Here is a 107777-nt window from a genome sequence, read left to right as displayed (position 1 = left end):
CGTTGCCATAGCCGTGATCGGCATCGACCAGCACCGGAAGCGCTGCCGCACGCGACATCCGCCGCATCTGCTCGGCAAGCTCGGTGAGCGTGATCAGCGTGATGTCGGGGTCGCCGAGCACCGCGAGCGAAGCCACCGAGCCGCCGAACATGCCGAGCGGGAAACCGAGATCCTCGGCGATGCGGATCGAGATGGCGTCGTAGACCGAGCCGGGATGGACGCACGTCCCGCCCGACAGGATCGCTCGCAGTTTTTCGCGGCGGGAACGAAAGGCCATGGTGATGTCTCGGTTAGTGCGAATTGCGTCCCCGCCGTCGTCCTGGCGAAAGCCAGGACCCATTACCACAATTGGATATGGTGGCAGAAAATGACGGCCACCATCGCCATCAACAACTACTCCCTGGGGTAATGGGTCCTGGCTTTCGCCAGGACGACATTGGGCCCCTACGCAAACTCCAAAATCAGCGCGTCCACCGCAAGCGTCGCGCCGGCGGTGGCGTGGATCTTCTTTACGGTGCCGTCCTGCTCGGCGCGCAGCACGTTCTGCATCTTCATGGCTTCAACCACCGCGAGCGTCTCGCCGGCCTTGACCTCCTGCCCTTCGGTGACCGCGATCGAGACCACGAGACCGGGCATTGGACAAAGCAGTTTCTTGCCGGTGTCGGCAGCCGTGGTCACCGGCATCAGCCGCGCCGAGGCAGCTTCCGCTTCGGTCCAGACATAGACCGGCACCTCGACGCCCTGATGCGCGAGGCGGATGCCGTTCGCGATCGGGCGCACCTGCACCGCCACGAGGTGCCCGTCGATGGTGCCCTGCCAGACCGGATCGCCCGGCTTCCACGGCGATTGCAACAGATGCGCATTGCCGGCCTTGCCGTCGGCATCGAGGAAACGCACCGCGACCGCCTCGCCCTCGCGCGCGATCTCCAGCAGGATCTCCTGGCGCTCGAGCCAGACCGCACGGCGCCGCTCGCGCTGCACGATGCGGCCGCCCATCTGACCCGAGATCTGCCGCTTGCGCTCGCCGAGCACGTGATCGATGGCGGCGCCGACCGCGGCAAGCCGCCGTGCGACCTCGCCTTCCGGCACGCGCACGGCAAAGCCCTTGGGGAATTCCTCGGCGATGAAGCCGGTGGAGAGCCGGCCTTCGCGCCAGCGCGGATGATGCATCAGCGCCGACAGGAACGGGATGTTGTGACGGATGCCGTCCACATAGAATGAGTCCAGCGCGGTGGCCTGCGCCTCGATCGCGGCCGCGCGCGACGGCGCGTGGGTGACGAGCTTGGCGATCATGGGATCGTAATGGATCGAGATCTCGCCGCCCTCCTGCACGCCGGTGTCGTTGCGCACGGTGATGCCGTCCTGGCTCGCTTCCGCCGGCGGACGGTATTTCACGAGGCGCCCGATCGAGGGCAGGAAGTTGCGGAACGGGTCTTCGGCGTAGAGACGCGACTCCACTGCCCAGCCCGTGAGCGTGACGTCCTTCTGCGCAATGGCGAGCTTCTCGCCGGCGGCAACGCGGAGCATCTGCTCGACGAGGTCGACGCCGGTGACAAGCTCGGTGACGGGATGCTCGACCTGGAGGCGCGTGTTCATCTCCAGGAAGTAGAAGCTCTTGTCCTGCCCCGCGACGAATTCGACGGTGCCGGCAGAGTCGTAATTCACGGCCTTGGCGAGTGCGACTGCCTGCTCGCCCATCTTGCGGCGAGTGGCTTCGTCGAGCAGCGGCGACGGCGCTTCCTCGATGACCTTCTGGTTGCGGCGCTGGATCGAGCATTCGCGCTCGCCGAGATAGATCACGTTGCCGTGCTTGTCGCCGAGCAGCTGGATCTCGATGTGGCGGGGGTCGACGATGAACTTCTCGATGAAGACCCGGTCGTCGCCGAACGAGGCCTTGGCCTCGGCCTTGGCGAGGTTGAATCCTTCGGCGACCTCGGAGGTCGAATGCGCGATGCGCATGCCCTTGCCGCCACCGCCGGCCGAGGCCTTGATCATCACGGGATAACCGATCTCGTCGGCGATCTTGACCGCGTGCGTGGCGTCCTCGATGACGCCGAGATAGCCGGGCACGGTCGAGACTTTTGCCTTCGCGGCAGCCCTCTTGGATTCGATCTTGTCGCCCATCGCCGCAATCGCACCCGGGTTGGGGCCGATGAAGACGATACCGGCCGCCTCGAGCGCGCGCGGAAACGCCTCGCGCTCAGACAGGAAGCCGTAACCGGGATGCACGGCCTCGGCGCCGGTCTTGCGGCAGGCCTCCACGATCTTCTCGATCACCAGATAACTCTCGGCCGCAGCCGGCGGGCCGATCAGCACGGCCTCGTCGGCCATCTCGACATGGAGGGCGTCGCGGTCGGCCTCGGAATACACCGCGACCGTCTGAACTCCCATGCGGCGAGCGGTCTTGATGACCCGGCAGGCGATTTCGCCGCGATTGGCGATCAGAATGCGTTTGAACATGCTTTTCTTGAGTCTCGACCTTGGGCGGGACCCTTCCCTGGCCGTTGGAGCCTATGGGAGGGCCGTGTGGCTCCCGTGGTACATCAAAATAGGCCGGAGGCAACGGTCAAAATCCGGGTCCTCTGGCGTACCAGCGCAAGACCAAAGCAAGACCGAAACGGGCCTGGCAGGCCCCGAAGGGCCTACGGCTTCCCGGCTTTGCCCACGTCCCGGACCAGGCCGTGAATGAAGCCGAGCTTCTCGACGACGACCGGCGAGAGGATGAACGGATAGAGGTCGCGCATGCCCATGGCGCGGTTGACGCTGTTCATGGCGAAGGTGAAGGGCAGCCATGCGTTGACGATCGCCTCGACGTCCCTCGCTTCGTAAGGGTTGAAGCGGATGCGCGCCGTCAACTCCCCGTCGCGATCGACCTTGGGGCGCACCTCCATGCCGAACTCGCTGGCCATCTCCAGGGTGTCGACGATGTGAAGATAGTGCGCCCAGGTTTCGGCGAAATCCTCCCACGGATGCGTCGTCGCGTAGGCCGAAACGTAGTTCTGCTGCCAGTCCGGCGGGGCGCCATCGGCATAGTGGCGCTGCAGGGCCTGGCCGTAATCGGCGGAATCGTCGCCGAACACGGCGCGGCATTCGTCGAGCTTGCCGCCGTCGCGCACCAGCACGTCCCAGAAATAGTGCCCGACCTCGTGGCGGAAATGCCCGAGCAGCGTCCGGTAGGCCTCGCCCATCACCAGCCTGCGCCGCTCGCGCTCGATGTCGTCGGCCTCGGTCAGCGCGATCGTGATCAGGCCGTTGTCGTGGCCGGTCAGGACCTTCTGCCCGCTCTGCGGATCGTCGGCGAGGAAATTGAAGATCAGGCCATGTTCGGGATTGTCCTGCCGGGTCTGGAGCGGCAGCTTCCAGCGGATCAGGGAATAGAACAGCCGGTGCTTCGCCATTTCCAGCTCCCGCCAGCCGGCGAGTTGCGCCGGATCCGACAGGTCCGGGACGACGCCGTTATGGCGGCAGGCGCGGCAATAGCCGGTGGTATCGCCCAAATCCGTCAGCCAGTTGCACGCATCATGCTCGGCATTGCTGCACAGCATGCGACTTTCGCCCTTGGTAGCCAGCGTCCGCCAGACCCCACCTTGAGCCTCCCCGTCGGGCTCGATCGCCGACATCGTCTCCTTCTCGGGCAAGAACGCGACGCGATGCCCGCAGCGTTCGCAGGCGCGGTTCTCGAAATAGAGGACGTTGCCGCAGGCCTGGCAGACAAAAAGCTTCAAGATTTAGCCTCTTCGGAAAGGGAGCTTTTGGGAATGAAAGTTGTGGCGCCCCGGAGATACGCGCCCGGAAGGCTCATCGTTCCAAGGTTCGGAACAAATAGCCAGACTCGGCGTTCGTTCATGCCCACCACACTGCATTCGGCGACGTCTTTCTTTCCATATTTCCTTTGAGCAATGGCCATCACGCTTCGTCTGTGTGAATATCGGTCGGCCACGTGCGCTCCCGCATCACAACGGCCACCGCCTTGAACGATCCTTTGCCCGAGACCTTCGCCGCCGAAAGGCTGCGCCAGCACCTGGAAGACGTCGCACGCGAGCGCGACAACGCCTATCGCGCGCTCCAGGAGCGCGAAGCCGAGCTTGCGCGCATCCAGCGCATCGGCAAGGTCGGCGGTCTCGAAGTCGACTTCCGCGAAGGCTTCAAGAACCGCCGTTCGCCGGAATATCTGATGCTCCACGGCCTGCCGCCGGAAGCCGCCGACGAGTCGCACGAGGACTGGATCAACCGCATTCATCCCGACGACCGGGACGCTACGGTGAAGCATTTCATCGACGCGCTGTCCGGCACCAGCGAGGACTATACCGCCGAATACCGCATCATCCGCCCGAGCGACGGCGAGACCCGCTGGATCCGCGTCGTTGCCAAAATCGAGCGCGACGGTGGCGGCCGTGCCCTCCGCCTCGTCGGCGCCCATATCGACGTCACCGACCAGATGCTGGTGCGCGAGACCCTGCGCGAGAGCGAGGAGCGCTTCCGGCTGATCGCCGACAGCGCCCCGGTGCCGATCTGGGTCACGAAACTCGACCGCACACGGTCCTTCGCCAACCAGGCCTATGTCGATTTCGTCGGCCTGCCCTATGACCAGGCCATCTCCTTCGACTGGCGCAAGGTGCTCCATCCGGACGACCTGCCGCATGTGCTGCAGCAGTCCGTTCAGGGTGAAGCATCGCTCAAACCGTTCGTGCTGGAAGCCCGCTACAAGAACGCCGCCGGTGAATGGCGCTGGCTGCGTTCGGAATCGCAGCCGCGCTGGGACCCGACCGGCAGGCATATCGGCTTCATCGGCGTTGCCCATGACATTACGGTGGCCAAGCAGGCCGAGATCGAGCTCCGGCAGCTCAATGAGACGCTGGAAGAACGCATCGCCGAGCGCACCGCCGAGCTCGAATCCAACGAGGCGCGGCTGCGCGCGATCCTGGAGACCAGCAACCAATATCAGGGTCTCGTCAATCTCAAGGGCGAGCTGCTTTACGCCAACACGACCGTGCTCGACGCCATCAAGGCGAGCCCTGTGGACGTGATCGGAAAGCCGTTATGGCAGACGCCCTGGTTCAGCACGACAGAGAGCATGAGTGCGCGCGTGCGCGAGGCCTTCGACACCGTGCTGAAAGGCGAAGCCGTGCGGCTGGAGATGCGCCTGCGCCTTCCCATCGGCGAGCGTGATTTCGAGTTCGGCATGCGCCCGGTGCTCGACCGCCACGGCAACATCACCGGCGCGGTGCCCGAGGCGGTGGACATCACCGAGCGCCGCCGCGGCGAGGAAGCGCTGCGGCAATCGCAGAAGATGGAGGCGATCGGCCAGCTCACCGGCGGCGTCGCGCACGACTTCAACAATCTGCTTACCATCATCCGCTCGGCCACCGATTTCCTGCGGCGCCGCGAGCTGCCGGAGGAGCGCCGCCGCCGCTATGTCGATGCCATCTCCGACACTGTCGAGCGTGCCTCCAAGCTGACCGCCCAGCTGCTGGCGTTTGCGCGCCGGCAGCCACTGAAACCCCAGATATTCAACGTCGGCAGCCAGATTGAAGGCGTCGCGCAACTGGTCCGGCCGCTGGTCGGTGCTCGCATCGAAATCGCGGTGGAGGTTCACGATGGCGACTGCTTCACGGTCGCCGATATCGCGCAATTCGAGACCGCGCTGATCAACCTCGCCATCAACGCACGCGACGCCATGGACGGCGAAGGCCGCCTCACCATCGCGGTCCGGAAAGTTCAGGGCATCCCCAACCTTCGCGCGCAACCGGCGCGCGGCGGCGACTTTGTCGCGATCTCGGTCGCCGACACCGGCAGCGGCATCGCGCCCGAAAACATCGAGGCCATCTTCGAACCGTTCTTCACCACCAAGGAGGTAGGCAAGGGCACCGGCCTCGGCCTGAGCCAGGCCTTCGGCTTCGCAAAGCAGTCCGAGGGCGACATCGCCGTGACGAGCACACATGGTGAAGGTGCGACCTTCACCATCTATCTGCCGCGGGCGCAAAGCCCCGCGACGGATCAGGAAGCCGCGGCGCTGACCTATGAGGCCGCGGCCACCGGGCGCGGCTATCGCGTGCTCGTGGTGGAAGACGACGACGAGGTCGGTCGCTTCTCCACGGAGCTGCTGGAAGACCTCGGCTATGTCGTTCGCCGCGCCGCCAACGCCAATGCGGCGCTCGCCATCCTCGGCGAGAACGAGTTCGCCGTCGATCTCGTCTTCTCCGACGTCATCATGCCCGGCATGAACGGCGTCGAGCTCGCCGGCATCATCCGCGAACGCTATCCGGGCCTGCCCGTCGTGCTCACCTCTGGTTACAGCAACGTTCTCGCCGAGAACGCCGATCGCGGTTTCGAGCTGATCCAGAAGCCGTATTCGGTCGAAGCGCTGTCGCGCATTTTGCGCAAGGCGATCACGGCAAAGCCGTCGATGGCGCGGTGAGTGTGACGATCGCGAGAACGCGGCACGGACTGCGTCATTTCGAGCGCGGCGAATCGATTCAGAATCATCCGGCGGCGCAGCTTGGATTGCTTCGTCGCAAGAGCTCCTCGCAATGACGGCGCTATCGCGCCGCTCCAACCCAACAGGCTTTTGAACAAAATCATAGACCGAAACTCGGCACCGAGCCGCGGCGATTCGCAGACGGCGGTCCGCGCCCGCGGGGGAAGACAGCGGCGGCGGCTTCCGCTATCGCTGCCGAATGAACCGACACATCCTAGGGATCGAACGTGCCGTCTGACGCCATCCTGGCCTGGAGCATCATCGCAGCCGCGACCGCGGGCGTCATCATCCGGCCCTTTCGCCTGCCGGAGGCGATCTGGGCCGTCATCGGCGCCAGTGCGCTGGTGCTGCTCGGCCTGCTGCCGTGGCGGGATGCGCTCACCGGCATCGAAAAAGGCGTGGATGTCTATCTGTTCCTGATCGGCATGATGCTGATCGCCGAACTGGCGCGGCTCGAAGGCCTGTTCGACTATCTCGCGGCGCTCGCCGTGGAATATGCCGGCGGCTCGCCGCAGCGGCTGTTCCTGCTGATCTACATCGTCGGCACGCTCGTCACCGTCCTGCTCTCGAACGACGCCACCGCGATCGTGCTGACGCCCGCCGTCTATGCCGCGACGCGCGCCGCCGGCGCCAAGCCGCTGCCTTATCTCTTCGTCTGCGCCTTCATCGCCAACGCCGCAAGCTTCGTGCTGCCGATCTCCAACCCGGCCAATCTCGTCGTGTTCGGGGCCCACATGCCTGCGCTCACCGAATGGCTGCGCCTGTTCGCCCTGCCCTCGGCGGCCTCGATCCTTCTGACCTATGTCGTGCTGCGCCTGACCCAGCACCGCGCCTTGAAGGAAGAGACGATCGCGCGCAGCGTGCCGCATCCAAAGCTCGGCCGCGGCGGCAAGCTGACGGCCATCGGCATCGTGGCGATCGGAATCGTGCTGGTCACCGCCTCCGCGCTGGACAAGCAATTGGGCCTGCCGACCTTCATCTGCGGCGTGGTGACAGCCGCAATCGTGCTGCTGCTCAACCGGCAATCGCCGCTCCCCGTGCTGCGCGGCGTCTCCTGGAGCGTGCTGCCGCTGGTCGGCGGGCTGTTCGTGATGGTGGAAGCGCTGATCAAGACCGGCGTGATCGGGCAGCTCAGCGCGCTGCTGCATGAAGCTGTCGGGCAATCCGTGACGAAGGCGGCCTGGAGCGTCGGCATCGCCACCGCGATCGCCGACAACATCGCCAACAATCTTCCCGTCGGCCTCGTTGCCGGCTCGGTCGCCGCCAGCGATCACTTGCCCGCGCCGGTCGTGAGCGCCATCCTGATCGGCGTCGATCTCGGGCCGAATCTGTCGGTGACCGGTTCGCTCGCCACCATCCTGTGGCTGGTGGCGTTGCGGCGGGAAAAGATCGAGGTCGGCGCCTGGCCGTTTCTGAAGCTCGGAGTGATGGTGACGCCGCCCGCCTTGATCGCGGCGCTTGCGGCCGCGATCCGGTAATCGCGCGCAGTTTGCGGCGCATCAATGTCGCCGCTGACGCCGGGCCTATACTGCACCTTGTCGCGCGGCCTGATACCGCGCGGCAAGGAAGGTTCATCATGCAGATCCAGTCGAAGGCATTGCCGCAGAGCTTCTCCCTGCGCCGCACGTTTCAAGGCTTCACCACAGCGGACCAAGGCCGGGGTGAAGCATCCCACCCGCTATTGGTCTTTTCGGTCGTGGTGCTGCTGACCCTGTTCGCCATCGTGGAGATCGACCTGCACAGCGCACAGCTTCAGGTGATCGGCCTGCTCGGCCACGGTGCTGGGATCGATCCCATCTTCCTAAGCCCGTAGCCCTTGGCGCGCCACGTCCACAGGAAAAGCCCGATCGCGGCCATCGCGGCCGCGACCGGGGTCACGCATCGTCAATCGTTCTCGTAGCCGTAGACTTCCGGCAGGATGAAGATTGCGGCGAGCAATCCGATCAGCGGGAAGATCGCGACCATCAGCGTGGCATTGGCCTGCCCGATCGCAGCGAACACCGTCGGGAACAGGAAGATCGCCAGGAACGACGGCAGCTTCACGAACATGTAGGCGAAGCCGCTGGCGGTGCCGCGATATTTCGGCTTTGCGACCATGGTCGGGATCGTCATGCAGTTCGACGCATCCCAATAATGGCCCCACAGCATCGCAGCAGCCGCGAACGGCAGCAGGATCTTGTTGTCGGTGTAGAGCGCGAAGGCCGCGACCAGCAGCGAGACCAGCACGATCGAGAAGCCCGCGATCGAGATGCCGCGGTGGCCGATCTTCGGCGTCAGCAGCGGACCGACCCAGCCCGACACGGCGGCGAACGAGAACAGCGCCATCGTCACCAGATTGATGCCGAGCACGCTGGACACGCCGACCATCACAAAGAGCACCGGCAGGTAGAACGCGAAGGTCGAGAACTCACTGGCTTGCGCGAAGCAGGCGATCCAGCCATAGATCGTGGCGCGCCAGCGGATCGGATCCTTCTTGAGGTCGGCGAGGAAGGCGCGGGTGGAGACCTTCGGCATCTCCACGTCATGGTCCGGCAGCATGGCGAGATCATCGTTGAACATCTCGCGCGCGACCTGCTTGGCCTCGCGGTAGCGTCCCTTCTGCACCAGCCACACCGCCGTCTCAGGCACGTCGTGGCGCATGACCAGGATGATCAGCGCCGGCAGCGCGCCGAGGCCGAGCGTCACCCGCCACAGCGTCTCGTGGTGAATGTCGAACAGCAGGAAGATCACGATGACGCCGATCGTCAAGACCTCGCCGACCGCGAACATGAACTGCCAGCGGTTACCCATGACCTCGCGCTCACCCTTGGCCATTGATTCCATGATGTAGGTGTAGCCGGTCGAGATGTCCGAACCGAGCGGTATGCCGAGCAGGAAGCGGATCACGACGAGCCAGCCGACGCTGGGCACGAAGGCCTGTGCCAGCGCCAGCACGATGAACATCACCATCGTCACCAGGAACATGACACGGCGGCCGATCTTGTCGGAGAGCCAGCCGCCGAGCAGTGCGCCGATCATGGCGCCGCCCTGCGTACCGGCCGCGGCCAGGCCCAGCATTAGCGGATCGGGATTGAACTGCTCCTTGATGAAGATCAGCACGAAGGCGATCGAATAGAGGTCCCAGGCTTCGACCAGGATCGAGGCCATCATCAGCCAGCCGACCTTGTTGCCCTTGGGACTGTAGTTCGTGATGAGGTAGCGGACCGCGGCTTCGCTCGCGGTCGGTTGTGGCATCGCCATCGTCGACATCTTTGGTCCTCCTGAATTTTTACGTGCCGAGCAGCGGCTCGATGCTGCAATCGAGCAGGCGCGGGTCGATCCCCACCTCCATGCCGGTGAACATCTCGCCCATGTAGTCGATCAGTGCATCGCTGGCCTTCACCGCGTCCTCGACGCGACGATTGGCAACCGCATTAAGAATAGCCAGATGATGATCGATTGTTCCTGACAGTTCGGCCTGCCCCGGCATGAAACGGTGGTGGATGTAGCCGATGCGCCGGTACAGCGTGTGCAATGGCCGCAGCGTGTGCACCAGAAACGGCTCGCCTGCCGCCTCCAGCACCAGCGCGTCGATGCGGCGGTCGATATGATTGAACTCGTCGAGGGTCAGATTGGCGCGGCGCTCGCGCAAGAGTCGCTCGATATGCAGCGCCTGATTGCGGTGCGAGAGGCTGGCGCGATCGGCCGCGAGCCGGATCACGAAGCGCTCCATGTCGCGGCGCAAGGCCAGCAGCATGCGCTCGCGTGCCAGATCGATCGGCGCAATGCGCAGACCGTGGCGCGGACGGATGATGATCAATGTATCGGCGGAGAGACGATTGACGGCGTGATGAACCGGCGTGCGGCCGAAGCCGGTGATATGCTGCAATTCCAGCATCGTCATGAACTGGCCGGGCTTGAGCTCGCAATGGACGAGCAGCTCTTCGATCCTTTGATACGCCAGCTCGAAGAAGTTGAGACGGTTGCGCCGGGAGGGCTTGCCCTCGCCGTCGTCGTTCCTCACCACCTCGAGCGCGCGCTTGCGCGTTGCCATGTCGTCTCTCCCCTCAGCCCGCGCCGTCGTTGCAGGGCGGCGCCTTGTTGGTGATATCCCTAAAACATGTTGTGATATATTACAAGCGAGCGTAAGACTTGACCCCTGCCCGCACCATGTTGCGGTGCGGAATGACAACAAAACGGCGCTGCGCGCGCCTGCGATGGGAGGAGTATTGCCGTGAAGATCACGTCGATCGAGACGCTGCGCACCGAAGAATTCTCCAACGTCATCTGGGTGCGCGTCCACACCGACACGGGCATGATCGGTCTCGGCGAAACCTTCTACGGCGCCAGCGCGGTCGAGGCCCAGATCCACGACACCTTTGCCGGCCGCCTGCTCGGCCGCAATCCGCTGCACATCGAGGCGATCCATCGCGACATGCTGAACCTGCCGATGGCGCAGTCGTCCACCGGCGTCGAATATCGCGCGGCTTCGGCGATCGACATTGCGCTATGGGACCTGTTCGGCAAGGTCTGCAATCAGCCGGTGCACCAGATGCTCGGCGGCCTCTGCCGGGACAAGCAGCGCATCTACAACACCTGCGCCGGCACCCAATATGTCCGCTCCACCAATATCAGCCCGGTCGCGAATTGGAATCTCGGTGGCTCCCAGGGGCCCTACGAAGACCTCGACGGCTTCATGAACAACGCCGATGCGCTTGCCGAAAACCTGCTGGAGAGCGGCATCTCGGCGATGAAGATCTGGCCGTTCGATCCGGCGGCGCAGGAGAACAAGGGCCTGTACATCACCGCCGCCCAGATGAAGCACGCGATCGAGCCGTTTGAAAAAATCCGCAAGGCCGTCGGCGACAAGATGGAGATCATGGTCGAGCTTCATTCGCTCTGGAACCTGCCGACCGCGAAACAGATTGCGCGCGCGCTCGAGCCCTACAAGCCGACCTGGTACGAAGACCCGATCCGGATGAACTCGCCGCAAGCGCTGGCCGAATACGCCCGCTGCACCGACGTCTGGGTCTGCGCCAGCGAGACGCTGGGGTCGCGCTTCCCCTACAAGGACATGCTCGACCGCGACGCCATGCACGTGGTGATGGCGGATCTGTGCTGGACCGGCGGCCTCACCGAAGGCCGAAAGATCGCGGCGATGGCCGAGACCTATCACCGGCCCTTCGCACCGCACGACTGCATCGGTCCGATCGGCTTCATCGCCGCCATCCACATGTCGTTCAGCCAGCCCAACACGCTGATCCAGGAATCGGTGCGCGCCTTCTACAAGGGCTGGTATAATGAGCTCGTCACCACCATGCCCACGATCAAGGACGGTTTTGTTTATCCGATGGAAGGCCCCGGCCTCGGCGTCGACCTTCTGCCCGCCGTATTCGACCGGTCCGATCTGACCGTGCGCCGTTCCAACTCTTAAGGATATTTTGAGATGAGCACCGCCCTGTTCGACCTTTCCGGCCGCACCGCGCTCGTGACCGGCTCCTCCCGCGGGCTCGGCCGCGCCATCGCCGAGGGCATGGCCAAGGCCGGCGCCAAGCTGATCATCAACGGCGTCGATCCCAAGCGCGTCGAGCAGGCCGTCGCCGAGTTTCGCGCTGCCGGCCACCAGGCGGAGGGTGCTGCTTTCAACGTCACCGACGAGCCTGCGATCGTCGCCGCCTTCAACGACTTCGACAACAAGGGCATCGCGGTCGACATCCTCGTCAACAATGCCGGCATCCAGCACCGCAAGCCGCTGGTGGAGTTCACCACCGACGAGTGGCGCAAGGTGATCGAGACCAACCTCACCAGTGCCTTCGTGATCGGCCGCGAGGCGGCCAGGCGCATGATCCCGCGCAAGCACGGCAAGATCATCAATATCGGCTCGCTCGGCAGCGAGCTCGCGCGTCCCACGATTGCGCCCTACACCGCCGCCAAGGGCGGCATCAAGAACCTGACCCGCTCGATGGCGGTGGAATGGGCCCAGCACGGCATCCAGGCCAACGCGATCGGCCCCGGCTACATGCTGACCGACATGAACGAGGCGCTGGTCAACAACACCGACTTCAACAACTGGCTGATGGGCCGCGTTCCCTCCAAGCGCTGGGGCCGACCGGACGAGCTGGTCGGCGCTGCGATCTTCCTGGCGTCGGATGCTTCGACCTATGTCAACGGCCAGATCATCTATGTCGATGGCGGCATGATCGCCGCGATGTAATCGCGAACAGGGAACGAGAGCATGCGCGCCGTCGTCATTCATGCACCAAAAGATCTGCGGATCGACCTCTATCCGGATGCAGCGCCCGGCCCGGGCGAAGTCCGCGTCAAGATCGCGAACGGCGGCATCTGCGGGTCCGATCTGCACTACTATCATCACGGCGGCTTCGGTGTCGTGCGCATCCAGCAGCCGATGGCGCTGGGGCACGAGATCGCCGGCGTTGTCGCAGCCGTCGGTGACGGCGTCACGAACGTGAAGCCGGGCACCCGAATCGCGGTCAACCCGAGCAAGCCGTGCGGCCAGTGCCTGCATTGCCAGGAAGGCATGCGCAACCAGTGCCTCGACATGCGCTTCCTCGGCAGCGCGATGCGCTTTCCCCATGTGCAGGGCGGCTTTCGCGAATTCATCACCGTCGATGCGGCGCAGGCCGTTCCGATCACCGACAAGCTATCGCTGGCGGAAGCCGCGGTCGCCGAGCCGCTCGCGGTGTGCCTGCATGCCGGCAACCAGGCCGGGCCCCTGCTCGGCAAGCGCGTGCTGATCACCGGCTGCGGCCCGATCGGCGCGCTGATGATTCTGGTCTCGCGCTTCGGCGGCGCGGCCGAGATCGTGGTCACCGATGTCGCGGAGGCACCGCTTGCGGTCGCCAGGAAGCTCGGCGCCACTCACGCCATCAATGTCGCAGCCGACGCCACGGCCCTCGATCCCTGGCGCGCCGGCAAAGGTGTGTTCGACACGCTGTTCGAAGCCTCGGGCAATCAGGCCGCACTCCGCACCGCGCTCGACGTGCTCAGGCCCCGTGCCACGCTGGTGCAGCTCGGCCTCGGTGGCGAGATGACGCTGCCGATCAACTCGATCGTCGCCAAGGAATTGCAGCTGCGCGGCACCTTCCGCTTCGACCCCGAATTCGAGCTGGCGGTGCGGCTGATGGGGGAAGGCCTGATCGACGTCAAGCCGCTGATCACGGCGACCATGCCGTTCGAGAACGCGGTCGCCGCGTTCGAGCTCGCCAGCGACCGCTCGCAGTCGATGAAGGTGCAGCTGACGTTCTGAGGCCGCGCCTGAGGCCTATTGCTGCGGCTGGTTCTCGATCATGCGATCACTGACCAGCCGCACCGCGCCCCGTTTCCAGGAATAGTCCGCGCCCAGGCGCAGGCCGCTGTCGCCGCGTGCCAGCACCGCGCCGGTCCTGGCATCGCGCACCTGGAAGCCGAGCGTATATTCGGTACGGCTGACCCGCCGCACCACGCCGATCAGCGACTGATCCGCGCCGAGCTTCTGCGCAATTGCTGCCTCGCAGCCGTCACAGTCGCGCAACGCACGCGCCTTCACCTCGCCGCCGACATCGACGATGCGGTAACGACCAGATTGACCCAGCGCGTCGCGCACGCTGCCGGTGACCTCGGCCAGATATGACGCATCTGAGGTGGCCGACGCGCCCGCCGAGGCGGCGGTCGTATCCTCCAGTTCGAAATCGAACACGGCCAGTGCGATCGGCGCGGGTGTGCCGAGTGCGGCCATGATCTCGCGCGACACGAAGATCTCGGCACGCTGCCATGATTCATCATTGTCGCCACGGAAGGTGTAGAGCTTGTCCATCACGACTTTTTTGGCGCCGACGTCGATCACGGCGACCTTGGCCCATTGTACCAGCGTGCTCGTCTTCTGGATGCCGCCGATGACCTTGAACGCCGCGCCGTCCTGGGCCGACGGCACGAGCCGGTAGCGCCGGTCCCCGCCGATGTCTTGCCGGAGCGCGGCCATGAACGCCGCCAGCCGTCGCTCGTGGGCAGCGGTCTGGTTGGCAGGTTCAGCAGACGTATCGGTGTAACTGAAATCGTCCATGGCGATGCCGATGGCGGTCTCGGCGCCGGCCGGCGCATGAGACGCCGGGAGAAGGAGGAGGAGACAAGCAGACAAGATCAACCGGCGCAGGTGCATGAGCGGGCCTCGTATGACGGAGCGGCGCGCCAATCTGGACGGCGCAATGAGGCCATGCAGCGGCGCCGGTCCCGGCGATGGCCGGGAAAATTTCACGACGGTGCACCGCACTCACGCCTGGCGGCTTTGCGCCGGATGCGATCTGCCGTTTAATGCGGACGCGACAAACCCGTTCGCACCAGGTGCCTGCCGATGTGGAACCGCCCGAGGTTCGATCTCAAAGTCCGTCTGACGTTGCGCGTGGCCGCGATATCGGCCGCCTGCTTCACCGCGATCTCCGCTTATTTCCTGATTACGGCCGACCGCGCGGCGCATGCGCGCCTCGACGATATCGCCGCGATCGTGGCCAAGACGCTGGAGCTGCAGCAGGGCAAGATCCAGTGGGTGGCCAGCCCCCGCTCGGACTTTCCCAACCTCGACCCCGTTTCGGCCTATGTGATGACGCCGGGCCTCTGCCTGGCGTTCCGCGGCACGAGCGGCGACACCCTCCAGCGTTTCTGCAGCGGCGCGCCCGCCCCGGCGAACCCGCCGCCGCAAGCCTTCACGGCCTTCTATCGCAGCCTGTTCGACCCCGGCCGCGAAGCGGCGCGGCCTGTGATCGTGCGCGGAGCGAAGCTCGGCGACGCCGTGGTCTCGGTCGAGCCGGCCGTGCAGACGGCGGAGGCCTGGCACGAGGCCGGCCGCCTGATGCTCGCGCTGGCGATCGCGCTGCCGCTGCTCTGCGCCCTGGTCTACGCGGCACTGGCACGCGCGCTGCGCCCCACCCGCATGATTCGCACCGGCCTTGAGCGGATTGCCGCCAACGATCTCACCACGCGGCTGCCGCCATTCGACCTTGCCGAGCTCTCCGCGATCCGCGACGGCTTTAACCATCTCGCCGAAAGCCTCGAGACCGCGCTTGCCGAACGCAGCGAGCTGACGCGAAAGCTGATCGCGCTCCAGGACGAGGAGCGCCGCCATCTCGCGCGCGAGCTGCATGACGAGTTCGGCCAGTCCCTCGCCGCCATCCGCGCCCTCGCCTCCTCCGCTCGCCAGACCGCCGCGCAGGACTGCCCTGCCCTGCTTGGCGAATGCGACGGCATCGCGCGGACCGCAACCGGCATGATGGAAACGTTGCGCGGCACATTGTTCCGGCTGCGGCCACCCGATGTCGAGGAGCTCGGGCTCGTCGCCAGCCTCGAAGGCCTCGTCGCGGGCTGGAACGGGCGCAGCCGCGGCGAGACGCGCTTCTCGATCCGGTTCGACGGCGCATTCGAGACCCTGCCGGCCACGATCAGCGCCAGCCTCTACCGGATCGTGCAGGAGGCGCTCACCAATGCCGCCAAGCATGCCGCCGCCACCAAGGTCAGCCTGGAATTGACGATGGGGGCCGGCGAGATCGCGCTTGCGATCGACGATGACGGACGCGCGAGCGATCCCGTCGCGAAATCGGGAATGGGCCTGCTCGGCATGCGCGAGCGCGTCGCAGCCTTGCGCGGCCAATTGAGCTTCGAGGCTGCGCCGAACGGCGGCTCCGCACTGCGCGTGGTCATTCCGCTCGCAGCCGCCGATCGGCCGCCGCTGGAGCATGCCGCATGAGCGCGGCCGATGCCACCATTCTGCTGGTCGACGACCATTCCGTCGTCCGCGAGGGCTATCGCTCCGTGCTCCAGAAGCAGCCGGGACTTCGCGTCATCGCCGAAGCCGCCGACGGCGCGGAGGCCTATCGTCTCTACAAATCGGAGGCGCCCGACCTCGTCATCATGGATCTGAGCATGCCCGGCATCGGCGGCATCGAGGCGGTCAGGCGCATCAGGCAATGGGACAAGGGCGCGAGGATCCTCGTCTTCACCATGCACGAGAATGCCGGCTTTGCGGTGCAGGCGATCCGCGCCGGCGCCAGGGGCTACGTCACCAAGACCAGTCCACCGGAGACGCTGGTGCGCGCCGTGATGGACGTGCTCGCCGGCAAGATCGCAATCAGCCCCGACATCGACCATGAGCTCGCGCTGAGCCGGCTCGCCGGGGAAAGCTCGGCCGCCGACGTCCTCACGCCGCGCGAGTTCGAGGTGCTGCGGCTGCTGCTCGCCGAGAACACGACAGAGGAGATCGCCGAGACGCTCCATGTCAGCCCGAAGACGGTGGCGAACCTGCATTCCCTGATCAAGGACAAGCTCGGCGTCGGCTCCGACATCGAGCTGGTCCGGCTGGCGCTGCGCCAGGGCATATTGACGGAGGTCGATCTCGGCGAGGCCTGATCGCTCAGGCCAGATAGCGCGTGAGATAACCTTCCATCGCGTAGAGCGCACAGAGCGCGAGGCTCGACCACACGGCGGCGGTGAAATACAGGAACATCCAGGTCAGCTCGCCCTTCCAGTGCGCGATGTCGTGGGTCACGACCCACCGGGTCGAGACGTCATGCAGGCCTTCGAGGAAGCCGAGCAATCTGTTGCCCTCTTCATGCCCTGCCCGCCAGCGGCTGAGATACATCGGCACGTCGACGGTGACGAGGAAGGCCAGAAAGCAGGCGATGCCGACGATGCCGGCAATCAGCGCCCAACGCACTGGTCCCTGGAATTCCGGCATGAGCCGGCACAGCGCGATGCCCGCAAGGAAGAACGTCACCGCCCACAGCGAGTTCTCGATCGCGTTGAAGAGGAAGTTGGTCGTCACCACCGCATACCAGGAGAAGCACTCCGCGATGATGATGATCGGTACGATCACCCATGCGATGTTCACGACCGTCTCGGCGCCCGTCATGGTCCCGAGCTGATGCAGAATGACCGCCCATTGCGCGGCGAAGCACAGTTCGGCAATCGTCGCGACCGTGCGGCCGACGAAGACGCTGGAGAGCCAGGTGTCGAACAGGCAGATGCGCTGCACGTCGGCGCGCGGCAGGAACGAGCGGAAGGCGCAGCCGAAGACATAGCCGGCGCAGAGCAGGAACATCAGCCCGATGTCGGAGCCGCCACTGATGCTGGCGGCAGGCGTCGGGTAGAACTCGCGGTACAGCATGAACCAGACGAGAATGTTGGCAGCACTGACGAGCGTCAGGGAGCCCCACCACCACGCGAGGGGATTTGTCCGCGCCTGCCACTGCAACATAAATCGCTCCGCTGTAATTGATATGACATTCAGTCGTAATAATCCTGTCACAACAAGCCACGGAATCACGACGAAAATCTGTGTGCGGCGGAGCTCTTCGCGCACATTTTATCCCCGCCGCCGAAGCGCAGGATTGTCCGGATAGTGGACACAAATGTACATTTCCTGAATCTATTGGACAACAGGCCAGACCGGGTACATTAATCCTGTATGGCCAGAACCGCCTCGAAACCGATCCGCGCCTCCTCGTCCGCCGCCGCCGCGCTGGCGGACAGCATCGACGACGCCGCGTTCGCGACGACCCTGGCAAAAGGTCTCGTGGTGCTCGAAGCATTCAAGGCGGGGGCGACGCAGCTCGGCAACATGGAGCTGTCGACGCTCACCGGGATTCCGCGCCCGACGGTGGCGCGGCTGACGCATACGCTCGCCGAGCTCGGCTACCTCCGCTACGATGCTGAACGCGCCAAATATCGCGTCGGCGCGCGTGCACTTCGCATGGCGCATCCGCTGCTCGCCGACATGCAGTTCCGCCAAGTCGCGCGTCCCATGATGCAGGAGCTGGCACAAAGCGTGCGCGGCACGGTCTCGATCGGCCTGCTCGATGCGACCTCCATGATCTATGTCGAGACCGCGCGCTCCGGCGACGTCGGCCCGCACGTCCCCGACATCGGCATGCCCATTTCCGTGGTGATGACGGCCATGGGCCGTGCCGCGGCGGCGACCTTGCCGCAGGCCGATGCCGCGCTGCTCGAAGAGCGCATTGCAAGCGAGGATACCGAGCTGTGGTCGGCCTTTCGCGAGACCTACCGCGCCGGCCTCGCCCAATGCGCCAGCCGCGGCTTCTGCACGTGCTTCGGCGAGTACATCGCCTCGATCCATGCGGTCGCCGCGCCGCTGTTTCATGCGCGTGAGGCGAAGCAGGCCTTTTCGATCAATTGCGGTATTCCCGCATTCCGGCTCCAGCCCGGCCAGCTGGAGGGCGAGATCGGCCCGCGCATTGCCGCTCTTGCCGACAGCATCCGCACCATGATTGGGGCGGCGCCGGCCACCGAAACACAAAAGCAAAACAAGAAGAGCGCCAAGCGATGAACAAGACAATCGGCGCTCCGCCACCGGGAGGCCACCATGACCGTAACACGGCGAACATTCCTGGGCACCCTCGCCCTTTCGCTATCCGGACTTCCATTCTCCGCACGCGCTGAGGACGCCTGGCCGTCGCGCATGGTGCGGCTGATCTCCCCTTACGGGCCCGGCGGCTCTAACGACATCTCGCTGCGGCTGCTGGCCGAAGAGTTCGGCCGCAACCTGCACCAGCAGTTCATCGTCGAGAACAAGCCTGGCGCCGGCACCCGCATCGCCAACGACACGGTCGCGCATGCGCCGGGCGACGGCTACACACTCCTCTATGTCGCGGCCCCCTACGCCACCGCCGAAGCGCTGTTCGGCAAGCTGACCTACGAGCGCAAGGATCTGCAGCCCGTCGCGATGGCGGTGATCGCGCCGCTGTTCCTGATCATCAGCGCAGACGCGCCGTTCAAGAAGCTCCCCGAATTGATCGCCTACGGCAAATCGAAGCCGGATGGCCTGACCTTCGCCTCGCCCGGCGCCGGCTCGCAGCCGCATCTTGCCGGCGAACTCCTGTTCAGGGATGCCGGCGTCAAGGGGCTCAACATTCCCTTCCGTGGCGATGCGGCGTCCTATACCGAGCTGCTCGCCGGCCGCGTCGATGCCACGCTGACGGCGCTGCCGACCGCACTGCCCTACATCCAGAGCGGCAAGTTCATTGTGCTCGGCGTCGCTTCCGCCGAACGCAGCGCGCTCTATCCGCAAGCGCCGACCCTGCGCGAGCAGGGTTTTCCCAACGTGGCCGCCGCCGGCTGGTACGGCTTCATGGCGCCTTCGACGACGCCGCGCGCCATCATCGACAAGCTGCAGGCCGAAGTCTTGCGCGCGCTGGCCGAGCCGGCGATCAAGGACAAGCTGACCGCCCAAGGCCTCGAAGTGCGCGCCGGCACCGCGGCCGAATTCGGCCAGTTCATCGACAACGAGACAAAAAAGTGGACTGGGCTAATCCGCGAGGCCGGCCTCAAGGGCGAGTGACAGTCGGAACAGGGAATGGAAATGAAAAACATACTTCTCAAACGTGTCGCGGCAGGCGCGATCGCTCTCGCACTGTCGATCCCGGCAGCACAGGCGCAGAAGAAATACGATCCCGGCGCGTCCGATACCGAGATCAAGGTCGGCCAGACCGTCCCGCTCAGCGGGCCGGCCTCGGCCTATGCCGTCATCGGCAAGACCCAGGCCGCCTACATGAAGATGATCAACGACCAGGGCGGCATCAACGGCCGCAAGGTCAATCTGATCCAGTATGACGACGCCTATTCGCCTCCGAAGACGGTTGAGCAGACCCGCAAGCTGGTCGAAAGCGACGAGGTGCTGCTGACCTTCCAGATCATCGGCACGGCGCCGAACGTCGCTGTGCAAAAATATCTCAACGCCAAGAAAGTCCCGCAGCTCTTCGCGGCAACGGGCGCGGCGCGTTTCACCGATCCGAAGAACTTCCCCTGGACCATGGGCTTCAACCCGTCCTACCTCGTCGAGGGCCGGATCTACGCCCAATATCTTCTGAAGAACCATCCGAACGCCAGGATCGGCGTGCTCTATCAGAACGACGATCTCGGCAAGGACTACCTCGCCGGCTTCAAAGCAGGCCTCGGTGACAAGGCGAAGATGATCGTCGCCGAGACGTCCTACGAGATCACCGAGCCGACCATCGACTCGCAGATCCTGCGGTTGAAGGATGCAGGTGCCGACGTGCTGTTCAGCGCCACGACGCCGAAACAGGCCGCGCAGGCGATCAAGAAGGTCGCGGAGATCGGCTGGAAGCCGCTGCACATCATCGACATCAACGCCTCCTCGGTCAGCGCGGTGCTGAGACCCGCCGGACTCGACAACGCCAAGGGCGTCGTCAGCGTCGGTTATGTCAAGGATTCAGCCGATCCCGAATGGAAGGACGATCCCGGCATGAAGCGATATCTCGCTTTCATGGCCAAATACTACCCGGAAGGTGACAAGGATTCGAACCTGAACGTCTACGGCTATATCACCGCGCAGCTGCTGGTGCAGGTGCTGAAACAATGCGGCGACGATCTCACGCGCGAGAACGTGATGCGCCAGGCCGCCAGCCTGAACAACATCACACTCGACCTGACGCTGCCGGGCATCTCGGTGACGACGACGCCGACCGACTACCGCGTCAACAAGCAGTTCCAGATGGTACAGTTCGACGGCCAGCGCTGGCAGAAACTCGGCGATATCGTCACGGACGAGGCGATGGAATGAAGCGCCCCTCTTCCTGAGGGGCGCGCGGATGAAGAATGCAGGCCCCCCGGTAGTCCTCGTGCTCCGAGGCGGCCGCTCCGCGGCCTCCCCGGCATGAGGGAGGAAGGTGGCCGCTCGCCCTACCTCTTCATTCCGCCCACATAGGCCGCGAGCTTGTCGAGCGTCTGGTAGCCGTATTCGACGGCACCGAAGCTGATCATGCCGTCGCGCTGCGCCGTGCTCGACGCCAGCTGCCGCATCATCAGAACCGTCTTGCCGTTGCTCTGTTCGGCGAAGGTGACGGTGAAACGGAACATTCCGGGATCCTCGTCCTGGTCGTCGCCGTGATCCATCTCCATCAGCGCCGGTCGCTCGATGCGGCGGAAGCGCATGCGGTTCGGGTAGACCGTGCCGTCCGGGCCGATCATGTTGAAGCGCCAGACGCCGCCGACCCGCACGTCGATCTCGAAGGTCTCGAGCTTGAAACCCTTCGGCCCGAACCATTGCGGCAGGTGCTTCGGGTCGGACCAGGCTTCGAACACCAGATCGCGCGGCGCATCGATCACGCGCGACATCACGATCTCGCGGTCGAGCGACCATTGCGACAGGACGGGATTGGCAGAATTCGTCATCGTCAGGAACCTTTCCGTTTGGTCGTCTTGTTACTTGTCTTGGACGGCCGCTTGGCAGCCGTCCGCTCTTTCTTCAGCTTCATCACATAGGCTTCGAAGCGATCGAGCCGTGCCTCCCAGATCGCACGCTGGTGCTGGAACCAGTCCTCCGCGCTGAGGAGCGCGTCAGGACTGAGGCGGCAGGTGCGCACCCGGCCGGATTTCTCCGACAGGACCAGCCCGCTCGTCTCCAGCACGTGGAGGTGTTTCATGAAGCTCGGCAGCGCCATCTCGAAGGGATCGGCAAGCTCGCCGACCGACGCCTCGCCGGCGCAGAGCCGCATCACGATCGCCCGCCGGGTGGGATCGGCAAGGGCCGCGAAAACCTGATCGAGTCGGGATAATTGGTTAGCCATGGAGCTAACTATAGGCCTGTCGCCGTCTGGCGTCAACAATTGTTAGCCAATTAGCTAAGTGAAATTTTGCCGACTGGTAGCCTGGATGAAGCGAAGCGTAATCCGGGGCCGCTCGCTCGGCTGCGGCGCTATCCCGGATTGCGCTTCGCTTCATCCGGGCTACAAACCACGCGCGCGGAACCCACCACGCGCAATCGTGAATAGGGAGGCACCGCCCTTCCCGCTACAAGAGACCGGGGGCGCATCGAATCCTGCGCCAGAGCCGTGCCGTCTGTTGCCACCTCATCGTATCTCACCCGACGGGCGCTCGCGCGCGCTGCGCTCGTTCCCCTCGCGCTTGCCTGGCCGCGCTACGCCGCGGCGGATTCAGACATGATCGCACAGATGCGCGACATCGTCGCGAACGAGCTGGCGCCGACCGCGACGCCGGACCAGCCGGGCGGTCTGGCCGCCGCGCTTTATGCCGGCAGCCATCTCGAATTCTTCACCTATGGCTTTGCCGACGACGCCGCGCGAAGGCCGGTCACGCCGGATACGCTGTTCAACCTCGGCTCCCTGCGCAAGCCGTTCGAGGCGACGCTGGTCGCGCTCGGCACCCTCCGCGGCGAGCTGCGGCTCGACGATCGTCTGGCGGAATATCTCCCCGAGCTCACCGGCGACTATGTCCGCGGCATCACCGTCGGCGAGCTCGTCACGCACACCTCAGGCATGCTGCTGCCGACCGACCATCCGCCGTGGCCGAGCGACACTTTTTCGCGCGCACAGCTCATCGACATGTTCAACAGCTGGAGACCGCAGGCCGGCGAAGTGCCGGGCAAGCAGCGCGTCTACAGCCATGCCGGCTACGTGCTGCTTCAACTGGTGCTCGAGCGCTGCTACGGCGCTCCGATCGCACGCCTGTTCGAACAACGCATCTTCAAGCCGATCGACATGAATGCGACCTCCGTGCCCGAACGTGGCGAGGACGGCCGTGCCGTCATGGAGGAGGCCTGGATGCAGCGCGCGGTCCAGGGCTATTCGGATCAGGGCATGGCGATCGGCCCCATCGGCAACCAGCAGAGTTATTTTGATTTCCCCGGCACGGGCCAGATGTTTTCCTCGCCGCGGGATCTCGCGACATTCGTTGCTGCCTGCGTCGACGGGCGGTCGATCAATCCGCAGTTGCGCGAGGCATTGCGGATGACGCAGCACGAGGTTTTCCGCGTCGACGACAAGTTCGGACAGGGAATGGCCTGGGAGACGGTGCGTCTTCCAGGCGTCGCCGTCGTCGACAAGCCGGGTGGGCTCAACAACGCCTCCGGCTATATCGGCCTCGTGCCGGCACAGCGGATCGGGATCGTGCTGCTCGCCAATCGGGGCGAATATCCCCACGAGATCGCGCGCTATAAAATCCTGCCGGCGTTGGCGCGCCTCGTGGCTTCGCACTGACCCCGCCTCGCCGAAACAGAAAGCCCCGGCCAGACCGGGGCTTTCGACGCCAGGATGGAAACGGGATGCTTAGTACCTCGCGACGACCGGTCCGCCGAACTTGTAGTTCACGCCGACGCGCACGATGTTCGATTTGATATCGACCGAGTGGGTGAAGACGCTGGTCGGAAACGCGCCGCCAAGCAGATTGGTGCTGGTCACGGTACTGCGTCCGAGATCGACGTAGAGATATTCCGCCTTGAGCGACCAGCCGCCGCCGACGGCATATTCGGTGCCCACACCTGCGGTCCAGCCGAGGCGCGTGTCGCGGATCGCGGCCGACTCCGTCGCCGCGGCGAACGTGTCGGTGAAGTTGAAATTGCCCTTCACCTCGGCGATGGCCGCGCCGCCGGTGGCGTAGAGCAGCCAGGTCGGAGCCGCGAGGAAGCCGATGCGGCCGCGGATGGTGGCGAGCCAGTCGGCCGAGACCGAAGATGACACGGTGAAGCCGGTCGGGGCGCAACAGGGATAGAGCGCCGACCCGGACCCGCTGCCCTTGAAGCCGAGATGGTTGATGTCGCCCTCTAGGCCGAGCACGGCATTGTTGACCTGCCAGTTGTAGCCGGCGGTGAGACCGCCCGTGACGCTGGAGCTGTTGACGCGCTGGGCGCCGACCGCAGCAATCGCAGTGACACTAGTGTCCGCGAAATAGCCGAAGGGAGCAACCGCGGTCGAGCTGGCGGGATTGGCGCTGCCCCATTGTCCGCCGACATTGCCGCCGACGTAAAGGCCGGTCCAGTTGTAGGCCGTCGCCATCATCGGTGCCTTGGTGTAGTGCGCCGCGAGGTCTGCCGCCTGCACGGATGTGGTGCCCAAGAGGACCGCGGCCACCGCCAGCAAAAACTTCTTCATTCCAGTCTCCTTGCCTCACGCGATCGGTCTCGCGTGTCGAATGCGCGCGGGCGGAAGTTGTCCGGCGCAGATCCGGCATAGGCTGCCGGTCCCTCGCCGTCTTGGGCTGCGGCGAAGTTCAGAGGGGCTGTGACGTAGTGTGAGCCGTGCGGCGCGCGAACGCGCGACGGGTGTGACCGAGGGGCCACGCATCACCCTTCGGCAGCGGCGGGCCACACACACCACTGTCGCATCGCGACACCCCGCGAGAACGCGATTCGAATCGGTCCGGCTCAGACCGAACGCGTCAGTCCGCCGTCAACGCGGATGTTCTGTCCGGTGATGTAGGCCGCGCCGTCGGACGCCAGGAACGAGACCGTCGCGGCGATTTCCTCGACCTTGCCGTAACGCCGCATCGGCACGCTGTCGCGGCGTGCATCTAGCTGCGGCAAGCTGTCGATCCAACCCGGCAGCACATTGTTCATGCGGATGTTGTCGGCGGCATGGGTGTCGGTGAAGATCTTCGTGAAGGCGGCAAGGCCGGCGCGGAACACCGCAGAGGTCGGAAACATCGCGCTCGGCTCGAACGCCCAGGCGGTCGAGATGTTGATGATCGCGCCGCCCTTCTGCGTCTGCATGATCGGCGTCACCAGCCGGGTCGGACGGATCACGTTGAGCAGATAGGTGTCGAGGCCGGTGTGCCACTGCTCGTCGGTAATCTCCGTGATCGCCGCCCGGGGCCCATGGCCCGCGCTGTTGACGAGCACGTCGATGCGTCCCCATCGGGCAAGCGCCCCGTCCACAAGCCGCTTCAGATCGTCGTGCGACTTGTTGGAACCGGTGACCCCTAACCCGCCGAGCTCAGCTGCCAGGGCCTCGCCCTTGCCGGAAGAAGACAGGATGGCGACGCGAAAGCCGTCGGCTGCGAGCCGACGCGCGGCCCCTGCCCCCATGCCGCTGCCGCCGGCGGTCACGAGTGCGACCTTCTCTGCTGCCATCTCTGCTGCCATGACCGATCATCCTCTATGATATCGTGGAGGCGAGCCGCAGGCCCGGCCTGTCATGAGGCCTTCTACCGCCGGACCGGCCGGAAGGTCCACCGTCGAAAGCGACTTGAAAGATGAGCGATTTGCAGATCCGCAATTTGCGCCCCGAGGAGATCGCCACCGCCGTCGAGTGGGCCGCGGCCGAGGGCTGGAATCCGGGCCTCTCCGATGCCGCCTGTTTCGCGATCCCGGACGCGAAGGGCTTCTTCGTCGGCGAGATCGAGGGCGAGCCGGTCGCGACCGTCTCCTGCGTCAATTACGACGATCGCTTCGCATTTCTCGGCTTCTACATCGTGCGATCGGATTTTCGCGACAGAGGCCACGGCTTGCGCATCTGGAACGCGGCGGTCGCCCATGCGGGCACTCGCGTGATCGGCCTCGACGGCGTCGTGGCGCAGCAGGACAATTACAGAAAGTCCGGCTTCCAGCTTGCCTACGCCAATATTCGCTATGGCGGCATCGTCGCCGCGCCACCGAAGCCGCCCGCCGACGTAATTGCGCTCGACACGATCCCGTTCGCGCTCATTGAAGCCGACGATGCCACGGTGTTCCCGGCTCCGCGCAGCGCCTTCCTGCGTGCCTGGATCGGCACATCAGGACATGTTGGTCGCGCGTTGCTGCGCGACGGCAAGCTCACCGCATGGGGCGTGATCCGGCCGTGCCGGACCGGCCGCAAGATCGGCCCGCTCGTCGCCGACGACCGCGCGGCGGCGGACGCAATCGTGCAGGCCTTGCTGGCGAGCGCAAGCGGCGGCGAAATCTTCCTCGACGTCCCCGCCGTCAATCGCGAGGCGATCGCACTCGCGGAAAAGCTCGGGCTGAAGCCGGTGTTCGAGACGGCTCGGATGTACACGGGGCCGATCGCGCCGCTGCGGCTCGAGCGCGTCTTCAGCGTGACCAGTTTTGAGCTGGGCTAGCTGAGCCGAACGCGCTGCTCAGTAGCAGCGCATGATGTTGACGGTGTGCTCGCCGCCACCGCGGCCGGGCACAGTCACCTGCTCCGTCGGACAGCTAGGCACGTAGGGCCGGTCGGACGGCACCACGTTCGGCGGGAAGCGATGCGTCCAATCCCAGGGAACGTCGTACGTGTAGGTGTAGCGCACGTCGTTCGATACGGGTTGGGCGGTCTCGGCGAAAGGCTGGCCGTAGCCTGCATTGTCATAGTAGAACCCGCCGCCGCCGGGCCAGTAGACCCAGGGCGTGTTGCGGCCACGGAACCTGGCGCCCGGCGCAATCGGCGGACGCGCCGCCGGACCGGAAGGCGTGGCGGCATGTGCGACGGCGCCGCCGGGTCGGGCAAAACTGTCGCTGGGGGCAAGGAGCAGCGCGGCTGCGCTGAGCGAGGCGAGCAACGCCCCAAATGATCTGGACATCATGATACGCACCAACTCGTTTGGCTTCGCGGATAGCGGCTCCCCACCGCACGCTAGGCCGGGCTGTCGCCCACCCGCAAACGTATAATTAATTATTGGTTAAGGCACGGGATTGACAGGGAACAAGCTGCGGCAAGACGCCCGGGATTCCGGCTGATGTCGCACGTGTTCCGGGAAAACGGACTTCATAACCAGTTGATCGGAGTTGATCGCTTCGGCCGACAACGCCCGGAACGCTCCCGCACTGCGGTCGTTGGCTCCCGACACCAGCAAGGAGCATGTCCAATGCAGAACAAATCGAAACTCCTCTGCCTGATCACGGCTTCACTCGTCGCGGGCACGGCGGCCGCTTCGGCCAAGGGCTATGATTGGAACGGACCGCGCGCGGGATGGGACCGCACGGCCCCCGCTTACCAACCGGTTCAGCCACGCGCGTACTATCCGGATGTCGCGGGGCCTTACGGTGCGCTCAACGGCACCAACCATCCGGCGCCGAGCTCGACGCAGGGCGATGTCGGCCCGGAGGGTAACAACAACGGCACCCTGACCGGCGTCTATCGCAGCTGGTAACGCCCGCTCATGATGGGGCCCATCGTCCGTCACGGACGATGGGCCTTCGTTCGTCAGCGGCCCTGCTGCTTGCGCAGCCAGTCGAGCATGTCCTGCGGATTTCCGGTGCCCTGCGTCACGATGGCGCTGTTGCCGCCGCTGCGGCGATAGACCGTCGTGCGCCCGGGCTCCTTCTCAATCTTGACCTCGGCCTGCGCCGGATCGCCGCTCTGGGTAATGACGGACGTGCCGTTCTCGTCCTGAACGATTGTGGTATGGCCGTCGTCGGACTCGCCAGCTCCGGCCGGCCCGGCTGTCATCGCCGTCATGATGCTCATTCCTGCTGCAAGTACGATGAATCTCATGTTGCACCTCGCATTCACGATCACCGGCTGAACTGAAATATCGACAGCCAGTTGGAGCGCCCGAATTGTCGCACCGTTCCCGTGTTCATGTCTCCGATCTGGAGCAGGAGGGCGTTGGTGGAATTGCCGACCTGCGTGATATCGGCAATGTTGCTCACGCCCGACTGGCCGATCGCCACATTGGTGGTGCCACCCACCTGGATCACATCGACATAATTTCGCGTGCCGTTCTGGATGATCGTCGCATCGACCGTTCCCGTGCCACCGATCTGGATGACACGCGCGATATTGATGCGGCTGTTCTCTTCGATCGTGACCGGCTGGACATCGTTGCCGAATTGCACGATCGTCTCGATGCTCACGTTCCGGTTCGTCACGCCGCGCTGGACGGATCCGGCGGATGCCTCGGACGCGACGCTGACGACGGCAAGCAATGCCGCCAATGCGAGCAGTAGCCTAGCGCATTTCATTGCCTTGCCCCCATTACATTTCTGACGACGGCGAGGTCGCACTCAGCTCAGTGGCTATTTTGGACGACAGTCGCCGAGTTGAACGCACCGAACTGGGACAGGAAACTGCTGGTCGACTGGCCGGCCTGGCCGACAAACGCAAGATTATTCACGCCCGTCTGCCCGACCGATGCCGACGTCGTCCCGCCGAATTGCAGGATACCGGTCGCGTTGTTCGTGCCGTTTTGAGTGACGGTCGCGCTGGTGCTGCCGCCGATCATGAACACGCCGGCCATGTTGAGCTGGCTGTTCTGGTTCAGCACCACCGGCGGGCCGCCGAGCGACACGATGGTCTTGATATCGGCAGTCTGGGCACCGGCCGAGCCGGCGCCCCCGCAACACAAGGTGAGAAATGCGCCACAGGCGGCGCCTGAAAAATGTCTCATGAAATGCCTCGCTATCGAAAAGGATTGCGATCACGGAGTCTGCTGCAAAATCGTCGAGCCGTTCAGGATTCCGAGCTGTCCGACGCCGGCCGCGTTGTTCGCGCCGATCTGGCCGATCAGGCTCGAATTGAAGCCACCGGCCTGGCCGGCCAGCGCCGTGTTCGACGCCGTCGCGGTCGTACCGCCCTGCCCGATCACCGAGGTGTTGACGGTGAGGAGCGAACCCGTCTGCAACGTGGTTGCAGTATTGGTGGCGCCGAATTGCATCGTGGTGGCGCTGTTGTTGGTGCCGCCACTCTGCGAGATGAAGGAGTTGTTGGTGGTGCCGAATTGCAGCACGCTGGCCGAGTTGCCGGCCTGGGCATCGACGGCGGTCAACAGACTGAACGCCACGATCGTGGCAACGAGATATTTTTGATGCATGACATTTCCTCCGCAAAAGTCGGCGGACAACCTCTCACCGAGTCGTCCTGCCCGAGGCGGTGCTTTCAAGAATGGCGCGGACGCGCCGCAATTGGCGCGTCCGGCCAAACGGGGCTGGCTTAGTGCGCCGTCTGCGAGACGGTGCTGCCGTTAACGCCGAACACGCTGAGCTGTCCGACGGCGGCGGCGTTGTTCTGGAGCGGGGCAGGCCCGAACGAGTTCTGGGTGATCGAGCTGCCGTTGTTGCCGAACGCCACCTGGCCGGTGGTCGCCGAGTTCTGCACGCCGATCTGGTTGACCGTGCTGCCGTTGTTGAGCGAGGCCGCGCTGGTGCCCTGCATCGTGGTCGCACTGTTGACGAGGCCGAGCTGGCTGGTCGACGAGGTGTCGTTGGTGAGGCCCTGCTGCGAGACGCTGGAACCGTTCACGAGGCCCACTTGCACGGTGGTCGAGGTGTTGGCGGCCTGCGCGGCGGAGGACAGGGCGAGCACGGCAACGGAAGCAAAAAACAATTTGCGCATGGAATATCCTTTCTGGCTAAGATCTCTGACTGGGTTCGGATGCCGTCTTGGAGGAGGCCGACATCGCAGGACCGACTTTGAACCGATCGTGCTGCGTGCGACAGACTGCAGTTCATGCTAATCGGTACGGACTAGACGTTGCGCGGCGCCTTGGTGCCCGCGGCACTAGCTGTACGGTTGTCCCGTGCCGGTTCGTATCGTCTCTTCTTCGCGTCCCATGCTGTCGACCAACCGCACCACCTCGATCGGCGAGCGAAGCTCCAGCTTTCGCATCATCCTGGCGCGATGGACCTTGGCCGTCACTTCGCTCACCCCAAGCTTCGCCGCGATCTGCTTGGCAACCAGACCCTCGGCCATCAACAGCATGATCTCGCGCTCCCTTGCCGTCAGCGTCTCGACGCGCTGGCGCGCCTCGCGCACGCTATCTTCGCGTTCGAGCCGCCTGCGGTCGCGCTCGATGCCATGCCTGATCGCATCGAGGATCTCCTGTTCGCGAAACGGTTTTGGAAGAAACTCGACTGCGCCGCGCTTCATGGCCTCGACCGAGACCCGGACGTCGGAATGGCCGCTGATGAAGACGATCGGGATGAGCACGCCCGTCTCGGCGAGCCGGCGCTGAAGCTCGAGGCCGGTCGGCGCCGTGCCGGGAAAGCGGACGTCGAGCACGAGGCATGAAGGTCCGCCGGAAATACTGCCCGCGACGAACTCGTCCGTCGATGCAAACAATTTTACCTGATGCCCGGTCTCCTCGCAGAGACTTCCTATCGCAGTTCGAATCTGAATTTCGTCATCAATGATATAAACTGTAGCTTGACCTGAACTCATGGCAACGGGCTCCCCGGCTTGGGGCTCGATGAACACGCAACGAGCCATCCATTCTTCTTGCAAGCGAGATCAAGGTGCTTGGATGAATTCGCGGGGATCGGGCGAGTCGCTCCGATCCGCCGCTTCGACGTCTTAGGGCCAACACCCGTTCAAGACGAGTGAAGGTGTTCACATATCGGGTTTCGTGATTGCGGGGATTCGCGCTTGGGAGCTGCGGCATCACAGCGAGGCGCGATATCGACAATGCGACGATCTGGAACTTCGGTATCGCCCGCTGCGTCATGGCGTCGCCACCCACGTGCCGACTTGAACGCCAGGCGCTGGCCGCTTCAGCCAGAACAGACGGGACGTTAAGTCAGCTTGTCGAGTTCGATACCGCGCGCATCATATCGATACGCTCCGTATGCATTTCCGGCAAGTCACGAAAAATAGCACCCGAAGACTTTACTTCTGGATCATCAAGCGCACCCGACCGACGCCCCGGCAGCGGCGACACACTGACGATCGACTGCGCTTTCTAAGATTTACAACCATAGCGCGATCTTTCTCCGTGCCGCCAACGATGCCATTTCAAGAGGCGGGTTTTTGATATGCGATTTGTGCCAGTTATTGCCTTGCTCGGAACCGCATGTGGCCTCGCCGCGATCTACGCCGCCCGGCCAGCCGTGATCAGCGACGCCGCCGGGGCCGCGGCGCAGAAGGCGGCCCGCGCCTATGAATCGACCCAGCGGCTGCTCGGACCGGTCGGGCGGGAAACACGGACCTTCGGATCGGACGCCCCCGTATTCCGCTATGCCTCGATCCAGCGCGGCAGCATCGAGCAGACCATCACCGTCACCGGCGCCCTGCAGCCGGTCAAGACGATCGAGGTCGGTTCCCAACTGTCCGGGCAGCTCGCCCGGGTCTATGTCGATTTCAACGACACAGTCACGAAGGATCAGCCGCTCGCCCTGATCGATCCGCGCAGCTTTGCGGCCAAAGTCGACGAAGCCAGGGCGGCCGTGGCGGTGGCGAACTCCTTTGTCGACATCGAGCGGGCCAAGCTCGACCGCGCCAGGATCGATCTGCAAAACGCCAGGGGCAGCAGAGACGTACTCGTGGCCAAGCTCGACAGCGCGCAGGCGGTCAAGGCGTCGGCGCAGAAGACCTTGCAGCGCAAGCTGGCTCTACAGTCACAAAATGTCGTGGCGGTAACGGCGGTGGATGACGCCCAGACGGAGTTCACCGCGAGGCTTGCCCAAGAGCGCGAAGCCGAAGTCCTGATGTCCCTGAACGCCTACTCAGTCGACGGCGCGCAGGCCGATATCCGCCGGATCGAGGCGGAATTGCAGCAGGCACGAATGGCCGTGCCGGAGAAGGCGGCCGTTCTCGCTGCGGCCCAGGCCGATCTCGACCGCACCGTGATCCGCTCGCCGATCGATGGCGTCGTCGTCGGCAGGTTCGTCAACGAGGGCCAGACGCTCGCGGTCGGACTGGAATCGCGCACGACGTTCGTGGTCGCGCACCGACTGGAGGACATGGAAATTCACGCCCAGGTCGACGAAGCCGATATCGGGCGAATCGCCCCCGACCAGCGCGCCCATTTCACGGTGGATGCCTACCCGGACCGCCGCTTCGAGGCGGTGGTGCGGCAGGTGCGCAAGGCACCACAGAACCAGCAGCACGTCGTGACCTACACCGTGGTCCTGGCGACCTCCAATCTCGACGGCGCGCTGCTGCCCGGCATGACCGCCCTGGTGAAGATCGTGATCGAGCGGCAGGACGACGTGCTGAAAGTGCCGCTTGCCGCGTTGCGCTTCCAGCCCTCCGGCACGCAGCCGGATGCCGCGGCGCGCAGCGGGGTGTGGGCGCGCACTGCAAGCGGCTCACTCCGGCGTATTCCCGTGACCGTCGGCGCGGCCGGCACCGAACAGGTCGCGCTCAGGAGCGGAGACCTCGTCGAGGGCAGTCAGGTCGCCGTGGGTCAGGCCATCCGGCCGGCCGGCATGGAGTTTCTCGGCATCAGGTTCGGATCATGACGGCCCCCCAGCCCCTCATCAGCCTGCAGTCGGTCTCCAGGACCTATCGTGCCGACGGAGTAGCGGTGACTGCGGTGCGCAATGTCAGCTTCGACATCGAACGAGGCGAGATCGTCGCGGTGATGGGACCGTCCGGCTCGGGAAAATCGACGCTGATGAACATGATCGGGCTGCTCGACCTGCCGAGCGAGGGCGCGCTCTATCTCGAGGGAGCCGACGTCGCCGATCTCTCCGAGGACCACCGGTCGTCCCTGCGCGCCCGCAGCATCGGCTTCGTATTCCAGTCCTACAATCTGCTCGCGCGCCACAATGCGATTGAGAACGTCGCGCTGCCGCTGGTCTATTGCGGCATCAGCCGCAAGGAACGCCTGGCCCGCGCCGAGCAAAGCCTGGAGGCCGTCGGCATGGTGCACCGGGCCCACCACTTCCCGCGGCAGCTCTCGGGCGGCGAGCAGCAGCGCGTCGCGATCGCGCGCGCCCTGATCGCCTCTCCGCTGATCGTGCTCGCCGACGAGCCGACCGGCGCGCTCGACAGTCGTACCGGCGCCGAGATACTGGCCCTGTTCGCCGCGCTCAACCGGACCGGCCAGACCATCGTGATGATCACGCATGATCCCGGCATCGCGACCCAGTGCCGGCGCACGATCCGCCTGCACGACGGCGAGCTCGTCGCTGACGAAACGCTGGTCCCGATCCTGCCGAAACGGAACGCTGCGCCATGACGATGCTCCAGGGCTTTCAGATCGCTTTGCACGCCTTGCGCCTCAATCCGTTGCGCAGCATCCTCACCATGCTCGGCATCGTGATCGGCGTCGCCTCCATCGTCACCGTGTTTGCGATCGGGTCCGGCGCGCAGCTTCGCCTCCAGGAGCAGATCCGCTCGATCGGCGCCAACGTGCTGATGATCAACCCCGGCGCGGTCTACCAGGGCGGCGTGCGTCTCAAGGATGGCAGCAAGCTGACCATGACCGAGAGCGACGTGCAGGCGATCCTCGAGCAGATCCCCGAGATCCAGGCAGCGGCGGGTTCGATTGCAGGAACGGCGCAGGTCATTCACGAGAGCAAGAACTGGAACACGACCATCAACGGGACGACGACCGGGCACTTCATGGTCCGCGACTGGCAGCTTGCGACCGGGCGCTATTTTTCCGGCACCGAGGAGGCAGGCGCCGGCAAGGTCGTGATCCTCGGCAGCACGGTGGCGCAGGAGCTGTTCGCGCCCGGCGAAGACCCGATCGGCGCACAGATCCGGATCATGAAGGTGCCGCTCGAAGTGGTCGGCGTTCTCGATCGCAAGGGACCGGCGCAGGACGACGTCGCCTTCGTGCCGCTCACCACCGCCAAGCTGCGCTTCCTCGGCAGCGCAAGCAACATCAACCGGGATTCGGTCGCCTACATCATCGCCAAGGTGGCTGCGGACGGACAGATGGCGGGGGCGCGAACGGAGATCGAAAACCTGCTGCGGCAGCGCCACCGTATCCCCGCTGGCCAGGAGGACGACTTCAAGGTCCAGGATCCGGCCGCCGCAATGGAAGCGCAGCAGGGAGCGATCCGCACCGTCGCGCTCCTGCTCGTCGCCATCGCCTCGGTCTCGCTGCTCGTTGGCGGCATCAGCATCATGAACGTCATGATCGTGTCGGTCACCGAGCGTACGCGGGAGATCGGAATCCGGCGCGCGCTTGGCGGGCGGATGCGGGACATCCGTCTTCAGTTTCTCTGCGAGGCGCTCGTGCTCTGCCTGCTCGGCGGCGCGATCGGCGTCGGTGCCGGCGTCACGCTCTCGATGACGGTCGCGCGCATGGCAGGATGGATCACCTCGATCGACGGCCAGGCGATCGGCCTCGCCCTCGCCTTCTCGATCGCGACCGGCCTGATCTTCGGTTTTTATCCCGCCCACAAGGCATCCAAGCTCAGTCCGATCGAGGCACTCAAGACGGAGTGAGAACATGCTGGGGTGTTCGCGTCGACCAAAGGCCACGGAGGAGCAGTCATGAGTCCGGATCCGAAACATTCGATCACACCAACGCCACGCGAGCGGGACCTGATGATGCTGATCGCACGCGGCATGCAGAACAAGAACATCGCGTACGAGCTCAAGATCTCGGAGAACACGGTGCGGGCGCATATCGGCAACATCATGCGCAAATACCGCCTTCAGAACCGGACCCAGATCGCGATCATCTTCGCCCTGCAAGCGGCGCCGCCATCGCTTCGCCGCAACCTGGCCAATGGCGGCCGCAATTCCATGACGGCCGCGCCGGCCAAGGCGGTCGCGCAGAATACGCCGGTCCCGACCGCGCCGGACTGACGGCTCCGGCCACAATCCCTTGCGTCATTTCGGGCGAAACACCCAAGTCCGGGGTCAACGGACCGGCGACAAAATATTTCTCTTTATTAGAATTCGGATTTTTGTTAGGAGTTTCTCGACCCGGCCCAAGGAAGAGGGGCGTATCGCGATCGTCACGAACGCGGGCCGGACGGCGGTGGACGTTGGTCACATCGGCGCGAAGGACTTCGCAGGGCGGGCAACCGTGAGTGAAGGCGTCGCGCACACGACCGGTGTGATCGGCGTACGGCAAAATCGTGTGGTCCTGGCGCCCGGGGTCTGTGCGCCAAGTGTTGCGGTGATGTGGGTTGCCCAACCGGGCACGCGCGTCAGCCATCCGCAAGGCGACGGGGGCAATAGTGCATCGCTCCCCGGGGAGATCACGACATAAGCCGTAAAGCCACTGCGCAGGGAAGGCCGTGTGTTGGGCTTCACCTGTATGCCGCTGTGCATTGTTCTTACGACAATCTCGCACAGTGGACCGCGGGTGCCAGCCGGCACCCGGCCTTCCCTGCGCCCTCTTTCAATCGAGGGTGAGGCGACGAAGCAAAGCTCGGGCGAAATGCGCCGCGAGGCTGCGATCCCATGTCGGTTGTCCAACAACGGTCTCGTGCCCCGGACGCAGCGCAGCGCCTCTTGGCGGTGCGCTGCAGAGCCGGGGCCCATGCAACAGCGTGCCGTGGGACCTGCTGGGTCCCGGCTCTGCGCAGCACCGCTACGCGCTGCAGCGCGTCCGGGACACGCGAGCGGCCGCCACCCTTCTTTGCGTGCCGCTCCGCTCTTGTAACAAAACCGTCATGCAGCGAAACTAAACGAACCGGGGGCCGCGGTTGGCGGCCAAGCTGCCTCGCAGGGAGAGATTTTGATGCGCCGTTCACTGGTGTTGCTGTCAGCCGGACTGACAGTGTTGTCCGCCGGACTTTCGACCGGACCTGCCTCCGCCGAGAACAACACGCCCCGTAACCTGATCCTGTTCATTCCGGACGGTCTACGCGCGCTGAAGGTCACACCCGAGACTGCCCCCGCAATGGCCGAAATCCGCGACAAGGGCGTCAATTTCAAGAATTCGCACTCGCTATTCCCGACCTTCACCATGGCCAACGGCTCGGCGATGTCGACCGGCCATTATCTCGGCGACACCGGCGTGTTCTCCAACACGATCTGGACCAACTATACCTCGGTGCCCGCCGGCGAGACCGTCGTCCCCTTCATCGAGAACGACGCCGTGCTCGGCGACATCGACGAGCATTTCAAGGGCGACTATCTCAATGAAGACACGATCCTGAAGCTGGCCCGCGACAAGGGCTACAGCACCGCCGCGCTCGGCAAGCATGGGCCGACCTATCAGTTCGACCACACCGACAAGCCCGAAAAGGCCGGCCTGCATTCGGTCGTGTTCGACGATGCCACCGGCGGCAAAAATGGCGTGGCGCTGTCGGACGAGGTCAAGGCCGCTCTCACCAAGGCCGGCCTGCCCCTCGCAACGCCGCCGCGCGGCGACAACTCCAAGGCGGGCGATGCCAAGACGCCGGGCACCACGGTCGCCAATGTCGCGCAGCAGGCCTATTTCGCCGACGTCGCGGCCAAGGTCGTGCTGCCGATGTTCAAGGCGCGCAACAAGCCGTTCGTGCTGGTGTTCTGGTCGCGCGACCCGGACGGCAGTCAGCACAACACCGGCGACAGCCTCAACCAGATCATGCCCGGCATCAACGGGCCGACCTCGATGGCCGGCATCAAGAATGCCGACAACAACCTCGCCCAGCTCCGCAAGGCGCTGGACGAGCTCGGCCTTGCCGCCAACACCAACATCATGGTCCAGGCCGACCACGGCTTCTCGACCATCTCCAAGGAAAGCAAAACCAGCCCCTCGGCCAAGCTCAGCTATGACGACACGCCGAAGGACTTTTTGCCAATGGGCTTTCTGGCGCTCGACCTTGCCAAGGCGCTCGACCTGCCGCTGTTCGATCCCAACGACAAGAACGCCAAGGTCGAGGGCAACAAGCATCCCAAGGCCGGCAACGGCGTGCTCGGCAAGGATCCGGAAAAGCCCGATCTCGTCGTCGCCACCAATGGCGGCTCCGACCTGATCTATTTGCCGAACAAGGACAAGAAGCTGGCGGCCAGGACCATCAAGACGCTGCTCGAGCAAGACTACGTCTCGGGCCTGTTCGTCGACGACTCGCTAGGCCGCTTCCCCGGCACCCTGCCGCTGTCGAGCATCAATCTGCGCGGCAAGGCGGCGACGCCGACGCCGGCGATCGTCGTCAACTTCCGCTCCTACGCCAGCGATTGCGGCGAGGCGCCGACCAACTGCTCGGTGCAGGTCGCCGACACCGTGCTGCGCCAGGGCCAGGGCATGCATGGCAGCTTCAGCCGCGGCGACACCATGAACTTCATGGCCGCGATCGGGCCGGACTTCAAAGCCGGCTATGTCAGCGATATTCCGGTCAGCAATGCCGATGTCGGCATGACCGCCGCCCAGCTGCTCGGCCTGCGCGCATCGCAGAACGGCGGCCTCCTCGGCCGCGTGATGTCGGAAGCGTTGCCCAATGGCATCGTGCCGAAGGCGTACAAGGGGGTCGAGAAGTCGAAGAAGTCCGAGAACGGCCTGCAGACCGTGCTGAACTTCCAGCGCGTCGGCAGCCAGCGCTATTTCGACACTGCCGGCTTCCCGGGCCGCACGCTTGGGCTGGAGCCGGACGCCGGCAAACAAAAAACGGCGGGGAAATAACCCCGCCGTTCAAATGCGTCCTCGTGAGAGGCGCAGAATCTTACATGCCCAAAATCTTACATGCCTATGTCGAACACGTTCGGCAGCTGGCCCGCCAGAGGCAGCGCGGTGGCGCCCAGGAAGGTCGCCACCATCGCCATCAGGCGACGGTTGTTGTGGCGTTTGCCGCGCATCTGGCCGGCGATCCACTCGAGCATTTCGCTGTTGACCTTGGAGGCATAGGACGGCGCCCAGCTCTCGATGTCGGACTCGGCCGACAGCGCCACGCTACGCGGCGGCACCTTCAGGCCAGACGCGCTGGCGGCATAGTGGGCCACAGCCTTAGCAAGCAAATCGTCGAACCGGCCGCCATCGGTGCGCTCGGTTGCGGCTTCATTGATCTCGAACAGCACTTCGGCCTCAGTGCGGCTGATCGGCTGGTCGTTGACGGCTGTGGCGGTCAGGATGCGGGCGCACCAGGCGGTGTCATCGGCATCGAGCGAGCGGGAGAAGTGCACCCTTCCCTTGGTGGTCGGGCCTTCGCCCGTGATCACGCCGTCGCGCACGATGGTCAGTGCATGGGCCGAGGTATCGCGGCAGGACGGTTCGAGGCAGGACGGTTCGAGGGACGGCGACTCAACAGACTTATGCGCAGCGGCAGACATAGTTCACTTCCAGATTTCTTCTGATCGGCCAGCATTTTCATGCCGGCGTAAAGGGGTGGTTAATGATTCGGTACGGGGATCGCGACTTTTCTCAATGGTTGCCAATTGGTCGCTGTCAGGACCAGTTTGGTTCTGGCAAGCGCCGGGCGAGCGTGATGGGAGTCATAAAAGGCTTTCTCGGGGCAATCGCGCCCGTATAGCCCCGGTGGAGATGTTTCGCCGCAGGCGCGGCTGTAACAAAAAGGTGCTAGGAAATCAGGCCTTCGAAGAAGGAATTCACATTTTACTTGAAGCGGTTCAGTTAGCGTTCACTTGAGGTCGTGGAGCCCCTATACTGGCCCAGACGGTCAAAGATGAATTCATAAGCAAATTCAATAGCATGAGGTAGAACCATGACGCTTCCGATCGGCACCACCGCCCCCGACTTCGAAGCCGAGACCACCGAAGGGAAGATCAAGTTCCACGACTGGATCGGCAATAGCTGGGCGCTGCTGTTCTCGCACCCGAAGGACTTCACGCCGGTTTGCACGACCGAGCTCGGCGCGCTCGCCAAGCTGAAGCCGGAATTCGACAAGCGCGGCGTCAAGCTGATGGGCCTCTCGGTTGATCCGGTCGACCGCCATGCCAAATGGTCCGAGGACATCAAGGAGACGCAAGGCGCGGCCCCGAACTATCCGATGATCGGCGACACCGATTACAACGTCTCCAAGCTGTACGGCATGCTGCCGGCCGCCATCTCAGGCGATCCCCTTGTCCGCACCGCCGCCGACAACCAGACTGTTCGGAATGTCTTCGTCATCGGGCCGGACAAGAAGATCAAGCTGGTGCTGGTCTATCCGATGACGACGGGCCGGAACTTCCAGGAGATCCTCCGCGTGATCGACTCGCTCCAGCTCACCGCCAAGCACCGCGTCGCGACCCCGGCCGACTGGTCGCAGGGTGACGACGTCATCATCGCGGGCTCGGTCTCCAATGACGAGGCCAAGACGATCTACCCGCAAGGCTGGAAGGAGCCGAAGCCCTACATCCGGATCGTGCCGCAGCCGAAATAACCCAACTGTCATTCCGGGCGATGCGTCAGCGCCGCCCGGGATGACGATGTTAGCTCTTACGCCGCGCGCACGCGTTCGAGGAAGCCCTCGACCTCGGCCTTCAGATGCAGGCTCTCGCCCGACAACGCCTGGGCGGAGGCAAACATCCGGCTGGACGTCTCACCCGTCTCGTTCGCACCCTCGGCGGCCTGACGGACGTTGACGGCGACATCGGCCGTGCCCGATACCGCCGCGCGAACACTGGCGACGATGTTTTGGGTCGCGCTCTTCTGCTGCTCGACCGCAGCCGAAATCGAGCCGGCGATGCCGCTGATGCGCTCGATGGTCTGGCTGATCGCCTTGATGGCGACAACCGATTCCTCGGTCGCAAGCTGCATGCTGGCGATCTGGTTCGAGATCTCGTCGGTCGCCTTGGCGGTCTGGCCGGCGAGCGTCTTGACCTCCTGGGCCACCACCGCAAAACCGCGGCCGGCATCGCCCGCGCGCGCGGCCTCGATGGTCGCGTTCAGTGCCAGCAGGTTGGTCTGCTCGGCGATCGAGGTGATCAGCTTGACGACATCGCCGATGCGCGCGCCCGCCTCGGAGAGCTGCGCGATGCGCTGATCGGTCGCCTCGGCCTGCCGCACGGCCTCAGCGGAAATGACGTTCGATTCCTGCACGCGCCGGGTGATTTCAGAGATCGATTGAGACAGCTCGTCCGAGGCCGACGCCGCCGAACGCACGTGCTCGGAGGCGTTTTCGGAAGCTCCGGCCGAGCGCGCCGACAGATCGGCGGTCGAGCGCGCGGTGTCGGTGAGCTGCCGCGCAGTCCGCTCGAATTCGCCTGACGATGTCAGCACCTTGTCGAGAATGCCGCCGACACCGCCGCGGAACTCTTCGACGAAATTGCGCAGGTCGGATTTGCGCTGCTCGGCGGCTGCAGCCGAAGCGGCCGCCTGCTCGCCGCGCATCCGCGCCCGCTCCTGCGAATTGCTCCTGAACACCGCGACCGTGCGGGCGATCTCGCCGATCTCGTCGCCTCGATCCTCGCAATCGATCTCGACGTCGCTCTGGCCTTCGGCGAGCGCGGTCAGCGAGCGCGTCACGGAGGTGAGCGGCTTGGTGACGCGGCGGACGACCAGCAAGGTCAGGACCAGCACCAGCAGCGCGGCGAGCCCGGCGGCGATCGCCATGCTTTCGATCGTGTGGGCCAGCATGCTCTCGAACTGGGCCATCGGGATGCCGACATAGAGGATGCCGGCGACCTTGCCGCTGGCGTCGGCGATCGGGAAATAGGCGGTCATGAAGGTCTTGCCGAACAGCGTGGCCGGGCCCTTGTAGGCCTCGCCACGACGCAGCAGCGCCTGCGCCGGATGATCGGCGGCAAGCTGGGTCCCGACGGCGCGGTCGCCATTTTCCTTCTTCACGTTGGTCGAGCGCCGCACGAACTGCCCGCTCGCATCGTCGAATACGAACAGGGTGGCGTTGCCGCCGACATAGGACACCGCGCGATCGACGATGGCGTGATCCTTGAACTCCGGCATCTTGGGAATCTCGGCGCGCGCCACCGCGCCATCCTTCATAGTGATCTTGGCATCGGGAACGATCTCGGCAAACGCCAGCGCCAGCGTGCGCAAGCTCACCTCGATGTCGCGGAGCGCGCGATCGTTGAAAGCGGAGCTGAGCGACCAATAGCCGGCGCCGACCACGAGCGCCGTATTCATGGCGATCAGCAGCACCGCGCACAGGAGCGCCTTGGTGCCAAGTTTGAATTGCGGCAGAAACTTCGCCGTTGCTCGTCCGTACATGAATGGATGACTCCTGTAATTCCTGCATATTCATGCAATCGGCTTACGGTCACATTAACGGCGGTTCCAATCGACGCCCCGCGACATGCTTTCGAAATTGTTAACGAGGACATCCTGACCACGCCCAGAACTACGCAAAGGACTACGCCAAGCGCTCCGCCCATCATCGTCTGGTTTCGCGATGACCTCCGCCTGTCCGACCATCCCGCTCTCCACGCTGCCGCCAAGGCGGCTGTGAAGACCGGCGCGCCGGTGATCTGCCTCTATGTGCTGGACGACGCGGCCGGGCGAGCGCCGGGCGCCGCGGCTCGCTGGTGGCTGGCGCAGTCGCTGCGGGCGCTCGGCGCCGAGATTGCTACCCGCGGCGGATCTCTGATCCTGCGCAAGGGGCCGGCGGTCAGGGTGATCGCGGAGGTGGTCCGCGACAGCGAAGCCCGCACCGTCTACTGGAACGGCATCGCACAGGCGCCGCATCAGGCGATCGAGCGGCAGCTCGAAGCAGCGCTGGCAAAGCTCGGCGTGGACTCGCAAAGTTTCCCGGGCGACTTGCTCGTCCCGCCCGCGGCAATCCGCAACAAGGAAGGCCGCGGCTTGCGCGTGTTCACACCATTCTGGCGGCGCGTGCTGGCGCTCGGCGATCCGCCGAAGCCCCTGCCGGCACCGAAGGAGCTGCGTCCGGCGCCGACGGTCGCCAGCGACGCGCTGGAGACCTGGAAGCTCGAGCCCGACAAGCCCGACTGGGCCGGCGGCCTGCGCGAGACATGGACCCCCGGCGAAGCCTCCGCCCGCGCCCGCCTGCGCGACTTCCTCAAGCACACCGCACGCGGCTATGTCGGCGACCGCGACCACCCGGACCGGGAGGGCACCTCACATTTGTCACCGCATTTGAGGTTCGGCGAGCTCAGCCCGCGCCAGGTCTGGCACGCCGCGCGGTTCGCCGCGGCAGAAAATCCCGCGATCGGATCCGGCATCGACAAGTTCCTGAGCGAGCTCGGCTGGCGTGAGTTCTGCCGGCACCTGCTGCACGACCATCCCAACCTTGCCACCGAAAACCTGCAAACGAATTTCGACGGCTTCCCATGGAAGCCCGACGCCAAGGCGCTCGCCGCCTGGCAGCACGGCCGCACCGGCTATCCCATCGTCGACGCCGGCCTGCGCGAGCTCTGGCACACTGGCGTGATGCACAACCGGGTGCGAATGGTCGTCGCCTCGTTCCTGGTCAAGCACCTCCTGATCGACTGGCGCGCCGGCGAGAGCTGGTTTTGGGACACGCTGGTCGATGCGGATGCCGGCAGCAATCCCGCCAACTGGCAGTGGGTCGCCGGCTGCGGCGCCGACGCGGCGCCCTATTTCCGCGTGTTCAATCCGGTGCTCCAGGGCGAGAAGTTCGACCCGGATGGAGCCTATGTGCGACGGTGGGTGCCCGAGTTGAAGGATGCGCCAGCCAAGCTCATCCACCAGCCCTGGCAGACGACGCCGATCGAGCTTGCGAGCGCCGGCGTCACGCTCGGCAAGAGCTATCCGCAGCCGATCGTCGATCATGCCAAGGGACGAGAGCGCGCGCTCGCCGCCTACGCAAAGATCCGCAAAGGTTGAGCGTTGCTTTGACACAATTATGAAACGCGCTATCGTCATCGCTCCATGCAAACCGTGGGGGACGATATGGACGACGACAAGCCGATCACCGAACAGGCGATGGACACGATCACCACCGCCGTGGAAGCGACCAAGGACGCCGCTGTCACTGCGGTGAAGAAGGTCAGGAAAGCCGCCAAGAAGGCTGCGAAGAAAGTAGCGCCGAAGAAGGCTTCCAAGAAGAAAGCCAAAAAGGCTGCGAAGAAGGCTCCGAAGAAAACTTCGAAGAAGGCGGCCAAGAAGAGTTCGAAGAAAGCTGCAAAGAAGTCGTCGAAGAAGGCGGCCAAGAAGACAGCAAAGAAGGCCACCAAGAAAGCTGCCAAGTCGAAAAAGAAGGCCAAGCGCTGATCGCAACGCTGAAGTCTCCGGGGGCGGACGCGCCCGGAGACGGCTCCAGCGATACCCTACCCTCGCCGCTTGGCTGCGCGCCGGCCCGGGTGATGCTCGCCTTGATCGCGAAATTCGCTGCGATGGCCGCGCCGGTCCTCGGCGTTGAAGCGCCGCCGTTTCTCGGGTGAGCCGAACTGCTTGATCAATCTCCTGCCGTTCACCTTCTTGATGACGTGGCCGCCCTCGGTCATCGAGAACGGCTCCTTGAGCGATCCAATGTGGTCGAACTTCGTGCCGCGGGGATGCTTGAAGGGTTCGAACCACGAGGGATAGACGAAGTTCGACATCGGGAAGCCGATGACGACGAAGGCGTCCTCTTCGACTGCGTCGCAGACCTCGTAGGCATATTGGGTGTGCCGGGTCTTGTCGGCCCACAGATTGGCCATGGGGTCGAGCACCGTCTCGAACAGCTCATGCGAGGCTGCCACGCTGACGAGCTCGTCGCCCAGCGCCTTGACGAAGATCTTAGAGATCGGCTGTCCCCGATGCGTCAATTCATGCCGCCCGAGGAAATTCTTGTGGGTCGCATCGTTGAAATAGACCAGCTGCCAGTCGGCGGGCTTCGGCTTGCGGGTAACGTCGAGATCGACGGGGTAGGCCCAGACCGGCAGGAAGTGCTCGTCATAGCATTTCTACAGCGCGGCCGTGAGCCGCGCCATCATCCGCTCGCTCATCATCTTTTATGCATAATTGATGCAGGCAATGCGGACTGGCTTCAGAGATCTGCCGAGCGGTGCACGACGCGCATTCTTCATGGAAATCACCGCGTGAAAGGAGGCTGAAATGCCCCAAGCCTAACACGAACGCACCCCACACGTCAGGGATGTATTCCGGCGGCCCGGCTCGCCGGTCCTAAAAGCGTCGGTTGACCACGAACACCGCGGCTGCGCACATCACCGTGCCCGTGATCGCCAGCGCATCGAGCATTTCTCCGAACAGCAGATAAGCCATCAGCGCCGTCACGGCGGGCACCAGATAGAACAGGCTTGCAACAGACGTGGCGGCGGCGTGGCGGATCAGCCAGTACAGCAGCCCGATCGACCCGATCGAAAGCGCCACGGCGAGCCAGGCCAGCGCGAGCATGAACTCGCGCGTCCAGTGCACCACGCGGTCCTCGAACAGGAACGCGCCGATCGCGAAGAAGATCGTGACGGACACGTACTGCACGAGATTGCCGGCGCGCCAGTCGATGTGGTTGCAGTAGCGGCGCTGATAGAGCGTGCCCAGCGTGATGCTGATCAGCGAGACCACGGAGGCGAGCCACCCGAGTCCGGCTTCGCCGGTCATGGGGCGGCCGTGCAGGATCAGCACCACGCCGCCGAGGCCAAGCACGAGCCCCGCCCATTGCACCGGCGTCACCTTCTCCCCGAGCCATCGGTTGGCGATGGTCGAGGTCAGGATCGGCTGGAGGCCCGGAATGAGCGCGGAGAGCCCGGCCGGAATCGAGTGCGCGATCGCGATTGCGGTGCCGCCGAGATAGAAGCCATGGACGAGAATGCCCGCGATGGCGCTGTGCGCGATACCGACACGGTCCGGCCATTTCGGTCGCGCAATCGCGACGATGATCGCCATCAGACCAACCACGAACGCCATGCGGATGGCGAGGTAGGTCAAGGGATCGGCATTGTTGACGACGTATTTGGTGCCGATGAAGCCCGTGCTCCAGAGCAGGACGAACAGGATCGGCGCGGCACGGGCGGTCAGGGCTTCTTGATTATGGTTCATTGCCGCCCTCATTGCCCCACCGGGGGCCAATGCGGCAATGCGAATTTCGGCCAGTGCCGTCCGGACGATGCTGCGCTGCGATGGACCGGACGGCTCAGCCGCTCACCATTCGTCCGGACAGGGATCGATGATCTTCCAGAGCTCGACGCCGTTCTTGATCTTTTTCATGTCGGTGGTGAGCCCGCCATTGCGGCGGATCCAGTCCTTCACCGTGTCGGGGTAATAGGCCATCAGGTCGGACGTCCCCTCCGCGCTGGTGACCTTGATGCCGAAGGTGAAGGCCTTGTCGTAGTAGGCCTGGTGGAAGCCGAGGCTGGCGCGCGGCGTCACGCAGATCTTGTTCATCGGCACGATGCCGAGCACCAGGGTGCAGGCCGAGTTGCAGATGCCGTCGATGATGACGCGCTCGCCCTTCTCGCGGACGCGCTTGTACTTGGCCTTGTACTCCTCGACATAGCCGCCGTGGTCGCGGGTGATGTGCAGTTCGGCCCGCGCCGGCGTGGCGGCGACGACCGAGAGCAACAGCAGGCTCAGAAGCGTGATGCGCATGGCGAGGTGACGGCGAAAGCCTTCAGGAATGGACCGGCCTATGGACCCCACGAAGCCGGCAGGAGTCTTGAGCTAATTCTCTTTGGTCACACTTGTGTGGGGAATTCGTTAAGCATCTCGAAAAGGCCAAAAATGGGCAAGTCTGGGCCACAGAACCGGCAATTCTGTCACACCCACCCGGAAATCTGCGGGATTGGCCCCGGTTTCCGGGCTGCAGACGGGTGTTCCGGCCGCTCGAACTGGCTATAAACGGCTGACCTATTCGTGCGGGTTCCGGAGATTCGAGATGAGCAAGTTGAAGCTTGTAGCCGCGATTGCTGCCCTGTCGGCCGCAATCCTTGCCCCTAGCCTCGCAGAGGCGCGGGGACATCACCGGTATCACCGCCACTACACGAACCCGCTGCCCTACCCGATCAGCTATCTGCACAATTACGGGCCCGGCATCACGCCCGGGACGTTCGCCTTTTACGACGGCCCATCGACCAACCATTGCTACCAGAGCGCAGCCGCCTATGTCGGCCAGGACCGCCGCCGGCACCCCTGCTTCTGAGGGGCGCAGGCGCGTCCTCTGCGGGAGGGGCGGCTATTTGGCGGTGCCCGACAGCAGCAATTGCTTCTCGATCTCGTAGACCGGCAGTTTGACGAGGTCCTTGCCGACCTCGCCCTGGAGAGCCTTGCGCACCACGTCCGAATAATCGGCGCGGATCATCCCGAGGGCTCGCAGCGAGGCCACCATGGTCAAGGCCGAGGTCTCGCCTGAGCTAACGGCGGCATCGAGCCGTCCGGCCAGGCCGCGCAGGAAGGCGCGCTCGGCCTCGTTGTGCCAATCCGTCTGCTCCACCGAGCTGCGCGTGCCGGCCGCGCCATGAAGCCTGCCCGGCGCGTCGGTCCCTTGCGCACCGGTCGAGGGATTGGGCTGCTCGTGCACCTCCCTGGTGTGGAGGTTCGGAAACATCCCGTCGCCGAGGTTTTCCAGAATGAGCGCCTTGCGCCCGTCGCACACGACCAGCCAGTCACCCTTGTCGATTCTCATTTTGTCCATTGCACAGCTCCAAAGCGACCTCGCGAGCCTGCTCTTCGAAATGCTCGAAAGGCTGGTCACGACGCCAAGCTTAGGGACGAAGCTGCACCGATGAGTTGCGCGGGATCAAGGATGGCGGCCATGTCCTGCGGAGCGCAACGCAAGCACAGCATTGGTCAAGAGCGCGAACCTGCGATAGTCTGGCGGAGCTAAAGGTCAGGCCTGCGGCGGGCTGGCTGAAGACCTGTTCATCAGCATTACATTTCGGTCCCGCCACAATTTGATCAGAACAAACTTCGATATCCCTGTATTGCGTAAGCGGAGAAAGACATCATGAAGCTTAGAATTGGCCTCGTCGCCGCGACCCTGCTGGGTGCGTTGGTCGCATCACCGGCGGCGTCCGCCATGCCCATCGCGCCTGCTCCTGCGACGCCGCAGGTTTCCGACGTCGAGCAGGTCCGCATGGTCTGTGACGCCTGGGGACGCTGTTTCTGGCGTCCGAACTACTATGGATATTACGCGCCGCGGCCCTACTACGGTCCCCGATATGCACCGCGCTTTTATGGCGGCCCTCGCTATTACGGACCTCGCTACCGCCGCTGGTGATTCTAAAGGGGCCCTCCGGGGCCCCTTCGCTTTTTGCGAGATCAAGGATGCTGGTCTGGAGTCATTCCAAAACTGATCTAGATCAAAGACGAAATCCGCGACGCCGTCATTCTCCGACGATGGTCGATTTGATCGTTTTTCGATGTCCCCAGACGGGCATGAACGTGCAGACACATCTTGAGAAGCAACAGAGACAGGAGGCCCAGAGCTTTGCCTCCTTCGCCTGTCCCGCCTGCACGCGGCTGCATTTCATCGACCTCGCCTCCGGCCAGCCGATGACTCGGGACCGTTGACGGCGACATCGATCCGCCGGGCTCATGCCATGATGTCCGCAATACTACGGCCTGGAATCCGGTTTACTGAAGCGCGATGTTTCGCCATTGATGGCGATGTACTGACGTTCATTTGATTGTCACATTGCGACAGCCGGCCACACGCATGTTGTTCGACGCCCTCGCCCCATCATCCGCGCTTCGATTGATCGGCTTTGCCGACGTCGATGCGTTTCGGCCGATCGAGTCGATGGAGGATGCGAGAAGCATTCCGCTCGACGTCCGGAATTTCGCGGCGGCTCGCGCTGTCGTCTCCCTGCCCGGCTGCCGCATCGTCATGATGCGCTCGTTCGCGCGCATCCTCGACGCCGCCTATCGGATGCCCGGCGGGATGGTGATCCTGCCCATGACGGACGACCTTCAGGTCAATTCCAAGGGCATGGATCTGGACGCGCGTTTCTTCATCGCGCTCCGCGGCAGCGACGAATGCCATTTCGTCGAGCGCCGGACCAATCATCATGCGATGATCATCTTCTCACTCGGCCTGAGTGACCGGGGCTGGTTCGATCAGGCGGACGAGTTGCGGGCCTATAGCGCGAACCGCCCCGCTTTGCTTCACATACGCCAGCTCCTGCTCGACATTCTGCGTACCGCGTCGGTGCAGCCGGCCCTGTTCGAAACGACCGAGGTCGCCGCTCATCTGCAGGAAGGCCTCCTGCTCGCGCTCGACGATCTGTTTCGCATCGATTCGCTCTCAGACCGGAGTGCCTCCGTCCAGGGCGAGCGGTCGATCAAACTCGTGCAGCGGATCGATGATTACGTCGCGGCACACCCGACTGCTCCGATCTATACCGCCGATCTCGCCGGCGAGTTCGGCGTCTCGATCCGGACGCTCGGCGGCGCCGTCAGCCAGGTGCGCGGCATGAGCCTGCACCAGTACATTCGCCTGAAAAAATTGTGGGCGACGCGGTCTCGCCTTATCAAAGGCGGCGGCGCCACCGTCGCTACATGCGCGCGCGCGCAAGGCTTTCACCATTTGGGGGAGTTTGCCGCAGCTTACCGCGCGACCTTCCACGAAGCGCCGTCCGACACGCTGGCACGAGGCCGGCAAGCCGGTCCGACGGCTGGTTGACCGGACAGGCCGCTGCGGCGGTCGTTGTCGGCGCCCTCTTCGGAACATATCCGGAATTGGCGCGCTCGGAGAGATTCGAACTCCCGACCCTCGGAATCGAAATCCGATGCTCTATCCAGCTGAGCTACGAGCGCCCTGGCCCCGACATTGGGCCGCAGCCGACACGCCTCCGATCGCTGCTGGCGAGCCAGCAGGCCGGACGACGTTCGGATGGGTTCGAATTAGCAGAGAGACCGGCCAATAAAAAGCCCTTCCCGCCCCAATTCGAGAGGGGGGCGGACCTGATCTTACCAAGTGCTGTTGAAGAAGCCGAAATGCGGCTGCTGGGCCATCACCATCATCGGGCGACCTTGCTGCGGCACCGGATGCGTCCTGGCGAGCTTGCGCTTGGGCTGCTGCGCCTGGCTCTGAGGGGGCTGAGCCTGAGGAAGCTGGGCCTGCGCCTGAATCTGCGTCTTGGCTTCGGTCTTCTTGGCCGCAGCGGTATCGGCCTTCGCGGCCGGCGTGAATTGGGCGAACGTCTCGCGGACCCGCGCCTTGGCTGATATCTCGGCCAAAGCCGGTGACATGCCCTCCACGGCCGGTTGGGGAGCCGCGACGGCGGCGATCTTCACCGCAGGGGCGGCAAGCGTCGGCTGACTGGTGTCGAGCACGATTCGCTCCGGCAGGTGGCGATCGGACCGGATCCGGATCAACGGCTGCTCGTTGCTTGCGGTTGCGATAGCCTGCGTCACAGGCGAAGTCGGCAGAACGTAGTTCGCCGCGAACAGCAGTGCCAGCAAGGCTCCACCGACAAAGAAGAAATACCGAAAGATGGGCATTGGCCACGCTCCGCCCCCCGCATCCCCGCGTGGGCTCTCCGCCTTAACAGCCGATCATTTAATTGGTTCCTGGCCCAGCCGTTCGGTTCAAATGGCGACGCCAAGTTTCTTGGCCAAGTCCCCGGGACAGTAACTTTTCCGCTATCAGGCAATGCCGGCCTTATGTCCGACGTGCTGCCACAAGCGAACACTTTGCCTGATCGGCATTCACGTTGACGAAGCCGACGGGAATGCGCGCAAAAGTCTTGCGGCTCTTCATGCCGACCGTATCAGCCAGAACGCGGCTGCGGTCGGTGAGATGACGACCATCGCGCCGCGCAAAAACGCAGACGATCTCGACATCCTTGACGGCATAGTCGTTGTCGTTGCGCAGCGTGAGCGTCACCAGCGCCTTGGAACCAAGGCCGCCGCGGCGCCAGGTCTGGGATGAAATCCTGATCCGACCGAGTTCTGCCATTGTCGGAATCTGAGCTTCGGATGGCGACGACACGGCGGCCGCATCGCGCGAAGGAGCCGTCTCGACGGCTGCCACGTCAGACCTCACCGGTTCGGCACTGTTGCCTCTGGAAACAGGGAGCAGCATCCAGGTGCCGCAACCGGCGATGATGGCCGCCAACAGCCACACCAGTCGTTCGCCGGTCCCGGCGAAACGCCCTAACCCGATGCGGTCAAACCCAGCGTTCATGGCTGCCTCACCGATCCCCGCGGAAACACGTTCGACAACGGATTCGGCCACTGCTTACCTTAATCCGGAAGACGAACTAAGGTTCCCGCGCAGCCGTCGAGTCGGCAAGAGCGGTGGCGGTCACCGGCCGAGGCCGCTAACATGCGCTGCAACATCAAGACCCGTCGGGAGAACATGAAATGCCAGTCGTCACTTGGGATCACGTCCATCTGCGCAGCCCTGATCCGGAGGCCACGGCGGCCTGGCTGCGGGACATCCTTGGTGGCGAGATCGTGCAAGCACCCGGGCGGATCGACGTGAACCTTGGAGGCGCAAGGATCTTCATCGCGCCACTCGAGGGCGACAACGCGGTCAACCCGCCGCCGCCGCACCCGCATCAGGGCCTCGACCATTTCGGTCTCACGGTGAAGGACATCGACGCCGTCGCCGCCGAGATCAAGGCCAAGGGCGTCACCTTCACGCGCGAACCGACCACGATCCGCCCCGGCGTGCGCATCTGCTTCATCCGCGGCCCGGAAGGCATCTCCATCGAGCTGCTCGAGCGCGACAAGAAATATACCTGATACCGCGCGAGCCGCATCGGCTCACCGGTCATGTGCCGCCCGGTGCGCCTAAGTCATGCTACCGGGCATGAAGCAGCGGATGGCGACGCCCATGTAGCCGTAGATCGGCCAGACCATGGTGCGCCCCACCCGGTTCGGCTCCGAGATCACGGCCTCCTCGGGCACCTCGACCCAGACGAGCTCCTGGGGCCGGCCGTCGATCACGTAGCCATAGCGCGGGACGCGGACCCGATAGTGCCCGTCCTTGCTGTCCCAGTCGGTATCCGAGAGCGCCGAGCCGTCTGCGTCGGAGCAGCAAGGCCCCTTGCCGCTTCGCAGTCCGTCGAACCAGGCCTTCAATTCGGCATTGGTGTTGACGAATTGGCCGCGGTCGCGCGCGTGCCCGATCGGGGCTGCGAGTGCTATCAGGGCCAGGACGCAAGCGAGGCTCGCCACGCTTCGCCAGCGTGCCGCGCCGCCAATCCGCCGTTGTCGTGTTTCGCAAATCGTGGGACGCACACTGTACAGACGCGGCTTCTCGCCGCCGGAATCGATCCAGTTGCTCACGTTTGTCTTGCTCCAGCACCCCGCGGCCAGTGCAACAATGGTTATGCATTTCGCGGGCCAACTTGATTCGCAACGACTGGCCTCGCTTCATGATCAGACGGTCATGGCGGTGTCATAGACAAGTCGGGACAACTACGGCTCACGGGCAGGCTCGCAAGGCCGGCGGCCAAACTCCCGCGTTGCGTGGGCGCATGCCCTTTGGCATAAATGCCCTACCGGTTACGCCATTGGGCGATGGCGGCCGGCCTCGGGACGTTATGAAGAACGGCCTCTATTCGATTCACGTGAACCTGCTCGATGGTCGGGTCGGCAAGGGCAGCGGCGTGATTCTTTTTCGCGACGGCAAGATTCTTGGCGGCGATGCCTACCTCTATTACACCGGCAGCTACACGGTGAAGGACAACACCTTCAAGGGCGAGGTGCTGGTCCAGCGTCACACCTCACCGCGGGGTGACGACAATCCGCTGTTCGGCGGGCCTGCCGCGGTCGGCATCGGCGTCAGCGGCACCTTCACAGAGACGCGCGGGGACATGACGGGCACCGCGCTGGTCGGCAAGGCCAGCCAGATTTTCGGCGCAACGCTGCACAAGCTTGCGGAGGCCGACTAGAGCTTCGGTTCTGATTGAATCAGAACTGAATCTCTCAATTGTTGTTTCGACGGGTTTTCTTCACGCGGACCGGCATCTAGTTCGCTCGAAAATGCTCGAGCTATTCCGCGGCCTGCTCGAGCGGCGCCACGCGCGGCAGGATGATCTGGATGCGTGTGCCGCTGCCCGGTTCGGAATCCAGATCGAGCCGTCCGCCGAGCCTGTTCGTGACGATGCTGTAGACGATGTGCAGCCCGAGACCGGTGCCGCCCTGGTCGCGGCGCGTCGTGAAGAACGGATCGAAGGCACGGCGACGGACGTCGAGCGACATGCCGCAACCATTGTCAGAGAAGATGATCTCGACATTGTCCTTGCCGGACTCGCGCACCTGGATGTCGATGGTCCCCGGCCGGCCGTCCGGGAAGGCGTGCGCCACCGCGTTGAGAAACAGATTGGTCAGCACCTGGCCGTACGGTCCGGGATAGCTGTTCATGGTCAGATCAGGCTGGCACTCGACGTTGAGTGTCAGATTGTGCTTGCGCAGGCCCGGCCGCAGACTCATCACCACCTGCTCGGTGAGGTCACCGAGATCGAAGCTGCGCTGGTCCGAATAGTTGCGGTCGGCGGCGACCTGCTTGAACGACTGGATCAGCTCGGCGGCGCGGTTGAGATTGGAGACGAGCTGCGAGGACGCATCGCGGCTGGTGTGGAGGAAGTCGTTGAGCGCGGAGCGGCGCAGCTCGCCACGCTCGACCTCGGCGGTGAACATCGCGGTCTTGCGCTCCAGCGCGGAGGCGACCGTGAGGCTGATGCCGACGGGATTGTTGACTTCGTGCGCGACGCCGGCGACGAGGCGCCCGAGCGCCGCCAGCTTCTCCGCCTCGATCAGCGAGGCCTGGGTCTCGCGCAGATTGCGCAGCGCGGTCTCGGCGGATTCCTTGGCTTTCCGCATCTCCTGCTCGCCGCGCTTGCGCTCGCCGATGTCGAGCGCCACGGTGACGATCCGCTCGATCTCGCCTTCGGCATCGAGCAGCGGCAGCTTGTTGACGAGCCATTGCCGCATGTGGCCGGAAGAATCAATGTACTCCTCTTCGTAGAAGCCGAGACCTTTTCGCAGCGTCAGCACGCGCTTGTCGCTCTCGTCGGACTTGGCCGCGCCGTAGCGAGACATCAGGTCGGCCGTGGTGCGGCCGAGCGCATCGCCGGGCTCGATTCCGAAGATGCCGGCCATGTAGCGGTTCATCAGCACGTAGCGCAGGTCGCGGTCCTTGACGTTGATGACCGCGGGCACGGTGTCGATGACCTGCTGGAGCAGGCGCCGTCCTTCAGCGATGGCGTCTTCCGCGCGCTTCTGGTCGGTGATGTCGCGCAGCGTGCCCTCGTAGCGGACGATGTTGCCGGCGTCGTCGCGGACGCCGGTGGCACTGTCGGACAGCCACAGGATGTCGCCGCCGCGCTGACGCACCTGGTACTCGAACTCGCGCACCATGCCGTCGCGTGCCATCAACCGCTGATATTCGACGCGCGCCTCGGGATGGACGTAGATGGTGTGGGCGATGTCGTTGATGCTGTCGATCAGCTGCTGCGGGCTATCGTAGCCCATCATCCGCGCCAGCGCCGGATTGGCGTTGAGGAGGTCGCCGGCAGGCGTCGTGACATAGATGCCATCGACCGAGCCCTCGAACAGTTTCCGATAGCTCTCTTCGGCGAGGCGCTGCTCGGTCAGTGCGCGCACCGCCGCCTCGCGCGCCGTGTCGGCCTCTTCCAGCGCGCGGCGGAACACTTCGGCTGCCCGCGCAATGTCGCCGATCTCATTGTCGAGGTCGGCGGACGGGATCGAGGTGTTCTTCTCGCCAGCTGCGAGCGCGCGGATCGACCGCGCGATCTGGGCGAGCGGACGGACCGTCCGCCGCACCACGAAACCGGCCGCGAGAATGCCGATCAGCACGCCGATGGTACCGAGCACGATGCTCTGCCAGCGCGCCTCCGTCAGCGTGCGGGCAAAGTCGCGCGACAGCACGTGGCCGCGCCGGGCGCTGACCTCGCGCAGCAATTCGGTGACGCGGCCGATCAGCCGGCCCTCGGTTCCCAGCACCTCGCGGTCAATGTCGGCGATCTGCCGTTCGCGGACCGCGACCGCGATGATCGCCTCGGCGTAGTCGTTGACGGCCGATCTGAGCTTGGGATCAGCGACGCCCATCGCGCGCATGCTCTGCGCCGCCTGCTCGGCCGCGGACGGGTTGCGCGCAAGCAAACCGAGCGCGATCCGGCTCTGCGCTTCCGACAGGCGGGACGCCAGCTCGCGGTCCGCGGTGCCGGAGACAGCCGCGTCGAACTGGTCGCGAAGCGGCGGCAGGCCGGCAAGCAGCTGGGCGCGGCGGTCGATCAGCGTCGAGATCCGCTCCAGCCCGCTGCGATAGGTGGCAAGCCGCTCGCTGACGCCGTCGATCATATCCTGCTGCTCGGGCACGAGCTCGATGCGGGTCTTCTTCAGGATGTCGCTGAGCGTCGAGGCCGCCTCGCCCACCTGCTTGAACTGGATGCCGGCGCCGGGGTCGGTGACGAAGTCGCGCGCGGCGAGCCTCAGCTCGTTCATGCGGCGGTCGATGTCCTCGGCGAGATCACCGACGCTCTGCAGCCGCTGCAGCTCGGCGAAGGTCGTGTCGATGTGCCGGATCGCGATCACGCTCGCGGTCGAGGTGACGATGATCACCGCCAGCACCAGAAGGAAGCTGCCGAAGGTGAGCTGGCCGATGGAGAGTGAGAAGGTTCGCTTTTTCTCAGGGGTCGGCGTCAATTCGGCGGACATTGGTGATGTGAGGACCGGGCTATTGGAGCTCCAATATACGACGTATTGCGGTCCCGGGGGAACATGCGTCTGGCCGCCGAATATCCTTAATATTGAAGCCCTGCCGCCCTCCTTGGCCCCGGCTTTATGACGTTTTGACGCCGGCCGGCCGCCGGGCCGGGATGGTCATGGCGGCGACGCCGAGGACGACGCAGGCGAGGCCGATCCAGGCGGTCCGGCTCAGGCTCTCGCCGAGGAAGGCGACGCTGATGGCAACCCCGATCGGCACGCGGAGATAGGCCTGCGCGGTGGTGCCGACCGAGCCCAGGGTCTGGATCAGGCGGAAATAGATCGCGAAGGCCGCGGCGGTCGAGAAGGTCGCCAGCGCGACCAGCGCCAGCACGGAACTCAGCGAGGGCGACAGCGTCCAGGGCTGCTCGACGATGAGCGAAGCCGGGATCAGCGCCGCCGCCCCCGCCAGCAGCGAGCCGGCCGCGGGCGCCATGGGATCGAGGCCCTTGAAGCCGCGACCGAAGATGGCGGCGCAGGCGTAGCAGATGGTGGCGGCAACGATGGCGGCCTCCGCGACGAGGCCGCTTCCGACATCATGGAAGGCATCGACGCCGACGATCAGCAGGATGCCGGCCATGCCGGCAACGACGCCGACCAGCTTGCGCGGTGTCGTCGCCTCGTGACGCGTCACGACCGCCGTGAGCAGGAAGGTGAAGATCGGGCCTGCCGAGTTGAGAATGGTCGCAAGCGCGGCATCGACGTGGCGCTCGCCCCAAGCGATCAACGTCCAGGGGATCACGCTGTTGAGCACGGCCTGGAAAGCGAAGCGTTGCCAGGTCGCGGCATCCGTCGGCATCCTGATGCCCCGCGCGCACATGATCGCGAGCAGCAGCAGACCCGCAATCGTGGTGCGCGCCGCGATCAGCGTGATCGGCGGAATGGTGGCGACGCCGAGCTTGATGAAGGTGTAGGAGCCGCCCCAGAGCGTTGCGAGTGCGAGCAGCAGCGCAAGCTCGACGGCGATGTTGCTGTCCTGCCGATTGTCCTGCCGGTTGGCCATATCGCGCGTCCCGTCCCGTTGTCAGGGACGCAACCTAGCGCGTCTGCCCTCGCCGATACTTCGCTTGGTGTCGAAGTGTCTTAGCCGATCGCCCCGACCTCGAACACCTCGCCGTCATAGCCGGCCTCGCGGGGAATGCGGAGCTGACGGCCGGTATCGGTCTTGGTCATGACAGGCATCACCGTCACGACAGACATCCCGCGGGCGTGCTCGAGCGCGGCGCTCACGCTGCCCTGTTTGGCGAGCCGGATCAAATTGCGCGTGGTCGGGAACGGCAGCTTGAAGCGGCCGCTCTCGCCGCCCTCCACCGCCTCCCGCGGCGAGACCCAGATCGAATCGGTCGACTCCCGGCCGTCATGCGCGCCGAGCTGGTCGGGCGGTGCCGCCGCAAGGAAGAACCAGGTGTCGAAACGTTTTGGCATGCCCTCGGGCGTGATCCAGTGCGCGTAAGGCACGAGCGTATCGAGAGCGAGCTGAAGTCCGTTGTCGGCCAGTATGCTCAGGAAGCTGATCTTGTGCTCGTTGAGCGCGACGCGATGCGCATCGGCGATCTCGCCGGCGCGCTTGGCGTCAACAGGTGTACCCGAGTCTTTCGAGCGCGCCAGCAGGATGCCGCTTTCCTCAAAGGTCTCGCGGATCGCGGCGATCCGAAAACCGCGGTCTGCTTCGTTCAAGCCCTCGCCGCCCGAATACAGGTCGGAGCGCTTGACGATCTCCTGATCGCCGGCATCGACGCTGCCGCCGGGAAACACCAGCGCGCCCGAATTGAACTCGATCTGATGATGGCGGACCATCATGAAGACTTCAATTTCGTCGCGGCTCTTGCGGTCGACCTTCACGCCGTCGCGCAGCAGGAGGATCGTCGACGCAGGGCGTGATGCTGATGCCTCGGCCATTCGACTAACCTGCCGCGCTGGATTGCGGACCGAGATTGGCGCGCTTGTCGATTCGGGCGACGCGCGACAGCAGGTACTCGACCTCTGCCTTCGCCGCAGGCGTAATGGTGGCGCCGGGCTTGCGCTGGGCGCTGGAGGCGATGATGCCGCGCTTCTGCAGCACGTATTTGCGCACGGCGAGGCCCGCGCCCGGCTGCTGCTCGTAGCGGATCAGCGGCAGATGTGCGTCGAACAGATCATGGGCGGCGTCGCGCCTGCCTTCCTTCGAAAGGCGCACGACGTCGATCAGAAGCTCGGGAAAAGCGTAGCCCGTCATGGCGCCGTCGGCGCCGCGCTCCATCTCGAAGTCGAGAAAGAGCCCGCCATTGCCGCAGAGGATCGAGAGCGGCCGCAGCGAGCCGTCCTTCTGGAAATTGCGCAGCGTCGAGATCTTTTCCAGCCCCGGCCAGTCCTCGTGCTTGAGCATGACGCAGTTCGGATTGTCCATGACGATCTTGCGGATCACGGCAGGGGTGAACACCACCGACAAGGTCAGCGGATAGTCCTGGAGCACCCAGGGCACGTCGGGGCCGATCGCCTCGGCCGCCTGCTTGTAATAGCCGATGATCTGGTCGTCGGTCCTCAACGACGGCGGCGGCGCGATCATCACACCGGCTGCACCGGCCTCCATCGATGCCTTCGCCAGCGAGCGCATGGTGGCAAAACCCGGCGCGGAGACGCCGACGATCACCTGCATTGTCTTGGCGCGCTTGACGAAGCGTACCGCTACCCGCTCGGCCTCGGCGGCATCGAGCTTCGGCGCCTCACCGAGGATGCCCAGCACCGTGACGCCGTCGCAGCCGACCTCCTCGTAGAAATCGGTCAGGCGGTCGATGGAGCGCTCGTCGATCCGGCCGTCATCGTGGAACGGCGTCGGCGCGATTGCGAAGGTGCCCTTGGCGTCGGCGGTGAGTTTCATTGGGTCTCTCTTCCTCGGTCATTCCGGGGCGTGCAAAGCACGAGCCCGGAATCCATTTATCTGCTGCGCGTGCTGTACCATGGATCCCGGGCTCACGCTTCGTGTGCCCCGGGATGACGGCCTGTCAAAACCGCCGCGCCCCCATCTTGATCTGCTCTTCGGAGAAGAAGATCTCCTTGGCATGATCGGCGATGTCCTGGGCCTTCCAGGCCGTGTGCGGCGGCTTCCAGCCGTCCATTTCCATCATCCGCATTTCGCGCACGCCGCGGGGCCCGGACACGCCCAGCACCTTGCCGGTCTGGTCGCCCGACAAGTCGCTGACCATGTATAGCACGGCCGGCGCGATGCCGTCCGGCCCCAGCGCCGCACCGGGGTTCTCCTTATAGCGGGGCAGGTCTGCGGTCATGCGGGTCAGCGCGCCCGGCGCAAGCGTCCAGATCCGGATGTTGTATTTGCGCCCCTCGATCGCCAGCACGTTGGACAGGCCCCAGATGCCGCCCTTGGCCGCGCCGTAATTGCTCTGGCCGAAATTGCCGATCAGGCCCGAGGTCGAGGAGGTGTTGACGATGACGCCGCCGCCGTTTTCCCGCATCCAGCGAAACACCGGCATGGTGCAACAAAAGGTGCCCTTCAGATGCACCTTGATGACCTTGTCCCAGTCGGACTCAGAGGCCTTGGCGAAGGTCTGGTCGCGCAGAATGCCGGCATTGTTGACGAGGATGTCGGCACGGCCGAAATGCTTGATGGCGTCGTCGAACACCGACTGGCCGCCTTCCATGGTGGAGATGTCGGCGCCGTTGGCGACCGCCTTGCCGCCCTCGGCCTTGATCGCGTCCACCACGAGCTGCGCCATCGATGTGTCGGCGCCGGTGCCGTCACGAGGTCCGCCGAGGTCGTTGACGACGACGGAGGCCCCTTCCCGCGCGAACAGCTTTGCGTAGGCCTCACCGAGCCCCCCGCCCGCGCCGGTGATCAGCGCAACCTTGCCGTCGAGTAATCCCATGGTGGCGTCTCCCTGGTTTTGTTTTTCTTACCTCGCCCCGCTTGCGGGGAGAGGTCGGATCGCCCTTGCGATCCGGGTGAGGGGGTACAGGTCTCAACACCGTCTTGGCTCGCGGTGAGAGCCCCTCACCCCACCCTCTCCCCGCAAGAGCGGGGCGAGGGAGTGAAACGCCGGTGCCCGACTAACCCAGCACCGTCTTGCCGTTCTTGATCACGGTGACGCCGCGCGACTTCACCTTGGCTTCGAACGAGATCACGCTGCCGTCCTTCCAGAGGTCCATGGTCACGGTCTCGCCGGGATAGACCGGCGAGGAGAACCGCGCGACGTGCTGGCGGAAGGCGGAGGCGTCGTAGTCGGCATAGGTCTGCAGCACGCCGCGGCAGGTGATGCCGTAGGTGCACATGCCGTGCAGGATCGGACGCGGGAAGCCGGCCTTCTTTGCGAACTCGGGATCGGAGTGCAGCGGGTTGCGGTCGCCGCACAGACGATAGACCAGCGCCTGATCGGGGCGCGTGACGATGTCGATGGTCGTGTCGGGCGCGCGCGACGGGATCTTGTGCGGATCGGGCTGGGTCAGGTTCGGCCCGCCAAAGCCGCCATCGCCGCGGGCGAAGCGCGAAGCGACCAGCGTCGCCAGCTTCTCGCCCTTCTCGTTCTTGAGCACGGTCTGGTGGCTGATGACGACGCCCTTGTCCTTGCCCTTGTCGTAGACTTCGACGACGGAGGAATCGGCAGTGATGTGCGCGGCGACCGGCAGCGGCTGGTGGAAGGTGATGTCGCGCTCGCCGTCGACCACCATCACGCGGTTGAGGTTCATCTCGCCCGGACCCGCGCCCCACGCCGCGACGGAGGCGAAGGTCGGCACCACCTTGAGCGGCCGCGGCGACAGCGTGCCCTCGTTGACGAAGGCGAGCTCGTTTTCGTCCATCGGATCGGCGCCGAGGCCGATACCGTAGGCATAGAGCATCACTTCACGGTCGGTGTAGGCATATTTCTGGCCGAGGTTCTTGAGGCCTTTGAGTTCGTCGTATCTGGCGGACATTTTATTGTTACTCCCCGGATTCTTATGCGCCGCTGCCAGTCGAAGTGCCCTCTCCCCTTGTGGGAGAGGGCTGCAAGAGTCGTGCGGCAAACTCGTTTGGGTGAGGGGTTGCTTCCGCAGTGAAAGCTTTCTCCGCGGAGCGATACCCCTCATCCGGCGCTTCGCGCCACCTTCTCCCACATCCGCCTTCGCCAAGGCTTCGGCGGACATGAGGGGAGAAGGAAGAAGCAAACTACGCCGGCGTAAAAAACGGCAGCGGCGCGCCATCGGTCGGCTTGAACACCACCTTCACCTTCTGGCCAATCTTCAACGTCGTCAGATCGCAATCGACGAAATTGGTCTGGAGCGATGGGCCTTCCTTCAGCGTAACGTAGCCGATCGCGTAAGGACCGGTCGGCGACTTCCGCATCAGGCTGAAAGTGTAGATCGTGCCCTCGCCCGAAGACTCTTCCCACACCGTTTTGTCGGAGTAGCAGAACGGGCAGATCGCGCGCGGGAAGTAATGCGCCTCGCCGCAGGCGGTGCAGCGCTTGATCATGAACTTGCCCTGCTTGGCGGCGTCCCAGAACGCGGCGGTCTCAGGGTTGGTCACCGGCGCCGGATATTTCTTGGCTTCGCTCATCACACGCGCTCCAGAATGGCAGTCGAGGCGGCGTGGCGGACACCGAGCAAGCCGCCGGTGCCGTGGGCGATGGCGAGATCGCAATTCTTGACCTGCACCTTCGGATGCGCCTCGCCGCGCAGCTGCCGCACAGCCTCGAGGATCTTGGTCATGCCGCCGCGGTTGACGGGATGGTTGCTGCAGAGGCCACCGCCATCGGTGTTGAACGGCAGCTTGCCCACCCCCGAGATCAAATTGCCGTCGGCGACGAACTTGCCGCCCTCGCCTTTCTTGCAGAAGCCGAGGTCCTCAAGCTGCATCAAGACGGTGATGGTGAAGCTGTCGTAGATCGATGCGTATTTGATGTCCTTCGGCGTGATGCCGGCCTCCTCGAAGGCGCGCGGGCCGGACCAGATTCCGGCGGAGTAAGTGAGGTCGAGATCCTTGCCGCCGCGCGGGCCCTTCATCGCTTCGCCGTGACCGATCAACCGGACCAGCGGCTTCTTCAGGCTTTTTGCGATCTCGGGCGTCGTCACGATCAGCGCGCCGCCGCCGTCGGAGACGACGCAGCAATCCATGCGGTGCAAGGGATCGGAGATCATCGGGGAGTTCAGGACGTCCTCGACGGTGACGACGTCCTTGAGCATCGCATGCGGATTGTATTGCGCGTGGTGCGAGGCCGCGACCTTGATCCAGGCGAGCTGCTCGCTGGTGGTGCCATAGTCGTGCATGTGGCGCATGGCACACATGCCGTAGGCATTGTGCGTGGTCGCGCCGTATGCCGTCTCGAAATCGGCCTCGGCGCCGGCCGCGCGCGGCGGCATCGCCCCGGTGCGCGGCTTGCCGGCCAACGTGATCAGCGCGATCGAGCACTTGCCGGCGGCAATCGCTTCAGCGGCGTGGCCGAGATGGATGATGTAGGAGCAGCCGCCGGTCTCGGTGGAATCGACATGACGAAGTTTCTTGGTGTTCAGACCGAGATAGTCGACCATCGGCCAGGCGCCGCCCGGGGCGTCGCCCGCGCAGAAATAGCCGTCGACATCGTCCTTGCTGAGCCCGGCATCCTCGATCGCGCCTTTGGCGACCTCGGCATGGAGCTGTGCGGTGGATTTGTCCGGTGCATGCCGGGTCGGGTGTTCGTAGATCCCGGCAATGTAGGCTTTGCCCTTGATGGTCAAATAAGGTCTCCGCTGGCGTGTCTCACTTCCGGTTTTTTCTGAACCGCTGCTGCTCTGTTGGCAAGCGCGGAAATATTCCGCCGGGCGAGAGGGCAGCGGGTTGGCGCAAGTGGACGGTCGGTCGGAGCGCCTCTGCTTCCGGAGCAGTCATTGCGAGCGCAGCGAAGCAATCCAGGAATCTTTCCGCGGACGCATTTCTGGATTGCTTCGCTGCGCTCGCAATGACGGGAACGACGGGCAGAACCCTAAAGGTGTTTTGCCCGACGACACAAGCGGTTTCGCTTTATCGAAAAACCCTTTTCCGCGAAAACAACCCCATGCACAGTAGAAAGGAGATTGATTTCAAACAGAAATTTGTGGGGTGGATCAGCGGACCCCACCCAACAAATTCTACTCCGCCGCGATCTGCCTTGGCGCCGGCGGCGGGTTCGCCAAATCGGCGGCGAGCTGGGCGTAGCGGGCCTTGGCGTCTGCGACGGCCTTCTCCTTGACCGGACCGTAGCCGCGGATACGGTCGGGCAACGAGAGCAGCTCCACCGCGGTGTCGATCGTGAGCGGCGACAGCAGGCCGAGCACGGTGGCGACGTCCTTCTCGTAGCCGGCGATCAGATCGCGCTCGAGCTTGCGGTCGGCGCTACGACCGAAGATGTCGAGCGGCGTGCCGCGCAGGAACTTGAATTTTGCGAGCACGCGGAACACCGGAAGCATCCATGGGCCGAAAGCGCGCTTCTTCGGGCGGCCGAGCGCATCGACGCCACGGCTGAGGATCGGCGGCGCCAGGTTGAAGTTGAACTTGAAGTCGCCTTCGAACTGGTCGCGAAGCTGCTTTTCGAACGCGCCGTCGGTGTAAAGCCGCGCGACTTCGTATTCGTCCTTGTAGGCCAGCAGTTTGGCGTAATTGACCGCAACGGCGCGCGTCAGCGCCTCATCATAGCCGCCCTGCCTGACGGCATCGCTGACCTGGTCCACCAGCCTGCGGTAGCGCTTTGCCAGCCGGCCGTTCTGATAGGCGGTGAGATGCTTGGCGCGGTGCTCGACGAGCTCGTCGAGCGTCATTGCCTCAAGCGTCTTCGGCGCAACGACCTCGTCAGTGCCCTTCAGCATGTCGGCAAGACGTGCCGGATCGGCGACCGCGAGCCGGCCGAGGCGGAAGGCTTCCTTGTTCATCTTGATCGAGACGCCGTTGACCTCGATCGCCTGCTCGATCGCCTCCGCCGACAACGGCAAGAGGCCCTTCTGATAGGCGTAGCCCATCATCATCATGTTGGTGGCGATGCTGTCGCCGAGGAGCTGCTCGGCCGGCTTGGTGAAGTCGAAGAATACCGACTCCTTGTGCAGCGCGGTCTCCAGCAACCCGTTCAGCTTGCGGGTCTGGAAGTTGAAGTCGCGGTTGAGGACGAAGTCGGCGGTGGGAATGACGTGGCTGTTGATGATGCCGCGGGTGCGGCTGCTGTCGCAGAGCGAGATGGTGTCCTTGGCAACCGCGACCACCTCGTCGGCTGCGAGCACGACATCGGCCGTGCCGGTGACGATGCGCGAGCAGGTCACCTCGGCCGGATGGTCGGACAGGCGGACATGGCTCAGCACCGCCCCACCCTTTTGCGCCAGGCCCGACATGTCGAGGATCATCGAGGCCTTGCCCTCGATATGCGCGGCCATGCCGAGCAACGCGCCGATGGTCAGCACGCCGGTCCCGCCGACGCCGCCGACCGCGATGTTGTAGGGCTTGTCCAGGTTGGGGCGTGATGCCGGCTCGGGCAGCGCGCCGATATCGCCGACGCCCGCCGGCGCACGCTTGCGCATCTTGCCGCCGTCGACGGTGACGAAGGACGGGCAAAAGCCTTTGACGCAGGAATAATCCTTGTTGCAGGTCGACTGGTTGATGGCACGCTTGCGGCCGAACTCGGTCTCCAGCGGCTCGACCGAAATGCAGTTCGATTGCACCGAGCAATCGCCGCAGCCTTCGCACACCGCGGGATTGATGAGCACACGGCGCGCCGGGTCCTCCATCGTACCGCGCTTGCGGCGGCGGCGCTTCTCGGCGGCGCAAGTCTGCACGAACACGATCGCGGACGCGCCCTTGACCTTGCGCAGCGTTTTCTGGACCGCGTCGAGCTCGTCACGATGCGCGGTCTTGACGCCGGGCGCGATCTCGTTGGCCGGATAGGCGTCGGGATTTTCGGAGACCAGATAGATCTCGCGGATGCCTTCGCTGTGAAGCTGGAAGGTGATCTGCTGCGGCGACAATTCGCCGTCGACATGCTGGCCGCCGGTCATCGCGGTCGCGTCGTTGTAGAGGATCTTGTAGGTGATGTTGGCGCCGGAGGCGATCGCCTGGCGGATCGCGAGGCTGCCGGAGTGGAAATACGTGCCGTCGCCGAGATTGGCGAACACGTGCTCTTCCTTGGTGAAGGGGGCAACGCCGACCCACGGCACACCCTCTCCGCCCATGTGCGTGAAGGTCTCGGTCGAGCGATCCATCCACAGCGCCATGAAGTGGCAACCGATGCCGGCAAAGGCGCGACTGCCTTCGGGCACCTTGGTCGATGTGTTGTGCGGGCAGCCGGAGCAGAAATACGGGGTGCGGGCGACAGGCGCGGGCGCCTGCATTTGCGAGGCCTGGCGGCCGTTGAACCAATCGGCCTTCGAGCGCAGCATCGTTGCAATTTCGGGATTGAGATCAAGTCGAAGCAGGCGCTCGGTCAGCGAGCTCGCCAGTGAGGCGACGCTGAGTTCTTCGGCAAAGGGGAGGAAGCGCTTGTCGTGGTCGTCCATCTTGCCGATGATCCGAGGACGGACGTCGTCGCGCCAGTTGAACAGCTCCTGCTTCACTTGATTTTCGACGATCTCGCGGCGCTCTTCGATGATGAAGATTTCCTCGAGGCCCACGGCGAACTGCCTGACGCCTTCCGGCTCCAGGGGCCAGGGCATGCCGATCTTGTACAATCGAAGTCCGATCTTGGCGGCGACCTCGGGCGTGATGCCGAGCTCGCGCAGCGCCTGCCGGATATCCTCGTAGCTCTTGCCGGACGCCATGATTCCGTAGCGGGCGTTGGGCGAGTCCATCGTGATGCGATTGACCTTGTTGGCGCGCGCAAAGGCGATCGCGGCAAAGCCCTTGTAGTCCTGCAGGCGGCGGTCCTGGGCGAAGCGGTCGTCGGGCCAGCGCAGATTGAGGCCGCCTTCGGGCATCTCGAAATCGGTCGGGATCACGAACGGCGTCATCTCGTCGGTGAGGTCGATCTCGGCGGTGGTCTCCACCGTCTCCGTGATCACCTTCATGCCGACCCAGCAGCCCGAGTAGCGCGACATCGCGATACCCAGAAGGCCCATCTCGATCATCTCGTGGACGCTCGACGGGTAGAGATAGGGCATCAGCGCCGACATGAAGGCGTGGTCGGACTGATGCGGGACCGTCGAGGATTTCGCGCCGTGGTCGTCGCCGGCGAGACACAAGACGCCGCCGTTTTTGGCGGAGCCCGCGGCATTGCCGTGGCGGAAGACGTCGCCGCAGCGATCGACGCCGGGGCCCTTGCCGTACCAGATGCCGACCACGCCGTCATACTTGGCGCCGGGCGAGAGGTTGAGCTGCTGCGAGCCCCAGACCGCGGTCGCGGCCAGGTCCTCGTTCACGCCGGGCTGGAACTTGATGTTGTACTGCTCGAGATGCTTGCGCGCGGCGAACAGCTGCTGGTCGTAGCCGCCGAGCGGCGAGCCGCGATAGCCGGAGATGAAGCCCGCGGTGTTCAGCCCTGCGGCACGGTCGCGCCGGATCTGGGCCATCGGCAGGCGGACCAGGGCCTGAATGCCGGTCGTGAAAATATGTCCGGTGTCCTGGGTGTATTTCTGATCGAGACTGATCGGACCCTGGTTGATGCCCATTATGTCCTCTTCCGCCCTTTTGAGCGCCTGGCTGCTTAAGCCGTTGCCTGCCCGTTGTTTTTAGCTAGGGCGCGCCGACCATTTCCGCCACTCTATGTCGGATATTTCACGCTCCGCATCACAATTCTGGACCAAAGGCAGCGCCGGGTAAAAATCGCAACTTCGTGGCTGCATTGGCATCCGCGATTTTCATTTTGTGTCACCATACCCCCGCCGTCGCGCAACGAATTGACGCCCGGTCATCCCGGACGGCGTCGATGGGTCGCAGGAGAGGCTTTCGATGCGGACGATTCTGGCTTGCCTGGTTCTCGTGGGTCTGGCGTTGTGCAGTGCGGTTGCGAGCGCGGCCGTCGCTGCCGAGCCGTCACCGGAGCTGATCGCCAACGGCAAGGCGCTGGTGGAGGCCGGCGGCTGTGCGGGCTGCCACACCGCCGATCCCGCCAAACCGTTCGCGGGCGGAAAGCGCATCGCCACTCCCTTCGGCGCGATCTACGCGCCGAACCTGACGCCGGACCGCGACACCGGCATCGGCGCCTGGACCGACGCCGACTTCACCCGCGCCGTGCGCACCGGCGTCGCACCCGACGGCTCCAACTATTACCCGGCGTTCCCCTACCCCTATTTCACGCGGATGACTAAGGACGACACACTGGCGATCCGCGCCTATCTCGGAACGCTCGCGGCCGTCACGAGCCGCAACAAGCCGCCGGAACTACGCTGGCCGTTTGGCTATCGTGGCCTGATGCGGATCTGGAAAATGGTCTATTTCAAGCCGGGCCTGTTCGAGCCGGACCAAAGCCAGAGCGCGGCCTGGAATCGAGGCGGCTATCTCGTCACCGGGCTCGGCCATTGCGGCGCCTGCCATACGCCGAAGAACTATTTTGGCGCGGACAAGCAGGCGCAGGCACTCGCGGGCAACGAGGTCGGCGGCTGGTACGCGCCACGGCTCGATGGCGCCGCCCGCACCGGGCTGAAATCGTGGAGCGTCGAGGACGTCACGGAATATCTCCAGAGTGGGCGCAACGCCAGGAGCCACGCCAGCGGGCTGATGGCAGAGGTGGTCGTAAACTCGACTTCGAAGATGAGCGATGCCGACGTGCGCGCGATCGCGGTTTACCTGAAGGACCTGCCGCCGGCGCGGCGTGAGACGATCGTGACGCCGCCTGACGATCCCGAGATGAAGGCCGGCCAAGCCGTCTACGCCAAGCTCTGCATCGCCTGCCATGAGGCCGACGGATCCGGCGCACCGCGCATCTATCCGCCGCTACCCGCCAACGCGCTGCTGCAATCGGTCAATCCGTCCTCGACCTTGCGCATCATCCTCGACGGCGCTCACACCGTCACGACGCCCCGCGCGCCCAACACCGGCGAGATGCCGGCCTATTCCAACCAGCTCTCCGACGAAGAGGTCGCGGCGGTGACGAACTACATCCGCAATTCCTGGGGCAACGCCGCACCGCTGGTGACGCCGGCGCAAGTGGCAAGGGCGCGGAAGCAGGAGCCGTAGCTCAAGGCCCCCGCTCCTCCTCTTCCGTGAAGACAAACTTCGGCATCTCCCATTTGTAGCGCACCGCGAGGAGACGGAAGCTGATGCCGAGGGCGAACGTCAAAATGGTCCAGAGCTCGGCGTTCAGCTTGAGGCCGAAGGCGGTGGCATAGAACAGCCCCGTCACCACCGAGACGCTGGCATAGAGCTCGGAGCGAAACAGCAGCGGCACGTCGTTGCAGAGCACGTCCCGCAACACGCCGCCGGCGCAACCGGTCACCATGCCGGAGACGATGACGATCGGCAGCGTGGCGTCCATCTGCCAGGCGATGTCGCAGCCGGTCATGGTGAAGACGACGAGGCCGATGGCATCGAGCACGATGAAGGCCAGTTTCAGCCGGTGGACCAGCCGCGCCATCAGGATGGTGAGGAAGGCGGCGCCCCCGGCCATTGCGAGGTAGATGGGGTTTTGCACCCAAGCCAGGGGATAATGACCGAGCAAGAGATCACGCAAGGTGCCACCGCCGAGCGCGGTGATGCAGCCAAGGAAGCAGACGCCGAGCCAATCCATGCTGCGGCGGCCGGCAGCGAGCGCGGCAGTCATGCCTTGCGCCGCCACCGCGACCAGCGACAACAGATGCAGCACGCTATCGCTCGGCGGCAAGCTCCACATCGTTTGGTTCCTTCCCGCCAGCGGAACTTACGCTTCAGGCACCCAGCGAACAGGTTCCCGATTCCCGCCGCGGGCGCAACATACGACGAAAGCACTAAGGAGGGCGGAACAGAAGCTCGCATCTAAGGGTTGTCCAGCCGCAATAATCGAGGAGAACCAATCGATGGCTGACGACCGTTTTACCAACGATCCGTACCGCCCGAATCTCGCCGATGATGAGTATCGTAGTGCGGCGCGACGGGATGCCCAGCTTCAGGTCGACCCCGAGCTTGGCGAAGGCCCCGCCTCCAGCGGCAAAGTAGCCCTGTTCGCAGTGGCAATCGCCTTGGTGCTGGGTGCCGTATTCTATGGCCTGAACAACACCGGCACGAGCAACCAGGCGAGCACCACGCCGGCAACGCAGACCGCCCAGCAGGCGCCGGCCACCAATCCGGCCGCACCTCCCGGCATGCGTGACGTGACGCCGCGCACCAACACCGGCCCGGGCGTGACCACGGGCGCCGCGCCGAGCAAGCCGGCCCCGGATACGCCCGCACCGGCTGACGGCGCGAAGTAACGATTTGCAACAATATGCGACAGCGGCGGGATTTCAGATCCCGCCGCTTTCGTTTGTCTTTAGCTGAAGATCTTGTTGAGTTCGCCCCCGGGGTAGCCGGTACCGAGTTCGGTGAACGTCCCCTTGTCCGCCATTTCTTTCGCGGCCCGCATGAAGCCGCCCCAGGCGGCACGAGCGAGTGAACCGCCGACGCTGATCCGGCGCACGCCAAGATCGGCAGCTTCCTGCAATGACAGCCCAGAGCCGCCGATCAGCAGGTTGAATGGTTTGGGTGCGACAGCCTTCACCACCGCGGCGATGTCCTCGCGGCTCTTCAGGCCCGGCGCGTAAAGGCAATCGGCGCCGGCATCGGCGTAAGCGGTGAGCCGGTCGATGACGAGCTTGAGGTCGGTCACGCCCCACAGGTACGCCTCGCAGCGCCCGACCAGCAGCACGCCGCTATCGCCGATCGCCTTGCGCGACGCCTGGATGCGCTCGACTGCGAGCGTGCGCTCGTAGATCGGCTTGTCCTTGTCGCCGGTGGAATCCTCGATCGACAGGCCGGCAACGCCGGTGCGCGCACAGCGCTCGACATTGTCCGCGACCTGGTGCGGCTCGACCGCAAAGCCGCCCTCGAAATCCGCGTTCACGGGGATGTCGACGGACGTGCTCAGTGCTGCCAGATGCTGACAGACCTCCTCGACGCTGACATGGTTGTCGGCCTTGCCGATGGTCCAGGCAAAGCCGGCACTCGACGACGCGAGCGCCTTGAAACCGAGATGCTGCAACGCTTTCGCGCTGCCGACGTCGACCGGATTGGGCAGGATGAAGCAGCCGCTCTCGTGCATCTTCCTGAAGGTCGCGCGCTTGTCAGCAGTTGTCACATGCATGTTTCTCTCCCTGGTTGGCCGCGCAGAGATGGGGACGTGCCGCCGCGAGCGCTAGTGCGCGTCGTGCACCGCGCGGCTGTCCTTCGGCGCCTGCTCGCGATCATTCATGCTGTAGTCACGGATGACGCTGGCGATACGCAGATGATAATCGGCGAAGATTTTCGCGCGGCCCTTGGCCTGGGTGCGACGATGCTCCATCGTGTTGCGCCACGCTTGCACGGCCGCCTCGTCCCGCCAGAACGACACGGACAAGATCTTGCCCTTGTCGGTCAGGCTCTCGAAACGCTCGACCGAGATGAAGCCGTCGATGGTTTGCAGGATCGGCTTGAGGTCGGCCGCGAGGTCGAAATAATCCTGGCGGTGTTCCGGCTTCGGCCAGACCTCGAAGATCACGGCGATCATGGGCGTCTCTCCTTGAGTTGATGGCCTACGATACCACTTACAAAACCACTTGGCGCAGAAACGTGCGCTCTTCCGCGAGGATGAATTTGTGCTCCTCGGCGAAGTGGAAGTTCGCCATGCCTTCCGTATCCTGACGCAGCCGAGCGCGATAGGCCTCATAAGCAGCCAGACTCTCGAAGGTGATCAGCGCGAACGCGATATTGTTGGTGCCCTCGTGCGGCATGAAATAGCCGATCAGATCGCCGCCGCATTTCGGGATGATGGTGAGCCAGCGCTTCGAATATTCCTCGAACTGCGCGCGCTTGAAGGGATCGAGCTGGTAGCGGATGAAGACGGTGATGGACATGATGGCCTCCTGATTTATCGTTGCGAGACACGCGAGCGACATCGTCGCCGCTGAAGCACTGGATTGCTTCGCTTCGCTCGCAATGACGTGTTTGCGGGACACAGGCTACGCGCTTGCCTCACCTCAATGCTTCGGCTACCATCGAAGCATGAAATCAGGTCCCGACATCGCCATGATCGCCTCGCTCGTCGGCGATCCCGCACGCGCCAACATGCTCACGGCGCTGATGAACGGCCGCGCGCTCACCGCAAGCGAGCTGGCGCAGGAGGCCGGCATCACACCGCAGACTGCGAGCTCGCATCTTTCCAAGCTCGAGGCCGGTGGCCTGATCGAGCCGGAGAAGCAGGGCCGCCACCGCTACTACCGCCTCACCGACGACGATGTCGCCGGTGTGCTGGAGGGCCTTGCGGGCCTCGCCGCGCGGACCGGCCATATGCGCGTGCGCACCGGGCCGAAGGATCCGGCGCTACGGCGTGCGCGGATCTGCTACGACCATCTCGCCGGCGATCTCGGCGTGCAGATGCTCGACACCCTGCGTGCGAAAAACCTGGTCAGGCAGAAGAAGCAGGAGATCGAGCTGACGGCGGAGGGCGAGCGCTTCCTGGCGAAGCATTTGCAGATCTCGCCCGACATGCTCACCCATCCGCGCCGGCCGGTCTGCAAGGCCTGCCTCGACTGGAGCGAGCGGCGCCACCATCTCGCCGGCACGCTGGGCGCCGCCATGATGCAGCGTTTCGCCGAACTGAAATGGGCCGCCCGCGACGCCACGCTCGGCAGCCGCGTGGTGAATTTCACCCGCACCGGCGAGAAGCAGTTTGCCGCGTTGTTCGGTGATGGGCGGGAATAGACACAACTCCGTGTGAACGACGTCTCTCGTCGCAGCCGGGCTTGACCCGCGGCCGTCCACGTCATTATGCGAACCATCGTTCCATGACCCTCAGAGACTTCATGAACCGCTTCGCTTGGGCCGCGCTCGTCGCCGCCCTCATCGCCTCTCCGCTCACCTCCACGCGCGCCGCCGACGCCGCCCCGCGCGAACCTTACGGCATCGCGCTCGAAGGCTTTGCCTATCCTTACCCCGTGCACCTGCTGCCTGTTGTCAATGACGGCGAGCAGCTCAGCATGGCCTATATGGACGTGTCGCCTGCGCAGCCCAACGGCCGCGCCGTCGTGCTGCTGCACGGGCGCAACTTCCCGTCGAGCTACTGGGCACCTGTTATCAAGATGCTGAGCGAGGCCGGCTTCCGCGTCGTGGTGCCGGACCAGATCGGCTTCGGCAAATCCTCCAAGCCGACGGGCGAGCTGCATTTCGACAATCTGGCGCGCAACACCATCGCGCTGCTCGATCATCTGAAGATCGACAAGGCCGAGATCATCGCCCATTCGCTCGGCGGCATGCTGGGCGTCCGCATCGCCCGCGCCTTTCCCGACCGCGTCGCGCACCTTGTTCTGACGGCCCCGATCGGGCTGGAAGATTACCGCCTGTATGTGCCGCCGACGCCGACCGAAAAGATCATCGAGACCGAGGACAAGCTCACGGCCGACGGCTATCGCAAGCAGCTCCAGACCAATTACGCGATCAAGCTGCCGGCTGAGGCGATCACGCCGTTCATCGACGCCCTCTTCAACATCAAGGGCAGCCCGGATTATCCGCGCTGGCTGCGCGCCTTCGTCAGTTCGGGCCAGATGATCTATCGTGAGCCGGTGGCGCACGAGATCGCACTGATCACCGAGCCGACGCTGTTCATCATGGGCGCCGACGACCACAACGCACCGGGCCGACTGAGCGCGCCGGAGGCGCTGCGCGCGAAAATGGGCGAGAACGCCGAGCTGGCGAAGGCACTCGCCGCGAAGATGCCGAATGCGCGCGCCGAGGTGATCCCGGACACCGGCCATCTCGTCTTCCTGGAGGCGCCTGAGAAGTACAACGAGCTGGTCCTGAACTTTCTCGGCCGCTAGCGACATTGCTGTCGTCCGGAGCCGCGTGCGGGGAATGTTCATGCCGCATTCAGGTCATGATTGGCAGATTTGGCTCGCGTCGTGTCGGCATGTTGCGATTTTAACGTGCCGAATCGTGTCTTTTGATTCATGGTGCGCCGAAAGTGCCAAGCCCTATAGAACCTGCCCCAAGCACGAGAAGGAAGATCAAATGAAATACCTGTTTGCCGCCGTGATGCTCGCCAGCGCGGTCGTTGGTTTCAGCGAGGCGGCCAGCGCCGCCGGCGGTTGCGGCCCCGGCTGGTATCGCGGCGCCTATGGCGGCTGCCGCCCGATGCGCGGTCCGGTCGTTGTCCGCCCGGGTCCGATCGTGGTTGCGCCGGCCCCTGTCGTGGTCGTGCCGCGCGCGCGCGTGTGCCCCTACGGCTTCCGCTGGTACGCCGGCCGCTGCCGTCCGTTCTGATCTCGTTTTTTGCATAGCTAAATGGCCGCGCGGCGAAAGCCTGCGCGGCCATTTATTTTGGACGTTTGACGTCGCACCGGGATGTTTCGAATCAAAACGGGGACCGCGATCGCGGTCCCCGTTCAAGCCTGGCTTGCGCGAAGCTTACCAATGGCGGCGGTGCCATCGCCGGCGATGCCAGCCCCAGTGACGGCGGCGCCAACCCCAATGACGGTGACGCCAGCCCCAATGGTGGTGGTGGCCGTGCCAGTGCACCTGCTCCGGCCTCAACTGCGCGGCTTCATCGCTGCTGGTGACCGCGGGATGAGCGTCGGGATTGCCTTGCGGCGTGCTGGGGTCACCGAGCGGCTGCGGCGCCAGCGGCGCAGCCTTTGCGGCGGCCGTGAACGCGGCAGCTCCGGCCGCGACACCGATTGCAAATTTCAAAAAATTCCGGCGCTCCATGACTTCTTTCCTCTTGGATGGTCGTGCCAGTGATGCAGAGGAAGTGTCGCGGTGACGACATGAACCGAAGCTGAATCGCGCGTTCAGCTTCGTTGCGCAGGTGACAGGAGGATTCGCACCGCCGTAGCCCGGTGCTCTCTTTGCCAAACTCCTGCGCCAGCACCAGCACTGATACATCGCCTGATGCAGTGACGGATCGTCGAGGCTTCAGAACCGCCAGGCCTTGGCCACACCGAATACCTTCACCGCGTCGGGCAGATGTTCCGTCTCGTACCATCTGTCGAAGGCGGCGCGCTTGCCCGCATCGGTGACGACGGCGCGGACGACGAAGAAGGCTGACGACATCGGATTTCCTCCTGTTGTTTGGGATGAGACTAACCGGTTACGTCGGCGACGACAAAAAGAGTTGGCAACGGTGTCGGACCGCGCGGCCCTCGTCCGTCCTATGCGCAAGACAGCACGGAGACGACCTATGGCCGACCTCACCCTGACCACCTTCAACTGGGTTCCCGAACTCCCGCGCGGCTTTGTGCGCGACCTTCGCGTACGCTGGGCCCTTGAGGAGGCGGCGCTCCCCTATCGCGTCGCGAGCGCGCCGTTCGACGGGCGCGGCGCCGAGCATCTTGCGCACCAGCCGTTCGGGCAGGTGCCGTGGCTGACCGACGGCGATCTCTCGATCTTCGAGAGCGGCGCGATCCTGCTGCATCTCGGCGGCCTCAGCACGAAGCTGATGCCATCAGATCCGCGCGGCCGCAACGAAGCCACGGAATGGCTGTTCGCCGCACTCAATTCGGTGGAGATGGCAAGCCTGCCCTGGGGGATGTCGAAGTTCATGGGACATCCGACCGATACGGCGGCGTGGAAATTCGTGGACGACTTCCTCAAACTCCGCCTCAAGCACATGGAGGCGGTGCTGGCCAACCGCGAATGGCTGGCAGGCACGTTCTCCGTCGCCGACATCCTGATGGCCGACGTGCTGCGCGTCGTCGATCAGTTCGGTGGGCTGGCGGACAGTCCCGCCTGCCGCGCCTACCTCGCGCGCGCCACCGCCCGCCCGGCCTTCGCCAAGGCCCACGCCGACCAGATGGCGCATTTCGCTGCGGCGGATGCGACCCGCTAACGCGGCGTAGGGTGTGACGTGCCTCACATAATGAATCCGGCGATGGCCGTAGGCTCACGGCCATCAAATCATTCCCTGCGGAAGGTGACACATGGCCCGCATCGCATATCTCAGAGACCAGCTTGCCCGCGCCGAACGGCTGGCAAAGGCGATCCTCGACCGGCAAACCGCGGAGCAGCTTCAGGCATTCGCAGCCGAATGCCGCGAGGAGTTGCAGGTGCTGTCGCGCAGGGTTGCGGCGTAAACTAGCGCGCTACACTAGCTTCATCGGCGTATCGGCGACCACGCGAAGGTCGATGCGGCTGATCAATTGAGACCGAAGCGCCTCCGCATCGCCGATCGCGCTCTCCGTCTGCCGCAACGTGCTGACGTTCGAGCCAAGCGAGACGATGCCGCCGAGCATCAGAGCGATCGATCCGAGCGCAGCGGTCTGACCCATCCCGAATAAACCGAGGATCGTGATCAGCAACAGCGCAGCACCGCCACCGATCGCGAGCTTGGATGCCAGGATGTACTTTCGGCACCGCTCAGCGATCTCGGCGAGGCGCTCGATCCGCGCTTCGATGTCTGAAATCTCGTCGGTCGGATCGTCTTCGGTCATTGGATTCGGATAGAGCATGCCAACTCAGAAACAGAATCGGTAGCCCGCATGAGCGAAGCGACATGCGGGACTTGGATAGAAAACCCGGATGTCGCTACGCTCATCCGGGCTACACGTCCTCACAACGGCAAATTGTCGTGCTTCTTCGCCGGCGTTTCCACCTTCTTGTCCTTCAGCATCGATAGCGCGCGCGCGATCCGCTTGCGGGTCGAGTGCGGCATGATGACGTCGTCGATGTAGCCGCGCTCGGCGGCGATGAAGGGGGAGAGGAAGCGGTCTTCGTATTCCTTGGTGCGCGCGGCGATCTTGTCGGGGTCGCCGATGTCGGCGCGGAAGATGATCTCGACCGCGCCCTTGGCGCCCATCACGGCGATCTGGGCGGTCGGCCAGGCGTAGTTCATGTCGGCGCCGATCTCCTTGGAGGCCATGACGTCGAAGGCGCCGCCATAGGCCTTGCGGGTGATGATGGTGACCAGCGGCACGGTACATTGCGAATAAGCGAACAGCAGTTTCGCGCCGTGCTTGATCAGGCCGCCATATTCCTGCGCGGTGCCGGGCAGGAAGCCCGGTACGTCGACGAAGGTCACGATCGGGATGTTGAAGGCATCACAGAAACGAACGAAGCGCGCGGCCTTGCGTGAGGCGTCAGAGTCGAGCACGCCGGCGAGCACCATCGGCTGGTTGGCGACGAAGCCCACGGTGCGGCCGGCGATGCGACCGAATCCGGTGACGATGTTCTTGGCAAAGGCGTCCGCGATCTCGAAGAAGTCGCCCTCGTCCACGACCTTCAGGATCAGCTCCTTCATGTCGTAGGGCTTGTTCGGATTGTCGGGGATCAGCGTATCGAGCGACATGTCGACGCGGCCGATGTCGTCGAAGCTCGGCCATTCCGGCACGCCGTCCGTGTTGTTGGACGGCAGGAAGTCGATCAGGCGCCGCATTTGCAAGAGCGTCTCGACGTCGTTCTCGAAGGCGCCATCGGCAATCGAGGAGCGCGTGGCATGCACCGAGGCGCCGCCGAGTTCTTCCGCCGTCACGACCTCGTTGGTGACAGTCTTCACCACGTCGGGGCCGGTGACGAACATGTAGCTGGTGTTCTTCACCATGAAGATGAAGTCGGTCATCGCAGGCGAATAGACGTCGCCGCCGGCGCAGGGGCCCATGATGACGGAGATCTGCGGGATCACGCCGGAGGCGAGCACGTTGCGGCGGAACACGTAGGAATAGCCGGCGAGCGCAGCGACCCCCTCCTGGATGCGGGCGCCGCCCGCGTCATAGAGGCCTATGATGGGCGCACGCGCCTTCATCGCCATGTCCTGGAGCTTTGTGATCTTGAGCGCGTGGGTCTCGGACAGCGAGCCGCCGAACACGGTGAAATCCTTGGCGAATACAAAGGTCTTGCGGCCGTTGACGGTGCCCCAGCCGGTGACGACGCCGTCGCCGGGCACCTTGTTCTTCTCCATGCCGAATTCGGTGGAGCGGTGCTCGACGAACATGTCGAATTCCTCGAACGATCCCTTGTCGAGCAAGAGCTCGATGCGCTCACGCGCGGTCAGCTTGCCGCGGGCGTGCTGCGCCTCGATGCGCTTCTCCCCGCCGCCGAGCTTTGCGCCGGCGCGACGGTCTTCAAGGGCGTCCAGGATATTCTTCATTTGCTCCCGCCAGTTCTTAGCCTAAATGCGATTGCCGGGGTTCTAACACGGCATTTTGCGGGCCGGGAAGCGGCTTTCGGTCCCGCAGGGCTGCCTTGCCGCAGCGGGAAAGCGCAAGGAATTTCAAAGTTTTGCCTGGGAGACGAGCATGACCGAAGGAACGGCGGAGATTGGCGCTGCGACGGGCGGCGTCAACATCCTGCTGCGGCTGGAGGGCCTGACCCTGTTTGTGGGGATGGTGATGCTCTACTGGGCCTGGGACGGCTCATGGCTGGTGTTCGCCCTGCTGTTCTTCGTCCCCGATCTCAGCTTCCTGGCATACCTGTCGGACGCCAAACTCGGCGCGATGGTCTACAACGCCGCCCACAGCTACATGGCGCCGGTCGCGCTGCTGACGCTCGGCTTCGGCCTCGCCTCGCCGCTCACCCTGTCCATCGCCTTGATCTGGCTCGCCCATATCGGCATCGACCGGGCGCTGGGCTATGGCTTGAAATATTCGGCCGGGTTCGGCTTCACCCATCTCGGCCGGATCGGCCGGCAGAAGGATACCTGACCGCCGCGCGCTGCCCGTAAATTTGGCGGCCCGGCCGGTTGACCGGGCGCGGCGATTCAGGCTTGCTCCAGGCTTGCGATCAGGCGCCGAATGTTGCGTGGGCTCAGTCGGTACGGCGGCGGTCATCATTTCCGGCTGCAAGCATCACCCCATGTCCGCGACGGTCGTTCCCCTGCCGCCGAACTCGTCGTCCGAAACCACCGACTTCCTGCGGCGCATGGCCAGCATGGTGTCGGGGCGGAACGGCGAGATGCTGCTGCGCGCGGCCGCGCTGATCGAGTCGCTGACGCAGCGGGCGATGTCGGCGGAACGCCTCTATCACCGGGAGCACGAAGAGAACACGCGCAACAGCGAGCTGCGCGAGGCCGGTGAGATGGCGTCCGACGCCATGGTCAAGCAAATCGACGGGCTCCGCAGCCAGCTTGCCGAGGTCACCGCGGCCGCGGCGGCCGAGCGCGCGGCGTTCGATGCCGAGCGCGGCAAGCTGCTCGGCTTGATGCAGCACGCCGAGAGCCATATCGGCCAGCTCACAAGCGAGCTGGAAACGCTGCACGCCTCGGTCGACAGCCTCAACGAGACCGCCATCTCCGTGCCGATCGAGGTGCTGCGGCTGGCGCGCACCCAGTTCGATTTCCTCTCCGCCGGCTTTGCGCGCAAGGGCGACGTCATCTCGCAGGCGATGAGCGAGATTGGCGGTTTTGCCATCGACCAGGCGCTGACCGTGAAGAAGGCCGATCCCGCCTGAGGCGAGCCGCCGGTTTGCGTCAATTTGACAGCGCGCAGGCCTGTTGTTCTACTCACTGAAAATCACGGGGGAGGATCCGATGCCGACGGCATTCCGCGTCGCCATGGCGCTCTGCATTTCAACGCTGTTCGTCGGCATTTACGCCAACGCGCAATCGCTTCCCAGGGAAGTCGCCACCCGCGCCGAGATCTACCCGATCCCCTCGCTCACCCTCTCCGACCAGCAATTCCTCAGCGGCGACGCCGCGGCCGGAAAGCCGGTGACGGTCGCCGGAGAACTCCGCGTGGCGCAAGGCGGCGGAAAACTCCCCGTCGTGGTGCTGATGCACGGCTCGAGCGGCGTCGGCGCCACCACCGAAGCCTGGGTGCACGCGTTCAACGCCATGGGCATCTCGACCTTCGTGATCGACGGCTTTACCGGCCGCGGGCTGACGGTGGTGGGGCCGAACCAGGCCCTGCTCGGCCGGCTCAACCTCGTCATCGACATCTATCGCTCGCTGGAGATCCTCGCAAAACATCCCCGCGTCGATCCAGATCGCATCGTGCTGATGGGCTTTTCACGCGGCGGACAAGCGACGCTCTATGCGAGCCTCAACCGCTTCCACAAGCTCTGGAACAAGTCCGGCATCCAGTTCGCCGCCTACATTCCGTTCTATCCGGATTGCTCGACGACCTATCAGAACGACACGGACGTCGCCGCGCGCCCGATCCGCATCTTCCACGGCACCCCCGACGACTACAATCCCGTCAAGAGCTGCAAGGCCTTCGTCGAGCGGCTCAAGACGGGCGGCCGCGACGTGGTGCTGACCGAATATCCCGACAGTGCGCACGGCTTCGACAGTGGGCTGCTCGGCCTCAAGACGGTTGCCGTGTCCACGGGTGCGCAGACCGTGCGCAATTGCCAGATCAAGGAAGGCGATGGCGGCGTGCTGATGAATGCCGATACGAAAGCGCCGTTCACCTACCAGGATTCCTGCGTCGAGCTCAATCCGCATGTCGGCGGCAATCCAGCGACAGCCGCCGAGTCGCGCAAGGCCGTGGAGGGATTTTTGCAGGCGCTGTTCAAGCTGAGCTGAGAAGCAGCTCGGCCTGCATGGTTCGAGACGCCGGCTTTGCGGGCTCCTCACCATGAGGGTCTGACTTCTTGCCGCACAACAAGACCTCATCCCTGAGGAGCCCGCGAAGCGGGCGTCTCGAAGGATAGCCACAACGAACCTTCCCTACGGCTCGCCCGCCTTGAACGGCTCCTGCTTGTCCGGCGGCACGGTCTCCTCCGCCATTGCCAGCAGCATCGCGACCATCACGTAATTGCCGGCGACCGCGGTGAGATCGACGATCTGCTGATCGTTAAACGCCTTCTTCGCCCGCGCGTAGGTCTCGTCAGAAACCTTCCTGGTCGTGGTGAGCTCGGTGACGAAGTCGTAGACGACGGCCTCGTCCTCGGCCATCTTCGCAGGCCGCTTGTTGGCCTTCAGCTCCGCGATGATGTCGGGCGACAGGCCCGCCTTCGCGGCGAGCGGCGCATGGGCGTACCACTCCACCTGCGAGCGCCATTGCCGCCCGATGATCAGGATCGCGAACTCGTTGAGTTTTGTCGGGACCGCGGTTTCCCAGCGCAGATAGTGGAACAGGTCGAACAGGCGCTGGCCGAGCACCGGGCTGCGGATCATCGGATTGTAGGGACCGCCGATGCCGACGCTCGAGACCTTCATGATCTGCTCGCCGAGCGGCTTCTGCTTGGCGTCGAGTTGGTCCATCGTGAGCTGCGGAAAGCGCGGCTCCTTGCTGGTCGCGGGACCGACAAACATCGTGGCGGCGAGCCAGCCGCCCGTGGCGGCAAGCGTGAGCGACGACAGCCAGAGCGGCGTTGAGTTCATGTTGTCCTCCCGGTTTTTTCTTGACCCGGAGGATGCTAGTCGAGCGGCGCCCGCGCGGGTGCGCTAGATCGCGCCGATCTCGGCAAGGCAGGCTTGCGTCAGCGGCATGCGCTCGCCGACCAGACGCGGCTCCTTGCAGTCCATATTGAGCGCGAACACGGTGTGCGCTTCGCCCTTCTCGGCCCAGCCCACCATCCAGCCAAGCGACGGCTCGCCGCGCTCGGCGCCAAGCAGCCCGGACTTGGCGCGAATGACGCTATCGCCGACCTTGGTCACCGGCAGGATGTCAGCGACGAGATCCTGGCTGCGTTTGGAGATCGGCAGCGCGCGGCGGCGCAGCCGGTCGACGAAATCGACCTGCTCGACCGGATCGATGCGCAAGGCGCCGGTGAGCCAGAACTGGTCGATGCCGCCGCCGATGTCGCGGTTGCCATAGTCGAACAGATCGACATATTTCTGCATACGCTCTTGCCCGATGCGGCGCGCGATCTCCTGATAGACCGGCACCGCGCTCACGAGAATCGCGCTGCGCAGCGTGTGATCCTTGTTCCAGGCCTCGATCGGACGCTTCACGCGATCCCAGGGAAATACGTCCTTGTCGGGATCGGCGACGACGCCAGTTTCGAGCGCGATAAGCGAGTTCGGTATCTTGAAGGTCGAAGCCGGCAGCTTCGCCTCGCCCGAACGTTCCTTGTCGCTCGCAACGATCAGATAATCCTCGACCTTGTAGCCGACGAACGTCCCGGCCGTGCCGAGGTCGGTGAAGCGCTTTGCGAGGCTGTCACGAATCTCGTTCCGCGGCGGCGCGACATGGGCGAATCCGCGCGATGGCAAAGCGCAGCTGCAGCGAGAAGGCCGAGGGTGGAACGGCGGGTGAGCACTGGCGTGTCCGTTTACGCGATGAAGAAGGCCCGACCATGCAACCGCTTTCGTGGTGAAACGATGACAGCTACCGCCTCCCCGACAGCCGCAGCACGAACACCAGCACTTCGGCGACGGCCTTGTAGAGGTCGGGCGGGATCTCCTCGCCGAGTTCGACCTTGGAGAGCGCGCCGGCCAGGATCTCGTTCTCCTCGATCGGAATGTCGTTGGCCTTCGCGATCTCGACGATTTTTTCGCCGATCGTGCCCTTGCCCTTGGCGACGACGACGGGCGCGTTGCTGCCCTTCTCGTAATGAAGCGCAATCGCAAGCTTCGACGGGTCGCTCATGTGGCGCGATCCAGGAAGTGGCCAGCGCGGGCCGGAGTGGGCTGTGGCGGGGTGCCATCGCGGACCAGGATGTCGCCGGGCTTGAGCTCGGCTCTGGTCAGGGCCTGGTTGAGCTCACCGATTCCGGCGCGAAGCTGCTGTGCGGTCGTCGGCCGCTCCGCCCACATCCGCACGAAGGTCTTGTCACCGTTGAGCATGATCAAAGCGTGCACGGGTCCGGCCGGCTCGACGTTGAGTGTGAACCGCGCGCGCCAGGCGCGCCTGGCGGGGTCGGCGGATTCATTGCCGCCGTCGCGCGAGATCTCGAACTGCGCCATTGCCGTCCCCTGCGGCGTAGCGAACGGAATCTCGAAATTCCAGTGCGGCACGGTCGGATCAATCCTGTGACCGCTGGCGTCGGTGCGATCGGGGAGCGAAGCAACCTGCAGCAAGGTCTGGCGCGCGATCGCGGCATCGGTGTCGTCGAGCAGGCGATGCACGGTCGCAGCGAGCGGCGTATCTGGTACGAGTGACGGCGAGGCGATGTATTGCGGCGACGGCAACGCTCCGCGAACCGGTGGTGGCGTCGCGCGCGCGGCGGCTTCGAAAAAATGTCCGTCGGGCACGGCTTTGTTCGAGCCCGGCAAATTACCCGTCATGCGCGGCAGGTTTTGCGTGAGCTCTTGCAGGAGGCTCGCGGCAAGGCCTGCGGTCATGGCCCGCGGCACCGCGGGCTGCGGAGCACTGCCAGCGATGTCCGCCAACACAGAGGCCGCGAGATTGACACTGTGCGGCATTTGCGGTGGTTGGGCGATCTCGGGTTCGGTTGTGGGCAATGCGGCCTGCGTCTGCGCGGCAGCAAGCTGCGGTGTCGCCACGGTACCAGCTGGAAGGGCGGCACCTTGCGCCTGTGGCGCGGTCGCCTCGAGCGTCGTCAGCGTCTGGCGCAGCACCAGCAGCGCGGCTTTCAAATCCGGCATCGTTCCGGAGGACGGAGTCACGCCTGCGGCGAGCGAGGCCTCGAGGAGCAGCCCGGACTTCTGGAACGCGGATTCGATGTCGCCGCCGTCGAGCCCGGTGTTGAGCGGCGTCTGCTGCGCCAGCACGCCCAGCATCGCCTGCTTCAGCCCCACTGGAAGATCGCTGCCGGTGACGACCGCGGCCAGATTGGCGAACAGCGGCGCCTGGCTGCCCTGCTTTGTGACCGCCTCGGCCGAGGCCGTCGTGACAGCAGCTTGTTCGGACGGGGTCAGGGTGTTGCGGGCCGCGCCCGCTGACGGCGCAATCGGCGGGCTGTCCACCAGGGAGGCCGCAGCCGGCGTCAGCGTGACCTGATCGGCGGTCGCCTCGCCTGCCCCGCCCATGACGGCGAGCCGGATGGTGCCGCCGTTTTGCGACACCGCAAGCTGGAGATTTTGTCCCGGTGTCAGCGCCACCTCGGACATCACATCCATCGAGAGGTTGGCGATCGCGATCCGCACCAGATTATCGGCGAGCACGCTGACGACTCTTGCGTCGACCACGCTGCCGGCCTGCAGCACAAGATCGGGCGTCGCCGCGTCAGCAACAGGGCTGGCGGCACTGACGGGAACGATCGAACTTATCGGCGTTGGCATCGCGAGGGGCCCGGGAAGCGCAGGTCCTACCCTAAGGCCGCCTCGTAAACCTCTCGTTAAGGACCTCCGACCCCAGGCGGCCTCACCGCGGTCAAAACCGCCACGGCAGCCTCGAAATCCCGCAGGCGGGCGGCGCGGCGGCCGGCCGCTTCGTCGTCCACGCCCCATTTCTCGGCATTCCAGTCCTCGTCGACATAAGCCGCCGCCCAGACCTGATTGGCGTCGCGCACGCCATGGGCCAGTGCCAGCGCCAGCAGCGCCGAGCCGGTCAGGGTGGTGATCACGTGGAGGGCGGCGATCGACCAGGCATCTCCCGGCAGCGCCGCACGCGCGGCCTGGAGCGCCTCCTCCGGCTGCGTCACATGCATGACGCCTTCGGACAGGATGAAATGCGCGCCCAGCGTCTCCGCGGCCCAGAACAGCACGGGATCCCAATGCGCGGCCTCCCGGGCGACAAGTCCCTCGGGATGGCCGGCGCGATAGAACAGCAGATCGGACTGAAGATATTTTGCAAGGTCGTCCGTGACGAGATCGACGCGGTCGACGACGCCCTCGACCACGCTGTTGGCGATCCGCGTCAGCGGCATGGTCAACGGATTGATCGTCTCTTTCTGATCCGCCCATTCCGCGGCCACTGCGTGGGCTAGCGCGCGCGAGGGGATCACCACCTGGCGGCCAGAGGGCGTTCGGACCGGCTTGCCATCGAGGGTGATGGCGAAGCCGCCCTCGGCCTCGGTTACCCGAACCTCCTTATAGAAACGCTTGCGCAACGGCACGCGCAAGGCCTGGCGGACCGCCTCTTGCGGATCGAGCGGGGATCGCCCCGCAACTTCATCGAACAATTCGCGCATCTGGTTTTCGGCCCTGATCACTCAATGCTAGGCTTGTAAGGTAAGAGCGGCGACCGATAAAGCGAGCGGCAGGTATGAGGGAACTTGCGGGCATTGTGGCTCTGTTCGCCGGGTTTTGGCCGGCCGCGGCGCAGGCCGGATTTCGGACTCCGGAATCGGTGGTCCGCAATGTCTACGCTCATTACGGCCAGGGCGCGCCGGAGCTCTCAAAAGGCCTGCCGCGGGATGCCGCCACCGCCCGGCAATTCTTCGACCCCTCCTTGCGCAAGGTGTGGTCCGCGCCGCGAGTCGAGCCCTACGATTTCCTGGTGCAGAGCCCGAGCTGGAAGCTCGGCCCGGTCGCGATCGCGGTCGTTCGCAGGCAATACGACAAGACCTATGTCGCGGCGAATTTCGACAACCGCGGCCGGCCGCTCAGGCTGAACTTCATCCTGGTGAACGGCCCGGAGGGCTGGCTGATCACGGATGTCGAGAGCCCGCACGACAGCTTGCGGATGTTTCTCGAGCAGTTTCGGAATTGAGGTAGGTCTATCCGATCTGCCGCTTCGTCGGCTGCTCAGTTGCTTCGATGGAGCGTCTTTGAGGTGCGGCAGGTTGCGTCAGCATGTCCCGGCAGGTAACACACAAGAAGAGACTTCTTCCGCCGAGATCCCGGCCAAGCGCCTCCCGTTCCGTCGGCGGGAACGGCCAAAGTCACGGGACCAAGGCCGTCGATCTGGCCAAGGCAATAGACGTTGCGCGCGAGAGCCACTAAAGGTTGGAAAAGAACTGGTGGACGATCAATGCCGGTGAGTTTCACTGATGGCCGCCACAGTCGACGTCAGACCGGGCTAGTTTTGGTTGCTCCCACCATGTCATGGGCACGAACGAGTCAGCTTTGGATGATTTGCTAGAGGATGGACCAGGAGACATCGAGCAAATGGCTATTGCAGCCGCTAGAGGAATGGTCGGGAAATAAGCAGCCCGTCAGGTCCGTTCTGTTGGGCATTTTGGTGTGTTCCGGCGCCATCATGATCCTCTTGCACGGGATCGGGCTCGGATCGTGGTCAAGCGCCGCGGTGCTAATTTGCCCGCTGGTCGGTCTTGTCGCCATGGGCCACTTCCGGAATACGATCTGGGATTCCGTTTTCCTCCTGTTCGTGCTTTGGCTTGGCATTTCTACCGTCGTCAACGGCCCAGGGCCTCTGAAGGAGGAAGCCCTACTTATCCTCGCCCTGGCGGCTTATCCCGCAGCTCGGTTGTCTGGCACGACCGGGCGGCCATTTTTCGCGGTGCTCGGTCTGGTCGGGTTCCTTGGCCTGGCGTGCATCGTAGTGGCGCTCCGAGATCAATGGAGCGATCTCCACGGGAAACCATTGGTCTTCGGCACTTTTGATGCCGCTCCGGCCCAGATTCCGTTTGCTTTGCTCTTCTGCTGGCTGGTCTCGTCGCCTCACACCTCAATCGCTTATGGTTGGTTATCGGCTACATATCTGCCGGCGTGGTATTTGCCATCTTGGCGGCGTCACTCCTGCGTTTTTCCATTGTGGCGCTGCTATGCACGTTAGCCTGCGAAGCTGCTATCTCTCGCCGCACGCGAGCTAAGGCACTCGTCGCAATCTTGGTGGTTTCGACCTCCTGGGCCGCCGGGTACTATACTCGCGTCGCTACCGCCGAGCGTCTCGCCGTCGCCATATCGGCGTCTCCTCCTGCTGAGGTGGGCTCTCCTGCTGAGGTGGGCGCTCCTGCTGAGGTGGGCGCTCCGGGCGAGCTCGGTCCTCGGAGTGAGGTCGGTCCTCGGGGTGAGGTTGGTCCTCAGGTTCAGGTCGGTCCTCGGGGTGAGGCCGGTCCTCAGGCTGAGGCCGGTCCTCGAGGTGAGGCCGGCACAGCGGCGTGCGGCGACCTAAAACAATATAATTCTGTCCTGACACGAAAGAAGCTCATCAGCGACGTAGCCAGCGCGATACCTCGCGCGGGGATCTTTGGTCACGGCCTTTCGAGCTTCACCCAGATGACGTGCCTAGGCATGGAAACCCACCTCAGCCTTGCCCAGGTTGTCATTGAGTTCGGATGGCTGGCTGGCGTGCTGCTTGGATTTATAGCGCTTGGAGCGCTTGCCATGACCGCTCGCCTGGAACGAGCCGAGGCCAGATTTGCCTTCATGGGTTTCCTTTTCGTGGCAATGCTAAGCTTTGCTCATGGCGATCTGGCGCGAGACGGGCTGCTTTTCCTGTTCTTGGGCTACCTCGTACGAATTTCGGAGCCGCAACCGTAGCAGTGGCGTCTGACCGGTTTCGCAAGGCGGTACGAATGAACGTAGCCAGCCAACTTGCGCGCCATACTTGATTACTCTTCCGGCGCGTTCTCGATCGGATCAAACCGGCTCGCATCGAGCCCGAGCAGGTTCCATGACTGCTGCATGTGCTGCGGCAGCGGCGCGGTGGCATCAATGAAGCCGCCGCGGGGATGCGGGATGACGATGCGGCGCGCCAGCAGGTGCAGCCGGTTTTGCAGGCCGCCCGGCAGTTGCCAGTTCTCGATATTGAAATATTTGGGATCGCCGACGATGGGGTGGCCGATATGTTCCATGTGGGCGCGCAGCTGGTGGGTGCGCCCCGTCACCGGCTTCAGCGACACCCAGGTCAGCTTGTTGCCGGCGGTCTCGACCACCGCATAGTACGTGACCGCGTGGCTTGCGCCCTCGTCGCCATGCTGGGCGATGCGCATGATGGTGTCGTCTTCGCTCTCCTCCTTGGCAAGGAATGTCGAGATGCGGCCCTGCTTCGGTTTCGGTAGCCCCGGTACCAGCGCCCAATAGGTTTTTCGCGCCGACCGCGAACGAAAGGCGCCGGTCAGATGCGAGGCGGCAAAGCGGGTCTTGGCGATCAGGAGACAGCCCGACGTCTCCCTGTCGATGCGGTGCACGAGGCGCGGCTTCTGGCCCTTGGAGTCGCGCATCACCTCGAGCATCTGGTCGATGTGTCGCGTCATGCCCGAGCCGCCCTGCACGGCAAGTCCGGCCGGCTTGTTCAGCACGAGAACGTCGTCGTCCTCGTAAATCGTCATCTCCTTCAGCGCCGCAAGTGTCTTTTGCGCCGCCTCCGACTGCGGGTTGGGTGCCTTCGGCGTGTCGAGCTTCAGCGGCGGAATGCGGACGCTCTGGCCCTCCTCCAGCCGGTCCTTGCTGTCGACGCGCTTGCCGTCGACGCGCAGTTCGCCTTTGCGAACGACGCGCTGAATGTGGGAGAACGACAGGCCGGGAAAGTGCGCTTCAAGGAAGCGATCGACGCGCATGTTGTTCTCGTCGGCCGTCACCTTGACGGTCTGCACTTTGGTCGGCAGCAATGCCTCGACGGGCTTTGCCGGTGCAGCCTTTTCCGGTTCGGCTTTGGGCGCGCGCCGCTCGACGCGCTCGCTGGCAAAGCGCGGCGCCTTCGCGCCCGGCTTGCCGCCCGGCCGCAGCCCAGCAGGCTTCGCGCTGCGCGCCTTGAACGGGCGCGCCTCCTTGCGCTCATCGCGCGAACGGGGCTTTGGATCGGTTCTTTTGATGCGGCGGCTCATGGTGCCTGCCTAGCTCAAAAGCGGCCTCGCGTCACGGCGAAATGGCGATTTTGGCTTCAGCCACCCCGCTCCTTGCGCAACTTGGCCCAATAATCCAGCCGCTTCCTGATCTCCCGCTCGAACCCGCGGTCCGGCGGGTCGTAGAAGGTCTGGCGGCCCAGGGCTTCCGGGAAGTAATCCTGGCCGGAGAAGGCGTCGGGCGTGTCGTGGTCGTATTCGTAAGATGCGCCGTAGCCTTCCGACTTCATCAGCTTGGTCGGCGAGTTGAGGATATGTTTCGGCGGCAGCAGCGAGCCGGCCTGCTTTGCGACCTGCATCGCCTTGCCGAAGGCGGTGTAGACGGCATTCGATTTCGGCGCGGTGGCGAGATAGACCACCGCCTGCGCGATCGCGAGCTCGCCCTCGGGGTGACCGAGGAAGTCGAAAGCGTCCTTGGCTGCGTTGGCGATGACCAGCGCCTGCGGATCGGCAAGCCCGATATCCTCGACCGCCATGCGCACGACACGGCGCGCCAGGAACAGCGGATCCTCGCCGGCGTCCAACATGCGCGCGAGATAATACAGCGCGGCATCGGGATCGGAGCCCCGCACCGACTTATGCAGCGCCGAGATCAAATTGTAATGGCCGTCGGCCGACTTGTCGTAGATGGGCGCGCGGCGCTGCAAAATCTCCTGCAACTGCGCGGCGTCGAAAATCTCGTCCTTGCGCGCGGCGCGCCAGACTTCCTCGACGAGCGTCAGCGACGCGCGGCCGTCGCCATCGGCCATGCGCACCAGCACGGCGCGCGCTTCCTCGTCGAGCGGCAGCTTGCGGCCCTCGATCTCCTCGGCATGCGCAAACAGCTTTTCGATCGCGGCCGCGTCGAGCGAGCGAAACACCAGCACGCGCGCCCGGGACAGAAGCGCCGCGTTGAGCTCGAAGGACGGATTTTCGGTGGTGGCGCCGACCATCACCACCGTGCCGTCTTCCATGACGGGCAGAAACGAATCCTGCTGGGCGCGGTTGAAGCGATGCACCTCGTCGACGAACAGCAGCGTGCCCTTGCCCATCTCGCGGCGTGCGCGCGCGGCCTCAAAGGCCTTCTTCAAATCGGCGACGCCGGAGAACACCGCGGAGATCTGCTCGAAATGCAAATCGGTGGCGTCCGCGAGCAGCCTCGCGACCGTGGTCTTGCCAGTGCCGGGCGGGCCCCAGAACACCAGCGAGCCCAGCGTGCGCGTCTCCAGCATGCGCGTCAGCGCGCCGTCGGGACCCAGGATGTGATCCTGGCCGACGACCTCCGAAAGCGCGCGCGGCCGCAGCCGATCCGGCAGCGGATGCGGAGCCTCGTGATCGAGCCCCGCCGCGGCGAAGAGAGTTGGCGTCTCCTGTGGTCGCTTCGGACTCATCCGCCCAGCGTGACGTTGATCTGCTGGCCGCCACGCACCAGCGTGATGCGCCAGATGCGCTGGCGCTCGGCCGCCGCCTTTTCGAGATCGCTGGTCTTGCTGATCTTCTGGTTGTTGACGGCCAGGATGACATCGCCCTTCTGGAAGCCGACATTCGCGGCCGCGCTGTCGCCGCCGAGATCGGTGACCACGACGCCTTCGGTGTCGGCGTCCAGATGCAGCTCGTCGGCGAGCGCCGGGGTGATGGTCGAGACCTTCGCGCCCTGGAGAGGCGAGCGCGCGGTGATGACGAGCTCGTTGCGGCCGGCATCGGGCGCGGCGTCCAGCGCCACCGTCAACTTGACCGGCTTGCCGCCGCGCTGCACGTCGATCTGCGCCGTGCCGCCGAGCGGCCGTGTGGCGAAGCGATAGTCGAAGGCGTTTGGATCATCCACGGTCTGGCCGTCGATCGAGACGATCAGGTCGGAGGATTTCAGCCCGGCCTTGGCCGCCGGTCCGTTCGGAACGACGCTTGCGACCAGCGCACCGGTCGGCGAACGCAGGCCGAGACTCTCGGCGATCTCCGGCGTCACCGCCTGCAATTTCGCCCCGAGCCAGGGTCGCTTCACCGCCTTGCCGCCGCCCTTCGCGGAGGCGACGACGACGCGCACCATGTTGGCGGGGATCGCGAAGCCGATGCCCTGCGAGCCGCCGGAGCGCGAATAGATCGCGGTGTTGATGCCCGCGAGCCTGCCGTTCATGTCGACCAACGCGCCGCCGGAATTGCCAGGATTAATCGCCGCGTCGGTCTGGATGAAAAACTGGTAGTCGGTGATACCGACCTGCGTGCGCGCCAAGGCCGAGATGATGCCGTGAGTCACGGTCTGGCCGACGCCGAAGGGATTGCCGATCGCCATCACGACGTCGCCGACCATCAGCTCGTCTGAATTGGTGAATTCGAGAGCCGGAAACTTCTCCTTGGTGTCCTTCAGGCGCAGCACCGCGAGATCGCTGCGAGAGTCCTTCAGCACGATCTCGGCCTCGAACTCACGCTTGTCCGACAGCGACACCTTGACCTGGTCGGCGCCTTCGATGACGTGGACGTTGGTGACAACGAGTCCCGACGCATCGACGATCACGCCCGAACCAAGCGAGCGCTGCACCTGTTCCTGTTGCTGGCCGGGCACGCCGAAGAAGCGGCGGAAGATCGGGTCGTCGAGCAGCGGGTTGCGATTCTGCACCACCTTGGCGGCATAGACGTTGACGACCGCCGGCTGCACCCGCTGCACGATCGGCGCATAGGACAGCCGCAGTTCGGCGGGCGAGGACGGCACTCGGCGGTCCTGCGCGGCGGCCGGATTGAAATTGGCCGAAAAGGCTATGCACAGTGCCGTGACGACGGCGCTCCAGGTCGATCGAAACATTCCTACCTCTTGGAAAAGACGCCGGAATATAGGCGCGTTCGCCCGCCAATAGAAGGGCGCCCGGCGCGATATTCGACCCCCTTTTTGGTGTGTCCCGCCTGCAAGCTCTGCGTGCGAAATTGCAATTTGCCGGGGCTGCCGATTGGCATGATGTGCGTCATCTTGCATGGTGGTGCTAGGCGGATTCGGTTGCGGCGAATTTACACCAGTGGGAACCGCGCAACCGGGCGCAGCGTCGCGGAGCAGTCATCGATCGTACCTAGGCTCTCCGCCAGCGACTTGGGAAGTTCGTCAACCGATGGAGTCATGACGTGAGCAGGACAAGAATTGCAGCCACAGCGATTGGTCTCGCCGCCGCGCTGGCAGCCTCGCAGGCCCAGGCTCAATCGGCGAGCAGCAGCGACCAGGAGATCGCGCTCCTGAAGCAGCAGTTGAAGATGCTGGAGCAGAAGCTCGACAAGCTCCAGAGCCAGACCGCGGCGAACACTGCCGCTGCAGCAAAGGCCAGGACCGAAGCCAAGGCGGATGCGAAAGCTGAGGCGCGGTCCGAAGCGAAGGCCGTCGTCGCCAACGCCAACGCGGCGATCCCGCTCAAGGGACCGGCGCCTGCCTCCGGCGTCCTCGTGACGATGCCGAACAATCGGCCGACCATCTGCACTGCCGATGGGGCAAACTGCGTCGGGATCACAGGTCGCGTGCATTGGGACGCCGGCGGCTACGACTATCGGCCCAACACGGCCGCAACCGTGCCGCAGAAACTCGATAGCGGCGAGAACGTCCGCCGCGCGCGCATCGGTCTCGCCGGCAAGTTCTTCAACGACTGGAATTTCGCGCTGGTCTACGACTTCGGCGGCTCCTCCGACGGGTTTGGCGGCGCAGCTCCGGGTTCGCTGCCCGGCGGCGGCGTCTCCGGCATCGAGAACGCCTATCTCAGCTATACCGGCCTGAAACCGTTCGGCGGCAAGATGGCCATCGAAGGCGGCATCATGGACCTGCCCTACACTCTCGATGAAGCCACGAGCTCCAACGACATCATGTTCATGGAGCGCGCCTCGGCCGGCATCATCGCGACCAGCATCGCCGCGGGCGACTTCCGCTCGGCTGTCGGCACGCGCTGGTACAACGACCAGCTCTGGATCGGCGGCTACGTCACGGGGCCCTCGACCGGCGCGATCCATTCGGCGTCGAGCGCAGCACCGAACGGTGCCTCCGAGCAGTATGGCGCCGTCGCCCGCGTTGCCGGCCAGGTCGTCAGCGGCAAAGACTACTCAGTCCATCTCGGCGGCAATGCCGAATGGCTGATCCAGCCGTCGCGCAACATGGTGACGGGTGCGCAGACGGTGACGCTTAACGATCGTCCGGAACTGCGCATCGATCCCACGGCGCTCGCCACGACCGGCGCAATCGCCAATGCCTCCGGCGCGCAGGTCTACAGCGTCGAAGCGGCCGCCACTTATGGACCACTGATCCTGCAAGGCGAGTATTTCTGGTACAACATCGATCGCAGCGCCAACACCGGCCTGCCGCCGCTGGGTGCGCCGAGCCTCAAATTCCAGGGCGGCTACGCGCAGGCCGGCTACGTGCTGACGGGCGAGGGTCGCAGCTATAATGCGGCGAATGCGGCCTATGGCGGCGTCAAGCCGGCGCACCCGTTCTCGCTCGAGGGCGGCGGCTGGGGCGCGTGGGAAGTCGCGGGACGCTTCTCCACGATCGACCTCAACGATCAGCTCGGGACCGCCACCGGCATCGCGGGCGGCCGGCAGACCGTCTACACGGCGGCGCTGAACTGGTACGTCAACGGCAACGTCCGTTTCATGCTGGACTATCTGCATGGCACGGTGTCAAGGCAGGCCTCGCCGATCTCGACCGCCGATGTCGGCTCGAAGTTCGATGCGGTCGCGATGCGGACGCAGTTCGCGTTCTAGGTCTCGCCTGTCGTCCCGGGGGCGCGCAAAAAACGCGAACCCGGGACCCAGCACCTGCAACACTTTCGAAGGAGACAAGCCATGAAGGCCGTCGGCTACAAGAAATCGCTTCCGATCGAGGATCAGGACGCGCTGTTCGATTTCGAGACCGCCAAGCCCGAACCCAAGGGCCGTGATATCCGCGTCGCCGTAAAGGCGATCTCGGCCAATCCGGTCGACTACAAGGTGCGCAAGCGCGCCGCCCCGCCCGAGGGCGAGACCAAGATTCTGGGCTATGACGCGGCAGGCGTGGTCGATGCCGTGGGGCCTGACGTCTCGCTGTTCAAGCCGGGCGATGAGGTATTTTACGCCGGCTCGATCCTGCGCCAGGGTACCAATTCCGAATTCCACCTTGTCGACGAGCGTATCGTCGGCAACAAGCCGAAGAGCCTGTCGTTCGCGCAGGCCGCCGCCCTTCCCCTCACCTCCATCACCGCCTGGGAGCTGTTGTTCGATCGGCTCGGTGCGGTGCCCGGCAAGAGTGTCGATCCGCGCACGCTCTTGATCACCGGCGGCGCCGGCGGCGTCGGCTCGATCCTGATCCAGCTCGCCCGCCGCCTCACCGGCCTCACGGTGGTCGCGACCGCGACGCGGCCGGAATCGCAAAAATGGTGCCTCGATCTCGGCGCGCATGCGGTGATCGACCACGGCCAACCGATGAAGGAGCAGATCGAGAAGCTCATGCTGCCGCCGGTCGCGCTGGTGGCGAGCCTCACCTTCACCGACCAGCACTACAAGAGCATCGCCGACTTCATGGCGCCGCAGGGCAGGTTCGGCCTGATCGACGATCCCCCGGAATTCACTGTGAGCGCGTTCAAGGGCAAGGCAATTTCGGTGCATTGGGAATCGATGTTCACGCGCTCCTCGTTCCAGACCGCCGACATGATCGCGCAGCATCATCTGCTCAATGACGTCGCCGACCTCATCGACAAGGGCGTGCTGCGCACGACGCTCGACCAGACCTTCGGCACGATCAACGCGGCCAATCTCAAGCGGGCCCACGCGCTGCTCGAGAGCGGCAAGTCGCGCGGCAAGATCGTGCTGGAGGGGTGGTAGGTCTTAGCTCGAAGCGGGCGCCGCATTCGTCTCAGGCGGACGCGTCGCCCGCTCGATAAAGCCCTTGGCGAGCGCGTGGTAGATCCCCTCCTCGCAGATCATCCGCGATGTGGCATGTGCAATCAGGGCGGCGGCCATCAACGGCACCACCATGGCGTGGTTGTCGGTCATCTCGGTCACGATGACGAAAGCGGTGATCGGCGCCTGCACCACACCGGCAAAATACGAGACCATGCCGAGCAACATGATCGCACCGAGCGGAGCGTCGTGGAAGAAGGACGCGATATTGCTGCCGAGGCCGGCCCCAACGGCGAGTGACGGCGAAAAGATTCCGCCGGGTATGCCACTGATTGCCGCGAAGGTGGTGGCGAGAAGCTTGAGGATGCCGAAGTCCTGCGGCAGCGGTGCGCCCTGCTCCAGGGCCGTCTTTACCTGCTGGTAGCCTGTGCCATAGATCGTATCGCCGGAGACGATGCCGCAGATCGCGACTGCGAAGCCGCACACGAGCGCAAACCACAACGGGTGGCGCTTGACCGAACGCCCTAACGGATGGGCGAAGCCGCGCGCCATCACGATGACGATACGGCTGAAGACGCCGCCGGCCACGCCACCAACCACGCCACACACCGGAACCGCCAGCCAGTCGGCACCAGGGGCTAGCGACATCGCACTGCTGCCGAAATAGGCGTAATTGCCCATCAGCGCGAGCGAGGTCAGACCGGCCGCGATCACCGCTGCGATGATGAGACTGCTGGTACGTGTCTCGAAAGCACGGCTCATCTCCTCGATGCCGAAGACGATCCCCGCCAGCGGCGTGTTGAAGGCGGCCGCGACGCCGGCGGCCGCGCCGGCCAGGATCAATCCGGGCTGGCGGCGGGGCGAGACGCGTCCGAGCGCGAACATGATGGAAGCGCCGACTTGAACGCTCGGTCCTTCCCGGCCGACGGAGCCACCGCATAGCAGGCCGAACAAGGTGAGGATCACCTTTCCGATCGCGATCCGGATCGAGACCAGCCTCTCGCGCGCCGCCTGGTCGGTCAGATGCCGCGCAGCGATCGCCTGGGGAATGCCGCTGCCCTGTGCGTTCGGGAACAGCCGGGTGGTCAGATAGGCCGAAAGCATGAAGCCGAGAGGTGTCACCGCCAGCACGGCGTAGCGCGACTTGGCCAACACCAGCGCGAAGGCGTGCTGGGCCAGATCGGCGAGCTGGGCCAGCACCACCGCCGCGGCGCCCACCCCGATCCCACCGAGCACGAAGATCGCCCGCCGCTGCCATCGCGCGGATGTCAGCCTGAACAGGCGTTTGTGGCGGGTCGACAGGGGCCAGAGCATGAAGCCGAGGTTTAGCCGGTCCCGCCGCGAATTGAAGAGGCAAGCGAGCAGACCAGCTAGACTGGAACCGCGCCCTCGACGAACATCAACCGTCGCTCCAGCGCCGTCTGCCGCAGCTTCAGCGCTTCGGCGTATTCCGGCGAGGCGTACCATTCGCGCGCGCGTTTCATCGATGGAAACTCCACGATGATCATGGTCTTAGGCGGCGGGCCGCCCTCCACCACCTCGGTGGCGCCGCCGCGGACGAGATAGCGGCCGCCATATTGCGCGATGGTTGCAGCAGCCAGCGTGCGATAGGCTCCATTGCGGCCTGATCGCGCGCCTCGACCTCCGAGATCACATAGGCCGGCATGAGCTGATCTCAGGCAATCGTGTTGACGATGCCGCCTTCCGCGCGCAGCGCCGCACCGTTGGTCGCGGAGGCTTCCTTCGAAGCTGCATAGACCACCATGTTGGCGATCTCGTCGACGCTGGCAAAGCGCTGGAGCAGCGAGCTTGGGCGATGCTGCTTGACGAAATTGGCCGCGGCCTCATCGACCGACTGGCCGTTCTGCTTGGCAAGATCCTTCACGAACGTCTCGACACCTTCCGACATTGTCGGGCCTGGCAGCACGGAATTGACGGTGACGCCTGTGCCGCGTGTGAGCTGCGCCAGGCCGCGCGCGACCGAGAGCTGCGCCGTCTTGCTCATGCCGTAGTGGATCATCTCGACGGGAATGTTGAGCCCGGACTCCGAGGAGATGAAGACGATTCGGCCCCAGTTGCGCTTGAGCATGCCCTTCATGTACGCGCGCGAGAGGCGCACGCCGCTCATCACGTTGACCTCGAAAAAGCGGCTCCAGTCCTCGTCCGGAATGTCGAAGAAGTCCTTCGGCTCGAAGATGCCGGCATTGTTGATGAGGATATCGACGTCTGGCAGCGCCGCGGTAAGCGCCTTGCAGCCGGCAGCGGTCGAGACATCGGCGGCGATGCCGCGGACCTTTCCGCCCGCTCCCTCCAGCTTGCGCACGGCCGCATCGACCTTGTCCTGGCCGCGTCCGTTGATCACGACGCTCGCACCCGAGCCGGCAAGGCCTCTGGCGATGGCGTGGCCGATGCCGGCGGTCGAGCCGGTCACGAGGGCGGTCTTTCCGGAAAGGTCGATCTTCATGCTATGTCTCCATTAGAGCTGACGGAGATATCGTGAGCTGCAAGGGCGCGTGCAATCGCTCCTCACCGACGCGTGAGGATTCAGTTGTGAGGCGGAAGCGTCCTGAGAAACGCGACGATAGCATCGAGATCCTGGGCCGTCATGCTGGCATAGGCAGCATAGGCCATCGGCGGCTTCAGTTTGTGGCCGTCGCGTGCAATGCCTTGTGTAATCGCACGTTTGATTTCGTCGTCGCTCCACCCGCCGATGCCCGCGGCTGTATCCGCGGTGATGTTGGGAGAGACGGATTCACCCCACGGCCCCTTGAACGTCCGACCGCCCTTGCCGCTTGCTCCGGCGAAATCGTGCACGGCGGACGGGCCGTCCGGCGTGTGGCATTCCAGGCAATGGGCGATGGTCAGGAGATAGCGCCCACGCGCGAGCTTGTCGGACAGCTCAGCCTCGCTCGCTTGCTTGCCGGCGTAGGTCGGCATCTCCGGCTTCAGCATGATGCGGTACTCCGGCGCCGGCGTCTCGTGATGCACCGACGGCACCGAGTGCAAATAAGCTGCGAGCGCGTCGAGATCGCGGGTGGTGAGCACGGTGTAGAACGCGGTCGGCATGATCGGCGCGACCCTGGTTCCGTTCGGCCTGACGCCGCTGACGAGAAACCGCCTCAGCTCCGCGTCGGTCCAATTGCCGATGCCGGTGTCCTTGTCCGGTGTGATGTTGGAGCCAGAGACCTTGAAGGCGGGCTCGTCAAAAACCTGGCTGCCGCCGGAGAGCGCGCGAGAGAGATCGAGCCCTTGCGGCCCTCGCGGCGTGTGGCAGTTGTGGCAAACCATCACGCTGTTGACGAGATAGGCGCCGCGCTCGACCAGCGTCTCGCCAGAGGCCGGCGACATCAGCAGCGCCAGCGCAATCCCTGACACAATCCTCATCGAGAGCCCCCCGGCCGGAATCGCGTTCAACGAAACGATGCGCGGTATGAGATGCAGCCGCGCCAACAAAAAAGCGGCGCCCGAAGGCGCCGCTTTCTGAAAACTCTCCGCGGTCGGCTTACGCCGCCTCGGCTTCCTTTTCCTGCACCGGACCGGAGTCCTGGCCCTTGGCATCGACGTCGCGATCGACGAACTCGATCACGGCCATCGGGGCGTTGTCGCCGTAGCGGAAGCCGGCCTTGATGATGCGGGTGTAGCCACCCTGGCGATCCTTGTAGCGGGGCGCGAGCGTGTCGAACAGCTTCCTGACCTGATCCTTGTCGCGCATCTCGGAGATGGCCTGGCGACGCATGGACAGGCCGCCCTTCTTGCCGAGGGTGATCAGCTTCTCGACGATCGGACGCAATTCCTTCGCCTTCGGCAGCGTGGTGACGATCTGCTCGTGCTTGATCAGCGCGGCGCACATGTTGGCGAACATCGCGCGGCGATGCTCGGCGGTGCGGTTGAGCTTGCGATGAACCTTGCCGTGACGCATTTTATCTATTCCTTGAATTTCATTCGTCGCGACGGTTCGTCGGACAGTTGCTCAGGTGGGCTGCCTGCGTTCGCCCGCTAAGGCGCGATGAATTCGCGCCTTAGCCTATCGTCGTTCGGATCAGTAGTGATCCTCGAAGCGCTTGGCGAGCTCGTCGATGTTCTCCGGCGGCCAGCCCGGCACTTCCATGCCGAGATGCAGACCCATCTGGGCCAGCACTTCCTTGATCTCGTTCAGCGACTTGCGGCCGAAGTTCGGAGTGCGGAGCATTTCCGCTTCGCTCTTCTGCACGAGGTCGCCGATGTAGACGATGTTGTCGTTCTTCAAGCAGTTGGCCGAACGCACCGACAGCTCGAGCTCGTCCACCTTCTTGAGGAAGGCCGGGTTGAAGGCGAGGTCCGGGATGATCTCCTGGGCGACTTCCTTGCGCGGCTCTTCGAAGTTGACGAACACGTTGAGCTGATCCTGCAGGATGCGCGCAGCGTAGGCCACGGAATCATCCGGCGTCAGCGCGCCGTTGGTCTCGATCGTCATGGTCAGCTTGTCGTAGTCGAGGATCTGGCCCTCGCGGGTGTTCTCGACCTTGTAGGAGACCTTGCGGACCGGCGAGTAGAGGCTGTCGACCGGGATCAGGCCGATCGGCGCGTCCTCGGGACGGTTGCGCTCGGCGGGCACGTAGCCCTTGCCGGTTGCGACCGTGAACTCCATGCGGATCTCGGCGCCCTCGTCGAGCGTACAGATCTGCAGGTCGGGATTGAGCACGACGACGTCGCCCACGGTCTGGATGTCGCCAGCGGTGACGACGCCCGGGCCGGACTTCTTGACGACCATGCGCTTGGGGCCTTCGCCCTGCATCTTGATCGAGATGTCCTTGATGTTGAGCACGATGTCGGTGACGTCCTCACGGACGCCCGCGATCGAGGAGAACTCGTGCAGCACGCCGTCGATGTGCACCGACTGCACCGCCGCGCCCTGGAGCGAGGACAGCAGGATGCGGCGCAGCGCGTTGCCGAGCGTCTGGCCGAAACCGCGCTCGAGCGGCTCGGCGACGATGGTCGCGAAACGGGTCGGATCGCTGCCGGGCTGTACCTGCAGCTTGTTCGGCCGAATCAGTTCTTGCCAATTTTTCTGGATCGTCACTGTTTCACCCATACAGGCCAGTCAGACTGCTGTTGCAGGCACTGGCGTTGGAGAAAGGCCGCAGATCATTTCCACGGCTTTGCAAAAAGTAATCGCGGGCGCCAATGCGCCCGCAATCTGGTATCAAACGCGCCGACGCTTGCGGGGACGGCAACCGTTGTGCGGGATCGTGGTCACGTCGCGGATCGAGGTGACGGTGAAGCCCGCAGCCTGGAGCGCCCGAAGCGCCGATTCGCGGCCCGAACCGGGACCGGCGACTTCGACTTCCAGCGTGCGCATGCCGTGCTCCTGCGCCTTCTTGGACACGTCCTCGGCAGCAACCTGTGCGGCATACGGGGTCGACTTGCGCGAGCCCTTGAAGCCCATCGTGCCGGCGGAGGACCAGGCAATCGTGTTGCCCTGCGCGTCGGTGATGGTGATGGTCGTGTTGTTGAACGACGAGTTCACGTGCGCGACGCCGGAGGCGATGTTCTTGCGCTCACGACGACGAACGCGGGTGGCTTCCTTGCCCATAGACTACCTTTCCTGAAGATCTCAAACGCCGCCGTAATGCCAGCGGCTACACCTGTGGAACGAAAGGCGCGTGGCGAACGGGTCATCCCCGGGCCGCCACACGCCGTGATTGGATGCGAAAACTTACTTCTTCTTGCCGGCGATGGCCTTGGCCGGACCCTTGCGCGTACGCGCATTGGTGTGGGTACGCTGGCCACGCACCGGCAGACCGCGACGATGGCGCAGGCCGCGGTAGCAGCCGAGGTCCATCAAACGCTTGATGTTGATGCCGACCTCACGACGCAAATCGCCCTCGACGAGATAGTCGCGGTCGATCACTTCGCGGATCTGAAGCACTTCGGCGTCGCTGAGCTGATTGACCCGACGATCGTCTGGGATCTTGACCTTCTCCATGATCTCACCGGCGATCTTCTGACCGATGCCATGGATGTACTGGAGCGCGATCAGCACGCGCTTGTTGGTCGGGATGTTCACGCCGGCAATACGGGCCACGGCCTTCTCTCCTGTCGCCGATCCCTCGTCAGGAATCGTGCTTTAAGTGCTTGGTTTCTCGGGCAGGTGTTCACAAACGCGAACACGACGCCCACCCCTGGTCTTCCTGGGGCCCGGCATCGTTTGAAACTATCCGACTTGGATGCGGGGCTTATTAGGGGATTCAGGGGGCTTTCGTCAACCGCTGCTAGCGCTTAGCTCGCTTTTTCGTGACCTTTTTTGCGGCTCTTTTGGCACCTTTCTTGACAGCCTTCCTGGCGGTCTTTTTGGCTGCCTTCTTCTTCCCCGCCTCCTTGGCGGCTTTCTTGACGATTCTCTTGCCTGCCTTCGTAGCCTTCTTGGCCGCCTTCTTGGATTTGGCGGCCTTTTTGGCCGTCTTCGCGGGCTTTTTGGCCGATTTCTTCGCCGCCTTGGCCTTTCTGGCCGGGGCCGCCTTTGTCGCACCCCGGGCGTGCGTCTTGCCATGCGTCTTGGGCTCGACCGCACCGAGCGCCAGGAGCTGGCGATGGATGGCGCGGGTGACCTCGTCGATGGCCATCATACCATCGATGGTCGAGAGCTTCCGCCGCTCGGAATAGTAGTGAATCAGCGGTTCCGTCTGGCTGCGGTAGCTGGCTAACCGCTTGGTCAGGACTTCCGGGGTGTCGTCGAGCCGGACCTCCTCCCCCCGCTCGCGCATCTGGGCGACGCGAGTCTCGACGCGGTTCAGGAGCGCGCTCTCGTTGACGCGGAGCTCGATCACGGCGTCGAGCTTGAGGTGCTTGTGCTTGAGCAGCTCATCCAGCGCCTCGGCCTGCGGCACGGTCCGCGGGAAACCATCAAGGATGAAACCGTTTTTTGCATCCGGCTGATCGATCCGATCGGAGATGATTCCGACCACGACATCGTCTGGCACGAGACCGCCGCTGGCCATGATCTCCTTGGCCTTGAGCCCGACCGGCGTTCCGGCCGCCACCGCTGCACGCAACATCTCGCCGGTCGAGAGCTGGACGATGCCATAGCGCTGCACCAGCAGCTGCGCCTGGGTGCCCTTGCCCGATCCCGGTGGCCCCAGAAGTATAATTCTCATCGGCGTACGCCCCCCGATTGGTGCGCGATACGTCGCGCGCCTGTGTTTTGAAGTCCAGTTACAGTGCAAATCATAATCAGCGCCGCACCGCTACCCATATCATAGGGGAGCAAATGGCCGGACGCCAAGAAGCCTTTGAAATCAGTGCTTGGAGATCAGTGCTTGGAGATCAGTGCTTGGAGATCAGTGCTTGCACGACGGTAAGAGCGCCTCCGCCGAGGCGACCGAATGGCCGGCTCGCCGTCCGCGCGCGTTGCACGCGCAGCGATTCGGCGGTGCAATCGCGCCGCCCGAGAGGACGCCGCGCTTAACGGCGGCGGCCGCGCAGCTTTGATTTCCGAATCAAGCCTTCGTACTGATGCGCCAGGAGATAGCCCTGCACCTGCGCCACCGTGTCCATGGTGACGCTGACGACGATCAGCAGCGACGTGCCGCCGAAGTAGAACGGCACCGACGCGTAGGAGATCAGGATTTCCGGGATCAAGCAGACGATTGCGAGATAGACCGCGCCGAGCACGGTGATGCGCGACAGCACGTAGTCGATATATTCCGCGGTACGCTCGCCGGGACGGATGCCCGGAATGAAGCCGCCATGCTTCTTCAGATTGTCCGCGGTCTCGGTCGGATTGAACACGATCGCGGTGTAGAAGAAGGCGAAGAACACGATCAGCGCCAGATACATGATCAGGAACAGCGGACGGCCGTGGCCGAGCTGGGTGTTGATCCACTGGAACCATTCCGGTCCGCTGCCCGCGTTGAAGTTCGCAACCGTGGTCGGCAGCAGCAGCAGCGAGGACGCGAAGATCGGCGGGATCACGCCCGAGGTGTTGAGCTTGAGCGGCAGATGCGAGGACTGCCCCTCGAACATCTTGTTGCCGACTTGGCGCTTCGGATACTGGATCAAGAGCCGCCGCTGGGCGCGCTCCACGAACACGATGAAGGCGATCACGGCGACCGCCATGATGATGACGACCAGAATCAGGCCGGTCGACATCGCACCCTGACGGCCGAGCTCGAGCATGTTGGCGAGCGCCGCGGGCAGCTCGGCGACGATGCCGGAAAGAATGATCAGGGAAATGCCGTTGCCGATGCCGCGCGAGGTGATCTGCTCGCCCAGCCACATCAGGAACATGGTGCCCCCGGTCAGCGTGATCGCCGTGGACAGACGGAAGAACATGCCGGGGTCGCTGACGACGTTGCCGGCGCCTTCGAGGCCCACCGCGATGCCGTAGGACTGGAACGCGGCCAGGATCACCGTGAGATAGCGGGTGTACTGGTTCAGCAGCTTGCGGCCGGACTCGCCCTCCTTTTTCAGCGCCTCGAGCTGCGGCGAGACGGTGGTCAGGAGCTGGATGATGATGGAGGCCGAGATGTACGGCATGATGTTCAGCGCAAAGATCGCCATGCGGTGAATGCCGCCGCCGGCGAACATGTTGAACATGCCGAGGATGCCGCCCGCCTGCGAGCGGAACACCTGCTCCCAGATGTTGGGATCGATCCCCGGCAGCGGGATGTAGGTCCCGAGCCGATAAACGAGCAGCGCCCCCAGGGTGAACCAGATGCGCTTCTTCAGTTCGTCGGCCTTGGCAAACGCACCGAAATTGAGATTGGCTGCCAGTTGTTCCGCTGCAGAGGCCATCTTGGACTTTCTCCCGCCGCTTTTTGCGCCGTCATGCCCGCGGCCGGGCTACATTATACCGGACACCGGACATTATCTGGGGCTACGGCTTCGATAAGTCCATCGTCCCGCGTGCGTAAAGGCCCGCGAGCCGCGGGCCGATGACGCAGTTGTTACGCCGCCTCGCCTTCTTCCTTGGCAGGCGCGAGGATCTTCACCGAGCCGCCGGCCTTCTCGACTGCCGCGATCGCGGTCTTCGAGGCGCCGTGCACTTCGATGTTGAGCTTGGCCTTGAACTCGCCGCGGCCGAGCAGCCGCAGGCCACCCTTGGCGCGGCGCAGCACGCCGGCCTTGACCAGGGATTCGACGTTCACGACGCTGCCGACGTCGATCTTCTTGGCATCGACCGCGTCCTGGAGCCGGTCGAGATTGATCTCGGCGAACTCGACGCGGAAGATGTTGTTGAAGCCGCGCTTGGGCAGACGGCGATGCAAGGGCATCTGGCCGCCTTCGAAACCCTTGATGCGCACGCCCGAACGCGCGGTCTGGCCCTTGCCACCGCGGCCGGCCTGCTTGCCCTTGCCCGAACCAATGCCGCGGCCGACACGCATACGCTTCTTGCGCGAGCCGGCATTGTCGGCGATATCGCTGAGCTTCATCGCCCTGCTCCTTGTTTCTTGCGCATGACCTTCACCGAAAACGGGTCTCCGCTTCGGGATGGTGCGCCTTTGCTTACTTCTCGTCGACGATGCGAACGAGATGGTGAACCTTCAAGATCATGCCACGGACCGCCGGGGTGTCCGGCAGTTCGCTGGTGCGGCCGATCTTGTTGAGCTTGAGGCCGATCAGCGTCGAACGCTGCGAGTGATGGCGGCGGATCGCGCTGCCGGTCTGCTCGAGTTTGATCGTCTTTGCGGTCGTAACGGCACTCTTGGCCATGGGCGTCTACTCCGAAAAGCTTCCGTTATTCGGCAACCGCCTCGGCGTCGCCACCGATACGGCGGGACTGGAGGGTGGACACCTTGATATTGCGGCGGGCAGCGACCGAGCGCGGTGAATCCTGATGCTTCAGCGCATCGAAGGTCGCGCGAACCATGTTGTACGGGTTCGACGAGCCGATCGACTTCGCAACCACGTCCTGGACGCCGAGCGTCTCGAACACGGCGCGCATCGGACCGCCAGCGATGATGCCGGTACCGGCCGGAGCTGCGCGCAGGTAAACACGGCCGGCGCCGTGACGGCCCGCGATGTCGTGATGCAGCGTACGCCCCTCGCGCAACGACACGCGGGTCAGGTTGCGCTTGGCGGATTCGGTTGCCTTGCGGATCGCCTCGGGCACTTCGCGCGCCTTGCCGTGACCGAAGCCGGCGCGGCCCTTCTGGTCGCCGATCACGACCAGCGCTGCGAAACCGAAGCGCTTGCCGCCCTTGACGACCTTGGCGACGCGATTGATGTGGACGAGCTTGTCGACGAACTCGCTGTCGCGCTCTTCCCTGCGTTCACGTCCGCCGCCGCGTTGATCGCGTCCACCACGTTGTTCGCGTTCTGCCATGGTTTTTCCAGTCCTTCAGAGGCTTACGCCTCAATCCTCAAATTCTGTTAGAAGCTCAGCCCGCTCTCACGCGCCGCGTCGGCGAGAGCCTTGACGCGCCCGTGATAGAGATAGCTGCCGCGATCGAACACGACTTCCTTGACACCCTTCTCGGCGGCGCGCTCGGCCAGCAGCTTGCCGACCGCCTTCGCCGCATCGATGTCGGCGCCGGTCTTGCCGCCATCGCGCATCGACTTCTCGAGCGACGAGGCAGAGGCCAGCGTCTCGCCCTTCAGGTCGTCGATGACCTGGGCGTAGATGTGCTTGGACGAGCGGAACACCGACAGGCGCGGACGGCCGCCACCCGAGCGGCGCAGCTTCAGTCGTACACTGCGCTTGCGCCGGGCATTCGTAACCTTGGCTTTCGACATGACCGGCTCCGTTACTTCTTCTTGCCTTCCTTGCGGAAGATGAATTCGCCAACATACTTCACGCCCTTGCCCTTATAGGGCTCCGGCGGACGATAGGAGCGAATCTCGGCGGCGACCTGGCCGACGCGCTGAATGTCGCTGCCGGTCACCGTGATCTCGGTCGGCTTCGGCACGGTGATCGTGATCCCTTCCGGGATCGCGTAGACCACGTCGTGGCTGTAGCCGAGCGCGAGCTGCAGGTTCTTGCCCTGCAGCGCAGCGCGGTAACCGACGCCGGTGATTTCGAGCTTCTTCTCGAAACCCTTGGTGACGCCTTCGACCAGATTCGCGACCTGGGCGCGAGCGGTCCCGTACAGGGCTCGCGCACGGTTGGTCTCGACCCGCGGGTTCACCTTGACCTGGCCGTTGTCGAGCTTCACCTCGACGTCGTTATGGACGACGAACTGAAGCTGGCCCTTCGGCCCCTTCATCTTGACGGTCTGCCCGTCGACGGTCGCGGTCACACCCGACGGCACCGCTACCGGCCTTTTGCCAACACGTGACATGGATCAAAAATCCTTCTCAGAACACCGTGAAGAGAACTTCGCCGCCCACGTTCGCTTCACGCGCACTGTGGTCGGCCATGATTCCCTTCGGCGTCGACAACACCGAAATGCCGAGTCCGTTATTGACCCGCGGCAGGTTCTTCACCGAGGCGTACACGCGACGCCCGGGCTTGGAGACACGCTCGATCTCGCGGATAACGGGCTCGCCGTCGAAATACTTCAGCTCGATCTCGATCTCGCTACGGCCCGAGGAGTGCTCGAGCGTGGCGTAACCGCGGATGTAGCCTTCGCTCTTCAGCACCTCGAGGACGTTCTCGCGCATCTTCGAACCAGGCGTGGAGACCTTGTTCTTGGAACGCATCTGCGCGTTACGGATGCGGGTGATCAGATCGCTGATTGGATCGTGCGTAGACATTTAAACGACCCTCCTTACCAGCTGGACTTCACGAGGCCCGGGACCATGCCCCGGGAGCCAAGGTCGCGCAGCGCGATACGGGACAGCTTGTTCTTGCGGTAGTTCGAGCGCGGGCGGCCCGTCAGCTCGCAACGCAGACGGATGCGGGTCGCCGACGAATTGCGCGGCATTTCCGCCAGCTTCAGGGTCGCGGCGAACCGCTCCTCCATCGGCAGCGTCTTGTCGGCGATGATCGCCTTCAACCGCTCGCGCTTCGGGGCGGCGTTCTTCGCCATCCGCTTGCGCCGGTTGTTCTTCTCGATTGAACTCTTCTTTGCCATGCTTGGCTCCTGGGTATCCGCGTTTGAGAGGCTTTAGGTCAGCGTCTCACTGCCGGAACGGGAAATTGAAAGCGGTCAACAAGGCCCTCGCCTCGTCGTCGGTCTTGGCCGTGGTGCAGACGGTGATGTCCATACCGCGGGATTCCGTGACCTTGTCGAAGTCGATCTCGGGGAAAATGATGTGTTCCTTGAGGCCGAGCGAGTAGTTGCCACGGCCGTCGAAGCTCTTCGGGTTCAAGCCGCGGAAGTCGCGGACGCGCGGCAGCGCGACCGTCACCAGGCGATCGATGAACTCGTACATGCGGGCCTTGCGCAGCGTGACTTTGCAGCCGATCGGCTGGTTCTCACGCAACTTGAAGGTCGCGATCGCGATGCGCGAATAGGTCACGATCGCCTTCTGGCCGGCGATCTGGGTCAATTCCGCAGCGGCGTTCTCGGCCTTCTTGCGGTCGTTGACGGAATCGCCAACGCCCATGTTCAGCACGACCTTGTCCAGGCGCGGAACCTGCATGACGTTCTCATAACCGAACTTCTCGGTCATTTCCGTCCGGATCTTCGCGTCGTATTCCGCGCGCAGGCGCGGCGTGTAAGCGGCCTCAGCCATCGATCTCAGCTCCCGAGCTCTTGGCGATGCGGACCTTCTTGCCGTCCGCCAGAATCTTGAATCCGACGCGGGTCGGCTTCCCGTCCTTGCCGACATACGCGATGTTGGACAGTTGGATCGGCGACTCTTTCGAGATGATGCCGCCCTCCTGGGCCTGCGTCTGCTTCTGGTGACGCTTGACCATGTTGATGCCGCGCACCAGCGCCGTACCGGCGTCGGGACGCACTTCGAACACCTCGCCGGTGCGGCCCTTGTCGCGGCCGGTCAGCACGACGACCTTGTCGCCCTTGCGGATCTTCGCAGCCATCACAGCACCTCCGGCGCGAGCGAGATGATCTTCATGTGGTTCTTGGCGCGCAGCTCGCGCGGCACGGGCCCGAAGATACGGGTACCGACCGGCTCGGACTGATTGTTGATCAGAACGGCGGCGTTGCGGTCGAAGCGGATGACCGAACCGTCGGCGCGGCGGATGTCCTTGCGGACGCGCACCACGACGGCCTTCATCACGTCGCCCTTCTTCACCTTGCCACGCGGAATCGCTTCCTTGATCGAGACAACGATGATGTCGCCGATCGTGGCGTAGCGGCGCTTGGAGCCCCCGAGCACCTTGATACACATGACACGGCGTGCGCCAGAATTATCGGCCACGTCGAGGTTGGTCTGCATCTGAATCATTGATGCACCTCGTCCTCTTCTATTTGCGCCAGCCCAGCCGGCGCTCAACATTTCCCTGAAGTCAGTCGGCTAAAGCCAACAGATCAGGCGCTTTTCTTGTGTTCGCCCCGGATCACGACCCAGCGCTTCAACTTCGAAATCGGCTTCGATTCCTCGATCCACACCATGTCGCCCGGCTTGAACTCGTTGCTCTCGTCGTGCGCGTGGTAGTTCTTCGAACGGCGGATCGTCTTCTTGTAGATCGGGTGCGTAAAGCGGCGATCGACGCGCACCACGATGGTCTTGGCTTGCTTGTCGCTGACGACCACGCCCTGCAAAGTACGTTTCGGCATCTTCGTAAGCCTCTTACTTCTTCTTCGCGCGCGTCTGCGCGGCGACGGTCTTGATCCGGGCGATGTCACGGCGAGCCTCGCGCAGGCGCGAGGTGTTCTCGAGCTGCCCGGTGGCGCGCTGGAAGCGCAGGTTGAAGCGCTCCTTCTTCAGGTTCAGGATGGCGTCATCCTGCTGATCGGGGCTCAACGCGCGGATGTCTTCGATTTTCATCTGGGCCATGGCCATTACTCCGCAATGCGCTCGACGAAGCGCGTCTTGATCGGCAGCTTGGCTGCCGCCAGGGTCAGCGCTTCACGCGCCGTCTGGGTGTTGACGCCGTCGATCTCGAACAGCACCCGGCCCGGCTTGACGCGCGCGACCCACAATTCCGGCGCACCCTTGCCGGAACCCATGCGGACTTCGGCGGGCTTCTTCGACACGGGAACGTCGGGGAAAATGCGGATCCAGACGCGGCCGGCGCGCTTCATGTGGCGGGTCAGTGCGCGGCGAGCGGCTTCGATCTGGCGCGCGGTGACGCGCTCAGGCTCGGTTGCCTTCAGACCGAACTGGCCGAACGCCAACGTCGCGCCCGAAGACGCAACGCCGTGGATACGGCCCTTATGCGCCTTCCGGAACTTCGTTTTCTTAGGTTGCATCATGGCTTCAAGCCCTCAAATTCTCTGTGCTGGCGTCAGGCTGCAGCGTTGTCCCGGCGCTGCCGGCCGCCGCGATCGCCGCCGCCACCAGTCTCGCCTTCGGCCATTCTCTTGTCCTGGGCCATCGGATCGTGCTCGAGGATCTCGCCCTTGAAGATCCAGACCTTGACACCGCAGGTGCCGAAGGTCGTGAACGCGGTCGCAACGCCGTAGTCGATGTCTGCGCGCAGCGTGTGCAGCGGCACGCGACCTTCGCGGTACCACTCCATGCGCGCGATTTCCGCACCGCCCAGACGTCCCGAGCAGTTGATGCGGATGCCTTCCGCGCCGAGACGCATCGCCGACTGGACGGCGCGCTTCATGGCGCGGCGGAACGCCACGCGGCGCTCCAGCTGCTGCGCGATCGACTCGGCCACCAGCGTCGCATCGAGCTCCGGCTTGCGGATCTCGACGATGTTGATGACGACGTCGGACGAGGTGATGTCCGCGACCTTCTTGCGCAGCTTGTCGATGTCGGCGCCCTTCTTGCCGATCACCACGCCCGGACGAGCCGAGTGGATGGTGACGCGGCACTTCTTGTGCGGACGCTCGATCACGATGCGGGCGACGGCCGCCTGCTTGAGCTCCTTGTGCAGGATCTCGCGGATCTTGACGTCCTCATGCAGCAGCTTGCCGTATTCCTGCTTGCCCGCGAACCAGCGGGAATCCCAGGTCCGGTTGATGCCAAGACGCAGACCGATCGGATTGATCTTTTGACCCATCGTGTTCTCCTGCGTCCCTTAAGCCGCTGCTGCGGCTTCGACCTGACGAACGATGATCGTCAGCTGTGAAAATGGTTTGTAGACACGGCCCGAGCGGCCACGCCCGCGGGCGGCAAAGCGCTTCATCACGAGGCCGTTGCCGACGAAGGCCTGGGCCACGACGAGATCGTCGACGTCGAGGTCGTGGTTGTTCTCGGCGTTGGCAATAGCCGATTCCAGGCACTTCTTCACGTCAACCGCGATCCGCTTGCGCGAAAACTGCAGGTCGGCGAGCGCAGCAGCCGCCTTCCGGCCGCGAATGAGCTGGGCGACCAGGTTGAGCTTCTGCGGGCTCACCCGCAGCATCCGGGCGACCGCCTTGGCCTCGTTCTCGGCGAGGCTCCGTTCGCGCTTAGGTTTGCTCATCGTTTAATCCTCAAGCCTTCTTGGCTTTCTTGTCCCCGGAGTGGCCATGGAAGGTACGGGTCGGCGAGAATTCGCCGAACTTGTGACCGACCATTTCCTCGTTGACGGCAACCGGCACGTGCTTCTGACCGTTGTAGACGCCGAAGGTCAGGCCGACGAATTGCGGCAGGATCGTCGAGCGACGGCTCCAGATCTTGATGACGTCGTGACGGCCGGACGAGCGCGCGGCATCTGCCTTCTTGAGCAGAGAACCCTCGACGAACGGGCCTTTCCAGACTGAACGAACCATGTCCGGCGTTCCTTACTTCTTCCGCTTGTGGCGGCTTAGGAGAATGAATTTGTTGGTCGACTTGTTCGAGCGGGTCTTCTTGCCCTTGGTCGGCTTGCCCCACGGAGTAACCGGGTGGCGACCGCCCGAGGTACGACCTTCACCACCGCCGTGCGGATGGTCGATCGGGTTCATCGAAACGCCGCGGTTGTGCGGTTTGCGGCCCAGCCAACGGTTGCGGCCGGCCTTGCCGATCGACGTGTTCATGTGATCCGGGTTCGACACCGCGCCGATCGTGGCGCGGCAACGGCCGTGCACCAGGCGCTGTTCGCCCGAGTTCAGGCGGACGATCACGTAGTCCTGGTCGCGACCGACGAGCTGGGCATAGGTGCCCGCGGAACGGGCGAGCTGGCCGCCCTTCCCGATCTTGACCTCGATGTTGTGGATGATCGTGCCGACCGGCATGTTGCCGAGCGGCATGACATTGCCCGGCTTCACGTCGACG

General features: G+C 64.4%; 118 protein-coding genes, 1 tRNA gene and 3 pseudogenes (2 of these 122 cut by a window edge). 42 read left to right on the top strand and 80 right to left on the bottom strand.

Going from position 1 to position 107777, the window contains the following annotated elements:
• From AC0L3C_RS18805 to AC0L3C_RS18795, 3 genes are all read right to left on the bottom strand, one after another.
• Nucleotides 1–277 carry the start of an isocitrate lyase/PEP mutase family protein gene (locus AC0L3C_RS18805; RefSeq protein ID WP_473263883.1) on the bottom strand. Its footprint begins 590 nt before the window's first position, so 277 of the gene's 867 nt are visible here — the first part of the coding sequence; the start codon lies at nucleotides 275–277; its stop codon lies off the left edge, out of view.
• A 167-nt stretch (nucleotides 278–444) separates the two neighbouring features.
• Nucleotides 445–2460, bottom strand: coding sequence for an acetyl-CoA carboxylase biotin carboxylase subunit (locus tag AC0L3C_RS18800; RefSeq protein WP_473408664.1), 2016 nt, complete (start codon nucleotides 2458–2460; stop codon nucleotides 445–447).
• A 182-nt stretch (nucleotides 2461–2642) separates the two neighbouring features.
• On the bottom strand, nucleotides 2643–3725 hold the full coding sequence (locus AC0L3C_RS18795) for a zinc-binding metallopeptidase family protein (protein WP_473408663.1): 1083 nt from the start codon (nucleotides 3723–3725) through the stop codon (nucleotides 2643–2645).
• Nucleotides 3726–3940: 215 nt separating this feature from the next.
• On the opposite strand from AC0L3C_RS18795, the gene AC0L3C_RS18790 reads away from it, so the two are divergent.
• From AC0L3C_RS18790 to AC0L3C_RS18780, 3 genes are all read left to right on the top strand, one after another.
• Complete coding sequence (locus AC0L3C_RS18790; RefSeq protein ID WP_473263886.1) at nucleotides 3941–6418, top strand: PAS domain-containing hybrid sensor histidine kinase/response regulator; 2478 nt, start codon at nucleotides 3941–3943, stop codon at nucleotides 6416–6418.
• Between the two features lie 287 nt (nucleotides 6419–6705).
• Nucleotides 6706–7956: an arsenic transporter gene (locus AC0L3C_RS18785; RefSeq protein WP_473408662.1), complete on the top strand. Its 1251-nt coding sequence runs from the start codon at nucleotides 6706–6708 to the stop codon at nucleotides 7954–7956.
• Nucleotides 7957–8054: 98 nt separating this feature from the next.
• Nucleotides 8055–8291 (top strand): hypothetical protein, encoded by a 237-nt coding sequence (locus AC0L3C_RS18780; protein ID WP_473263888.1) that lies wholly within the window; start codon nucleotides 8055–8057, stop codon nucleotides 8289–8291.
• A 71-nt stretch (nucleotides 8292–8362) separates the two neighbouring features.
• Here AC0L3C_RS18780 and AC0L3C_RS18775 read toward each other — a convergent pair whose 3' ends face one another.
• Complete coding sequence (locus tag AC0L3C_RS18775; protein ID WP_473408661.1) at nucleotides 8363–9727, bottom strand: MFS transporter; 1365 nt, start codon at nucleotides 9725–9727, stop codon at nucleotides 8363–8365.
• Between the two features lie 19 nt (nucleotides 9728–9746).
• Nucleotides 9747–10511 (bottom strand): GntR family transcriptional regulator, encoded by a 765-nt coding sequence (locus tag AC0L3C_RS18770; RefSeq protein WP_473263890.1) that lies wholly within the window; start codon nucleotides 10509–10511, stop codon nucleotides 9747–9749.
• Between the two features lie 180 nt (nucleotides 10512–10691).
• Between AC0L3C_RS18770 and AC0L3C_RS18765 the strand changes: the two genes are divergently transcribed.
• The 3 genes from AC0L3C_RS18765 to AC0L3C_RS18755 are packed head-to-tail and all read left to right on the top strand — an operon-like array spanning nucleotide 10692 to nucleotide 13724.
• Entirely contained in the window at nucleotides 10692–11891 is a 1200-nt protein-coding gene (locus AC0L3C_RS18765) for a mandelate racemase/muconate lactonizing enzyme family protein (RefSeq protein WP_473408660.1), read from the top strand.
• A 12-nt stretch (nucleotides 11892–11903) separates the two neighbouring features.
• Nucleotides 11904–12671 (top strand): SDR family oxidoreductase, encoded by a 768-nt coding sequence (locus AC0L3C_RS18760; RefSeq protein WP_473408659.1) that lies wholly within the window; start codon nucleotides 11904–11906, stop codon nucleotides 12669–12671.
• Nucleotides 12672–12692: 21 nt separating this feature from the next.
• Nucleotides 12693–13724 carry an L-idonate 5-dehydrogenase gene (locus AC0L3C_RS18755; RefSeq protein WP_473408658.1) on the top strand — a complete coding sequence of 344 codons (1032 nt, stop codon included), beginning with the start codon at nucleotides 12693–12695 and terminating at the stop codon, nucleotides 13722–13724.
• Nucleotides 13725–13739: 15 nt separating this feature from the next.
• On the opposite strand, the gene AC0L3C_RS18750 is transcribed toward AC0L3C_RS18755, so the two are convergent.
• Nucleotides 13740–14612 carry a DUF3280 domain-containing protein gene (locus AC0L3C_RS18750; RefSeq protein ID WP_473408657.1) on the bottom strand — a complete coding sequence of 291 codons (873 nt, stop codon included), beginning with the start codon at nucleotides 14610–14612 and terminating at the stop codon, nucleotides 13740–13742.
• A gap of 192 nt (nucleotides 14613–14804) precedes the next feature.
• Here AC0L3C_RS18750 and AC0L3C_RS18745 point away from each other — a divergent pair, with 192 nt between their 5' ends.
• Nucleotides 14805–16190, top strand: a complete 1386-nt coding sequence (locus tag AC0L3C_RS18745) for a HAMP domain-containing sensor histidine kinase (RefSeq protein ID WP_473408656.1) — start codon at nucleotides 14805–14807, stop codon at nucleotides 16188–16190.
• Entirely contained in the window at nucleotides 16187–16849 is a 663-nt protein-coding gene (locus AC0L3C_RS18740; protein ID WP_027518509.1) for a response regulator, read from the top strand. Before AC0L3C_RS18745 ends, AC0L3C_RS18740 begins: the two co-directional genes overlap by 4 nt.
• Before the next feature lie 4 nt (nucleotides 16850–16853).
• Here AC0L3C_RS18740 and AC0L3C_RS18735 read toward each other — a convergent pair whose 3' ends face one another.
• A complete protein-coding gene (locus AC0L3C_RS18735) occupies nucleotides 16854–17696 on the bottom strand; it encodes a hypothetical protein (RefSeq protein ID WP_473408655.1) in 843 nt (280 codons plus the stop codon).
• A 210-nt stretch (nucleotides 17697–17906) separates the two neighbouring features.
• Between AC0L3C_RS18735 and AC0L3C_RS18730 the strand changes: the two genes are divergently transcribed.
• The 3 genes from AC0L3C_RS18730 to AC0L3C_RS18720 are packed head-to-tail and all read left to right on the top strand — an operon-like array spanning nucleotide 17907 to nucleotide 21038.
• A complete protein-coding gene (locus AC0L3C_RS18730; RefSeq protein ID WP_473408654.1) occupies nucleotides 17907–18785 on the top strand; it encodes an IclR family transcriptional regulator in 879 nt (292 codons plus the stop codon).
• A 36-nt stretch (nucleotides 18786–18821) separates the two neighbouring features.
• Complete coding sequence (locus AC0L3C_RS18725) at nucleotides 18822–19796, top strand: Bug family tripartite tricarboxylate transporter substrate binding protein (protein WP_473283820.1); 975 nt, start codon at nucleotides 18822–18824, stop codon at nucleotides 19794–19796.
• A gap of 21 nt (nucleotides 19797–19817) precedes the next feature.
• The gene (locus AC0L3C_RS18720; RefSeq protein WP_473408653.1) at nucleotides 19818–21038 is read left to right on the top strand and encodes an ABC transporter substrate-binding protein; all 1221 of its coding nucleotides are present in this window, start codon (nucleotides 19818–19820) and stop codon (nucleotides 21036–21038) included.
• Between the two features lie 119 nt (nucleotides 21039–21157).
• On the opposite strand, the gene AC0L3C_RS18715 is transcribed toward AC0L3C_RS18720, so the two are convergent.
• Both AC0L3C_RS18715 and AC0L3C_RS18710 read right to left on the bottom strand, forming a co-directional pair.
• Nucleotides 21158–21649 (bottom strand): SRPBCC family protein, encoded by a 492-nt coding sequence (locus AC0L3C_RS18715; protein WP_473408652.1) that lies wholly within the window; start codon nucleotides 21647–21649, stop codon nucleotides 21158–21160.
• A gap of 2 nt (nucleotides 21650–21651) precedes the next feature.
• Complete coding sequence (locus AC0L3C_RS18710) at nucleotides 21652–22044, bottom strand: ArsR/SmtB family transcription factor (RefSeq protein ID WP_473408651.1); 393 nt, start codon at nucleotides 22042–22044, stop codon at nucleotides 21652–21654.
• A 372-nt stretch (nucleotides 22045–22416) separates the two neighbouring features.
• On the opposite strand from AC0L3C_RS18710, the gene AC0L3C_RS18705 reads away from it, so the two are divergent.
• The gene (locus tag AC0L3C_RS18705) at nucleotides 22417–23472 is read left to right on the top strand and encodes a serine hydrolase (RefSeq protein WP_473263900.1); all 1056 of its coding nucleotides are present in this window, start codon (nucleotides 22417–22419) and stop codon (nucleotides 23470–23472) included.
• Nucleotides 23473–23541: 69 nt separating this feature from the next.
• Here AC0L3C_RS18705 and AC0L3C_RS18700 read toward each other — a convergent pair whose 3' ends face one another.
• Together AC0L3C_RS18700 and AC0L3C_RS18695 are read right to left on the bottom strand one after the other, a co-directional pair.
• Complete coding sequence (locus AC0L3C_RS18700) at nucleotides 23542–24363, bottom strand: outer membrane protein (protein ID WP_473408650.1); 822 nt, start codon at nucleotides 24361–24363, stop codon at nucleotides 23542–23544.
• A gap of 272 nt (nucleotides 24364–24635) precedes the next feature.
• Nucleotides 24636–25340, bottom strand: a complete 705-nt coding sequence (locus AC0L3C_RS18695; protein WP_473408675.1) for an SDR family oxidoreductase — start codon at nucleotides 25338–25340, stop codon at nucleotides 24636–24638.
• A 122-nt stretch (nucleotides 25341–25462) separates the two neighbouring features.
• Between AC0L3C_RS18695 and AC0L3C_RS18690 the strand changes: the two genes are divergently transcribed.
• On the top strand, nucleotides 25463–26305 hold the full coding sequence (locus AC0L3C_RS18690; RefSeq protein ID WP_473408649.1) for a GNAT family N-acetyltransferase: 843 nt from the start codon (nucleotides 25463–25465) through the stop codon (nucleotides 26303–26305).
• Between the two features lie 18 nt (nucleotides 26306–26323).
• On the opposite strand, the gene AC0L3C_RS18685 is transcribed toward AC0L3C_RS18690, so the two are convergent.
• Nucleotides 26324–26764, bottom strand: coding sequence for a hypothetical protein (locus tag AC0L3C_RS18685; protein WP_473263903.1), 441 nt, complete (start codon nucleotides 26762–26764; stop codon nucleotides 26324–26326).
• A gap of 282 nt (nucleotides 26765–27046) precedes the next feature.
• Here AC0L3C_RS18685 and AC0L3C_RS18680 point away from each other — a divergent pair, with 282 nt between their 5' ends.
• On the top strand, nucleotides 27047–27331 hold the full coding sequence (locus AC0L3C_RS18680) for a hypothetical protein (protein ID WP_473408648.1): 285 nt from the start codon (nucleotides 27047–27049) through the stop codon (nucleotides 27329–27331).
• 53 nt (nucleotides 27332–27384) lie between these two features.
• Here the strand turns inward: AC0L3C_RS18680 and AC0L3C_RS18675 are convergent, their stop codons facing one another.
• From AC0L3C_RS18675 to AC0L3C_RS18650, 6 genes are all read right to left on the bottom strand, one after another.
• Nucleotides 27385–27675: a hypothetical protein gene (locus AC0L3C_RS18675; protein ID WP_473408647.1), complete on the bottom strand. Its 291-nt coding sequence runs from the start codon at nucleotides 27673–27675 to the stop codon at nucleotides 27385–27387.
• Nucleotides 27676–27695: 20 nt separating this feature from the next.
• On the bottom strand, nucleotides 27696–28145 hold the full coding sequence (locus AC0L3C_RS18670) for a curlin (RefSeq protein WP_473263906.1): 450 nt from the start codon (nucleotides 28143–28145) through the stop codon (nucleotides 27696–27698).
• A 47-nt stretch (nucleotides 28146–28192) separates the two neighbouring features.
• On the bottom strand, nucleotides 28193–28570 hold the full coding sequence (locus AC0L3C_RS18665; RefSeq protein ID WP_473284987.1) for a curlin: 378 nt from the start codon (nucleotides 28568–28570) through the stop codon (nucleotides 28193–28195).
• A gap of 30 nt (nucleotides 28571–28600) precedes the next feature.
• Nucleotides 28601–28993, bottom strand: coding sequence for a hypothetical protein (locus AC0L3C_RS18660; protein ID WP_007611483.1), 393 nt, complete (start codon nucleotides 28991–28993; stop codon nucleotides 28601–28603).
• 119 nt (nucleotides 28994–29112) lie between these two features.
• A complete protein-coding gene (locus AC0L3C_RS18655) occupies nucleotides 29113–29514 on the bottom strand; it encodes a curlin subunit CsgB (RefSeq protein ID WP_473263908.1) in 402 nt (133 codons plus the stop codon).
• Between the two features lie 165 nt (nucleotides 29515–29679).
• Nucleotides 29680–30339, bottom strand: coding sequence for a response regulator transcription factor (locus AC0L3C_RS18650; protein ID WP_473408646.1), 660 nt, complete (start codon nucleotides 30337–30339; stop codon nucleotides 29680–29682).
• A gap of 590 nt (nucleotides 30340–30929) precedes the next feature.
• Between AC0L3C_RS18650 and AC0L3C_RS18645 the strand changes: the two genes are divergently transcribed.
• The 5 genes from AC0L3C_RS18645 to AC0L3C_RS18625 all read left to right on the top strand — a co-directional run bounded on the left by AC0L3C_RS18645 (nucleotide 30930) and on the right by AC0L3C_RS18625 (nucleotide 37414).
• Complete coding sequence (locus AC0L3C_RS18645; RefSeq protein WP_473263910.1) at nucleotides 30930–32357, top strand: efflux RND transporter periplasmic adaptor subunit; 1428 nt, start codon at nucleotides 30930–30932, stop codon at nucleotides 32355–32357.
• On the top strand, nucleotides 32354–33079 hold the full coding sequence (locus AC0L3C_RS18640) for an ABC transporter ATP-binding protein (RefSeq protein WP_473263911.1): 726 nt from the start codon (nucleotides 32354–32356) through the stop codon (nucleotides 33077–33079). Before AC0L3C_RS18645 ends, AC0L3C_RS18640 begins: the two co-directional genes overlap by 4 nt.
• Nucleotides 33076–34299, top strand: a complete 1224-nt coding sequence (locus tag AC0L3C_RS18635) for an ABC transporter permease (RefSeq protein WP_473284983.1) — start codon at nucleotides 33076–33078, stop codon at nucleotides 34297–34299. The genes AC0L3C_RS18640 and AC0L3C_RS18635 overlap by 4 nt, the downstream gene beginning before the upstream one ends.
• Before the next feature lie 48 nt (nucleotides 34300–34347).
• Complete coding sequence (locus tag AC0L3C_RS18630; protein ID WP_473263913.1) at nucleotides 34348–34665, top strand: response regulator transcription factor; 318 nt, start codon at nucleotides 34348–34350, stop codon at nucleotides 34663–34665.
• Between the two features lie 883 nt (nucleotides 34666–35548).
• Nucleotides 35549–37414 (top strand): alkaline phosphatase family protein, encoded by a 1866-nt coding sequence (locus AC0L3C_RS18625; protein WP_473408645.1) that lies wholly within the window; start codon nucleotides 35549–35551, stop codon nucleotides 37412–37414.
• A 56-nt stretch (nucleotides 37415–37470) separates the two neighbouring features.
• Here the strand turns inward: AC0L3C_RS18625 and AC0L3C_RS18620 are convergent, their stop codons facing one another.
• Nucleotides 37471–38058 carry a hypothetical protein gene (locus tag AC0L3C_RS18620; protein ID WP_473263915.1) on the bottom strand — a complete coding sequence of 196 codons (588 nt, stop codon included), beginning with the start codon at nucleotides 38056–38058 and terminating at the stop codon, nucleotides 37471–37473.
• Between the two features lie 392 nt (nucleotides 38059–38450).
• Here AC0L3C_RS18620 and AC0L3C_RS18615 point away from each other — a divergent pair, with 392 nt between their 5' ends.
• Nucleotides 38451–39110 (top strand): peroxiredoxin, encoded by a 660-nt coding sequence (locus AC0L3C_RS18615; RefSeq protein WP_473281134.1) that lies wholly within the window; start codon nucleotides 38451–38453, stop codon nucleotides 39108–39110.
• 56 nt (nucleotides 39111–39166) lie between these two features.
• Here the strand turns inward: AC0L3C_RS18615 and AC0L3C_RS18610 are convergent, their stop codons facing one another.
• Complete coding sequence (locus AC0L3C_RS18610) at nucleotides 39167–40897, bottom strand: methyl-accepting chemotaxis protein (RefSeq protein ID WP_473408644.1); 1731 nt, start codon at nucleotides 40895–40897, stop codon at nucleotides 39167–39169.
• Nucleotides 40898–41089: 192 nt separating this feature from the next.
• Here AC0L3C_RS18610 and AC0L3C_RS18605 point away from each other — a divergent pair, with 192 nt between their 5' ends.
• Together AC0L3C_RS18605 and AC0L3C_RS18600 are read left to right on the top strand one after the other, a co-directional pair.
• On the top strand, nucleotides 41090–42493 hold the full coding sequence (locus tag AC0L3C_RS18605; protein ID WP_473408674.1) for a cryptochrome/photolyase family protein: 1404 nt from the start codon (nucleotides 41090–41092) through the stop codon (nucleotides 42491–42493).
• 66 nt (nucleotides 42494–42559) lie between these two features.
• Nucleotides 42560–42880 carry a histone gene (locus AC0L3C_RS18600; RefSeq protein WP_473263917.1) on the top strand — a complete coding sequence of 107 codons (321 nt, stop codon included), beginning with the start codon at nucleotides 42560–42562 and terminating at the stop codon, nucleotides 42878–42880.
• A gap of 56 nt (nucleotides 42881–42936) precedes the next feature.
• On the opposite strand, the pseudogene AC0L3C_RS18595 reads toward AC0L3C_RS18600, so the two are convergent.
• From AC0L3C_RS18595 to AC0L3C_RS18585, 3 genes and pseudogenes are all read right to left on the bottom strand, one after another.
• Nucleotides 42937–43677: pseudogene (locus AC0L3C_RS18595) on the bottom strand (hypothetical protein).
• A 97-nt stretch (nucleotides 43678–43774) separates the two neighbouring features.
• Nucleotides 43775–44647, bottom strand: a complete 873-nt coding sequence (locus AC0L3C_RS18590) for a DMT family transporter (protein WP_473408643.1) — start codon at nucleotides 44645–44647, stop codon at nucleotides 43775–43777.
• A gap of 102 nt (nucleotides 44648–44749) precedes the next feature.
• Nucleotides 44750–45196: a hypothetical protein gene (locus AC0L3C_RS18585; protein ID WP_007603109.1), complete on the bottom strand. Its 447-nt coding sequence runs from the start codon at nucleotides 45194–45196 to the stop codon at nucleotides 44750–44752.
• 286 nt (nucleotides 45197–45482) lie between these two features.
• Here AC0L3C_RS18585 and AC0L3C_RS18580 point away from each other — a divergent pair, with 286 nt between their 5' ends.
• Nucleotides 45483–45746: a hypothetical protein gene (locus AC0L3C_RS18580; RefSeq protein WP_473263920.1), complete on the top strand. Its 264-nt coding sequence runs from the start codon at nucleotides 45483–45485 to the stop codon at nucleotides 45744–45746.
• Between the two features lie 33 nt (nucleotides 45747–45779).
• Here the strand turns inward: AC0L3C_RS18580 and AC0L3C_RS18575 are convergent, their stop codons facing one another.
• Nucleotides 45780–46238 (bottom strand): host attachment protein, encoded by a 459-nt coding sequence (locus AC0L3C_RS18575; protein WP_473408642.1) that lies wholly within the window; start codon nucleotides 46236–46238, stop codon nucleotides 45780–45782.
• A gap of 312 nt (nucleotides 46239–46550) precedes the next feature.
• On the opposite strand from AC0L3C_RS18575, the gene AC0L3C_RS18570 reads away from it, so the two are divergent.
• Both AC0L3C_RS18570 and AC0L3C_RS18565 read left to right on the top strand, forming a co-directional pair.
• Nucleotides 46551–46823 (top strand): hypothetical protein, encoded by a 273-nt coding sequence (locus tag AC0L3C_RS18570; protein ID WP_084462300.1) that lies wholly within the window; start codon nucleotides 46551–46553, stop codon nucleotides 46821–46823.
• Nucleotides 46824–47261: 438 nt separating this feature from the next.
• Complete coding sequence (locus AC0L3C_RS18565) at nucleotides 47262–48227, top strand: AraC family transcriptional regulator (protein WP_473408641.1); 966 nt, start codon at nucleotides 47262–47264, stop codon at nucleotides 48225–48227.
• A 57-nt stretch (nucleotides 48228–48284) separates the two neighbouring features.
• Here AC0L3C_RS18565 and AC0L3C_RS18560 read toward each other — a convergent pair.
• The 3 genes from AC0L3C_RS18560 to AC0L3C_RS18550 all read right to left on the bottom strand — a co-directional run bounded on the left by AC0L3C_RS18560 (nucleotide 48285) and on the right by AC0L3C_RS18550 (nucleotide 49733).
• Nucleotides 48285–48361: transfer RNA gene (locus AC0L3C_RS18560), tRNA-Arg, on the bottom strand.
• Between the two features lie 153 nt (nucleotides 48362–48514).
• The gene (locus AC0L3C_RS18555; RefSeq protein ID WP_473408640.1) at nucleotides 48515–49048 is read right to left on the bottom strand and encodes a hypothetical protein; all 534 of its coding nucleotides are present in this window, start codon (nucleotides 49046–49048) and stop codon (nucleotides 48515–48517) included.
• Nucleotides 49049–49208: 160 nt separating this feature from the next.
• Nucleotides 49209–49733, bottom strand: coding sequence for a hypothetical protein (locus AC0L3C_RS18550; protein WP_473408673.1), 525 nt, complete (start codon nucleotides 49731–49733; stop codon nucleotides 49209–49211).
• Nucleotides 49734–49912: 179 nt separating this feature from the next.
• On the opposite strand from AC0L3C_RS18550, the gene AC0L3C_RS18545 reads away from it, so the two are divergent.
• Nucleotides 49913–50296 (top strand): VOC family protein, encoded by a 384-nt coding sequence (locus tag AC0L3C_RS18545; protein ID WP_007603095.1) that lies wholly within the window; start codon nucleotides 49913–49915, stop codon nucleotides 50294–50296.
• A gap of 48 nt (nucleotides 50297–50344) precedes the next feature.
• On the opposite strand, the gene AC0L3C_RS18540 is transcribed toward AC0L3C_RS18545, so the two are convergent.
• A complete protein-coding gene (locus AC0L3C_RS18540) occupies nucleotides 50345–50842 on the bottom strand; it encodes a hypothetical protein (protein WP_473281146.1) in 498 nt (165 codons plus the stop codon).
• A 257-nt stretch (nucleotides 50843–51099) separates the two neighbouring features.
• Between AC0L3C_RS18540 and AC0L3C_RS18535 the strand changes: the two genes are divergently transcribed.
• Entirely contained in the window at nucleotides 51100–51450 is a 351-nt protein-coding gene (locus AC0L3C_RS18535; RefSeq protein WP_007603093.1) for a GrlR family regulatory protein, read from the top strand.
• Nucleotides 51451–51550: 100 nt separating this feature from the next.
• Here AC0L3C_RS18535 and AC0L3C_RS18530 read toward each other — a convergent pair whose 3' ends face one another.
• The 9 genes from AC0L3C_RS18530 to AC0L3C_RS18490 form a co-directional block, all read right to left on the bottom strand.
• On the bottom strand, nucleotides 51551–54238 hold the full coding sequence (locus AC0L3C_RS18530; protein WP_473408639.1) for a PAS domain S-box protein: 2688 nt from the start codon (nucleotides 54236–54238) through the stop codon (nucleotides 51551–51553).
• Nucleotides 54239–54362: 124 nt separating this feature from the next.
• Nucleotides 54363–55289 carry a DMT family transporter gene (locus AC0L3C_RS18525; RefSeq protein ID WP_473408638.1) on the bottom strand — a complete coding sequence of 309 codons (927 nt, stop codon included), beginning with the start codon at nucleotides 55287–55289 and terminating at the stop codon, nucleotides 54363–54365.
• Nucleotides 55290–55369: 80 nt separating this feature from the next.
• Entirely contained in the window at nucleotides 55370–56185 is an 816-nt protein-coding gene (locus AC0L3C_RS18520) for an NUDIX hydrolase (protein WP_473408637.1), read from the bottom strand.
• Between the two features lie 4 nt (nucleotides 56186–56189).
• Nucleotides 56190–57143: a dihydrodipicolinate synthase family protein gene (locus tag AC0L3C_RS18515; protein ID WP_473408636.1), complete on the bottom strand. Its 954-nt coding sequence runs from the start codon at nucleotides 57141–57143 to the stop codon at nucleotides 56190–56192.
• Nucleotides 57144–57267: 124 nt separating this feature from the next.
• Entirely contained in the window at nucleotides 57268–58146 is an 879-nt protein-coding gene (locus AC0L3C_RS18510) for an SDR family oxidoreductase (RefSeq protein ID WP_473263929.1), read from the bottom strand.
• Between the two features lie 181 nt (nucleotides 58147–58327).
• Nucleotides 58328–59188, bottom strand: a complete 861-nt coding sequence (locus tag AC0L3C_RS18505; RefSeq protein ID WP_473263930.1) for a MaoC family dehydratase — start codon at nucleotides 59186–59188, stop codon at nucleotides 58328–58330.
• Between the two features lie 232 nt (nucleotides 59189–59420).
• A complete protein-coding gene (locus tag AC0L3C_RS18500; protein WP_473408635.1) occupies nucleotides 59421–59810 on the bottom strand; it encodes a Zn-ribbon domain-containing OB-fold protein in 390 nt (129 codons plus the stop codon).
• Nucleotides 59810–60967 (bottom strand): thiolase domain-containing protein, encoded by a 1158-nt coding sequence (locus AC0L3C_RS18495; protein ID WP_007611536.1) that lies wholly within the window; start codon nucleotides 60965–60967, stop codon nucleotides 59810–59812. Before AC0L3C_RS18495 ends, AC0L3C_RS18500 begins: the two co-directional genes overlap by 1 nt.
• A 390-nt stretch (nucleotides 60968–61357) precedes the next feature.
• The gene (locus AC0L3C_RS18490; protein WP_473408634.1) at nucleotides 61358–64849 is read right to left on the bottom strand and encodes an indolepyruvate ferredoxin oxidoreductase family protein; all 3492 of its coding nucleotides are present in this window, start codon (nucleotides 64847–64849) and stop codon (nucleotides 61358–61360) included.
• A gap of 280 nt (nucleotides 64850–65129) precedes the next feature.
• On the opposite strand from AC0L3C_RS18490, the gene AC0L3C_RS18485 reads away from it, so the two are divergent.
• Complete coding sequence (locus AC0L3C_RS18485; RefSeq protein ID WP_473408633.1) at nucleotides 65130–66356, top strand: cytochrome c; 1227 nt, start codon at nucleotides 65130–65132, stop codon at nucleotides 66354–66356.
• Nucleotide 66357: 1 nt separating this feature from the next.
• Here AC0L3C_RS18485 and AC0L3C_RS18480 read toward each other — a convergent pair whose 3' ends face one another.
• Nucleotides 66358–67008 carry a trimeric intracellular cation channel family protein gene (locus AC0L3C_RS18480; protein ID WP_473408632.1) on the bottom strand — a complete coding sequence of 217 codons (651 nt, stop codon included), beginning with the start codon at nucleotides 67006–67008 and terminating at the stop codon, nucleotides 66358–66360.
• A gap of 163 nt (nucleotides 67009–67171) precedes the next feature.
• Between AC0L3C_RS18480 and AC0L3C_RS18475 the strand changes: the two genes are divergently transcribed.
• Nucleotides 67172–67564, top strand: coding sequence for a hypothetical protein (locus AC0L3C_RS18475; protein ID WP_473281158.1), 393 nt, complete (start codon nucleotides 67172–67174; stop codon nucleotides 67562–67564).
• A gap of 59 nt (nucleotides 67565–67623) precedes the next feature.
• On the opposite strand, the gene AC0L3C_RS18470 is transcribed toward AC0L3C_RS18475, so the two are convergent.
• From AC0L3C_RS18470 to AC0L3C_RS18460, 3 genes are read right to left on the bottom strand one after another with little or no spacing between them, the layout of a single operon-like run.
• Nucleotides 67624–68433, bottom strand: a complete 810-nt coding sequence (locus AC0L3C_RS18470) for an isocitrate lyase/PEP mutase family protein (RefSeq protein WP_473408631.1) — start codon at nucleotides 68431–68433, stop codon at nucleotides 67624–67626.
• Nucleotides 68434–68484: 51 nt separating this feature from the next.
• The gene (locus AC0L3C_RS18465; protein ID WP_007603077.1) at nucleotides 68485–68835 is read right to left on the bottom strand and encodes an antibiotic biosynthesis monooxygenase family protein; all 351 of its coding nucleotides are present in this window, start codon (nucleotides 68833–68835) and stop codon (nucleotides 68485–68487) included.
• A 37-nt stretch (nucleotides 68836–68872) separates the two neighbouring features.
• A complete protein-coding gene (locus tag AC0L3C_RS18460; RefSeq protein ID WP_063995954.1) occupies nucleotides 68873–69181 on the bottom strand; it encodes an NIPSNAP family protein in 309 nt (102 codons plus the stop codon).
• Nucleotides 69182–69329: 148 nt separating this feature from the next.
• Between AC0L3C_RS18460 and AC0L3C_RS18455 the strand changes: the two genes are divergently transcribed.
• From AC0L3C_RS18455 to AC0L3C_RS18445, 3 genes are all read left to right on the top strand, one after another.
• On the top strand, nucleotides 69330–70028 hold the full coding sequence (locus AC0L3C_RS18455) for an ArsR/SmtB family transcription factor (RefSeq protein WP_473408630.1): 699 nt from the start codon (nucleotides 69330–69332) through the stop codon (nucleotides 70026–70028).
• A gap of 101 nt (nucleotides 70029–70129) precedes the next feature.
• Nucleotides 70130–71140: an alpha/beta fold hydrolase gene (locus AC0L3C_RS18450; RefSeq protein ID WP_473408629.1), complete on the top strand. Its 1011-nt coding sequence runs from the start codon at nucleotides 70130–70132 to the stop codon at nucleotides 71138–71140.
• Between the two features lie 190 nt (nucleotides 71141–71330).
• A complete protein-coding gene (locus tag AC0L3C_RS18445) occupies nucleotides 71331–71582 on the top strand; it encodes a GCG_CRPN prefix-to-repeats domain-containing protein (protein WP_007603074.1) in 252 nt (83 codons plus the stop codon).
• A 144-nt stretch (nucleotides 71583–71726) separates the two neighbouring features.
• On the opposite strand, the gene AC0L3C_RS18440 is transcribed toward AC0L3C_RS18445, so the two are convergent.
• The gene (locus AC0L3C_RS18440) at nucleotides 71727–72026 is read right to left on the bottom strand and encodes a twin-arginine translocation signal domain-containing protein (protein WP_473408628.1); all 300 of its coding nucleotides are present in this window, start codon (nucleotides 72024–72026) and stop codon (nucleotides 71727–71729) included.
• 207 nt (nucleotides 72027–72233) lie between these two features.
• Nucleotides 72234–72371 carry a hypothetical protein gene (locus AC0L3C_RS18435; RefSeq protein WP_473408676.1) on the bottom strand — a complete coding sequence of 46 codons (138 nt, stop codon included), beginning with the start codon at nucleotides 72369–72371 and terminating at the stop codon, nucleotides 72234–72236.
• A 127-nt stretch (nucleotides 72372–72498) separates the two neighbouring features.
• Between AC0L3C_RS18435 and AC0L3C_RS18430 the strand changes: the two genes are divergently transcribed.
• Together AC0L3C_RS18430 and AC0L3C_RS18425 are read left to right on the top strand one after the other, a co-directional pair.
• A complete protein-coding gene (locus AC0L3C_RS18430) occupies nucleotides 72499–73146 on the top strand; it encodes a glutathione S-transferase family protein (RefSeq protein ID WP_473408627.1) in 648 nt (215 codons plus the stop codon).
• A 91-nt stretch (nucleotides 73147–73237) separates the two neighbouring features.
• Nucleotides 73238–73390 carry a hypothetical protein gene (locus AC0L3C_RS18425; protein WP_007603069.1) on the top strand — a complete coding sequence of 51 codons (153 nt, stop codon included), beginning with the start codon at nucleotides 73238–73240 and terminating at the stop codon, nucleotides 73388–73390.
• A gap of 9 nt (nucleotides 73391–73399) precedes the next feature.
• Here the strand turns inward: AC0L3C_RS18425 and AC0L3C_RS18420 are convergent, their stop codons facing one another.
• Entirely contained in the window at nucleotides 73400–73747 is a 348-nt protein-coding gene (locus AC0L3C_RS18420) for a hypothetical protein (RefSeq protein WP_473408672.1), read from the bottom strand.
• A 119-nt stretch (nucleotides 73748–73866) separates the two neighbouring features.
• Complete coding sequence (locus AC0L3C_RS18415; protein ID WP_007603066.1) at nucleotides 73867–75399, bottom strand: acyl-CoA carboxylase subunit beta; 1533 nt, start codon at nucleotides 75397–75399, stop codon at nucleotides 73867–73869.
• A gap of 148 nt (nucleotides 75400–75547) precedes the next feature.
• Here AC0L3C_RS18415 and AC0L3C_RS18410 point away from each other — a divergent pair, with 148 nt between their 5' ends.
• From AC0L3C_RS18410 to AC0L3C_RS18400, 3 genes are all read left to right on the top strand, one after another.
• Nucleotides 75548–75952, top strand: a complete 405-nt coding sequence (locus tag AC0L3C_RS18410; protein WP_473263953.1) for a DUF4260 domain-containing protein — start codon at nucleotides 75548–75550, stop codon at nucleotides 75950–75952.
• A gap of 151 nt (nucleotides 75953–76103) precedes the next feature.
• Nucleotides 76104–76697 (top strand): hypothetical protein, encoded by a 594-nt coding sequence (locus AC0L3C_RS18405; RefSeq protein WP_473408626.1) that lies wholly within the window; start codon nucleotides 76104–76106, stop codon nucleotides 76695–76697.
• A 79-nt stretch (nucleotides 76698–76776) separates the two neighbouring features.
• Nucleotides 76777–77772, top strand: a complete 996-nt coding sequence (locus AC0L3C_RS18400) for a dienelactone hydrolase family protein (protein WP_473408625.1) — start codon at nucleotides 76777–76779, stop codon at nucleotides 77770–77772.
• Between the two features lie 144 nt (nucleotides 77773–77916).
• On the opposite strand, the gene AC0L3C_RS18395 is transcribed toward AC0L3C_RS18400, so the two are convergent.
• The 5 genes and pseudogenes from AC0L3C_RS18395 to AC0L3C_RS18375 form a co-directional block, all read right to left on the bottom strand.
• Nucleotides 77917–78573 (bottom strand): carboxymuconolactone decarboxylase family protein, encoded by a 657-nt coding sequence (locus AC0L3C_RS18395; protein WP_473408624.1) that lies wholly within the window; start codon nucleotides 78571–78573, stop codon nucleotides 77917–77919.
• A 63-nt stretch (nucleotides 78574–78636) separates the two neighbouring features.
• Nucleotides 78637–79454, bottom strand: a pseudogene (locus tag AC0L3C_RS18390) (penicillin-binding transpeptidase domain-containing protein).
• A gap of 68 nt (nucleotides 79455–79522) precedes the next feature.
• On the bottom strand, nucleotides 79523–79783 hold the full coding sequence (locus AC0L3C_RS18385) for an EscU/YscU/HrcU family type III secretion system export apparatus switch protein (protein WP_007603059.1): 261 nt from the start codon (nucleotides 79781–79783) through the stop codon (nucleotides 79523–79525).
• Complete coding sequence (gene fliK / locus AC0L3C_RS18380) at nucleotides 79780–81378, bottom strand: flagellar hook-length control protein FliK (protein ID WP_473408623.1); 1599 nt, start codon at nucleotides 81376–81378, stop codon at nucleotides 79780–79782. The genes AC0L3C_RS18385 and fliK overlap by 4 nt, the downstream gene beginning before the upstream one ends.
• A 56-nt stretch (nucleotides 81379–81434) precedes the next feature.
• A complete protein-coding gene (locus tag AC0L3C_RS18375; protein ID WP_473408622.1) occupies nucleotides 81435–82229 on the bottom strand; it encodes an ATP12 family chaperone protein in 795 nt (264 codons plus the stop codon).
• Nucleotides 82230–82303: 74 nt separating this feature from the next.
• On the opposite strand from AC0L3C_RS18375, the gene AC0L3C_RS18370 reads away from it, so the two are divergent.
• From AC0L3C_RS18370 to AC0L3C_RS18360, 3 genes are all read left to right on the top strand, one after another.
• Nucleotides 82304–82750 (top strand): hypothetical protein, encoded by a 447-nt coding sequence (locus AC0L3C_RS18370; protein WP_473263964.1) that lies wholly within the window; start codon nucleotides 82304–82306, stop codon nucleotides 82748–82750.
• Between the two features lie 375 nt (nucleotides 82751–83125).
• Nucleotides 83126–83776, top strand: coding sequence for a hypothetical protein (locus tag AC0L3C_RS18365; protein WP_473408621.1), 651 nt, complete (start codon nucleotides 83126–83128; stop codon nucleotides 83774–83776).
• 458 nt (nucleotides 83777–84234) lie between these two features.
• Nucleotides 84235–84483 carry a hypothetical protein gene (locus AC0L3C_RS18360; RefSeq protein WP_473408620.1) on the top strand — a complete coding sequence of 83 codons (249 nt, stop codon included), beginning with the start codon at nucleotides 84235–84237 and terminating at the stop codon, nucleotides 84481–84483.
• Between the two features lie 71 nt (nucleotides 84484–84554).
• Here AC0L3C_RS18360 and AC0L3C_RS18355 read toward each other — a convergent pair whose 3' ends face one another.
• The 3 genes from AC0L3C_RS18355 to AC0L3C_RS18345 are packed head-to-tail and all read right to left on the bottom strand — an operon-like array spanning nucleotide 84555 to nucleotide 88560.
• Nucleotides 84555–85769, bottom strand: coding sequence for an RluA family pseudouridine synthase (locus AC0L3C_RS18355; protein ID WP_473408619.1), 1215 nt, complete (start codon nucleotides 85767–85769; stop codon nucleotides 84555–84557).
• 56 nt (nucleotides 85770–85825) lie between these two features.
• A complete protein-coding gene (locus AC0L3C_RS18350) occupies nucleotides 85826–87157 on the bottom strand; it encodes a replication-associated recombination protein A (RefSeq protein ID WP_473263971.1) in 1332 nt (443 codons plus the stop codon).
• On the bottom strand, nucleotides 87154–88560 hold the full coding sequence (locus AC0L3C_RS18345; protein WP_473263973.1) for a DegQ family serine endoprotease: 1407 nt from the start codon (nucleotides 88558–88560) through the stop codon (nucleotides 87154–87156). The genes AC0L3C_RS18350 and AC0L3C_RS18345 overlap by 4 nt, the downstream gene beginning before the upstream one ends.
• A 311-nt stretch (nucleotides 88561–88871) precedes the next feature.
• Here AC0L3C_RS18345 and AC0L3C_RS18340 point away from each other — a divergent pair, with 311 nt between their 5' ends.
• Nucleotides 88872–90485 (top strand): OprO/OprP family phosphate-selective porin, encoded by a 1614-nt coding sequence (locus AC0L3C_RS18340; RefSeq protein ID WP_473263976.1) that lies wholly within the window; start codon nucleotides 88872–88874, stop codon nucleotides 90483–90485.
• Between the two features lie 81 nt (nucleotides 90486–90566).
• A complete protein-coding gene (locus AC0L3C_RS18335; RefSeq protein ID WP_473263977.1) occupies nucleotides 90567–91580 on the top strand; it encodes a zinc-binding alcohol dehydrogenase family protein in 1014 nt (337 codons plus the stop codon).
• Between the two features lie 3 nt (nucleotides 91581–91583).
• Here the strand turns inward: AC0L3C_RS18335 and AC0L3C_RS18330 are convergent, their stop codons facing one another.
• From AC0L3C_RS18330 to rplB, 27 genes and pseudogenes are all read right to left on the bottom strand, one after another.
• The gene (locus AC0L3C_RS18330; RefSeq protein ID WP_473408618.1) at nucleotides 91584–92912 is read right to left on the bottom strand and encodes a chloride channel protein; all 1329 of its coding nucleotides are present in this window, start codon (nucleotides 92910–92912) and stop codon (nucleotides 91584–91586) included.
• A gap of 56 nt (nucleotides 92913–92968) precedes the next feature.
• Nucleotides 92969–93264 (bottom strand): annotated as a pseudogene (locus tag AC0L3C_RS18325) (DUF1330 domain-containing protein).
• A gap of 9 nt (nucleotides 93265–93273) precedes the next feature.
• Entirely contained in the window at nucleotides 93274–94062 is a 789-nt protein-coding gene (locus tag AC0L3C_RS18320) for an SDR family NAD(P)-dependent oxidoreductase (protein ID WP_473263980.1), read from the bottom strand.
• Between the two features lie 80 nt (nucleotides 94063–94142).
• Nucleotides 94143–94982: a c-type cytochrome gene (locus AC0L3C_RS18315; protein ID WP_473263981.1), complete on the bottom strand. Its 840-nt coding sequence runs from the start codon at nucleotides 94980–94982 to the stop codon at nucleotides 94143–94145.
• Between the two features lie 118 nt (nucleotides 94983–95100).
• Nucleotides 95101–95517 carry a 50S ribosomal protein L17 gene (rplQ, locus tag AC0L3C_RS18310; RefSeq protein WP_456769435.1) on the bottom strand — a complete coding sequence of 139 codons (417 nt, stop codon included), beginning with the start codon at nucleotides 95515–95517 and terminating at the stop codon, nucleotides 95101–95103.
• A 120-nt stretch (nucleotides 95518–95637) separates the two neighbouring features.
• The gene (locus AC0L3C_RS18305) at nucleotides 95638–96669 is read right to left on the bottom strand and encodes a DNA-directed RNA polymerase subunit alpha (protein WP_007603046.1); all 1032 of its coding nucleotides are present in this window, start codon (nucleotides 96667–96669) and stop codon (nucleotides 95638–95640) included.
• A gap of 111 nt (nucleotides 96670–96780) precedes the next feature.
• Nucleotides 96781–97170 carry a 30S ribosomal protein S11 gene (rpsK, locus tag AC0L3C_RS18300; RefSeq protein WP_007603045.1) on the bottom strand — a complete coding sequence of 130 codons (390 nt, stop codon included), beginning with the start codon at nucleotides 97168–97170 and terminating at the stop codon, nucleotides 96781–96783.
• A gap of 123 nt (nucleotides 97171–97293) precedes the next feature.
• Nucleotides 97294–97662 carry a 30S ribosomal protein S13 gene (gene rpsM, locus AC0L3C_RS18295; protein WP_007611599.1) on the bottom strand — a complete coding sequence of 123 codons (369 nt, stop codon included), beginning with the start codon at nucleotides 97660–97662 and terminating at the stop codon, nucleotides 97294–97296.
• Nucleotides 97663–97849: 187 nt separating this feature from the next.
• Complete coding sequence (locus AC0L3C_RS18290; RefSeq protein WP_473263982.1) at nucleotides 97850–98731, bottom strand: adenylate kinase; 882 nt, start codon at nucleotides 98729–98731, stop codon at nucleotides 97850–97852.
• 307 nt (nucleotides 98732–99038) lie between these two features.
• Complete coding sequence (gene secY, locus AC0L3C_RS18285; protein ID WP_007611601.1) at nucleotides 99039–100370, bottom strand: preprotein translocase subunit SecY; 1332 nt, start codon at nucleotides 100368–100370, stop codon at nucleotides 99039–99041.
• Nucleotides 100371–100522: 152 nt separating this feature from the next.
• On the bottom strand, nucleotides 100523–101008 hold the full coding sequence (gene rplO / locus AC0L3C_RS18280; protein WP_473408617.1) for a 50S ribosomal protein L15: 486 nt from the start codon (nucleotides 101006–101008) through the stop codon (nucleotides 100523–100525).
• A gap of 73 nt (nucleotides 101009–101081) precedes the next feature.
• On the bottom strand, nucleotides 101082–101288 hold the full coding sequence (rpmD, locus tag AC0L3C_RS18275; RefSeq protein ID WP_211399432.1) for a 50S ribosomal protein L30: 207 nt from the start codon (nucleotides 101286–101288) through the stop codon (nucleotides 101082–101084).
• A gap of 25 nt (nucleotides 101289–101313) precedes the next feature.
• Nucleotides 101314–101901 carry a 30S ribosomal protein S5 gene (gene rpsE / locus AC0L3C_RS18270; protein ID WP_007603037.1) on the bottom strand — a complete coding sequence of 196 codons (588 nt, stop codon included), beginning with the start codon at nucleotides 101899–101901 and terminating at the stop codon, nucleotides 101314–101316.
• Between the two features lie 47 nt (nucleotides 101902–101948).
• Complete coding sequence (rplR, locus tag AC0L3C_RS18265) at nucleotides 101949–102311, bottom strand: 50S ribosomal protein L18 (protein ID WP_007603036.1); 363 nt, start codon at nucleotides 102309–102311, stop codon at nucleotides 101949–101951.
• 11 nt (nucleotides 102312–102322) lie between these two features.
• Complete coding sequence (gene rplF, locus AC0L3C_RS18260) at nucleotides 102323–102856, bottom strand: 50S ribosomal protein L6 (RefSeq protein ID WP_007603035.1); 534 nt, start codon at nucleotides 102854–102856, stop codon at nucleotides 102323–102325.
• Between the two features lie 16 nt (nucleotides 102857–102872).
• Nucleotides 102873–103271, bottom strand: coding sequence for a 30S ribosomal protein S8 (rpsH, locus tag AC0L3C_RS18255; protein ID WP_007603034.1), 399 nt, complete (start codon nucleotides 103269–103271; stop codon nucleotides 102873–102875).
• Between the two features lie 14 nt (nucleotides 103272–103285).
• The gene (gene rpsN / locus AC0L3C_RS18250) at nucleotides 103286–103591 is read right to left on the bottom strand and encodes a 30S ribosomal protein S14 (RefSeq protein WP_473263983.1); all 306 of its coding nucleotides are present in this window, start codon (nucleotides 103589–103591) and stop codon (nucleotides 103286–103288) included.
• Between the two features lie 46 nt (nucleotides 103592–103637).
• Nucleotides 103638–104195 (bottom strand): 50S ribosomal protein L5, encoded by a 558-nt coding sequence (rplE, locus tag AC0L3C_RS18245; RefSeq protein ID WP_007603032.1) that lies wholly within the window; start codon nucleotides 104193–104195, stop codon nucleotides 103638–103640.
• Nucleotides 104188–104502: a 50S ribosomal protein L24 gene (gene rplX, locus AC0L3C_RS18240; protein WP_007603031.1), complete on the bottom strand. Its 315-nt coding sequence runs from the start codon at nucleotides 104500–104502 to the stop codon at nucleotides 104188–104190. The genes rplE and rplX overlap by 8 nt, the downstream gene beginning before the upstream one ends.
• Nucleotides 104502–104870, bottom strand: coding sequence for a 50S ribosomal protein L14 (rplN, locus tag AC0L3C_RS18235; protein ID WP_007603030.1), 369 nt, complete (start codon nucleotides 104868–104870; stop codon nucleotides 104502–104504). Before rplN ends, rplX begins: the two co-directional genes overlap by 1 nt.
• An 83-nt stretch (nucleotides 104871–104953) precedes the next feature.
• On the bottom strand, nucleotides 104954–105202 hold the full coding sequence (gene rpsQ / locus AC0L3C_RS18230; RefSeq protein WP_007603028.1) for a 30S ribosomal protein S17: 249 nt from the start codon (nucleotides 105200–105202) through the stop codon (nucleotides 104954–104956).
• Between the two features lie 13 nt (nucleotides 105203–105215).
• The gene (rpmC, locus tag AC0L3C_RS18225; RefSeq protein WP_007603026.1) at nucleotides 105216–105422 is read right to left on the bottom strand and encodes a 50S ribosomal protein L29; all 207 of its coding nucleotides are present in this window, start codon (nucleotides 105420–105422) and stop codon (nucleotides 105216–105218) included.
• A gap of 5 nt (nucleotides 105423–105427) precedes the next feature.
• Nucleotides 105428–105841 (bottom strand): 50S ribosomal protein L16, encoded by a 414-nt coding sequence (gene rplP, locus AC0L3C_RS18220; protein ID WP_007603024.1) that lies wholly within the window; start codon nucleotides 105839–105841, stop codon nucleotides 105428–105430.
• Between the two features lie 32 nt (nucleotides 105842–105873).
• Nucleotides 105874–106599, bottom strand: coding sequence for a 30S ribosomal protein S3 (rpsC, locus tag AC0L3C_RS18215; RefSeq protein WP_247497528.1), 726 nt, complete (start codon nucleotides 106597–106599; stop codon nucleotides 105874–105876).
• Between the two features lie 18 nt (nucleotides 106600–106617).
• Nucleotides 106618–107004: a 50S ribosomal protein L22 gene (gene rplV, locus AC0L3C_RS18210; RefSeq protein WP_007603022.1), complete on the bottom strand. Its 387-nt coding sequence runs from the start codon at nucleotides 107002–107004 to the stop codon at nucleotides 106618–106620.
• Nucleotides 107005–107014: 10 nt separating this feature from the next.
• Nucleotides 107015–107293: a 30S ribosomal protein S19 gene (gene rpsS, locus AC0L3C_RS18205; protein WP_007603021.1), complete on the bottom strand. Its 279-nt coding sequence runs from the start codon at nucleotides 107291–107293 to the stop codon at nucleotides 107015–107017.
• Between the two features lie 12 nt (nucleotides 107294–107305).
• Nucleotides 107306–107777, bottom strand: partial view of a 50S ribosomal protein L2 gene (gene rplB / locus AC0L3C_RS18200; protein WP_007603020.1) — the 3' portion only. Its footprint extends 362 nt past the window's final position; only the last 472 of its 834 coding nucleotides appear in the window; its start codon lies beyond the right edge, outside the window; its stop codon occupies nucleotides 107306–107308.

Source organism: Bradyrhizobium sp. WSM4872, assembly GCF_055811715.1.
Note: the sequence above shows the minus strand (reverse complement) of the source record. Positions and strands in the feature narration are given on the sequence as shown.

Excerpts from the sequence above, each read along its gene's own strand:
- AC0L3C_RS18800 (WP_473408664.1), bottom strand. The coding sequence starts at position 2,460 with ATGTTCAAACGCATTCTGATCGCCAATCGCGGCGAAATCGCCTGCCGG.
- AC0L3C_RS18780 (WP_473263888.1), top strand. The coding sequence starts at position 8,055 with ATGCAGATCCAGTCGAAGGCATTGCCGCAGAGCTTCTCCCTGCGCCGC.
- AC0L3C_RS18775 (WP_473408661.1), bottom strand. The coding sequence starts at position 9,727 with ATGTCGACGATGGCGATGCCACAACCGACCGCGAGCGAAGCCGCGGTC.
- AC0L3C_RS18770 (WP_473263890.1), bottom strand. The coding sequence starts at position 10,511 with ATGGCAACGCGCAAGCGCGCGCTCGAGGTGGTGAGGAACGACGACGGC.
- AC0L3C_RS18760 (WP_473408659.1), top strand. The coding sequence starts at position 11,904 with ATGAGCACCGCCCTGTTCGACCTTTCCGGCCGCACCGCGCTCGTGACC.
- AC0L3C_RS18755 (WP_473408658.1), top strand. The coding sequence starts at position 12,693 with ATGCGCGCCGTCGTCATTCATGCACCAAAAGATCTGCGGATCGACCTC.
- AC0L3C_RS18750 (WP_473408657.1), bottom strand. The coding sequence starts at position 14,612 with ATGCACCTGCGCCGGTTGATCTTGTCTGCTTGTCTCCTCCTCCTTCTC.
- AC0L3C_RS18745 (WP_473408656.1), top strand. The coding sequence starts at position 14,805 with ATGTGGAACCGCCCGAGGTTCGATCTCAAAGTCCGTCTGACGTTGCGC.
- AC0L3C_RS18740 (WP_027518509.1), top strand. The coding sequence starts at position 16,187 with ATGAGCGCGGCCGATGCCACCATTCTGCTGGTCGACGACCATTCCGTC.
- AC0L3C_RS18735 (WP_473408655.1), bottom strand. The coding sequence starts at position 17,696 with ATGTTGCAGTGGCAGGCGCGGACAAATCCCCTCGCGTGGTGGTGGGGC.
- AC0L3C_RS18730 (WP_473408654.1), top strand. The coding sequence starts at position 17,907 with ATGGCCAGAACCGCCTCGAAACCGATCCGCGCCTCCTCGTCCGCCGCC.
- AC0L3C_RS18725 (WP_473283820.1), top strand. The coding sequence starts at position 18,822 with ATGACCGTAACACGGCGAACATTCCTGGGCACCCTCGCCCTTTCGCTA.
- AC0L3C_RS18720 (WP_473408653.1), top strand. The coding sequence starts at position 19,818 with ATGAAAAACATACTTCTCAAACGTGTCGCGGCAGGCGCGATCGCTCTC.
- AC0L3C_RS18715 (WP_473408652.1), bottom strand. The coding sequence starts at position 21,649 with ATGACGAATTCTGCCAATCCCGTCCTGTCGCAATGGTCGCTCGACCGC.
- AC0L3C_RS18710 (WP_473408651.1), bottom strand. The coding sequence starts at position 22,044 with ATGGCTAACCAATTATCCCGACTCGATCAGGTTTTCGCGGCCCTTGCC.
- AC0L3C_RS18705 (WP_473263900.1), top strand. The coding sequence starts at position 22,417 with ATGATCGCACAGATGCGCGACATCGTCGCGAACGAGCTGGCGCCGACC.
- AC0L3C_RS18700 (WP_473408650.1), bottom strand. The coding sequence starts at position 24,363 with ATGAAGAAGTTTTTGCTGGCGGTGGCCGCGGTCCTCTTGGGCACCACA.
- AC0L3C_RS18695 (WP_473408675.1), bottom strand. The coding sequence starts at position 25,340 with ATGGCAGCAGAGAAGGTCGCACTCGTGACCGCCGGCGGCAGCGGCATG.
- AC0L3C_RS18690 (WP_473408649.1), top strand. The coding sequence starts at position 25,463 with ATGAGCGATTTGCAGATCCGCAATTTGCGCCCCGAGGAGATCGCCACC.
- AC0L3C_RS18685 (WP_473263903.1), bottom strand. The coding sequence starts at position 26,764 with ATGATGTCCAGATCATTTGGGGCGTTGCTCGCCTCGCTCAGCGCAGCC.
- AC0L3C_RS18680 (WP_473408648.1), top strand. The coding sequence starts at position 27,047 with ATGCAGAACAAATCGAAACTCCTCTGCCTGATCACGGCTTCACTCGTC.
- AC0L3C_RS18675 (WP_473408647.1), bottom strand. The coding sequence starts at position 27,675 with ATGAGATTCATCGTACTTGCAGCAGGAATGAGCATCATGACGGCGATG.
- AC0L3C_RS18670 (WP_473263906.1), bottom strand. The coding sequence starts at position 28,145 with ATGAAATGCGCTAGGCTACTGCTCGCATTGGCGGCATTGCTTGCCGTC.
- AC0L3C_RS18665 (WP_473284987.1), bottom strand. The coding sequence starts at position 28,570 with ATGAGACATTTTTCAGGCGCCGCCTGTGGCGCATTTCTCACCTTGTGT.
- AC0L3C_RS18660 (WP_007611483.1), bottom strand. The coding sequence starts at position 28,993 with ATGCATCAAAAATATCTCGTTGCCACGATCGTGGCGTTCAGTCTGTTG.
- AC0L3C_RS18655 (WP_473263908.1), bottom strand. The coding sequence starts at position 29,514 with ATGCGCAAATTGTTTTTTGCTTCCGTTGCCGTGCTCGCCCTGTCCTCC.
- AC0L3C_RS18650 (WP_473408646.1), bottom strand. The coding sequence starts at position 30,339 with ATGAGTTCAGGTCAAGCTACAGTTTATATCATTGATGACGAAATTCAG.
- AC0L3C_RS18645 (WP_473263910.1), top strand. The coding sequence starts at position 30,930 with ATGCGATTTGTGCCAGTTATTGCCTTGCTCGGAACCGCATGTGGCCTC.
- AC0L3C_RS18640 (WP_473263911.1), top strand. The coding sequence starts at position 32,354 with ATGACGGCCCCCCAGCCCCTCATCAGCCTGCAGTCGGTCTCCAGGACC.
- AC0L3C_RS18635 (WP_473284983.1), top strand. The coding sequence starts at position 33,076 with ATGACGATGCTCCAGGGCTTTCAGATCGCTTTGCACGCCTTGCGCCTC.
- AC0L3C_RS18630 (WP_473263913.1), top strand. The coding sequence starts at position 34,348 with ATGAGTCCGGATCCGAAACATTCGATCACACCAACGCCACGCGAGCGG.
- AC0L3C_RS18625 (WP_473408645.1), top strand. The coding sequence starts at position 35,549 with ATGCGCCGTTCACTGGTGTTGCTGTCAGCCGGACTGACAGTGTTGTCC.
- AC0L3C_RS18620 (WP_473263915.1), bottom strand. The coding sequence starts at position 38,058 with ATGTCTGCCGCTGCGCATAAGTCTGTTGAGTCGCCGTCCCTCGAACCG.
- AC0L3C_RS18615 (WP_473281134.1), top strand. The coding sequence starts at position 38,451 with ATGACGCTTCCGATCGGCACCACCGCCCCCGACTTCGAAGCCGAGACC.
- AC0L3C_RS18610 (WP_473408644.1), bottom strand. The coding sequence starts at position 40,897 with ATGTACGGACGAGCAACGGCGAAGTTTCTGCCGCAATTCAAACTTGGC.
- AC0L3C_RS18600 (WP_473263917.1), top strand. The coding sequence starts at position 42,560 with ATGGACGACGACAAGCCGATCACCGAACAGGCGATGGACACGATCACC.
- AC0L3C_RS18590 (WP_473408643.1), bottom strand. The coding sequence starts at position 44,647 with ATGAACCATAATCAAGAAGCCCTGACCGCCCGTGCCGCGCCGATCCTG.
- AC0L3C_RS18585 (WP_007603109.1), bottom strand. The coding sequence starts at position 45,196 with ATGCGCATCACGCTTCTGAGCCTGCTGTTGCTCTCGGTCGTCGCCGCC.
- AC0L3C_RS18580 (WP_473263920.1), top strand. The coding sequence starts at position 45,483 with ATGAGCAAGTTGAAGCTTGTAGCCGCGATTGCTGCCCTGTCGGCCGCA.
- AC0L3C_RS18575 (WP_473408642.1), bottom strand. The coding sequence starts at position 46,238 with ATGGACAAAATGAGAATCGACAAGGGTGACTGGCTGGTCGTGTGCGAC.
- AC0L3C_RS18570 (WP_084462300.1), top strand. The coding sequence starts at position 46,551 with ATGAAGCTTAGAATTGGCCTCGTCGCCGCGACCCTGCTGGGTGCGTTG.
- AC0L3C_RS18565 (WP_473408641.1), top strand. The coding sequence starts at position 47,262 with ATGTTGTTCGACGCCCTCGCCCCATCATCCGCGCTTCGATTGATCGGC.
- AC0L3C_RS18555 (WP_473408640.1), bottom strand. The coding sequence starts at position 49,048 with ATGCCCATCTTTCGGTATTTCTTCTTTGTCGGTGGAGCCTTGCTGGCA.
- AC0L3C_RS18550 (WP_473408673.1), bottom strand. The coding sequence starts at position 49,733 with ATGAACGCTGGGTTTGACCGCATCGGGTTAGGGCGTTTCGCCGGGACC.
- AC0L3C_RS18545 (WP_007603095.1), top strand. The coding sequence starts at position 49,913 with ATGCCAGTCGTCACTTGGGATCACGTCCATCTGCGCAGCCCTGATCCG.
- AC0L3C_RS18535 (WP_007603093.1), top strand. The coding sequence starts at position 51,100 with ATGAAGAACGGCCTCTATTCGATTCACGTGAACCTGCTCGATGGTCGG.
- AC0L3C_RS18530 (WP_473408639.1), bottom strand. The coding sequence starts at position 54,238 with ATGTCCGCCGAATTGACGCCGACCCCTGAGAAAAAGCGAACCTTCTCA.
- AC0L3C_RS18525 (WP_473408638.1), bottom strand. The coding sequence starts at position 55,289 with ATGGCCAACCGGCAGGACAATCGGCAGGACAGCAACATCGCCGTCGAG.
- AC0L3C_RS18520 (WP_473408637.1), bottom strand. The coding sequence starts at position 56,185 with ATGGCCGAGGCATCAGCATCACGCCCTGCGTCGACGATCCTCCTGCTG.
- AC0L3C_RS18515 (WP_473408636.1), bottom strand. The coding sequence starts at position 57,143 with ATGAAACTCACCGCCGACGCCAAGGGCACCTTCGCAATCGCGCCGACG.
- AC0L3C_RS18510 (WP_473263929.1), bottom strand. The coding sequence starts at position 58,146 with ATGGGATTACTCGACGGCAAGGTTGCGCTGATCACCGGCGCGGGCGGG.
- AC0L3C_RS18505 (WP_473263930.1), bottom strand. The coding sequence starts at position 59,188 with ATGTCCGCCAGATACGACGAACTCAAAGGCCTCAAGAACCTCGGCCAG.
- AC0L3C_RS18500 (WP_473408635.1), bottom strand. The coding sequence starts at position 59,810 with ATGAGCGAAGCCAAGAAATATCCGGCGCCGGTGACCAACCCTGAGACC.
- AC0L3C_RS18490 (WP_473408634.1), bottom strand. The coding sequence starts at position 64,849 with ATGGGCATCAACCAGGGTCCGATCAGTCTCGATCAGAAATACACCCAG.
- AC0L3C_RS18485 (WP_473408633.1), top strand. The coding sequence starts at position 65,130 with ATGCGGACGATTCTGGCTTGCCTGGTTCTCGTGGGTCTGGCGTTGTGC.
- AC0L3C_RS18480 (WP_473408632.1), bottom strand. The coding sequence starts at position 67,008 with ATGTGGAGCTTGCCGCCGAGCGATAGCGTGCTGCATCTGTTGTCGCTG.
- AC0L3C_RS18475 (WP_473281158.1), top strand. The coding sequence starts at position 67,172 with ATGGCTGACGACCGTTTTACCAACGATCCGTACCGCCCGAATCTCGCC.
- AC0L3C_RS18470 (WP_473408631.1), bottom strand. The coding sequence starts at position 68,433 with ATGCATGTGACAACTGCTGACAAGCGCGCGACCTTCAGGAAGATGCAC.
- AC0L3C_RS18465 (WP_007603077.1), bottom strand. The coding sequence starts at position 68,835 with ATGATCGCCGTGATCTTCGAGGTCTGGCCGAAGCCGGAACACCGCCAG.
- AC0L3C_RS18460 (WP_063995954.1), bottom strand. The coding sequence starts at position 69,181 with ATGTCCATCACCGTCTTCATCCGCTACCAGCTCGATCCCTTCAAGCGC.
- AC0L3C_RS18455 (WP_473408630.1), top strand. The coding sequence starts at position 69,330 with ATGAAATCAGGTCCCGACATCGCCATGATCGCCTCGCTCGTCGGCGAT.
- AC0L3C_RS18450 (WP_473408629.1), top strand. The coding sequence starts at position 70,130 with ATGAACCGCTTCGCTTGGGCCGCGCTCGTCGCCGCCCTCATCGCCTCT.
- AC0L3C_RS18445 (WP_007603074.1), top strand. The coding sequence starts at position 71,331 with ATGAAATACCTGTTTGCCGCCGTGATGCTCGCCAGCGCGGTCGTTGGT.
- AC0L3C_RS18440 (WP_473408628.1), bottom strand. The coding sequence starts at position 72,026 with ATGGAGCGCCGGAATTTTTTGAAATTTGCAATCGGTGTCGCGGCCGGA.
- AC0L3C_RS18435 (WP_473408676.1), bottom strand. The coding sequence starts at position 72,371 with ATGTCGTCAGCCTTCTTCGTCGTCCGCGCCGTCGTCACCGATGCGGGC.
- AC0L3C_RS18430 (WP_473408627.1), top strand. The coding sequence starts at position 72,499 with ATGGCCGACCTCACCCTGACCACCTTCAACTGGGTTCCCGAACTCCCG.
- AC0L3C_RS18425 (WP_007603069.1), top strand. The coding sequence starts at position 73,238 with ATGGCCCGCATCGCATATCTCAGAGACCAGCTTGCCCGCGCCGAACGG.
- AC0L3C_RS18420 (WP_473408672.1), bottom strand. The coding sequence starts at position 73,747 with ATGACCGAAGACGATCCGACCGACGAGATTTCAGACATCGAAGCGCGG.
- AC0L3C_RS18415 (WP_007603066.1), bottom strand. The coding sequence starts at position 75,399 with ATGAAGAATATCCTGGACGCCCTTGAAGACCGTCGCGCCGGCGCAAAG.
- AC0L3C_RS18410 (WP_473263953.1), top strand. The coding sequence starts at position 75,548 with ATGACCGAAGGAACGGCGGAGATTGGCGCTGCGACGGGCGGCGTCAAC.
- AC0L3C_RS18405 (WP_473408626.1), top strand. The coding sequence starts at position 76,104 with ATGTCCGCGACGGTCGTTCCCCTGCCGCCGAACTCGTCGTCCGAAACC.
- AC0L3C_RS18400 (WP_473408625.1), top strand. The coding sequence starts at position 76,777 with ATGCCGACGGCATTCCGCGTCGCCATGGCGCTCTGCATTTCAACGCTG.
- AC0L3C_RS18395 (WP_473408624.1), bottom strand. The coding sequence starts at position 78,573 with ATGAACTCAACGCCGCTCTGGCTGTCGTCGCTCACGCTTGCCGCCACG.
- AC0L3C_RS18385 (WP_007603059.1), bottom strand. The coding sequence starts at position 79,783 with ATGAGCGACCCGTCGAAGCTTGCGATTGCGCTTCATTACGAGAAGGGC.
- fliK (WP_473408623.1), bottom strand. The coding sequence starts at position 81,378 with ATGCCAACGCCGATAAGTTCGATCGTTCCCGTCAGTGCCGCCAGCCCT.
- AC0L3C_RS18375 (WP_473408622.1), bottom strand. The coding sequence starts at position 82,229 with ATGCGCGAATTGTTCGATGAAGTTGCGGGGCGATCCCCGCTCGATCCG.
- AC0L3C_RS18370 (WP_473263964.1), top strand. The coding sequence starts at position 82,304 with ATGAGGGAACTTGCGGGCATTGTGGCTCTGTTCGCCGGGTTTTGGCCG.
- AC0L3C_RS18365 (WP_473408621.1), top strand. The coding sequence starts at position 83,126 with ATGGACCAGGAGACATCGAGCAAATGGCTATTGCAGCCGCTAGAGGAA.
- AC0L3C_RS18360 (WP_473408620.1), top strand. The coding sequence starts at position 84,235 with ATGGAAACCCACCTCAGCCTTGCCCAGGTTGTCATTGAGTTCGGATGG.
- AC0L3C_RS18355 (WP_473408619.1), bottom strand. The coding sequence starts at position 85,769 with ATGAGCCGCCGCATCAAAAGAACCGATCCAAAGCCCCGTTCGCGCGAT.
- AC0L3C_RS18350 (WP_473263971.1), bottom strand. The coding sequence starts at position 87,157 with ATGAGTCCGAAGCGACCACAGGAGACGCCAACTCTCTTCGCCGCGGCG.
- AC0L3C_RS18345 (WP_473263973.1), bottom strand. The coding sequence starts at position 88,560 with ATGTTTCGATCGACCTGGAGCGCCGTCGTCACGGCACTGTGCATAGCC.
- AC0L3C_RS18335 (WP_473263977.1), top strand. The coding sequence starts at position 90,567 with ATGAAGGCCGTCGGCTACAAGAAATCGCTTCCGATCGAGGATCAGGAC.
- AC0L3C_RS18330 (WP_473408618.1), bottom strand. The coding sequence starts at position 92,912 with ATGCTCTGGCCCCTGTCGACCCGCCACAAACGCCTGTTCAGGCTGACA.
- AC0L3C_RS18320 (WP_473263980.1), bottom strand. The coding sequence starts at position 94,062 with ATGAAGATCGACCTTTCCGGAAAGACCGCCCTCGTGACCGGCTCGACC.
- AC0L3C_RS18315 (WP_473263981.1), bottom strand. The coding sequence starts at position 94,982 with ATGAGGATTGTGTCAGGGATTGCGCTGGCGCTGCTGATGTCGCCGGCC.
- rplQ (WP_456769435.1), bottom strand. The coding sequence starts at position 95,517 with ATGCGTCACGGCAAGGTTCATCGCAAGCTCAACCGCACCGCCGAGCAT.
- AC0L3C_RS18305 (WP_007603046.1), bottom strand. The coding sequence starts at position 96,669 with ATGGGTGAAACAGTGACGATCCAGAAAAATTGGCAAGAACTGATTCGG.
- rpsK (WP_007603045.1), bottom strand. The coding sequence starts at position 97,170 with ATGGGCAAGGAAGCCACCCGCGTTCGTCGTCGTGAGCGCAAGAACATC.
- AC0L3C_RS18290 (WP_473263982.1), bottom strand. The coding sequence starts at position 98,731 with ATGAGAATTATACTTCTGGGGCCACCGGGATCGGGCAAGGGCACCCAG.
- secY (WP_007611601.1), bottom strand. The coding sequence starts at position 100,370 with ATGGCCTCTGCAGCGGAACAACTGGCAGCCAATCTCAATTTCGGTGCG.
- rplO (WP_473408617.1), bottom strand. The coding sequence starts at position 101,008 with ATGAAGCTCAGCGATATCGCCGACAATGCCGGCTCGCGCAAGAAGCGT.
- rpmD (WP_211399432.1), bottom strand. The coding sequence starts at position 101,288 with ATGGCCAAGAGTGCCGTTACGACCGCAAAGACGATCAAACTCGAGCAG.
- rpsE (WP_007603037.1), bottom strand. The coding sequence starts at position 101,901 with ATGGCAGAACGCGAACAACGTGGTGGACGCGATCAACGCGGCGGCGGA.
- rplR (WP_007603036.1), bottom strand. The coding sequence starts at position 102,311 with ATGTCGAAAGCCAAGGTTACGAATGCCCGGCGCAAGCGCAGTGTACGA.
- rplF (WP_007603035.1), bottom strand. The coding sequence starts at position 102,856 with ATGTCACGTGTTGGCAAAAGGCCGGTAGCGGTGCCGTCGGGTGTGACC.
- rpsH (WP_007603034.1), bottom strand. The coding sequence starts at position 103,271 with ATGTCTACGCACGATCCAATCAGCGATCTGATCACCCGCATCCGTAAC.
- rpsN (WP_473263983.1), bottom strand. The coding sequence starts at position 103,591 with ATGGCAAAGAAGAGTTCAATCGAGAAGAACAACCGGCGCAAGCGGATG.
- rplE (WP_007603032.1), bottom strand. The coding sequence starts at position 104,195 with ATGGCTGAGGCCGCTTACACGCCGCGCCTGCGCGCGGAATACGACGCG.
- rplX (WP_007603031.1), bottom strand. The coding sequence starts at position 104,502 with ATGGCTGCGAAGATCCGCAAGGGCGACAAGGTCGTCGTGCTGACCGGC.
- rplN (WP_007603030.1), bottom strand. The coding sequence starts at position 104,870 with ATGATTCAGATGCAGACCAACCTCGACGTGGCCGATAATTCTGGCGCA.
- rpsQ (WP_007603028.1), bottom strand. The coding sequence starts at position 105,202 with ATGCCGAAACGTACTTTGCAGGGCGTGGTCGTCAGCGACAAGCAAGCC.
- rpmC (WP_007603026.1), bottom strand. The coding sequence starts at position 105,422 with ATGGCCCAGATGAAAATCGAAGACATCCGCGCGTTGAGCCCCGATCAG.
- rplP (WP_007603024.1), bottom strand. The coding sequence starts at position 105,841 with ATGATGCAACCTAAGAAAACGAAGTTCCGGAAGGCGCATAAGGGCCGT.
- rpsC (WP_247497528.1), bottom strand. The coding sequence starts at position 106,599 with ATGGGTCAAAAGATCAATCCGATCGGTCTGCGTCTTGGCATCAACCGG.
- rplV (WP_007603022.1), bottom strand. The coding sequence starts at position 107,004 with ATGAGCAAACCTAAGCGCGAACGGAGCCTCGCCGAGAACGAGGCCAAG.
- rpsS (WP_007603021.1), bottom strand. The coding sequence starts at position 107,293 with ATGGTTCGTTCAGTCTGGAAAGGCCCGTTCGTCGAGGGTTCTCTGCTC.